General features: G+C 31.5%; 82 protein-coding genes, 2 tRNA genes, 1 pseudogene and 1 riboswitch. Of the genes and pseudogenes, 75 read left to right on the forward strand and 10 right to left on the reverse strand.

Annotated features, from left to right (window positions below; genetic code table 11):
- Positions 1–161: 161 nt before the first annotated feature.
- From KQI38_RS05435 to KQI38_RS05485, 11 genes are read left to right on the forward strand one after another with little or no spacing between them, the layout of a single operon-like run.
- The gene (locus tag KQI38_RS05435) at positions 162–770 is read left to right on the forward strand and encodes a phage baseplate protein (RefSeq protein WP_216556715.1); all 609 of its coding nucleotides are present in this window, start codon (positions 162–164) and stop codon (positions 768–770) included.
- A gap of 8 nt (positions 771–778) precedes the next feature.
- Positions 779–1,105 (forward strand): phage baseplate plug family protein, encoded by a 327-nt coding sequence (locus tag KQI38_RS05440; RefSeq protein ID WP_216556717.1) that lies wholly within the window; start codon positions 779–781, stop codon positions 1,103–1,105.
- Positions 1,092–1,886, forward strand: a complete 795-nt coding sequence (locus KQI38_RS05445) for a phage protein (protein WP_216556719.1) — start codon at positions 1,092–1,094, stop codon at positions 1,884–1,886. Before KQI38_RS05440 ends, KQI38_RS05445 begins: the two co-directional genes overlap by 14 nt.
- Positions 1,887–1,897: 11 nt before the next feature.
- Entirely contained in the window at positions 1,898–2,584 is a 687-nt protein-coding gene (locus KQI38_RS05450; RefSeq protein ID WP_216556721.1) for a Gp138 family membrane-puncturing spike protein, read from the forward strand.
- Positions 2,581–2,943: a contractile injection system sheath initiator gene (locus tag KQI38_RS05455; RefSeq protein ID WP_216556723.1), complete on the forward strand. Its 363-nt coding sequence runs from the start codon at positions 2,581–2,583 to the stop codon at positions 2,941–2,943. Before KQI38_RS05450 ends, KQI38_RS05455 begins: the two co-directional genes overlap by 4 nt.
- Positions 2,936–4,027: a baseplate J/gp47 family protein gene (locus KQI38_RS05460; protein WP_216556725.1), complete on the forward strand. Its 1,092-nt coding sequence runs from the start codon at positions 2,936–2,938 to the stop codon at positions 4,025–4,027. The genes KQI38_RS05455 and KQI38_RS05460 overlap by 8 nt, the downstream gene beginning before the upstream one ends.
- 1 nt (position 4,028) lies before the next feature.
- Positions 4,029–5,564, forward strand: a complete 1,536-nt coding sequence (locus tag KQI38_RS05465; RefSeq protein WP_216556727.1) for a hypothetical protein — start codon at positions 4,029–4,031, stop codon at positions 5,562–5,564.
- Between the two features lie 3 nt (positions 5,565–5,567).
- Positions 5,568–6,185, forward strand: a complete 618-nt coding sequence (locus tag KQI38_RS05470; protein ID WP_216556729.1) for a putative phage tail protein — start codon at positions 5,568–5,570, stop codon at positions 6,183–6,185.
- 6 nt (positions 6,186–6,191) lie between these two features.
- Positions 6,192–7,187, forward strand: a complete 996-nt coding sequence (locus KQI38_RS05475) for a hypothetical protein (protein ID WP_216556731.1) — start codon at positions 6,192–6,194, stop codon at positions 7,185–7,187.
- A gap of 1 nt (position 7,188) precedes the next feature.
- Positions 7,189–7,587 carry a hypothetical protein gene (locus KQI38_RS05480; RefSeq protein ID WP_216556733.1) on the forward strand — a complete coding sequence of 133 codons (399 nt, stop codon included), beginning with the start codon at positions 7,189–7,191 and terminating at the stop codon, positions 7,585–7,587.
- Between the two features lies 1 nt (position 7,588).
- Positions 7,589–7,732, forward strand: coding sequence for a hypothetical protein (locus KQI38_RS05485; protein ID WP_216556735.1), 144 nt, complete (start codon positions 7,589–7,591; stop codon positions 7,730–7,732).
- 36 nt (positions 7,733–7,768) lie between these two features.
- On the opposite strand, the gene KQI38_RS05490 is transcribed toward KQI38_RS05485, so the two are convergent.
- Positions 7,769–8,134 carry a hypothetical protein gene (locus KQI38_RS05490; protein WP_216556737.1) on the reverse strand — a complete coding sequence of 122 codons (366 nt, stop codon included), beginning with the start codon at positions 8,132–8,134 and terminating at the stop codon, positions 7,769–7,771.
- Between the two features lie 96 nt (positions 8,135–8,230).
- Here KQI38_RS05490 and KQI38_RS05495 point away from each other — a divergent pair, with 96 nt between their 5' ends.
- The 3 genes from KQI38_RS05495 to KQI38_RS05505 are packed head-to-tail and all read left to right on the forward strand — an operon-like array spanning position 8,231 to position 9,538.
- Positions 8,231–8,458 (forward strand): BhlA/UviB family holin-like peptide, encoded by a 228-nt coding sequence (locus tag KQI38_RS05495; protein ID WP_216556739.1) that lies wholly within the window; start codon positions 8,231–8,233, stop codon positions 8,456–8,458.
- A gap of 6 nt (positions 8,459–8,464) precedes the next feature.
- Positions 8,465–9,163 (forward strand): N-acetylmuramoyl-L-alanine amidase, encoded by a 699-nt coding sequence (locus tag KQI38_RS05500; RefSeq protein ID WP_216556741.1) that lies wholly within the window; start codon positions 8,465–8,467, stop codon positions 9,161–9,163.
- A 3-nt stretch (positions 9,164–9,166) separates the two neighbouring features.
- Positions 9,167–9,538, forward strand: coding sequence for a hypothetical protein (locus tag KQI38_RS05505; protein WP_216556744.1), 372 nt, complete (start codon positions 9,167–9,169; stop codon positions 9,536–9,538).
- 37 nt (positions 9,539–9,575) lie between these two features.
- On the opposite strand, the gene KQI38_RS05510 is transcribed toward KQI38_RS05505, so the two are convergent.
- Both KQI38_RS05510 and KQI38_RS05515 read right to left on the reverse strand, forming a co-directional pair.
- A complete protein-coding gene (locus tag KQI38_RS05510) occupies positions 9,576–9,815 on the reverse strand; it encodes a hypothetical protein (RefSeq protein ID WP_216556746.1) in 240 nt (79 codons plus the stop codon).
- 13 nt (positions 9,816–9,828) lie between these two features.
- A complete protein-coding gene (locus KQI38_RS05515; RefSeq protein ID WP_216556748.1) occupies positions 9,829–11,055 on the reverse strand; it encodes a DNA polymerase Y family protein in 1,227 nt (408 codons plus the stop codon).
- Positions 11,056–11,244: 189 nt separating this feature from the next.
- Here KQI38_RS05515 and KQI38_RS05520 point away from each other — a divergent pair, with 189 nt between their 5' ends.
- The 23 genes and pseudogenes from KQI38_RS05520 to KQI38_RS05635 all read left to right on the forward strand — a co-directional run bounded on the left by KQI38_RS05520 (position 11,245) and on the right by KQI38_RS05635 (position 34,731).
- Complete coding sequence (locus KQI38_RS05520) at positions 11,245–11,391, forward strand: hypothetical protein (RefSeq protein ID WP_216556750.1); 147 nt, start codon at positions 11,245–11,247, stop codon at positions 11,389–11,391.
- A gap of 59 nt (positions 11,392–11,450) precedes the next feature.
- A pseudogene (locus KQI38_RS05525) lies at positions 11,451–11,828 on the forward strand (manganese catalase family protein); the annotation flags it as partial.
- Between the two features lie 165 nt (positions 11,829–11,993).
- Positions 11,994–13,400 carry a sigma-54 interaction domain-containing protein gene (locus tag KQI38_RS05530; RefSeq protein WP_216556752.1) on the forward strand — a complete coding sequence of 469 codons (1,407 nt, stop codon included), beginning with the start codon at positions 11,994–11,996 and terminating at the stop codon, positions 13,398–13,400.
- 158 nt (positions 13,401–13,558) lie between these two features.
- Complete coding sequence (locus tag KQI38_RS05535) at positions 13,559–14,839, forward strand: glycine/sarcosine/betaine reductase component B subunit (protein ID WP_216556754.1); 1,281 nt, start codon at positions 13,559–13,561, stop codon at positions 14,837–14,839.
- 11 nt (positions 14,840–14,850) lie between these two features.
- On the forward strand, positions 14,851–16,122 hold the full coding sequence (locus tag KQI38_RS05540) for a glycine/betaine/sarcosine/D-proline family reductase selenoprotein B (protein ID WP_246565621.1): 1,272 nt from the start codon (positions 14,851–14,853) through the stop codon (positions 16,120–16,122).
- Between the two features lie 12 nt (positions 16,123–16,134).
- A complete protein-coding gene (locus KQI38_RS05550) occupies positions 16,135–17,214 on the forward strand; it encodes an NAD/NADP-dependent octopine/nopaline dehydrogenase family protein (RefSeq protein WP_216556758.1) in 1,080 nt (359 codons plus the stop codon).
- Positions 17,215–17,242: 28 nt separating this feature from the next.
- Positions 17,243–18,655, forward strand: coding sequence for a Na+/H+ antiporter NhaC family protein (locus tag KQI38_RS05555; RefSeq protein ID WP_216556760.1), 1,413 nt, complete (start codon positions 17,243–17,245; stop codon positions 18,653–18,655).
- A gap of 27 nt (positions 18,656–18,682) precedes the next feature.
- Positions 18,683–19,801, forward strand: coding sequence for an alanine dehydrogenase (locus KQI38_RS05560; protein ID WP_216556762.1), 1,119 nt, complete (start codon positions 18,683–18,685; stop codon positions 19,799–19,801).
- A 228-nt stretch (positions 19,802–20,029) separates the two neighbouring features.
- A complete protein-coding gene (locus KQI38_RS05565) occupies positions 20,030–22,549 on the forward strand; it encodes an FAD-dependent oxidoreductase (RefSeq protein ID WP_216556764.1) in 2,520 nt (839 codons plus the stop codon).
- A 141-nt stretch (positions 22,550–22,690) separates the two neighbouring features.
- On the forward strand, positions 22,691–23,236 hold the full coding sequence (locus KQI38_RS05570) for a rubrerythrin family protein (protein WP_216556766.1): 546 nt from the start codon (positions 22,691–22,693) through the stop codon (positions 23,234–23,236).
- Positions 23,237–23,481: 245 nt separating this feature from the next.
- Positions 23,482–24,078: a DUF5317 domain-containing protein gene (locus KQI38_RS05575; protein ID WP_216556768.1), complete on the forward strand. Its 597-nt coding sequence runs from the start codon at positions 23,482–23,484 to the stop codon at positions 24,076–24,078.
- 66 nt (positions 24,079–24,144) lie between these two features.
- Positions 24,145–24,849, forward strand: coding sequence for a PrsW family intramembrane metalloprotease (locus KQI38_RS05580; protein ID WP_094902775.1), 705 nt, complete (start codon positions 24,145–24,147; stop codon positions 24,847–24,849).
- 99 nt (positions 24,850–24,948) lie between these two features.
- Positions 24,949–26,190: a CapA family protein gene (locus KQI38_RS05585; RefSeq protein ID WP_216556770.1), complete on the forward strand. Its 1,242-nt coding sequence runs from the start codon at positions 24,949–24,951 to the stop codon at positions 26,188–26,190.
- A gap of 113 nt (positions 26,191–26,303) precedes the next feature.
- A complete protein-coding gene (cdaA, locus tag KQI38_RS05590; RefSeq protein ID WP_094902779.1) occupies positions 26,304–27,137 on the forward strand; it encodes a diadenylate cyclase CdaA in 834 nt (277 codons plus the stop codon).
- Complete coding sequence (locus KQI38_RS05595) at positions 27,118–28,338, forward strand: CdaR family protein (RefSeq protein WP_216556772.1); 1,221 nt, start codon at positions 27,118–27,120, stop codon at positions 28,336–28,338. Before cdaA ends, KQI38_RS05595 begins: the two co-directional genes overlap by 20 nt.
- An 11-nt stretch (positions 28,339–28,349) precedes the next feature.
- Positions 28,350–29,441 carry a butyrate kinase gene (buk, locus tag KQI38_RS05600; RefSeq protein WP_094902783.1) on the forward strand — a complete coding sequence of 364 codons (1,092 nt, stop codon included), beginning with the start codon at positions 28,350–28,352 and terminating at the stop codon, positions 29,439–29,441.
- Positions 29,434–30,336: a phosphate butyryltransferase gene (locus KQI38_RS05605; RefSeq protein WP_094902785.1), complete on the forward strand. Its 903-nt coding sequence runs from the start codon at positions 29,434–29,436 to the stop codon at positions 30,334–30,336. Before buk (KQI38_RS05600) ends, KQI38_RS05605 begins: the two co-directional genes overlap by 8 nt.
- 10 nt (positions 30,337–30,346) lie before the next feature.
- Entirely contained in the window at positions 30,347–31,414 is a 1,068-nt protein-coding gene (gene buk, locus KQI38_RS05610; RefSeq protein ID WP_216556774.1) for a butyrate kinase, read from the forward strand.
- Positions 31,415–31,426: 12 nt separating this feature from the next.
- A complete protein-coding gene (locus tag KQI38_RS05615) occupies positions 31,427–32,101 on the forward strand; it encodes a nucleotide-binding protein (protein ID WP_094902835.1) in 675 nt (224 codons plus the stop codon).
- Between the two features lie 21 nt (positions 32,102–32,122).
- On the forward strand, positions 32,123–32,338 hold the full coding sequence (locus KQI38_RS05620; RefSeq protein ID WP_094902789.1) for a 4Fe-4S binding protein: 216 nt from the start codon (positions 32,123–32,125) through the stop codon (positions 32,336–32,338).
- Between the two features lie 23 nt (positions 32,339–32,361).
- Complete coding sequence (locus tag KQI38_RS05625) at positions 32,362–33,423, forward strand: 3-methyl-2-oxobutanoate dehydrogenase subunit VorB (protein ID WP_216556776.1); 1,062 nt, start codon at positions 32,362–32,364, stop codon at positions 33,421–33,423.
- Positions 33,423–34,169, forward strand: coding sequence for a thiamine pyrophosphate-dependent enzyme (locus tag KQI38_RS05630; protein WP_094902791.1), 747 nt, complete (start codon positions 33,423–33,425; stop codon positions 34,167–34,169). The genes KQI38_RS05625 and KQI38_RS05630 overlap by 1 nt, the downstream gene beginning before the upstream one ends.
- A 1-nt stretch (position 34,170) precedes the next feature.
- Positions 34,171–34,731 carry a 2-oxoacid:acceptor oxidoreductase family protein gene (locus KQI38_RS05635; RefSeq protein WP_216556778.1) on the forward strand — a complete coding sequence of 187 codons (561 nt, stop codon included), beginning with the start codon at positions 34,171–34,173 and terminating at the stop codon, positions 34,729–34,731.
- Between the two features lie 44 nt (positions 34,732–34,775).
- Here KQI38_RS05635 and KQI38_RS05640 read toward each other — a convergent pair whose 3' ends face one another.
- Entirely contained in the window at positions 34,776–35,660 is an 885-nt protein-coding gene (locus KQI38_RS05640) for a CsxC family protein (protein ID WP_216556781.1), read from the reverse strand.
- Between the two features lie 182 nt (positions 35,661–35,842).
- A riboswitch (cyclic di-AMP (ydaO/yuaA leader) is annotated at positions 35,843–35,971 on the forward strand.
- A gap of 91 nt (positions 35,972–36,062) precedes the next feature.
- Between KQI38_RS05640 and KQI38_RS05645 the strand changes: the two genes are divergently transcribed.
- Both KQI38_RS05645 and KQI38_RS05650 read left to right on the forward strand, forming a co-directional pair.
- Positions 36,063–37,175 carry an NAD/NADP octopine/nopaline dehydrogenase family protein gene (locus KQI38_RS05645; protein ID WP_246565623.1) on the forward strand — a complete coding sequence of 371 codons (1,113 nt, stop codon included), beginning with the start codon at positions 36,063–36,065 and terminating at the stop codon, positions 37,173–37,175.
- A complete protein-coding gene (locus KQI38_RS05650; protein WP_216556785.1) occupies positions 37,175–38,818 on the forward strand; it encodes a cobalamin-dependent protein in 1,644 nt (547 codons plus the stop codon). The genes KQI38_RS05645 and KQI38_RS05650 overlap by 1 nt, the downstream gene beginning before the upstream one ends.
- 179 nt (positions 38,819–38,997) lie before the next feature.
- On the opposite strand, the gene fabZ is transcribed toward KQI38_RS05650, so the two are convergent.
- Positions 38,998–39,429: a 3-hydroxyacyl-ACP dehydratase FabZ gene (gene fabZ / locus KQI38_RS05655; protein WP_216556787.1), complete on the reverse strand. Its 432-nt coding sequence runs from the start codon at positions 39,427–39,429 to the stop codon at positions 38,998–39,000.
- Between the two features lie 198 nt (positions 39,430–39,627).
- Between fabZ and KQI38_RS05660 the strand changes: the two genes are divergently transcribed.
- The 22 genes from KQI38_RS05660 (at position 39,628) to yihA (ending at position 61,486) form a co-directional block, all read left to right on the forward strand.
- Complete coding sequence (locus tag KQI38_RS05660) at positions 39,628–40,632, forward strand: beta-ketoacyl-ACP synthase III (protein WP_246565626.1); 1,005 nt, start codon at positions 39,628–39,630, stop codon at positions 40,630–40,632.
- Complete coding sequence (fabK, locus tag KQI38_RS05665; protein ID WP_216556789.1) at positions 40,632–41,591, forward strand: enoyl-[acyl-carrier-protein] reductase FabK; 960 nt, start codon at positions 40,632–40,634, stop codon at positions 41,589–41,591. The genes KQI38_RS05660 and fabK overlap by 1 nt, the downstream gene beginning before the upstream one ends.
- A complete protein-coding gene (fabD, locus tag KQI38_RS05670) occupies positions 41,584–42,552 on the forward strand; it encodes an ACP S-malonyltransferase (RefSeq protein WP_216556791.1) in 969 nt (322 codons plus the stop codon). Before fabK ends, fabD begins: the two co-directional genes overlap by 8 nt.
- Positions 42,539–43,282 carry a 3-oxoacyl-[acyl-carrier-protein] reductase gene (gene fabG, locus KQI38_RS05675; protein WP_216556793.1) on the forward strand — a complete coding sequence of 248 codons (744 nt, stop codon included), beginning with the start codon at positions 42,539–42,541 and terminating at the stop codon, positions 43,280–43,282. The genes fabD and fabG overlap by 14 nt, the downstream gene beginning before the upstream one ends.
- Positions 43,283–43,422: 140 nt before the next feature.
- Complete coding sequence (acpP, locus tag KQI38_RS05680) at positions 43,423–43,656, forward strand: acyl carrier protein (protein WP_201259926.1); 234 nt, start codon at positions 43,423–43,425, stop codon at positions 43,654–43,656.
- Between the two features lie 25 nt (positions 43,657–43,681).
- Positions 43,682–44,920, forward strand: coding sequence for a beta-ketoacyl-ACP synthase II (gene fabF, locus KQI38_RS05685; RefSeq protein ID WP_216556796.1), 1,239 nt, complete (start codon positions 43,682–43,684; stop codon positions 44,918–44,920).
- Between the two features lie 437 nt (positions 44,921–45,357).
- On the forward strand, positions 45,358–45,819 hold the full coding sequence (locus KQI38_RS05690) for a hypothetical protein (protein ID WP_216556798.1): 462 nt from the start codon (positions 45,358–45,360) through the stop codon (positions 45,817–45,819).
- 169 nt (positions 45,820–45,988) lie between these two features.
- Positions 45,989–46,873, forward strand: coding sequence for a TraX family protein (locus KQI38_RS05695; protein WP_216556800.1), 885 nt, complete (start codon positions 45,989–45,991; stop codon positions 46,871–46,873).
- A 227-nt stretch (positions 46,874–47,100) separates the two neighbouring features.
- Positions 47,101–47,826: a LytR/AlgR family response regulator transcription factor gene (locus KQI38_RS05700; protein WP_216556802.1), complete on the forward strand. Its 726-nt coding sequence runs from the start codon at positions 47,101–47,103 to the stop codon at positions 47,824–47,826.
- Positions 47,817–49,100 carry a sensor histidine kinase gene (locus KQI38_RS05705; RefSeq protein WP_216556804.1) on the forward strand — a complete coding sequence of 428 codons (1,284 nt, stop codon included), beginning with the start codon at positions 47,817–47,819 and terminating at the stop codon, positions 49,098–49,100. The genes KQI38_RS05700 and KQI38_RS05705 overlap by 10 nt, the downstream gene beginning before the upstream one ends.
- Positions 49,101–49,216: 116 nt before the next feature.
- Positions 49,217–49,360 (forward strand): cyclic lactone autoinducer peptide, encoded by a 144-nt coding sequence (locus tag KQI38_RS05710; RefSeq protein ID WP_216556806.1) that lies wholly within the window; start codon positions 49,217–49,219, stop codon positions 49,358–49,360.
- Positions 49,361–49,362: 2 nt separating this feature from the next.
- The gene (locus tag KQI38_RS05715) at positions 49,363–49,929 is read left to right on the forward strand and encodes an accessory gene regulator ArgB-like protein (protein WP_216556808.1); all 567 of its coding nucleotides are present in this window, start codon (positions 49,363–49,365) and stop codon (positions 49,927–49,929) included.
- Between the two features lie 409 nt (positions 49,930–50,338).
- The gene (locus KQI38_RS05720; protein ID WP_216556810.1) at positions 50,339–50,845 is read left to right on the forward strand and encodes a hypothetical protein; all 507 of its coding nucleotides are present in this window, start codon (positions 50,339–50,341) and stop codon (positions 50,843–50,845) included.
- Positions 50,846–51,302: 457 nt separating this feature from the next.
- On the forward strand, positions 51,303–52,643 hold the full coding sequence (locus KQI38_RS05725) for a CCA tRNA nucleotidyltransferase (RefSeq protein WP_216556813.1): 1,341 nt from the start codon (positions 51,303–51,305) through the stop codon (positions 52,641–52,643).
- A gap of 110 nt (positions 52,644–52,753) precedes the next feature.
- Positions 52,754–54,106 carry a phosphoglucosamine mutase gene (gene glmM, locus KQI38_RS05730; RefSeq protein WP_216556815.1) on the forward strand — a complete coding sequence of 451 codons (1,353 nt, stop codon included), beginning with the start codon at positions 52,754–52,756 and terminating at the stop codon, positions 54,104–54,106.
- 24 nt (positions 54,107–54,130) lie between these two features.
- On the forward strand, positions 54,131–54,967 hold the full coding sequence (locus KQI38_RS05735; protein ID WP_216556817.1) for a DegV family protein: 837 nt from the start codon (positions 54,131–54,133) through the stop codon (positions 54,965–54,967).
- 95 nt (positions 54,968–55,062) lie between these two features.
- Positions 55,063–55,146, forward strand: a tRNA-Leu gene (locus KQI38_RS05740).
- A 145-nt stretch (positions 55,147–55,291) separates the two neighbouring features.
- Positions 55,292–56,581 carry a trigger factor gene (tig, locus tag KQI38_RS05745; RefSeq protein ID WP_216556819.1) on the forward strand — a complete coding sequence of 430 codons (1,290 nt, stop codon included), beginning with the start codon at positions 55,292–55,294 and terminating at the stop codon, positions 56,579–56,581.
- Between the two features lie 18 nt (positions 56,582–56,599).
- Positions 56,600–57,181, forward strand: coding sequence for an ATP-dependent Clp endopeptidase proteolytic subunit ClpP (clpP, locus tag KQI38_RS05750; protein ID WP_094902819.1), 582 nt, complete (start codon positions 56,600–56,602; stop codon positions 57,179–57,181).
- A gap of 18 nt (positions 57,182–57,199) precedes the next feature.
- Positions 57,200–58,480, forward strand: a complete 1,281-nt coding sequence (gene clpX, locus KQI38_RS05755; RefSeq protein ID WP_216556821.1) for an ATP-dependent Clp protease ATP-binding subunit ClpX — start codon at positions 57,200–57,202, stop codon at positions 58,478–58,480.
- A gap of 77 nt (positions 58,481–58,557) precedes the next feature.
- Positions 58,558–60,912 carry an endopeptidase La gene (lon, locus tag KQI38_RS05760; RefSeq protein WP_216556823.1) on the forward strand — a complete coding sequence of 785 codons (2,355 nt, stop codon included), beginning with the start codon at positions 58,558–58,560 and terminating at the stop codon, positions 60,910–60,912.
- Positions 60,899–61,486 (forward strand): ribosome biogenesis GTP-binding protein YihA/YsxC, encoded by a 588-nt coding sequence (gene yihA / locus KQI38_RS05765; protein WP_216556825.1) that lies wholly within the window; start codon positions 60,899–60,901, stop codon positions 61,484–61,486. Before lon ends, yihA begins: the two co-directional genes overlap by 14 nt.
- A gap of 91 nt (positions 61,487–61,577) precedes the next feature.
- On the opposite strand, the gene rd is transcribed toward yihA, so the two are convergent.
- Positions 61,578–61,736: a rubredoxin gene (rd, locus tag KQI38_RS05770; RefSeq protein WP_094902827.1), complete on the reverse strand. Its 159-nt coding sequence runs from the start codon at positions 61,734–61,736 to the stop codon at positions 61,578–61,580.
- Between the two features lie 173 nt (positions 61,737–61,909).
- Here rd and KQI38_RS05775 point away from each other — a divergent pair, with 173 nt between their 5' ends.
- Together KQI38_RS05775 and KQI38_RS22585 are read left to right on the forward strand one after the other, a co-directional pair.
- A complete protein-coding gene (locus KQI38_RS05775; protein WP_216556827.1) occupies positions 61,910–62,314 on the forward strand; it encodes an ATP-binding protein in 405 nt (134 codons plus the stop codon).
- An 11-nt stretch (positions 62,315–62,325) separates the two neighbouring features.
- Positions 62,326–64,428, forward strand: coding sequence for an S-layer homology domain-containing protein (locus tag KQI38_RS22585; RefSeq protein ID WP_216556829.1), 2,103 nt, complete (start codon positions 62,326–62,328; stop codon positions 64,426–64,428).
- Between the two features lie 409 nt (positions 64,429–64,837).
- On the opposite strand, the gene KQI38_RS05785 is transcribed toward KQI38_RS22585, so the two are convergent.
- Positions 64,838–65,752, reverse strand: a complete 915-nt coding sequence (locus KQI38_RS05785; protein ID WP_216556831.1) for a helix-turn-helix domain-containing protein — start codon at positions 65,750–65,752, stop codon at positions 64,838–64,840.
- A gap of 139 nt (positions 65,753–65,891) precedes the next feature.
- On the opposite strand from KQI38_RS05785, the gene KQI38_RS05790 reads away from it, so the two are divergent.
- From KQI38_RS05790 to KQI38_RS05815, 6 genes are all read left to right on the forward strand, one after another.
- Positions 65,892–66,035, forward strand: a complete 144-nt coding sequence (locus tag KQI38_RS05790) for a hypothetical protein (protein ID WP_216556833.1) — start codon at positions 65,892–65,894, stop codon at positions 66,033–66,035.
- Positions 66,036–66,747: 712 nt separating this feature from the next.
- The gene (locus KQI38_RS05795; protein ID WP_216556835.1) at positions 66,748–68,103 is read left to right on the forward strand and encodes a lanthionine synthetase C family protein; all 1,356 of its coding nucleotides are present in this window, start codon (positions 66,748–66,750) and stop codon (positions 68,101–68,103) included.
- Between the two features lie 359 nt (positions 68,104–68,462).
- Complete coding sequence (typA, locus tag KQI38_RS05800) at positions 68,463–70,289, forward strand: translational GTPase TypA (RefSeq protein ID WP_216556836.1); 1,827 nt, start codon at positions 68,463–68,465, stop codon at positions 70,287–70,289.
- Between the two features lie 16 nt (positions 70,290–70,305).
- Positions 70,306–71,763 carry a cardiolipin synthase gene (gene cls / locus KQI38_RS05805; protein ID WP_216556838.1) on the forward strand — a complete coding sequence of 486 codons (1,458 nt, stop codon included), beginning with the start codon at positions 70,306–70,308 and terminating at the stop codon, positions 71,761–71,763.
- Positions 71,764–71,878: 115 nt separating this feature from the next.
- Positions 71,879–72,826 (forward strand): hypothetical protein, encoded by a 948-nt coding sequence (locus tag KQI38_RS05810; RefSeq protein WP_216556840.1) that lies wholly within the window; start codon positions 71,879–71,881, stop codon positions 72,824–72,826.
- 20 nt (positions 72,827–72,846) lie between these two features.
- Positions 72,847–73,689, forward strand: coding sequence for an aminotransferase class IV (locus KQI38_RS05815; protein WP_216556842.1), 843 nt, complete (start codon positions 72,847–72,849; stop codon positions 73,687–73,689).
- Positions 73,690–73,713: 24 nt separating this feature from the next.
- Here the strand turns inward: KQI38_RS05815 and pepT are convergent, their stop codons facing one another.
- Positions 73,714–74,946, reverse strand: coding sequence for a peptidase T (gene pepT / locus KQI38_RS05820; RefSeq protein WP_216556844.1), 1,233 nt, complete (start codon positions 74,944–74,946; stop codon positions 73,714–73,716).
- 222 nt (positions 74,947–75,168) lie between these two features.
- Here pepT and KQI38_RS05825 point away from each other — a divergent pair, with 222 nt between their 5' ends.
- Entirely contained in the window at positions 75,169–75,387 is a 219-nt protein-coding gene (locus KQI38_RS05825) for an aspartyl-phosphate phosphatase Spo0E family protein (RefSeq protein WP_094904379.1), read from the forward strand.
- A gap of 36 nt (positions 75,388–75,423) precedes the next feature.
- On the opposite strand, the gene KQI38_RS05830 is transcribed toward KQI38_RS05825, so the two are convergent.
- Positions 75,424–76,197, reverse strand: a complete 774-nt coding sequence (locus KQI38_RS05830) for a ZIP family metal transporter (RefSeq protein ID WP_216556846.1) — start codon at positions 76,195–76,197, stop codon at positions 75,424–75,426.
- Positions 76,198–76,588: 391 nt separating this feature from the next.
- Here KQI38_RS05830 and KQI38_RS05835 point away from each other — a divergent pair, with 391 nt between their 5' ends.
- Together KQI38_RS05835 and KQI38_RS05840 are read left to right on the forward strand one after the other, a co-directional pair.
- Positions 76,589–77,458 carry a DegV family protein gene (locus KQI38_RS05835; RefSeq protein ID WP_216556848.1) on the forward strand — a complete coding sequence of 290 codons (870 nt, stop codon included), beginning with the start codon at positions 76,589–76,591 and terminating at the stop codon, positions 77,456–77,458.
- Between the two features lie 111 nt (positions 77,459–77,569).
- A tRNA-Lys gene (locus KQI38_RS05840) sits at positions 77,570–77,645 on the forward strand.
- Positions 77,646–78,622: 977 nt separating this feature from the next.
- Here KQI38_RS05840 and KQI38_RS05845 read toward each other — a convergent pair.
- A complete protein-coding gene (locus KQI38_RS05845) occupies positions 78,623–78,859 on the reverse strand; it encodes a hypothetical protein (RefSeq protein ID WP_216556850.1) in 237 nt (78 codons plus the stop codon).
- Between the two features lie 112 nt (positions 78,860–78,971).
- Here KQI38_RS05845 and KQI38_RS05850 point away from each other — a divergent pair, with 112 nt between their 5' ends.
- From KQI38_RS05850 to KQI38_RS05860, 3 genes are all read left to right on the forward strand, one after another.
- The gene (locus KQI38_RS05850) at positions 78,972–79,127 is read left to right on the forward strand and encodes a hypothetical protein (protein ID WP_216556852.1); all 156 of its coding nucleotides are present in this window, start codon (positions 78,972–78,974) and stop codon (positions 79,125–79,127) included.
- A 72-nt stretch (positions 79,128–79,199) separates the two neighbouring features.
- Positions 79,200–79,373, forward strand: coding sequence for a hypothetical protein (locus KQI38_RS05855; RefSeq protein ID WP_216556854.1), 174 nt, complete (start codon positions 79,200–79,202; stop codon positions 79,371–79,373).
- Between the two features lie 930 nt (positions 79,374–80,303).
- Positions 80,304–80,813 (forward strand): ATP-binding cassette domain-containing protein (locus KQI38_RS05860; protein ID WP_216556856.1); only part of this gene is annotated, 510 nt, incomplete at its 3' end.

The following is an 80,813-nucleotide window of genomic DNA, read 5'->3' on the forward strand; positions in this document are numbered from 1 at the left end:
AGAAGCTTGGATGGATGAGTCCTGTAGAATACAGACTTAGCCTTTCGGCTGCATAAAAAATAGCGTAGCAGTTCACAAAACTACTACGCTACAAAGTCTAACTTATTGGGGTCACATCATAATGTAGGTGCTTTTTCTATACCTGTAAAGTAGGTGATTATATGGAAAGAGCAAAGATAGGAGATATAGAAATATCAGTAGTATCTAGTGAAAATTTATCTAATAGAGCATTAGTGACAGAGAAACCAGTAGAAAAAGGTGAGAATGTTGCAGATCATACTAAAAAGCAACCTATAGTGATTGACTTAGTAGGAGCAGTAATAGGTGATGATGCAGCAGATAAACTCAGTAAGTTAATGAAGTTACAAAAAGATGGGACTTTACTAAAATATATTCATAGAAATGCTTTAAAAAATATGGTTATAGAGGATATCAATAGCGTTCATAGCTCTAAAACAAAGAATGGATTCACATTTAATATTAGACTAAAGCAAATAAGAATAGCTACTGCTAAAGAGGTGGAAATAAAAATTGCTTCACCTAAGGCTAAAACACAAGTAAAGCCAAAAACTAATAATGGATTGCAACAGCCTCAAGAGAAGTTGGTTTCTCCTGTTATTAAGCAAAGTACTACTAATGAAATAGTTAGTCAATCATTAGAAGATATTAGGACTGGCAACAGTACAAAAGCAATACTTGATTTATATCTTATGAAACCACCTAAGTCTAATTCTAGCATTGTACGAAATCCTAATATTCAAATACAGTAGGTGATAATATGGAATATATAAAAATTGATAAAGATTTAATACCATATGAGTTTGATATAGCATTAAAAGATGAGACTTTTAAATTTTTAATAAAATACAATTCATTACATGACTTTTTTACTATAGATTTATATAAAAATGATGAAATTATTGTATTAGGTGAAAAGCTTGTTTATGGTAAGCCTTTATTTTTATCTTGTTTGCACAAGAATATTCCAAAAGTATATATCCTTCCTTATGATATTTCTGGTAATGTAGATAGAATTACTTATGAAAATTTAGGTGAGCAAGTATTTCTATATCTAGTAGAGGATGATGAAGATGGAGTTCTATAGGCAAAAAGTAGAGCTAATGGCTGGTGGAAAAAGCTTTAATAATGAAGATTTTGAAATTGACTTTGTTGTTGAATTTGGAAATAGTTCAGAACCTAATATATCAAAGGTAATGATATATAACCTATCAGATCAAACTATAGCGGCCATAAGAGCCAAAGCATATATAATTATGAATTGCGGTTATGGAATGAGTGTAGGAAATATACTAACTGGCAAGGTAGATAAAGCAGAGACCTATTGGGAAGAAGTGGATAAAGTAACTGAAATTTATGTAGGTGATGGATCTTTTGAATGGAACTTTAAAAGAATTAACAAGACCTATGCCTCAGGTAGTACATCTAAGCTAATAGTTAGTGATTTAGCTAGCCAATTAGGATTAGAGATAGCAGAATTAAATCTAGAAAAAGATATAACATTCCCAAGGGGTAGATCTGTATCTGGGGCTACTCAATATGAATTAAGAAAACTTGTTAGTGAAACTGGGTCTAGGGTCTTTATTGATAAAGGTAAACTATATATAAGACCTAAGAATAAAGGGACAGTGACAGGATTTGTTTTAAATGTTGATACTGGTCTTATAGAAAGTCCTCAAAAGATAACTGAAGAAGATAAGAAAGGTAATAGTATAAATAAGTATAATGTTAGATGTCTACTAAATCATAAGATTACAACTGATAGTATTTTAGTAATAGAATCCAAAACAGCTAATGGTAAATTTAGAGTTGTTAAAGGTAGACATACAGGAGACTTCATCACTGAATGTGAAGTTGTCCCAATGTAGGAGGTGGTTATATGAGTGAAGTATCTAAATTCTTTGATGGTTTACTTAGTGGATATACGGATCATAACCATAATTGTATGTTGGCCAAGGTGAAAAAGTTTGATCATAAGAAGATGAAAGCAGAGGTAATCCCTTTATTCAAATATAAATCAAATAATGGAACAGTAGAAAACAGGAAACCACTTATAGAGGTTCCTGTTTCTTTTATGTATGCTAATGGATTTTTTATCAGACCTCCATTAGTACCAGGAGATTTGGTGGTATTAATAATTAGTGATGAGGATATGGATAAAGTCCTTATGTCAGGAGAGGAAGAAGAGCCAAATACAAGTAGAAAGAATGATTTATCTGATGCTATTGTATTAGCTGGTTGGCAAAAGTTTACTGAGGAACTTCCTATTCCAGATGGGAATGAAAAAGATTTAGTAATAAGCAATAAAGATACTACTTTTTCAATTGTTATAAAAGAAGATGGAAAGATAGAAGTTGAAAGTAATAATGAAATAACTGTAAAATCTCCCCATATAAAAACTAGTGGAAATGTCCTTTTAGGTGATTTTGGAGCAAGTGAAGGAGTACCTCTTGGGGATTCATTAAAAGCATGGTTAGATACTCATACTCATCCTGCTCCAGGAGGGGAAACGGGAAGTCCTAGTTCTCAAAGTCCTGATCCAAGTCGGGTGGTGAAAACCATATGAAAACTTTTAAAATAGTAAACAATGACTTAGTATTTGATGGACAAAATAACTTGGTCATGGTAGAAGGGCAGGATGAAGAAATTCAATCAATTGAAAGGATACTAACAACTAATACTGGTGAATGGTTTTTAAATATATTACATGGGCTTGATTATAAGGAAATCCAAGGCAAAGGAAAAACTAAAGAAGGTATAAAACTAGCATTGATTGAAGCGATTTATCAGGAGCCAAGAGTTGAGAATATAGAGTTCATTGAAGTAAAAATGAATAATCAGCATAGAAGATTAGATGTAATATTTAATATATTGATGAAATCAGGCAATTATGTATCTGGCAAGGAGGTGGTGAGTATTGGATAGGTTTGGTGTAACAAGTAATGGATTTAGTAGAAAAGGATATTTAGATATTTTAGGCAGTATGGAAACAAGGGCAAGAGAGTTGTTTGGAGAAGATATAAATTTATCTGAAAGATCACCCCTTGGAATGTTTCTTCAGACGATATCATGGGAGATTAGTAATGTATGGGCAGAAATGGAAAATTCACACTATAATAGTTCTACATTAAATGCTAATGGTAATCCTTTAGATGATGCAGTAAGTAACTTTGGAAGATATCGATTTCAAGGTGTTAAGTCTAGGGGAAAGATAAAAATCTTTGGAAACAATGGGACAATAATTCAGAAAGGTTTTCTTTTAGCTACAAAAGATAAACTAATGTACGAGATAATAGATACTGTGACTATATTAGAAAGCGAAGTTATTGCATATATACAGGCAGTAGAAATAGGAGTTAAATACAATGTTCCAGCAAATACAATCTCAGAAATAATTAATCCTATAGCAGGTGTCAGAAGTGTAACAAACATAGAACCTACAACAGGAGGAGCAGACATAGAAAGAGATGACTCTTTAAGAATAAGGCATTTAGAGGCTTTAAGAAAACCAACAACAGGTGACAATGTTTCTCAATATGAGGTATGGGCTAGAGAAGTAAACGGTGTCGGTAATATAAAAGTACTACCTATAACTCCTATGAAAGGCTATGTAACTATAGTCATTACTGATGTAAATAATCAACAAGCTAATAATAAATTACTAGAGGATGTTTATAATCACATAGATAAATTAAGGCCTGTTAATGCAGGCATTTATGTTAAATCAGCAATAGCAAAAGAAATAAGCATTAGTGCAAGGGTCAAATTAGCAGAAGGCTATACGATACAAAAAGTTAAAAGCGAGCTTGATGAATCTATAAAATCGTATTTTGGGATTATTGCATTGAAAGAAACATATGTAAGCTATGCTCAGATTGGAAGGATTTTATTAGAAACTATAGGAATTATAGACTATGATAACCTAACTGTAGGTGGAAATGTAGCCAATATTGCATTAGAGAATATAGAAATACCTACACTAGGAGACATTCTCTTGGAGGTGATATAGATTGTTTATAGAGAAACTAAATAGGAAACAAAGTGGAGTTTACGTATTAGAAGAAGAAAAGACAGTAATTAATGGTATTTGGGAAGGATATCTGGATCATGATAATGTTAATCATAAGTCTATATCAATCTATACTGGTTCTAAATTAACAGGAGAAAAGGTAGAAAACTGTTTTATATCTACTCCTTCAGAAGCTCCATGGAAAACTCATATAAAGATATTTTCTAGTTCTCCTAAGGTCTATGTAGTATATGAGTCAACTGGTGATCAAGTAGAAGCTGAAGATATAAATGAATTACAGGATGAATTAGTAAATGAAATTAATAGAGCAACGACTGCTGAGCAAATATTAGGAGAGAATCTAAATGCTGAAATATTAAGATCAACAAATGCTGAAAATTTACTAAATAATAATTTAAATAATGAAATTACAAGAGCAAAAGGAGTAGAATCAGGACTTGAAAGCAAGAAGTCAGATAAGACATATGTAGATATTGAATTAAATAAAAAAGCTGATAAATTTAACACATATACTAAAGAAGAAACAGATAGTAGAATTCAAAAAATAGTAGGAGCTGCACCAGAGGCTTTAGACACTCTTCAAGAAATCGCAATAGCATTAAATAATGATAAGGATTTCGCAGGAACTATGACTAATGAATTAGCAAAGAAAGTAGACAAAGTACCGGGTAAAGGGCTATCTGATGAAAACTATACAGCTACAGAAAAATCCAAACTTGCAGGTATAGCAGAAAATGCTAATAACTATGTACATCCATCTACTCATCCAGCGAGCATGATAATCGAAAGTAGTACAAAGAGGTTCATAACTGATACAGAGAGAAGTAATTGGAATGATGCTAATAGTAAGAAGCATGAACATAGCAATAAAACTGTAATAGATAAAATAACTCAAGCCTTATTAGATGCTTGGGATAGTGCAGTAACTCATATCTCAGATACTATTAAACATATTACATCTACTGAAAGGGCTAAATGGAATACAGTAGATAATAAAGCTGACAAGACTTATGTAGACAATACATTTGCAACGAAGCAAGATTTAGGTAATGCAGGATATGGGGATATGCTTAAGTCTGTCTATGATACTAATAACGATGGAAAAGTTGATAAAGCAGGGCTTGCTGATAGCGTTCCTTGGAGTGGAGTAACTGGAAAGCCTAGTACATTCTCACCAAGTACACATAGCCATGATTCTATAAGTGTGGTTGATACTAGAAGTATAAATGAAACTCCTGCTGAGTTATTGGCTGGTGGAAGAATTCTAAAATGCGAACTAAAGTCAAGAGCAATTATTGGAAATCCTCCTGTAAATGCATGTGCAAATAGTTCTTATGCTCATCTTATAACTATAGTTGGGTGGAGTAATTCATCTGGAGGATATCCTGTACAAGTAACTTTTGGCAAATCATCAATGGCAATTAGAATAGGTATTTCTGATACTGCGTGGAGTTCGTGGATGGAGTATAGGACAATCACTGGTGGCGTTACCTGGAATGACCTCAAGGGAGTGTAGTCTATGTCATATGGATCTAGTAAATATGGTGAGTATGCATATGGGGAAGAGGGTAGATTTATTCCTCCAACAGATGAATATAAAGTTAATCTAATGAGGTACTTAACATCGAATTATCAGGAAGGAAGTAATATAAAAAAATTGATGCAAATAATTGAGTTGGAGTTAGGGGAGTTAAAATATTATAGCATTAGTCTAGGCGAACAAAACTCAATAGATAAAGCAACATGGGGCTTAAATATGTGGGAAGATATTTTAGGAATAGAATACAATCCTTCAATGACATTAGAAAACAGACGAGAAATAATAAAAGCTAAACTCCGAGGTAGAGGGACTACAACTAAGGCAATGATAAAAAATACAGCCGAAGCTTTCAGTGGTGGGGAAGTTGACGTAATAGAGTATCCTGAGGAATATTATTTTGTCGTAAAGTTTATTGGAATTAAAGGAATACCTAGAAATATGCAAGGATTTATAGATATGCTAGAGACAATTAAACCAGCTCATTTGGGATATGAATTTAAGTATACCTACACCGTATGGAATAACTTACTACCGATAACATGGAATAAGGCTAAAGAAAGCACTTGGGATGAGTTAAAAGTATATGAAGGAGAGTGATAAAAAATGAAATATACAACTAATTATAATTTAAACAAGCCAGAAGGTACAGATGTAGTAAACATTGAAGACTTAAATGCTAATATGGACACTATAGATACTGAATTAGCTAAAAAAGTAGATAAAGTATCAGGCAAAGGGTTAAGTACAAATGATTATACCACAACAGAAAAAAATAAATTGGCTGGGATAGCAGCTGGTGCAAATAATTATATCCATCCATCAACACATCCTGCTAGCATGATAGGAGAAGAAGCAAATAAAAAATTTATGACAGATGCAGAAAGGTCGAAGTTAGCAGGGATTGAAGCAGGTGCTACTAATTATGTTCATCCATCTACCCACCCGGCAAGTATGATAGTAGAGGCTGTAGATAAAAGATTTATGAAAGATGCTGAAAGAATAAAATTGGCGGGAATAGAGGATGGAGCTAATAAGTATATCCATCCAGGTTCAGGCACTAATCCTCATGGAACAACTAAAAGTGATGTAGGGTTGGGTTCTGTATTGAATCATGGGATTGCTACTCAAGCAGAGGCGGAGGCAGGAACAAGTAATGTTAAATATATGACTCCCCTTAGAGTAAAAGAATTACTTGATGCTAATGTAGGATATAGTGCTGTATATAAAGCAGGTTATTCAGCGGTATTGGCCCCGGGAGCAACTGATATAATCAGAATTCCATTAGGATATACACCCAAAAAATTTGTGACTATATCTTCCAATAAGTTGGAAGCAGACGTCCAAAATAATTTTATCATACATTATGCTATAGACAGTGGTTTGTGTTCTGTGATAACAAGTCAGAATCAATCGACACCTAACCCACTTCATATTTATGTGATATCCAATATTGGATTATCATCAATTCAATTTGCAGGTTCAGCGTTCATGTTTAAATCTGTAAAGGTGGTGGGAGATGCGGTTGAAATCGAAATAACGAAGGGAAGTACCGGGGGTACAACTTATACAAAGTATGCGTTATTAGTGGAGGGGATGTAATATGTTAATTAATAAAAACGAGTATCTAATAAATAATAAATATCCTAATACCAATTGGGCAGATGAAGAAGGATATTTTATTATAGATGAAACTACAGAAGATGGAAAACGAATGGCACAAATGTATATAGAAAATTATCCTTTAGTAGATTTTGAACATGATGGAGAATTTGTTACAAAAGTAATCGTATTAGAGAAACCAAGTAGACCACCAGATATTGTGGGGAAAAGAATAGAGTTAGTAAAAAATGATTTAAGAGAATGGGAATATGTTTATGTAGATATTCCTCTTACAAAAGAAGAATTGAGAATCAAAGAACTAGAGCAACAATTACTAGAAGTACAACAATATATTATTAATAAGGAAGCAGAAGAGTTATTAAAACAAGGAGGAATGTAAAATGTTATATAATCTATTGAACAATTTAATTAATGCAGGTAAATATGAAAAGGAGGACATGACTAACAAATTAGATGTATTTTTTACATTTAATAGGATTACATCAGAGCAGTATCAAGAATTATTAGAGAAAGTTAATAAATAATCCAAGAAGGGCAATAGACTAGACAATAGCCTTTTTTTATTGCCCTTTTAGAATTTTTTTAGTTTGAATAGCCAAAAGAACATCATTATCTTGTTGAAACAAAAAAATACGCATATTCCTGCTATCCTTTACTGCTTCTATGAGAAGTGGTTCATTAATAAAGGTTATATCCCAAGAATCATCTTTAAATATCTTTGTATATTCCTTTATAACCTGTTCTTGAGTTGAGTCCTTTATTATATAAGTTGCAGTAGTATATTCATTTTCTTTTTTAGCTTGATGAGAAATTTCAACAAATTCCATATTAGGATGAGTAGGCAAAGATGTAAATTCATTAGTATTGTTCTTACAAGCTACTAAAGTAAAAATACAGATAAATATTACAAAAATTATCTTTTTCATATTAACACCTCCGGTGTTAGTATTAACAAAAAACTAGTATTATATGATTAAAAAGAGACTAATACAAAAAAATTAATATAATTTTGGAGGTGGGGTATGGAAAAATCACTAATGGATCTAGCCGCAGCTAATGGAATATGGGCTGCTCTTTTTGTTTTTCTTTTTATATACGTACTTTATGACAGTAGAAGAAGAGAAGGTAAATATCAAGAAACTATTCATGATAATCAAATTATTATCAAGGAGCTTTCTAATAAATTTGGAATAGTTGATGCTATAAAAGATGATGTTTCTTTTATAAAAGATGAATTGAAACGGAGGTGATAAAATATGAGTAATTTTAGATTTCTTACTATAGAAGAATTAATTAAAGAGCTAGACAAATATCCATTCAAGCAGCTCCACATTCACCATACATGGAAGCCGGCACATAGTTCTTTTAAAGGCAACAATCATATAGCCATGCAGCAAAGTATGAAAGATTTTCACACAAAAAGTAATGGATGGAGTAACATAGGACAACATCTAACATTGTTTCCTGATGGTACCTGGTTGACCGGAAGACCATTTAATATTGCTCCTGCGTCAATTAAAAATTGGAATACTGGAGCTTTAGCTGTAGAAATGGTAGGAAACTTTGATATACCAGGTACTGGTGTAGAAAATAACCTTGGATATGACAAGTTAGAGAGCAAGCAGAAAGAAGAGATGTTGAAGTTAATCAAATATTTCATATACAAATATGGAGAATCTAGTATCAAATTTCATAGAGAAGGACCAGGTGCAAATAAGACTTGTCCAGGGACATCCCTAGATAAAAATAAATTAATCCAGGAGGCTAAGGCTATGGAAGAAAAACAAGATATAAGAGTAGACTTACCAATGGTACTACATGGTAGAGAAAAATCATTAAAAGCAATACTATATCAGCAAAGCTATCATGTTTCTATCAGGACAATATTAGAAATGCTTGGCTATAAAGTAGATTACAAAGATGGTAAAGTTCACGTAGAATATAAGGAGGAATAAATAATGTTTAATGAATTTATGAGTTTAGAAGTATTAGCAACTTTTGCAGGGTTGGTAGCTGCAGTATCAATTATAGTTCAATTTACTAAATCAATCATAAAAAAGAAATTTGGAGACCCAATAGTAAGGCTATATGCTTTTATTGTAGCATTAGTACTTACTTTTATTTTCGCCAATTCTGGTCCAGGAGCAGAAGGAATATTGCTTACAATAATTAATGCAATTCTTGTATCTATAGCAAGTATGGGTGGATATGAAATATTAGCAGATCCTAGAGCAGAGAAAGAGCGAAAAGATAGAGAGAATAAAGATATTGATGAAACAGAGTATGATAAAGTTAATTTTGCTAGTGAATTGCAGAGGAAAGTTGAATAAGTAAAATAATAGGCCCTGGATTATCCCAGGGCTTTTTTTATTGCTTGAATAAGTACCATATCTTAGATTTAAGTTCATATTTAAGCTCGTATATGTCTTTTCCATTATGCTGACAGACAAATATTATACGGTTATTACCTACTATCTTTTCCTCATAAGATTTCATCACTTTCTCCACATTAACTACTAGATCATCTAGTCTAAATCTAACAGGTTCAATATTCCCATTTGGATAAAAAATTGCCATGACTTTAATAGGCTGATTAATAATTTTCATGTTATCACTCTTTCTATAAAATACTAGTCATACCTGGATACTCATCATCTGGATATCCACCAAGGATAGGTTGTAAATCGGTATTAGCAAATACACCTCTCATTATAGCTGTGTCTCCATATTTTTCTCGTAAACTATCAATAACTTTATCAAGTTTGCTATTGCTTTGATTGTTAAAGAAGTTCATTTGTTGCATATCAGAGCAGCATAAATCAGAGACAGATACTCCTAATTGGCGAATAGGACTTTTATCCCACACTTCATCAAATAGAATACATATATTTTTATAAATTTCATTTGTAGAGTCAGTCGAGTAAATCAATCTTCTCTGATGTGATACATGAGAAAATATCGAATTTTTGATACTAATTCTTACTACCCTACACACCATATTTGCTTTTCTTAATCTCCAAGCTGTCATTTCTACAAGACTCAAGATTACTGCATGAGCCGTTTCTTTATCCTCTACATCAAACTTAATAGTAGAGCTATTACCAATACTTTTAATAGTAGAACTAGCATTAAAAGTAGAGTGATCAATTCCATTTGCATAATCATGTATTACTTTGCCATGAGATTTAAAGAATGAATAAAGCAAATTTAAATCAGTATTAGCTAATTCTCCAATGGTATAAATATTTAGATTGTTTAATTTTTCCTTTGTTTTTCTTCCAACCATATAGAGATCACCAACTGGTAATGGCCATAACTTATATTTTATCTCTTCTAGAAAGCATGTGTGAACCATATCTGGCTTTTGAAAATCTCCGGCCATTTTAGCAAGTAATTTGTTTTCAGAAATTCCGACGTTTACGGTATATCCAAATATATCTTTTATTTCATCCTTAATTTTATAAGCTAATTGAATGCCCTTTTCTCTGGAGGTTTTAGTAAATTTCATGAAGCACTCATCTATACTAAAGACCTGAACATCAGAAGTATAGGTATGTAAAAAATCATATAGTGCCTGAGATGCCTGCACATATATCTTGTAATTCGGAGGTACAACAAGAAGATTAGGGCATTTCTGTCTTGCTGAATACAAAGACTCTCCTGTTTGTATTTTATATTTTTTAGCAAGCATGGATTTTGCGAGTACTATTCCATGGCGATTTTCTTCGTTGCCCCCAATAACAGAAGCAACAGTTCTTATGTCTCGATCTATGCCTAGTTGTTTTTCATATGCAGCTGTCCATGAAAGAAACGCAGAATTTACATCAATATGCATAATAATATTCATTCATATACACCTCAAATCAAAACATTAGTTCTGAACGTCTGTTTGCATATAGTATATCATAATTTATTAAAATTAAAAGTATTATTTTTGTAAAGATTGAAATAATTGACAGATAAAAAAATAGCTTAATCTTTTTATAATTTAAAGGAGTTTTGAAATTTATATAGAATAGTATATTCAGGTGATCATATGGATGATAAGAGAGTAAAAATAAAAAATATATTAATTTTGGTGTTAGTGTTTATTATAGGTTTTGGCGTAGGAATGCATTTTGCTTTTCAAACAGTATTTAATAGATTTGAAAGACATGGTATTGAAGTTAATCTATTTCCATGATTAAGCAATCAATGATATATTTCTAACTATATCATTGATAACCTAGTGGTACAGAAGAGCTAGCTCATTGGGAGATAATTGGAACCTTAGTATGGAGATTAGTAAAAGATGCACCAGTACATCAAATAAAAGGAACGCCATTTGAAGCTCATTATGTAAATCACGGTAAGAGTCCTTTCCCTCATAATGCTGGAGGGCAAGCTTGGACAGCTGGATATATTCAGTCAAAAGCTGATCCAGTGGCAGATTTACACGAAGATATGGCAGCAGAAGAAAAAGCAAGATCAACTTATGAATATTTAATTAGGGTAAGTGATGACCCAGGAGTAACTGATACATTAAGATTTTTAAGGGAAAGAGAAATAGTCCATTTCCAAAGATTTGGAGAAACATTAAGGATAGTACAGGAGTATTTGGATTGTAAGAAATATTATTAAAAGTGAATATAGAAAAAAGTTAAGGGCTCATATCTGCAATGGATATGAGCCTTTTTGTGACAAGATTTTGACGAGAAAAAGATATTTTAGATCATACGTTAGCTATTTGCCATAAGTTATATCTATATTATATAATAAGACTATAGACAAGCTGGAGGGTGAAAAATGAAAGATAACAATTATCTAACCAATATGAATTACGTAGATGCCATAATGATAGTAGATAGACATGGAAAAATTGTATATTCTGTGAGATATAATCCTAGATTTGATAGTAGTGGTTGTGAGGATGATCTTGAGAATATATTAAATAGAAATTTTTTAGAAGTATATTCTGGTATTAACCCCAAAGATAGTACTATGATTAGATGTATTAATGAAGGAAAGCCGATTTATTTATCAGAGCAGGTATTTAGCGATTATAAGGGAAGGATTATAAATACTCAAAATCTTACAATACCAATAATAAAAAGTGGAAAAATTCTTGGTGCAATAGAACTATCTAAAGATATAACCAAGATCGAAGAGCAGATAAAAAGTAAAGGTTATTCCTTTAAAACAGATTCCGTTAGATACAAAAGAATACAGGGACCTATATATACTTTTGAAGATATAATTACGTCAAATAAGGAAATGTTACATAATATAGAAAAGGCAAAAATAATATCAAATAATACATCCTCAGTTATAGTCTATGGAGAGACAGGAACAGGTAAGGAGCTATACGTTCAATCAATTCACAATTATAGCAGTAGAAGAAATAAACCATTCATAGTGCAGAACTGCGCCGCACTTCCTGAAAATCTATTTGAATCTATATTATTTGGCTCAGTTAAAGGAGCTTTTACTGGTGCTATAGATAAGCCAGGTTTATTTGAAGAAGCTCATGGAGGAACATTATTCTTAGATGAAGTGAATTCTATGCCTCTAAATCTACAAGCAAAATTACTTAGGGTATTACAGGATGGCAGGGTTCGTAGAGTAGGAGGTAGTCAAGAAAAGGAAGTAGACGTAAGAATAATTGCAGCAATGAATATAGAGCCAGTCAAGGCTATGGAATTAGGACAAATTAGGGAGGATTTATTCTATAGGTTATGTGGAATAAGTTTAAAACTACTGTCACTCAGGGAACGAAAAGAAGATATAATGGTATATGTTGAATATTTTATAAATCTTTACAATGCGAAATATAGCAAGGGGATAATCGGTATATCTAATGAAGTAATGAAATTGTTTCTTGAATACAATTGGCCCGGAAATGTAAGAGAACTTCAGCATGTAATAGAATCCTCAATTCATTTTGTAGGAAATAATGAAGAAATAAAATTAGATCATCTTCCAGTATATTTAAACGATAAGATTAATAAAGAGAATGATGATTTTATTGAGGATAATTTCGATATAAGTTGTGCTACATCTTTAGATGAAATGCTTGAAGGAATAGAAAAACAAATGATAAATAAAGCTTTAGAAAGTACAGGAGGTAATATAACTAGAGCTGCTTCATTATTAAAAATAACTAGGCAAAGATTACACTATAAACTTGATAAATATGGGATAGATTTTAATTGATGTTAAAAAAATAGCAAAAAAATTTTCACTGGGTGACAGATTTCTGTCACCTTTATTATATTTTATTATCTTTTAATAACCAAAATAGGGCTTTAACAGTTGGCATAGCTTTTGCATTATTATGGTGTAAAGAGAGTAAGAAAAAAGGAGGCTAAGATATGGAATTAATTCTAAGAAAGATTAAAGTAAATGATATAGTATTTGGTCTGGCGACCAAAATAGATAATGGAATATTAACTATATCCAAGGATGAAATCCAAGACTTGTTATTAGAAGATGAAAGAATATTAGAAGTGCAAATAGATGTAGCAAGACCTGGAGAGTCCATCAGAATAATTCCCGTTAAGGATGTTATAGAGCCCAGAGCCAAGCTAAATGGTGATGCTTTCCCCGGAGTAGATGGAGCAATAGAGGATGTTGGCAGAGGGATTACTTATGCATTAAAGAATTGTGCTGTAATCACAACGGGCCCTATAGTGGGATTTCAAGAAGGAATAATTGATATGAAGGGTCCTTTAACTAAATATACACCATTTTCTCAGTTAAACAATCTTGTCCTTAATATAAAGAAGAAAATCGGAGTAAGTCAACACGAACATGAAGAGGCGGTAAGAGTAGGTGGAATAAAAGTAGCGCATTATATTGGAAGACAGGCCTTAGAGTATAAGAGTTATGAAGAAGAGATTTATAATTGGAATAGCTTATCAGTTAAGCTAAAGGAGTATCCAGAACTACCAAAGGTAGCATATGTTTATCAATGTGTAGGTCAAGGACTTTTACATGATACCTATTTTTATGGAAAAGATGTTAAGACTATGGTTCCAACAGCAGTTAATCCCCTAGAGATATTTGATGGTGCATTAGTTAGCGGTAACTGTGTGTCAGCAGGGTCTAAAACTACAACATACCACCATCAAAATAATGCCATTATTAATGAATGTTTTAAAAGGCATGGGAAAGAAATAAATTTCATAGGTGTAGTCCTAAGTCCTATGACTACATACCTAGCAGATAAATATAGAAATGCAGTAATTACATCTAGAATGGTGGAAATGCTTGGAGCTGATGGAGTTATTCAATCGCAAGAGGGCTTTGGTAATCCAACAACTGATTTAATGATGATATGTAAGAGACTTGAAAATAAAGGAATAAAGACAGTCCTTATTAGCAATGAAGACGCTGGAGTAGATGGTAAATCTGAATCCTTACCAGATGGTACTATAGAGGCTAATGCCATGGTTTCAACTGGAAATAGCAATGCAACAATTAAAATACCACCGATGGATGTGATATTAGGAGATTTCGATGCGTTAGAACATATTACAGGAGGTTTCCAAGGTTCAAGGCAAGGGGATGGGTCTCTAATCATAGAAGTTCATGGTATATTAGGTAGTCATAATTTACAAGGTTTTAATCACTTATCAGCAGTGACAATCTAGGAGGTGAGAGGATGAAAAAAATATTATTCTATACTAATCAATTTTTTGGACAAATTGGAGGAGAAGAGAAGGCAAGTATACGACCCAAAATAGAAAAAGGTATAGTAGGTTCAGCAAATCTATTTAAGGACTTAGAGGGTGAAATCATTGCTACAATAATTTGTGGAGATAATTATTATGCAGAAAATATGGAGGAAACGAGAAAATTCATATCTAAACATATAGAGAAGCTTAATCCTGACTTGGTTGTAGCAGGGCCTGCATTTAACGCAGGAAGATTTGGTATAGCTTGTGGAGATATATGTAGTTTTGTTAATGAAAAATATGGAATCAACACTATAACTGGAATGTATATAGAAAACCCGGCAGTTGAGATATATAAGAGTAATACCTATATTGTAGAAACTGGCAATTCTGCAGCTACAATGAGAAAGGCAGTTTTGAAAATGTCAAAATTGGCTAATAAATTGTTAAAAAATGAAGATATTGGATTACCTAATGAAGAAGGATATATTCCGAAGGGAATTAGAATAAATGTATTTAAAGAAAAAAATGGAGCAGAAAGAGCGCTTGACATGTTAATTAAAAAGCTAAAGGGAGAAGAATTTAAAACTGAAATTCCAATACCAATATATAATACAATTACTCCAGCGGAGCCAATATTTGATATAAAGAAGGCCAAAATTGCCTTATTAACAACTAGCGGATTAGTGCCTATTAAAAATCCCGATCATTTGCCAGCCGCTACTGCAAAATTTTATAAAAAATATCCAATAGATAGTATAGAAAGATTTGAAGAAGGAGAATTTGAATCAGTTCACGCAGGATTTGATCCAGTATATGCAAATCATAACCCAAATAGGTTGTTACCACTGGATTTATATAAACAATTGGAAAAGGATGGAGAAATAGGAAATTTACATGAACATTACTTCGTAACTACAGGAAATTCTACCTCGGTAGCAGATGCTACAAAAATGGGAAAAGAAATAGCGCAGGAATTATTGGATGCAGGGGTAGACGGAGTTATAATGACATCAACCTGAGGCACATGTACACGTTGCGGTGCAACCATAGTAAAAGAAGTAGAGAATATAGGGATTCCAGCATCACATATATGTACAGTAACGCCAATTTCAAAGACAGTTGGAGCAATAAGAATAGTTCCAGCAGTGGCAATACCTTATCCAGTAGGTAATCCCAATGAAACTGAAGAAAAAGAAAAGGAAATCAGAAAAAAAATAGTACAACATGCTATCGACCTATTGCAAGAAAAATTCTAAGGGGGAATAGAAATGAAAGTTGCAGTACTTGGTTCAGGAAATGGTGGTTGTGCCGTTGCCTTTGACTGGGCAAAAGCAGGACACGAAGTATACTTATACGATTTTGAACAATTTTCTTTTAATATTGATGCCATAAATGATAAAGGTGGTATTTCTAGCTCGGGAATGTTAGAAGGATTTCAAAAATTATCATATGTAGGTCATGATTTAGAGAAAACTTTGAAAGGGGCACAGTTAATATTTATTGTAGGACCAGCTTATAGTACAGAACCTTTTGGAAAAGCTGTAAAACCTTATTTAGAAAAGGGTCAAACTTTTATAGTATGTCCTAGTTCTTGTGGCGGTAGTATCGTATTTAAAAATGCATTAGGGTTGAGTCTAGATAATGAAGATTATTTAATAGCTGAAACAAGTACTTTGCCTTATGCTGTAAGAATTAATGGACCTGCAAGTATTAATATATTTTTGAAGTTAAAAGATGGTGTGTTTCTCGCAGCTCTGCCTAGTAAGCATACTTCTAAGGTTCATGAATTAATAAAAGAAGTTTATCCAGCGTTAATTCCTGCAAAGAATGTACTGCAAACAACATTGCAAAATGCCAACCCAATTATTCATCCATCTGTAACATTACTAAATGCAGCGTTAATAGAGAGAACTAAAGGAGATTTTTATTTTTACGAAGATGGGGTAACCACAGCTGTAGGAAGATTAATGAAGGAAGTAGATAAAGAGAGAATAGCAATAGGTTATAGACTTGGATTCAATATTATTGAAGATCCAGTTCTAGGGATGAAACAAGGTTATATGCAGGAGGCAACATATGATAAAGGATATTCAGAAGCTATGGGATTTAAGGGAATAGGAGCACAATCAACCTTAGACCATAGATACTTAAATGAAGATGTTGGCTATGGATTAATATTTATGGCGGAACTTGGTAAGGAAATTGGGGTAGGGACACCCGTAATGGATTCAGTAATAAAACTTGCATCAATTATTATGGATAGGGATTATCGAGGAGAGAAAAAAAGAACAATGGAAACATTAGGTCTTAATAAGTATAATTTATCAGATTTACTTGAAATTTTATAGGACTTATAAAAATTAAGGAGGTAATATCATGGATCCAGTTACAAACTTTGGAATTTTATCATTATTACCAGCATTTACAGCATTAATCCTCGCATTTATTACTAGGGAAGCAGTTTTTTCATTATTAATTGGAGTTCTAGTTGGGATATTAGTCACAGGACAAAATATATTATTTGGATTTACTGGGCTAGCTCAATCCGCACTAGGAAATGCAGATTTTATCTGGGTACTAAGCATAGAAGTTTTTGTAGGTATTATGATAGCATTTTTTCAAAAATCAGGTGCCATTGATATTTTTTCAAAATCTATCGAAAAAATGAATGTAAAAGCAAAAGGTGCTCAAGTACTAGCTTGGCTACTAGGTATATTTATATTTTTTAGCGATTATTTTAGTCCTCTATATGTAGGTACAGTTATGAGAAATATAACAGATAAAGCAAGAGTATCAAGGGAAAAATTAGCGTATATATGTGACTCTACATCAGCACCAGTCTGTACAATTATTCCTTTTTCCTCTTGGGGTGTATATGTAGCAGGGCTATTAGTGGGAATTGGAGCATTTACGGATAAAAATATAGCTATGAATGCAATTGTTAGGATGGTTCCGTTCAATTTTTATGGTATTTTATCCGTAATTATGGTAGGGATAATAGCAATAGGTATAATTCCTGACTTTGGGCCTATGGGCAAAGCTGAGAAAAGAACAAGAGAAACAGGAAAGGTTATGAATGATAATGCAAGACCATTATTAGGAAAAGAGCTTTCAGAAATTAAGCCTAATGAAGGTATAAAGCCAAATCTTTTTTTAAACTTCTTCGCTCCAGCATTAATTATTATTTCAATTACATTAGGAACATATATAATTAATGGAAGCGCAAAAACACTTGAGGGATTTGTTGCCGCAGTAGCATTTCAATTTATTACAATGCTGATTCAAAAAATTGGAACTATTCCTGAATTAGTAGAGACAGCTATAGCTGGTATCAAAGGTATAGTATCTGCAGTTATTATTTTAGCATTAGCATATTCACTTAATGCAATAAGTAAAGAACTTGGAACTGCAGACTATGTTATATCAATTGCTAGTTCATGGATGACGCCAGCATTATTATTAGTATTTACATTCCTCATAGGAGCTTTTATATCATTTTTCACGGGTACTAGCTGGGGAACATATGCTATTTTAACTCCAATAGTTGTACCATTGGCATTTAATTTGACAGGTGGAAATATAACAACATTAGTATATGCAACTATAGCTGCAGTAATGGGGGGAGGATGTTTCGGAGATCATTGTTCGCCATTATCAGATACAACAATATTATCATCACTTGCAGCTGGCTCAGATCATATTGATCACGTAAAAACGCAAGTGCCCTATGCACTTTCAGTAGCAGGAATATCGGCAGTACTTTATTTAGTAATAGGAATTATGTTATAGCAAAATTGAGCTTTGGAGGAATGAATAATGAAGATAGGAATACCAAAAGAAATAAAGCCATACGAATATAGAGTAGCATGTGATCCTAATGGAGTAAAAGAAATAGTAAATAAAGGGCATAAAGTATTAGTTGAAAGAAATGCAGGAATAGGTAGCGGATTTACTGATGAAGATTATAAGGCTCAAGGGGCGGAAATAATAGATACAGCCAGAGAAATATTTGCAAAATCAGATTTAATTTATAAAGTAAAAGAAATTTTTCCAGAAGAGTTTGCATATATGAGAGAAGGCCAAATAATATTTACGTATATTCATTCTAATGCTCATAGAGAACAAACAGATGCCATGATTGAGAAAAAAATTATTGGGATAGCTTATGAGGATGTGGATGATAAAGATGGGGAATTTCCTTTATTAAAACCAATGAGTATTATAGCTGGAAAGGGAGGATTTCTAGCAGCATTAAACTTTATGCAGAAAATCTATGGAGGAAATGGAATATTACTATCGAAAATAGATGGTATAAGAACTCCAGAAATAACCATTATAGGTGCGGGAAATTCAGGAGTAGGGGCAGCAGAATTAGCATCAGCATTTGGAAACAAAGTTACGGTATTAGATATAGATGTAAATAAGCTAGAAGCGGCAAGAAAAGTATTACCACCAAATGTAGAATTTTTGTATTCTAATAGAAACAATCTAGAGATGTGTCTGAAGAGGACAGATGTATTAATGAATTGTATCCTTTGGCCAAAATGGAGAAAAGATCATTTAGTAAGTAAAGATATGCTAACCATAATGAAAAATAGAGCATTAATAGTAGATATAGCATGTGATGAAGGTGGAGCTATAGAGACATGTAAATCTACAACTCATGATGATCCAATATATGAAGTAAATGGAATAATACATTATTGTGTAGATAATATACCATCTGCATTTTCGCAGACGGCAACTCAAACTCTATGTAATGCAACTCTTCCATATTTACTAGAAATAGCAGATAAAGGAGTGGAAAAGGCATTAAAGGATAATAAATATCTTAGAAGAGGTTTATCATTCTATAATGGAAAATTAACTTTGAAAGAGACTGGAAGAAAACAGGAAAGACCATATATAACACCTGAAGAAGCTTTAGGAATATAAATATTGAGTATAGAAAGATAAAGCTAGAGACTCATATCTACAAGATACGAGTCTCTTTATAATGTATATGAGAATTCTAATTTGTTTTCATATGAACTTGGCATAGATTTCATACAAATATTTTTTTACATAAAATTTTATTGACAAAAAGAGGACGATATCATAATATATAAATATACGGATACGGGGTATTGGTTTAAAGTTAAAGTTGGCAAGGAGGAATTAAAAATGAGTAAAAAAGTAGTTATCGTTGGCGGTGTTGCTGGTGGTGCAACAGCTCTAGCCAGACTTAGAAGACTTGATGAAGATGTTCAGATAGTATTGTTTGAAAGAGGAGAATATGTTTCCTTTGCAAATTGCGGTTTGCCATATTATATAGGAGGAACTATAGAAAATAGGGATTCCTTATTGGTTCAAACGCCAGAAAGTATTATGGAAAGATTTAACGTAGATGTAAGAATAAGATCAGAAGTTACGAAGATATTTAAGGAAGATAAAAAAGTATTGGTTAAGGATTTAAAAAATGATAAGACATATGAGGAATACTATGATTATCTTATTTTATCCACAGGATCAACACCCTTAAGGCCACCAATACCAGGAATTAACTCGCCTAACATCTTTAGTCTTTGGAATATACCAGATACAGATACCATAAAATCTTATGTAGATGAGAAAAGTCCAAAGTCTGCTATAGTAGTAGGTGGTGGATTTATAGGTCTTGAAATGGCAGAGAATTTACATGATTTAGGACTAAAAGTTTCCATAGTGGAGATGCTAGATCAAGTAATGGCACCGATAGATTATGAGATGGCACAAATAGTTCATGAGCATTTGAGGTCAAAGGGGGTAGACCTTAGACTGAAGGATGGAGTAAGCAAGTTTGAATATAATAGTGGAGTGACTACTATTACTTTACAATCAGGTGCTGAAATCAAAGGAGATATGATTATATTATCCATCGGTATTAGACCTAATGGAGAGTTAGCTAAGGATGCAGGACTAGAAGTAAATCAAAGAAGTGGAATCATTGTAGATAAGTATTTAAAGACTTCTGATGACTATATATATGCTATAGGAGACGTTATTGAAGTTAAAGACTATGTAAACAATGTTCAGACAATGGTACCTTTAGCAGGTCCAGCTAATAAACAAGGCAGAATAGTTGCAAATAATATTTTAGGTTCAAAGGAAGAATATAAAGGAACTCAGGGAACGAGTATTGCTAAAGTTTTTGATTTGACAGTAGCTAATACAGGTACAAATGAAAAAACTTTAAATAGGCTAGGAAAAGAATACAAAAAGGATTATTTTATAGCCATTATTCATTCTAATTCCAATGCAGGATATTATCCTGGAGCATTACCAATGACCATAAAATTAATATTTGACTTTAATGGTAAAATTCTAGGTTCACAAATAGTAGGATATGAGGGTGTGGATAAGAGAATAGATGTAATAGCTACTGTCATTAGATTTGGAGGAAAAGTTTCTGATTTAACAGAACTAGAACTCGCATATGCACCACCATATTCCTCAGCTAAGGATCCAGTGAATATGGTAGGATTTGCGGCGGAAAATCAGCTATTAGGAAAAGTTGACATTGTTCTTTGGAAAGAATTAGAAGAGCTAGATAAAGAAAATATTATTATCTTAGATGTAAGGGAAAAAGAGGAAATAAATATGGGCTATATTAAAAACTCTATTAATATTCCTTTAGGACAGCTAAGAAATAGACTTGGAGAATTGGATAAAAATAAATCATATATCTTGTATTGTGCTGTAGGCCTTAGAGGATATATAGGTACAAGAATTCTTACTCAAAACGGATTTATAGCTAAAAATTTAGCAGGGGGTTTTAATACCTATAAGACTATGTTTTGTCAAAATAGTAGAGATGATGCCTGTGGTATTAGTAGCAGTGGGCCCGAAGTCTTTAGTGATTCTGGAGTTCAGAAAGTGGAGAAAAAAACTAAAAGATTAGAAGAAATAGATGTCAAGGTAGCTGGAACAGGTGAATTTTTTAAATTAAATGCTTGTGGTTTATCTTGCCCTGGTCCTATTATGCAAGTAAGTGAAAAAATCAAAACTATTGATGAGGGAGATAAATTAGAAGTAATGTCAACAGATCCAGGGTTTATCAATGATATTGCTGCTTGGTGTAAGAATACAGGAAATATGTTGATAAGAACTGAAAAAGGAGACAAGAAATTTGTTGCTCTAATTGAAAAAGGGAGTAAAATTAAAGGGCAAGTTGGCAAAAGTGTACCACAAGTAAAAGATGATAAAAATATTATAGTCTTTAGTGGAGATCTTGATAAAGCTATAGCATCCTTCATTATAGCAAATGGTGCAAGAGCAATGGGCAAAGAAGTTACTATGTTCTTTACATTTTGGGGATTAAATATAATTAAAAAGGACTCCTATATAAAGACAAACAAAGATTTTATGGCTAAAGTGTTTGGAATGATGATGCCGAAGAGCAGCAGAAAACTTGGGCTCTCTAAGATGAATATGGCAGGTATGGGACCTAAGATGATAAGGATGGTAATGAAGGATAAAAATATATCTTCATTAGAGGAATTAATAGAACAAGGAATTAAATCTGGAATTAAAATGGTAGCATGCCAGATGTCAATGGATGTAATGGGAGTAAGTAAAGAAGAACTCCTCGATGGAGTAGAAATTGGTGGAGTAGCCACAATGCTCAATGCAGCAGATGACTCTAATATGAGCTTGTTTATATGAAAATGGGACTAAAAAGTCTCATTTTTTTATGATTAGGGTTATACAAAATGGGAATATATATGAAGAGAGTTGCATATTCTAGACATTGTTTAGAATATAGTATACAATGTATATAATAAAATTTATAAAGGGGGAATTTTGATGAACGCAATGACAGCGGAAAATTTGAGATCAGCATTTGGTGGTGAATCTCAAGCACATATGAGATACAGAATTTGGAGTGATAAGGCTAATAAAGATGGATTCCCAACTGTGGCTAGATTATTTATGGCTACATCAGATGCAGAAGAAGTTCATGCTACACTTCATTTCAAAGCATTAAAAGATGTTTCAGGTGATTTTTTAGTAGCATCTGGAGCAGGATTTGGGCTTAGCACTACTTCAGATAACCTTCAAGGAGCAATCAATGGAGAGTTGCATGAAGTAAATCAAATGTATCCAGCTTACATAGCAGTGGCAGAGATGCAGGGAGAAAAAACAGCTATATCAGCAATGAGATTTGCTATTGAAGCAGAAAAAGTTCATGCAGAGCTTTTCACTAAAGCTAAAGAAGCAGTAGATGCTGGTAATGACTTAGAAGCAAAGGTTGTGGAACTTTGTCCAGTTTGCGGATATATTACATTAACAGGTGAAGAAGATAAATGTCCACTTTGTAATGCGAAGAAAGAGCTATTTGTAGCATACTAATAAATATAGTATGATGCTAGACACTTTGTGTCTAGCTTTCTACTTTTTATGACCTAACACAGCGAACGGTAGTGAGCTGATGTAGGTCAAACGCACCTACGCTGTCCGTTTTGTCTACAATTCGCTACGCTTATTGGACAAAAAGGCAACGAGAACCAAATTCATATGAGCGTAGCGAGTAAATGAATTTGAGCTTTGAGACTGCGGAGTGCGCATTGTGAATTTATTTAGGAGGTTGTTTTATTATGGTAATCGAAACTATTACACTATCTTTACTACTCGGGAAATTAATGGGTGGAAAGATAAGAAATATCGGTAATTTATATATAAACGGATGGTATTTATTTGTTGTAGCTTTTTCAGTAGAAATCATATCCTTATTAATAGTTTCTAAAACCGGTGGAAATTTAAGTGATATTATAGAGAATAATTTCTTCTATATACATATATTTATCTACTTATTACTAATCATTGGGCTAATAATGAATTTTCATGAGAATGGACTTAGAATAACTTTATTTGGATCTATTTTAAATTTTTTACCTCTTTCACTAAATAGTGGGAGAATGCCTGTTGCAATAAATGCTTTAAAGGCTTCTAAATTATATACTCAGTTATCGCTATTAGAAGAGGGAAGAATAATGACCCATACTTTAGCTAATAAAGCTACAAAGTTAACTTTTTTAGGAGATATAATACCAATACCAAAACCATATCCTTTCCCTAAAATAATAAGTATTGGAGATGTTTTGATATCATTAGGACTTTTAATATTAATATTATCTTATATGAGAAAGAAATATGAGTCCCAAGGAAAAACTATAGAATTTTATAGACCCTAATTTCATTAGGGTTTATTTTTTTATGTTTTTGGGAAACTATAAGAAAAGACATAAGGAGGTAATGTTTTGGAACTTAGACTTTTAATTATAGCAGTGATACCTGCTATAATCATAATTGCAGGTATATATTTATCTGATAGACATGATAGAGAGCCTCTAAGGGTTTTACTATTTACCTATATTTTAGGAGCATTAACAGTAATTCCTTCAGTTATAGTTGAAGAGATTTTAATTGCATTTAATATATTTCCTGGTGTATTAGGTGCTTTTTATAATGCTTTCCTAGTTGCAGGATTTACAGAAGAGTTTTTTAAAAGATTAGTAGTACTAAAATATCCCTATAAAACAAAATTTTTTAATGAGAAATTAGACGGTATAGTTTATTGTGTATTTGCAACTATGGGTTTTGCTACTGTAGAAAATATAATTTATGTTGCATATAGATATACTAACAATCCTTTTATTGGGCTATATAGAGGAATATTTTCAGTACCAGCCCATGCTGTTTTTGGTATAACTATGGGATATTATCTATCCTTAGCTAAATTTGACACAAATATAGATAGAAAAAGAATGAATATGAGAAAGTCTTTGTATATGCCTATTATTATGCACGGGATGTTTGACTTTATATTGATGGCAGAGATACCTCAGCTTACAATGGTTTTTGTTCCATATGTAATATTTTTGTGGATATTAAATCAAAGAAAATTAGCAAATTTTATGTATGATTCAAAATCTAGAGTAATAGGTTTAAAGAGAAAAGAATAACTAATATTGTATAAAATATTAACAAAGTATAAAATAAAGGTAGAGACATCTCTACCTTTAGGCTAAAGGACAAGCTATTGATATATTAGGGGGAATACTATGAGGAAAAAACATAACACAATTATAATATTTTTAATTCTAATATTTTGTTTCTTAGGATTTATGGGAGCAGCGGCTTATATGAAGTTCAAATCTGCAGAAACAAATATAACAAGTGAATACATAGAAGCAGACAATGAAATAGACGAGGAAAAATCTGCAGTTAAAAATTTAGATGATATTACTGAGGTTATTGAGGAGCCTAGGATATCTACTATAAATCTTCTAGCTGTTGGAGATATAATGTTTCACTCACCTCAATATAAAGCTGCCTTCAACAAAGAAACTCTAAGCTACGATTTTACTTCTACATTTAGACATATAAAGAAATATGTTGAGAAAGCCAATATAGCATTAGGAAATTTTGAAACTGTTACTGCAGGGGAAGAAATTCCTTTTTCTGGCTTTCCTCGATTTAATACACCAAAGGAATCTCTTTTAGCCTTAAAGGAGACAGGCTTTGATATACTTGCTACGGCCAATAATCATTGCTTAGATCATGGAAAGACAGGATTAATTAGGACTATAGATAATATAAATGAGTATGGGATGAAAAATATAGGAACATATAAAGAACCAAATAATAATATTCTTATAGAGGAGATAGAAAATATAAGAATAGGATTCCTTTCCTATACCTATGGTTTAAATGGTATGGATTCTACTTTAACAGGGGAAGAATTATCATATATGGTGAATAGAATAGATGAAGAGAAAATAAAAGGAGATATTGAAAAGGTAAGATCTTCAGATATTGATTTAATAGTAGTATTTATTCACTGGGGGAATGAATATCAAAGAGAACCTTCCAGCTATCAGATAGAGTTAGGTGAAAAAATGGTAGAATGGGGTGCAAATATTATATTAGGTAGTCATCCCCATGTAATACAAAGATCTCAAATAATTAATAAGGATGGAAAAGACAATTTTATAATATATTCCATGGGGAACTTTTTATCAAATCAGAGAAAAGAAACTATGGATAATTCTTATACTGAAGATGGAGTAATGATAAATTTAGAGATAGAAAAAGATTTTTCTTGTCAACAAACAGTAATTAAAAATATACAGTATATACCAACTTGGGTCTATAAATACAGAGAGAATAATAAATTATTTTTCGAAATTCTGCCCATTGATGATTATATTAATGGAGAGTTGAATGTGAGTATAGTAGATTCTTTAAAAGGGAGACTCAAGAAGTCATATGATGATACTATGAGCAAGATGAGTGAAAATTAACCATTTTCAGAATTGAATTAAATTTATTATATTCAATTTATTAGTTCAATTAATGGAACAGTTATTATATAATAGGAATAGAAGTGAAAATACGATAAAAGGCGTGGTAAACCTTGGAACTTATTAATAGAATATTTTCAGGCATTAGAATAAGGGACATAATTGATATTATCATTGTGGCAGCTGTTTTTTATAAGATATTTAAATTAATTAGAGAGACTAGGGCGGAACAATTAACTAAAGGTATTTTTGCATTATTTGTATTTGCTAAACTTAGTGGTTTATTACAGCTATATACTATAAATTGGATATTAGAAAATGCCATGACTGTTGGAGTTCTTGCTATTCTAATAGTCTTTCAGCCTGAGCTTAGGCGTGGATTGGAGTATATTGGTAGATCCAGATTTTTTACAAAATCTCTACTAGAAATAAAGGGAGAGAGCTTATCTAAGACTGTAGATGAAATAGTGGAAGCTTGTGCATCTTTATCTAGACAAAAGATTGGAGCATTGATTGTTTTAGAAAGAGAAACAGGATTAAATGAGGTTGCCGATACCGGAACTAAGATCAATGGTATGGTATCCAGTAATCTACTTATCAATATATTTATTCCAAATACACCATTACATGATGGAGCAGTGATTATAAAAGAAGATATGATTAAAGCAGCTGCTTGTTTTTTACCTCTTACAGACAATATGAATATAAGTAAGGAATTAGGTACAAGGCATAGAGCTGCACTAGGTATATCGGAAAGATCTGATAGTTTAGCTATAATAGTTTCAGAAGAAACGGGTTCTATTTCTATAGCTGAAAATGGAACTATAGCAAGACATTTAGATTCTAAGACATTAAAACAAATATTAACAGATATGTATAAGCCAAAGGATTCAACACAAACATTTATGACTAAATGGAGGCGAAAAGATGAGCAAGGAGAAGAGTGATTTAACCCTAAAAATCTTTTCTGTTATTATAGCTATTGTTTTGTGGAGCTATGTTACTAGTGAAAGCGAAGTTAATCCAGATATATCTAAGGAATATAGAAATATTCCGGTAACTTATACCAATAAAACCGCATTAGATAGACAAGACCTAGTAATTATGGAACCAGAGGAAGCAACAGTTTCTGTGAAAGTTACAGGTAAAAAATCTGATATGGCTAAATTTTCACGAGAATTTATAAAAGCTGAGGTAGATTTATCAGGATATAGTGAAGGTCAAGTAAAAGTACCAATAAACATAAGTTTAGACCAATCAAGTAATATAAAAATAGTTGGACGTGAACCAGAGAATGTTCTATTTACGTTTGATAAGATAATAACTAAGACACAATCTGTAACTGTAAAGACCAAGGGCAATCTTGATCCTAATTATGTATTAGGGGATATATTAACAAAAACTCAATCTGTTTTATTGAAGGGACCTAGGTCTTTGGTAAATAAAGTAGCGGATGTAGTAGCAGTTGTAGATATAAGTGGTAGAAAAGAAAATATTAATGTTACAGAGCCTATAAAATTAATAGATGATGAAAAAAATGATGTTAGAGGAGTAGAATATGAACCAAGTGTAGTGGATGTAAGTATCCCAGTGTTTAGGATAGTAACTGTGCCTATTGAACTTAATTTGCAAACAGAGCCACCAGAAAACTATGAAATTACTAGCATTACAATAAATCCAAATAAGATAACACTTAAGGGTGGAAATGATATAGCAAACTTGACATTTATTCAAACTAAGCCAGTAGATATAAATTACCTAATGGAAAATGTAGATGTTCCAGTTGAACTAGATCTTCCAGAAAATGTTTCTCTATTAAATCCAAATGAGAAGGTAACAATTTCTTTAAAAATAGAAGAAAATTTTACTAAGTCCTTTGAATATACCTTAGATGAAGTGGATATTAGAAATTTAGATGGTGAATTAACTATTGATAAAGACGATCATTCAAAGACTATACAGGTTTTAGCAAAAGGTAGTAAAGAAGCAATTGAAAATTTAACTAAAGAAGACTTAATGCCATATCTAGATTTTAATATGCTTGATGAAGGAATTCATAAAGTATACTTAAATTTTACTGCACCAATAGGAATTACAATTAAAGAAATATCACCACAACCTATTGAATTAAAAATAATTAATCACTAAGGGGGAAAAGTATGGAAAGAAATTTCGTTCTGGCAATTAATCCAGGATCCACCTCTACAAAGGTATCTATATTTGAAAGAGAGCAGGAAATTAAAACTTTCAAAATAGATCATAGAAAAGAGGATTTAGAGAATTATAAAAAAATAGCTGATCAATATGAATATAGGTTAAGATTAATAAAAGATTGGCTAGAAGCAGAAAATATATCAACTGATTCTCTTATAGCAATAGTTGGTAGGGGTGGACTATTAAGATCAATGCCCGGAGGTACCTACTCTGTAACCGACGCAATGATTGAAGATTTAAAAGTTGGGATACAGGGAGAACATGCTTCTAACCTTGGTGGTATGTTAGCTAAGGGACTAGCAGATTTAAAAAATATACCATCTTATATAGTAGACCCAGTGGCAGTAGATGAATTTCACGATATAGCTAGAATATCTGGTCTAAAGGAAATTCCAAGGAAATCTCTAGTTCATGCATTGAATATTAAGGCTGTATCACACAGAAGGGCTAAAGAATTAAATAAGAATTTTGAAGACTTAAATTTAGTGGTAGCTCACTTAGGCGGTGGAATATCTATTGCGGCAGTTGAAAAGGGCAAGATTATAGATGTTAACAATGCAAAGGAAATGGGCCCATTTTCTCCGGATAGAGCAGGTACTCTACCTGTGGGAGATTTAGTTAAATTATGTTATTCAGGAAAATATACATTAAATGAGATGAAGACTATGCTGCAAGGAGAAGGTGGACTTTTCTCATATTTAGATACTATGGATGGACGAGAAGTGGAAGAAAGGATAAAGAATGGCGATAATTATGCAAGGCTTATCTATGATGCAATGGCATATCAAATAGGGAAAGAAATAGGCTCCTATGCAACAGTGCTTTATGGACATATAGATAATATTATATTGACAGGTGGATTATCCTATTCTAACTACTTAGTTGATAGAATAAAAGAGATGATAGACTTTATATCTGAAGTCATAGTATATCCTGGAGAAGATGAAATGGAAGCACTAAACAAAGGTGCACAAAGAGTAATCAATGGAGAAGAAAGAGCAAAAATATATGAAGATGAGGTGAGTATAAGTGGCTAAATCATTTGAAAATCTGTTAGAATTGGCCCAAAAGAGAGGGCCAAAGAAAGTATCAGTAGCCGTTGCACAAGATAAGGATGTTTTATCTGCAGTAAAAAATGCAGCCGAATTAAAGATAGCCGAGCCTATATTAGTGGGGGATAAAGAAAAAATATTGGCTATTGGGAAGGAAATCCACTTTGATTTATCAGGTATAGAAATAATCCATGAAGAAGATGGTGCTACGGCTTGTAGGATAGCAACAGAATTAGTAAGTAGTGGAAAAGCTGATGTTTTGATGAAGGGACTTATAGATACTTCTGTAATAATGAAACAGGTATTAGATAGTGAGATTGGACTTAGGACAGGCAATGTAATATCCCATGTGGCAGTTTTTGATGTTCCAACTTATCATAAGGTTTTTATTGTAACTGATGCAGCTATGAATATAGCTCCTAATCTTGAGCAAAAGAAAGAAATAATTGAAAATGCAGTAGTATTAGCACAATCTTTAGATATAGAAAGACCAAAAGTAGCAGTTTTGGCAGCAAAAGAAAAAGTATCTCCTAAGATGGAAGCTACTGTTCATGCAAAGGAATTAGCTGATATGAACAAAAATGGAGAAATCCTAGGATGCTTAGTAGATGGACCTTTTGCATTAGATAATGCTGTGTCAAAAGAATCAGCAATATTAAAAGGAATTGATAGTGAAGTTGCAGGAGATGCAGACATACTTCTTGCTCCGGATATTGAAGCTGGTAATGTACTATATAAATGTTTATCATTTTTAGCAAATGCAAAATCAGCAGGACTTATTGTGGGCACAAAGGCACCAATAGTACTTACATCAAGAGCTGATAATGAAGAATCAAAATTAAATTCAATTGCTTTAGCAGTGCTTATGGCTTCAAGATAGGAGGGGGAAAATGACTAGATTATTAATTATAAATCCAGGTTCTACATCAACAAAAATAGCAGTTTTTGACGATGAAAAAAGTATATTTGAAGAAACTCTTCGCCATTCAGTAGAGGAAATTTCTGCTTTCAACAAGATTTATGATCAATATGAATTCAGAAAAAATATTATAGTGGAAGCATTGAAGAAGAATGATATTTCCATAGAATCTCTTGATGGAGTAATAGGTAGAGGTGGACTTCTCAAGCCTATAGAAGGGGGTACTTATGAAGTAAATGACAGCATGTTGGAGGATTTAAAGGTTGGATATTTAGGAGAACATGCCTCAAACTTGGGAGGAATCATAGCTTATGAAATAGCTAAGGAAATAAATAAAAAATCCTTTATAGTAGACCCAGTAGTAGTAGATGAAATGCAAGATGTAGCCAGAGTATCAGGATTGAAAGAGATAGAAAGAAAGAGTATATTCCATGCATTAAATCAAAAAGCAGTAGCAAGAAGACATGCTAATAAATTAGGAAAGAAATATGAAGAATTAAACCTAATAGTTGCTCATTTAGGCGGAGGGATTTCAGTAGGTGCTCATGAAAAAGGCAAGGTAATAGATGTAGCAAATGCATTAGATGGTGAAGGACCATTTTCACCGGAAAGATCAGGTTCTCTTCCAGTAGGAGATTTAGTAAAACTTTGCTATTCAGGAAAATATTCTTTAGATGAAATGAAGAAGATGATAAAAGGAAATGGTGGAATAGTATCTTATCTAAATACTAATGATGCAAGAGAAGTTGGACAAAGAATAAAAAATGGTGATGAATATGCGGAGCTAGTATACAAATCTATGGCTTATCAGGTAGCAAAGGAAATTGGAACCTGTGCAGCAGTATTAAAAGGAAAAGTTGATGGAATCCTCGTTACAGGTGGTATTGCCTATGATAAGGAGTTCACGTCATGGATAGAGGAAAGAGTTAAATTTATCTGTGATGTAACTGTTTATCCGGGAGAAGATGAACTTATGGCATTAGCTGAAGGTGGACTTCGTGTCTTAAGAGGAGAAGAGGAAGCAAAAGTTTATAAATAGGACTTGGTGATTATGCTAAATGATAAGAGAATAAGAATTATAATAGGACACTATGGATCAGGAAAGTCTGAATTTAGTGTGAATTATGCTGTGAAACTAGCACAGCTAGGTAGAAAAGTTGCATTAGCCGATTTAGATATAGTAAATATGTATTTTAGATCTAGAGAGAAAGCACTAGAGATGGAGGGTGTTGGTATAAAAGTAATTGGCAGCCAGATAAATGCACCTGCTATAGAAGTGCCATCAATATCTGCAGAAGTCTATACACCATTACAGGATGAATCCTATGATTTAATATTAGATGTAGGTGGAGATCAAGTAGGAGCAAGGGCCCTAGGAAGATATGTAGACTATTTCCAAGAAGGGAATTATGATATGTTTTTTGTTTTAAATGCAAATCGCCCTGAAACTCAAACTGTAGAAAAGGTGCTAGAATATATGATAAAGATTCAAGATGTATCAAGGGCTAAAATAACAGGAATTGTGAACAATACACATTTATTAAAAAGTACAACTCGTGATGATGTACTAAGAGGTCAAAAATTAGCTTTAGAGGTTCAAGAAAAAACCGGTATAAAGCTAAGATATATATCTGTATTAGAAGATATAATCCCAAGCCTTCCTAAAGACTTAGAAGGCGAAATATTCCCCATAAAGTTATTTATGAGGGATGAATGGATGCTATAACAATAAAGGAGGGTAAAAAGAATGGCTAAAGGAAAGGTAACATTTAAGGAGGACATCTGTAAAGGATGTGCACTATGTACAACTGTTTGTCCTGTAAAAATACTTACAATGGACAAAACAAAAATAAATGCTAAGGGTTATCATCCAGCTACAACAACAGACCCAGAAAAATGCATTGGTTGTGCCAATTGTGCCACAATCTGTCCAGATGTAGTTATTACTGTAGAACGAGTTTAATATATTTTAAGGAGGGTTTTAAAATGGCAAAAGTTCTCATGAAAGGGAATGAGGCTATAGGAGCAGCAGCTATTGCAGCAGGTTGTAAATACTTTTTTGGTTATCCTATAACTCCCCAATCTGAATTACCAGAATATATGTCAAGAGAGTTACCAAAGGTAGGCGGAGTATTTTTACAAGCAGAATCAGAGGTAGCAGCTATAAATATGGTTTATGGTGCAGCGGGAGCAGGTGCAAGAGTTATGACATCTTCATCAAGCCCTGGAATGTCATTAAAACAAGAAGGTATATCATATATTGCTGGTGCAGAATTGCCTTGTCTATTAGTTAATATAATGAGAGGTGGACCAGGTCTAGGAAGTATTCAACCTTCACAAACTGATTATTTTCAAGCAACTAGAGGTGGTGGAAATGGAGACTATAGAATGGTTGTATTTGCTCCATCAGATGTTCAGGAACTAGTTGATTTAATAATAGAAGGATTTGATATAGCAGACCAATATAGAAATCCAGTTATGGTTGTTGGTGATGGTATGATTGGACAAATGATGGAACCAGTTGAATTTAAAACTCCAATAAAAAGAGAATTACCAGAGAAAGATTGGGCTACAGTAGGTACAGGTGGTAATAGAAAGCCAAATATAATTAATTCTTTATATATAGCACCAGAAGATCTTGAAGCTCATAATATTAAACTTCAAGCTAAATATCAAAAAATAAAAGAAAATGAAGCAAGAGTTGAATCATATAAAATAGAAGATGCAGATGTAGTTATAGCAGCTTATGGAACTACAGCAAGAATTGCAAAAACAGCAATAGCAAAACTAGAAAAAGAAGGATATAAAGTTGGACTTATTAGACCTATTACTTTATGGCCATATCCATACGATGAATTTAAGAAAATAAATCCAAACTGTAAAGGTGTACTTACAGTTGAAATGAATAATGGACAAATGGTAGATGATGTTAAAATAGCAGTTGAGGGCAAATTCCCAGTATCTTTCTATGGGAGAACTGGTGGAATGGTTCCTACGCCAGATGCAATAATTGAACAGGTTAAGAAAATCTCTGGAGGTGAAAGATAATGACTATAGTTTTTGAAAAGACTAAAGGTTTAACAGATGTACAAACCCACTATTGTCCGGGATGTACCCATGGAATCATCCATAGATTAGTAGGAGAAGCATTGGTAGAATTAGGAGTATTGGATAATGCTATAGGAGTTGCACCAGTAGGTTGTTCAGTATTTGCATATAATTATTTTAATTGTGATATGCAACAAGCAGCTCATGGTAGAGCACCAGCAGTAGCTACAGGGATAAAAAGAGTTCATCCAGAGAAATTTGTATTTACTTATCAGGGAGATGGAGACTTAGCTTCCATTGGTACAGCAGAAATAGTTCATGCTGCTCATAGAGGAGAGAAAATCTCTACAATATTTGTTAACAATGCCATATATGGTATGACAGGAGGTCAAATGGCACCTACAACTCTTATAGGACAAAAGGCTACAACAGCTCCATTAGGAAGAACTGAAGAACATAGTGGTAGACCTATAAAGATATCTGAGATGCTAGCTACAATTCACGGTGCAAAATTTGTAGAAAGAGTGGCAGTAAATACGCCTGCAAATATAAGAAAAGCAAAAAAAGCAATAAAGGAATGCTTCCAGTTACAACTTGATGGAAAAGGATTTGGAATAGTAGAAGTATTATCTACATGTCCTACTAACTGGGGATTAACTGCTCCTGAAGCGATGAAATGGTTAGAGGAAAATATGATACCTTATTATCCTCTTGGAAATTTTAGAAGACCAGAGGAGGTTGAATAAAATGGAAGAAAGAATAGTAATAGCTGGCTTTGGCGGACAAGGTGTAATGGCATTAGGTCAACTTTTAACATATTCAGGTATGATAGAAGATAAAAAAGTATCTTGGTTACCATCCTATGGTCCAGAGATGAGAGGAGGAACTGCAAACTGTAATGTTATTATATCATCAGATGCAGTAGGTTCTCCAGTTGTTATAGATTCAACTTCGGCTATTGTAATGAATAGACCGTCTTTAGATAAGTTTGAAAACCTAGTAGTACCAGGAGGAAAACTATTTATAAATACATCTTTAATAGATAGAAAATGTCCAAGAGAAGATATAGAAGTGTATTATATTCCAGCTAATGAAATAGCTAATGAACTTGGAAACTCAAGAGTAGCTAATATGGTAATGCTAGGAGCATTTCTTGAAGCTACAAAAGCAGTAGAAGTGGATTCAATACTTAACAAAGCATTTACAGCAGTATTTGGAGAGAATAGAGCTCATTTAATGCCAATTAACAAAGAAGCATTAGAAAAAGGGGCAGAATTAGCAAAAGAACAAATGAAAGTTATAATATAATATAGACCAGCCTTTAAAGGCTGGTCTATATTATAACATGAAGTTTATTTTTCTTCTGCTGTTGAGAAACAATGAGGAGGTCTAGAAGTACCTCCTGTTGTTGGAGGAATCTCCACTTGTCTATTTTGTAAAATTTTAACTGTAAGTTCTATAACCATTTTTTCCTCTATTTTGTGGAACAATTTTTCCTCAAATGGAAACTCGGATTCATAAGGACGATGACGACCAATGAATTCGTCAAATTCAAAGATTCTTGCGCTAATCAATTCACAGAATGGAAGCTCATTGAAATTCTCAACTATAATTTGATTAAATTCGGAAAAGTCTCCTGATAATAATTTATCTTTTTCAGCAAAGTGTTTATGTGGTAAGTCACTTACTTTAAAGAATTCAAATTCTGCACTAGAATTTACTGCAAGTTCTGCTGGTGGTGTAGAGAAAGTAACAGGTGTAGAGCATTCAAAAGGAACATCTATTGTGCAATGGTGTAGTTCTCCGCATACTCCTTCCATATTTGCGCATTTTCCTGTAGAATAGTCAATGTTTTTACGAACAAATCCTTTAATAAATAAAATATTCGTAGGTTGCAGCAAAGTACATTGAGTGATCTTTACCTTTTTCTTTATATTCTTAATTTCAAGGGCTAATTCTGGCAGCTTAATCAATGCATTAACATTGAATTGTATAGTTAATTCAGCTAACACTACTGGAATTTTAGCAGTAACGCCAGTTGTTATTCCAGTTGGTGTAACTGGAGTATTAGTACAGCTATCTAAAACATTACTCTTAACATCAACACAAAAATTTTGATGTTTTGAGTTAGTATTACACTCAGGAACTGAAGGCTTGCTATTGCATTTTGATTGACCATGGCTACTATCAAAGATTCGTATATTACTAATATTTGTATTTCCTATTGCATTGTACATACTTTGTTTCCTCCTTAATATTATTTAGATGCAATATTTTTATGTCTGTCCATACTACAATATATTCCTAAAATTTAATTAGGTGATAATATTTATTAAAAAGAAAATAAAAGCATAAAAAATTGTCATAAAATATTTTTTGTAAAAATAATCATAATATGGTATAATATTTCTAGTTTCGAAAAGAATAATCGCTGAATTCGCTTTTGAAGCGGGGGAACCAATATTTTGGGGTGAATCCTTTAGAGGACGGGCATAACCCTTTAGCCCGAACCCGACAGCTAACCTCGTAAGCGTATTAAAGGGGGCATGAAATTGTACTGATTTCAGACTATGGTTGCCCATAGTTTTTTTTGTCCCTCCAAATCGGTTGACATAAAAAATGAGAGGAGAGATATAATGATGGGATTGAACTTTAGTATTATTGGTGCTGGAAATGGCGGTATGGCTATGGCTGGTTATTTAGCCATTATGGGATATAAGGTAAATCTATATAATAGAACCTTAGAAAACATAATACCTCTAATAAAAAACCCAATAATATCTTTAACAGGTGAAAAGAAAGGAACAGGGGTATTAAATAAAGTAACAAATATAATGAAAGATGCCATAGAAGGAGCAGATATAATTATGGTAACAGTTCCAGCCATGGGACATTATCAAATGGCAGTGGAGATGGCACCATATTTAAAAGATGGTCAAATAATAGTACTTAACCCTGGACGTACAGGAGGAGCTTTAGAAGTATATGAGACAATAAGAAAACATAAATGTGATAAAGATGTAATTGTTGCAGAAGCTCAGACTTTTATATATGCTTGTAGAACTACCTCAAGCAATAGTGCACATATTTTCCAAGTAAAAAATGAAGTGACCATAGCTGCCATACCTTCATCTAAGACAAATCATGTTATTAATCTACTAAAATTTGCTTATCCACAATTTATTCAAGCTAAAGATGTTTTAGAAACAAGTATAAATAATTACGGAGCAATTTTCCATCCAGCACCAACACTATTGAATAGTGGTCATATTGAAAGAGGAGCGCCTTTTGAATACTATACAGAAGGAATAACTCCATCTATAGGAGATTTTATAGAAAAGATGGATCAAGAGAGAATGGAAATAGGAAAAGCTCTTCAGATAAATACCTTATCGGCTAAAGATTGGCTATACGAATCCTATGGGGCAAAGGGAAATAATCTATATGAAACAGTACAGAATAATCCGGCATATAAAGGCCTTCAAGCACCAAAGGGTCTCTCTATCAGATATATATATGAGGATGTGCCATATAGTTTAATACCAATGTCTTCCATAGCTAGAGAACTAGGGATTAAAACACCAGCTATTAACTCAATTATAAATATTGCAGAATTAATTACTGGAAAAGATTTTTATGCAGAGGGTAGAACAATAGAAAGGTTAGGTCTTAAAGGTTTATCAGTACATGAAATGCATAAAATTGCACAAATAGGCAAAATAGATAAAAAAGATGAGGAAGGTGTTGCTTAGTGAAAAAGATTATTGCAGGTACTTTAGGTAATTGTGTTCATGTAGCGGGAATAATGAACTATCTAAATTTGGCTGAAAAAGAGAGCTATGACACTGACTTTATTGGAATTGGGAAGTCGGTAGATGAAATAATAATGCTAATTAATGAAAAAAAGCCTAATATAGTGGCTTTATCCTATAGATTAACACCTGAACCACTTCATAAAATTTTAGAGGAATTAAAGGATAAAATAAATAAGAATAATGTTAAGAATATGATTTGGCTATTTGGAGGAACAGAGCCAACAGCGTTAGTAGCAAAAGAATGGGGGATATTTGATAAAATATTTGATGGTACAGAAGATATCGACGAAGTTATAGCATATTTAAAAGGAAAAAACTATTCTGGAGAAGAGTCCTACCCAAGAGAATTGATATCCAGAATAAAATCTAAATATCCATATCCAATATTAAGACATCACTTAGGATTGCCTACCATAGATGAAACTGTAGAAGCTATAGAAAAGGTCGCAGAAGCAAGAGTAATAGATATAATATCAGTTGCACCAGATCAAAATGCCCAAGAATTTTTCTTTGATCAAGAAAATATGGATGAAAGATTAAACGGTGCAGGAGGAGTGCCACTTAGATCTAAAGAAGATTTTAGGAAGCTCTACAAAGCAGCAGAGAGAGGTAACTTCCCACTCTTACGTTCCTATAGCGGAACCAAAAATATAGTTCAATTTGCGGAAGTACTAAAGGAAAGTATAGATAATGCTTGGTGTGCAGTTCCACTATTTTGGTATAGTGAATTAGATAAGAGAGGACCTAGAACCCTATTAGATGCCATAAGAGAAAATCAGCAAGTGATGAAATGGCATGGAGAAAAAAATATACCTGTGGAAGTAAATGATCCTCATCATTGGGGTTTAAGAGATGCTCACGATGCTATAGGCGTTGCAGTAGCATATATAGCTGCATATAATGCAAGAAAAATGGGTGTAAAAGATTACATTGCTCAATATATGTTCAATGTACCAGCATCGATTTCACCTGAAATGGATTTGGGAAAGATGCTGGCAAAGATAGAACTAGTAGAAAGCCTTGTAGATGAAAATTTCAAAGTATATCGTCAAGCAAGAGCAGGTCTTGCCAGTTTCCCAGCAAATCTATATCAAGCTAAGGGACAATTAGCGGCATCAGCATATCTAGCCATGTCAATTAAACCTCATATTTATCACGTTGTTGGATTCTGCGAAGCTCATCATGCAGCTAGAGCAGAGGATATAATAGAGTCGGCTATGATAGTAAGAGGAATACTAAAAAATGAATTCTTAGGTTCAGTGGATATGACAAAGGATAAAAATGTAGTTGAAAGAAAAGATGCTTTAATAGAAGATGCAAAGATAATAATAGAGAGTATAAAATCACTAAATTTAAACTTAGAAGATCCATTAACAGATCCAGAAACTTTAACAGAAGCGGTGAGAATTGGAATATTAGATGCACCACATTTGCAAGGATCACAAATAGCTAAGGGACAGTTGAAAACAAGAATGGTCAGTGGTGGATTATATGCTTATGATGAGAAACAAAAGAAGATAATTACAGAAAAAGAAAGAATCAATTTGCTCCTAAAAGAAGCGGGATATTTACAGATATAAAAATTAATAAAGAATGAATAAAGGAACTAACCATATGGTTTAGTTCTTTTACTATATTAATTAAAATGTTTTTATAAATAAGATTCAAAACATATAGTTATAAATGTATTAATTAAAGATTTAATACGATGAAAAATACGGAGGGCATTCTCCACAAGAGAGAAGTCTCCGTATTTAATTTATTCTATTGCAAATAGAAATTCACCTTCACAAGCAAGTTCATCTCCAACATAAGCTTTGCCCTCGCCAATTCCTATGGAACCTCTGACTCTAGTTAAAACTACTTCCATCCTAAGTGTATCGCCAGGTACTACTTTTCTTTTAAATCTCACTTTGTTTATTCCAGCAAAGTAAGGTGTTTTTCCTTTATATTTTTCATCAGATAGTAGGATTACAGCTCCTACTTGAGCCATAGACTCGACTATTAAGACACCTGGCATCACAGGCATATTAGGGAAATGACCTTGAAAAAATGGTTCATTTATAGTTACGTTTTTATATCCTATGCCTTTAACGCCTACTTCTTCTATCAAAACTTTATCTATAAAGAGAAAAGGATATCTATGGGGAATAATTCCCTTTATTTCTTCTATATTTAATGATTTATCCATAAAACCTCTCCTTTTTAATCTTTTTTAGGGAAAAATTAATGATTGATTATTTTATTATATTCATATATACTAAGTCTTAAAGTTTTATTCATATCATATTAATAATAATCTAAAGAAAATTAATTTGCAAATATTTTTAAAGGAGGTGGTAGATGGGAATAGTAAGTAGTAAATCACAATTTAATATGGAGGTGGAAAATGAAAAACATTTGTGTAGGAATTTCTGGTGTAGGGAGCTATGTACCTGAAAAAATTGTTACCAATCATGATCTCTCCAAGATTGTAGAAACATCAAATGAATGGATTATAGAAAGAACAGGGATACATGAAAGGCGAATAGCAGATGATGATATGGCAACCTCTGATATAGCAACTAAAGCAGCAATAAATGCTTTAGAAGATGCTAAGTTAAGACCAGAAGATATTGATCTTATAATTGTGGCAACAGTAACAGCTGACCATGCTTTCCCATCAACTGCCTGTATAATTCAGAAAAATATAGGAGCAGTAAAAGCGGCAGCATTTGATATAAGTGTAGGATGTTCAGGATTTGTTTATGGATTATCAATAGGAGAAAACTTCATCAAATCAGGGACGTATGATAAGGTTTTAGTCATAGGTGCAGAGACACTATCTAGAGTAGTGGACTGGCAAGAGAGAAATACTTGTGTATTGTTTGGAGATGGTGCAGGAGCTTGTGTACTAGAAAAATGTGAGGAAGGATTTGGAATTCTTTCAATTGAGCTAGGCTCTGACGGTTCTAATGGAGAGGTATTAGTTCAGCCAGCAGGAGGCTCTAGATTACCAGCCAGTATGGACACTGTAGAAAATAGACTTCACTTTATAAAAATGGATGGCAAAGAAGTATTTAAATTTGCTGTAAGGGTCATGGAAAGAGCATCTACCAATGCTTTAAAAAAAGCTAATCTTCAATTGGGAGATTTAGATTTTTTAGTTCCACACCAAGCTAATATGAGAATAATAGATGCAGCAGCTAAGAAGTTAAAACTTGAAAAAGATAGAATTTGTGTAAATCTAAATAAATATGGCAATATGTCTTCAGCCTCTATTCCAGTAGCCCTTGATGAAGCAGTTAAGGATAATAAAATAAATAAGGGTGATAATATACTTTTAGTAGCATTTGGAGCAGGTCTTACTTGGGCTTCAATGACTATAAAATGGAGTAGGAGGAAAGATAGATAATGTGGAAGACTAGAATAACAGATATGTTAAGTATTAGGTATCCTATAATACAAGGAGGCATGGCTTGGGTAGCAACTCATGAATTAGCTGCAGCCGTATCAGAAGCTGGAGGGCTAGGAATCATAGGAGCAGGCAATGCACCAGGAGAAGTAATAAGAGAAGAGATTAGAAAGCTTAAGGAACTGACAGATAAACCATTTGGTGTAAACATTATGTTAATGTCACCTTTTGCTGAGGATATTGTAGGTATAGTATGTGATGAAGGAGTTCCTGTTGTAACTACAGGTGCAGGAAGTCCAGGGAAATATATAAAAAAGCTAAAAGAGCATAATGTAAAAATCATACCTGTAGTACCTACTGTGTCTTTAGCAGTGAGATTAGAGCGAGAAGGCGTTGATGCTATAATAGTAGAAGGAACTGAGGCTGGAGGACATATTGGAGAATTGACTACTATGGTTTTAGTACCTCAAATTGTTGATGCAGTTAAGATTCCTGTTATAGCAGCAGGAGGAATAGGTGATGGAAGAGGATTTTTAGCGACTTTGATTTTAGGAGCAGAAGGAGTGCAGATAGGCACTAGATTTGTATGCTCAACTGAAGCCAAGGTCCATATAAATTATAAAGAAGCTATAGTAAAATCAAAAGATAGGGAGACTTCAGTAACTGGGAGAAGTACTGGTCATCCTGTAAGGGCATTGAAAAATAAATTTACAAGAGAATTTTTGGAACTTGAAAACAGTGGTGCTCCTTTGGAAGAACTAGAGCTATTAGGTTCGGGAAGATTAAAACTAGCTGTAGTAGAAGGAGATATAGACAAAGGGTCTTTGATGTCTGGTCAAATTGCAGGACTTATTAAAGATATTAAGCCATGCAAAGAAATAATAGAGGATATAGTTTCTTCAGCACAGGGAAAACTAGATTCATTGTATTCACTAAAGGAAGGTGATATCAATGGATAAATTAGCATTTATATTTCCTGGGCAAGGATCACAATATGTTGGAATGGGCAGTGATTTTTACGAGAATTTTGCAGAGTCAAAAAAAGTATTTGATGAAGCAAATGAAGTATTAAATATGGATTTAAAGAGTATATGCTTCAATGGCAGTGAAGAAGATTTAAAAAGAACAGAAAATACGCAGCCAGCCATATTAGCTACAAGTATAGCAATACTTAAAGCTATACAATGTAGAGGTATAGATTGTGAATATACAGCAGGACTTAGTTTAGGTGAGTATAGTTCATTAGTTACTAGTGGAAGTATGGAGTTTAGAGATGCTCTTAAAGTTGTAAAAGAGAGAGGTAAATTTATGCAAGAGGCAGTTCCTTTAGGAGTGGGAGGAATGGCTGCAATACTTGGATTAAATAGGGAAAAAATACCTTCTATTTTACAAAAAACTAAGGAATACGGATTAGTTGAAGTAGCAAACTATAATAGTCCAGAACAAATAGTTTTATCAGGAGAATTAAAAGGTCTTCAGATTGCATGTGAAGAAGCAATTAAGCTAGGTGCTAAAAAAGCAGTACCATTGTCTGTATCTGCACCATTTCATTCGTCTTTATTAGTTTCAGCAGGAGAAAAATTGAAGAATGAATTATCTAAAGTAGATATAAAAGATGCCCAAAAGAAGTTTATCTCTAATGTAGATGCTAAGCTCTTATCGAGCAAAGATGAGATCAAGCCAAAACTAATAAACCAAGTAAGTAACTCAGTATTATGGCAGCAATCTGTGGAATGTATGATAAATGAAGGTGTAGATACATTTATAGAAATAGGACCGGGCAAATCTCTCTCAGGATTCGTAAAACGTATTGGCAAAGCTGTGGGTAAGGAAGTAAAAGCCTTGAGTGTCAATGACGTGGTTTCTTTTGAAGAAACGATAAACTATATCAAGGGAGGGAAAGAAGATGAGTCTAAATAATAAAGTAGCATTAATAACTGGAGGATCAAGAGGTATAGGAAAAGAAATCGCCTTAGAGCTAGCAAAAAATGGTGTTAATATAGCAATAACCTATGCTAATAATCTGCAAAAAGCTAAGGAGGTACTAGATGATATAAAATCCTACGAAGTTAAGGCAGTTGCCATAAAGGCAAATGTGTCGGTAGAAGAAGATGTACTACAAATGATAAAGACTATAGAAGATGAATTGGGGACTATAGACATTTTAGTAAATAATGCAGGAGTTACAAAAGATAATTTAATCATCAGGATGAAAGAAGAAGACTGGGATGAGGTAATAGATGTTAACTTAAAGGGTACATTCCTCTGTACTAAGGCAGTATCAAGAATAATGATGAAGAAAAAATATGGAAAGATAATAAATATTACCTCTGTAGTAGGAATAATGGGAAATGCTGGTCAAGGAAACTACAGTGCTTCAAAGGCTGGAGTCATTGGATTTACTAAATCTATGGCAAGAGAATTAGCAAGTCGTGGTATTAGAGTAAATGCCATAGCACCAGGCTTTATTGAAACAGATATGACAGATGTATTGAAGGACGAAATAAAAGAAGCTATGCTAAAATCCATACCATTAAATAGCTTTGGAAATCCAAAAGATATTGCAAATTTAGTAGTATTTTTAGCTAGTGAAAAATCAGACTATATAACAGGCCAAGTAATAAACGTAGATGGCGGAATGCTAATGTAGAAGAAATGCACGATTCACAATTCACAATGCACAATTGCAGGGACGACTTGCAGTCGTCAAATAAGACCCTAGAGATAGACCCAAATAACTGTGAATTGTGAACTGTAAATTCATAATTGATTATAGGGAGGAATATAAAAATGATATTTGAAAAAGTTGTAAATATAATAGCAGAGCAATTAGGAGTAGATGATATAGAGAGCATAACTATGGAGACTTCTATTATGAAGGACTTAGAAGCAGATTCCTTAGATGCAGTAGAGATTATGATGGCACTAGAAGACGAATTTGGAATTACTGTGCCTGATGAAGATGCAGAGAAGTTTAAAAATATTGGAGATATAGTAGAATATGTAGAAGGAAAAACTGAATAATACCTTAATATTGGAGGTAAAAAAATTGAAAAGAGTCGTAATAACGGGATTAGGTGCTATAACACCTATAGGCATAGGGAAGGAAAGTTTCTGGAATTCTCTAACACAAGGAAAATCAGGAGTTGGGCCTATAACTAGATTTGACACAACAGATTTTGACACAAAGATAGGTGCTGAGGTTAAGGACTTTAATCCATCTGATTATATGGATAAGAAGGAAGCTAAAAGGATGGATAGATTTACTCAATATGCAGTAGTAGGTGCAAAGCTAGCCTTAGAAGATGGAAAAATAGACTTAGATAAATTAAACTTAGATAAAGTTGGTGTTGTAATCGGAGTTGGTATCGGTGGCATGGAGACTATGGGAACTGAATTTGCAAAGCTAGGAGATAGAGGACCAAGTAGAGTTAGCCCTTTATATATACCAATGATGATATCAAATATGGCACCTGGACAAATATCCATGACCTTTGGATTCAGAGGTCCAACTATGACAATAACTACAGCCTGTGCATCAGGCACCCATGCTATAGGGGAAGCTTTTAGAATGATAAAATCAGGTAATGTAGATATGATAGTAACAGGTGGAGCAGAAGCGTCTATAACACCTATTTCATTAGCAGGTTTTTGTTCAATGAAAGCTCTTTCAACTAGAAATGATGATCCTATAAAGGCATCACGTCCTTTTGATAAGGAGAGAGATGGATTTGTAATGGGAGAAGGAGCAGGTATATTGATTTTAGAAGAGCTAAATCATGCATTAGCTAGGGGAGCAAATATATATGGTGAAATCGTAGGATATGGTTCTACCTCAGATGCTTTTCATATAACTCAGCCAGATCCAGAGGCAAAGGGAGCATCAAGAGCTATGGAAATGGCACTTAACGAAGCAGAGGCTGATTACCATGATATAGAATATATAAATGCCCATGGTACATCCACGTATTTCAATGACAAACTAGAAACTCTAGCAATAAAAAATGTTTTCAAAGAACATGCAAAGAATATAAATATTAGCTCAACAAAATCAATGACAGGTCATTTACTAGGAGCTGCCGGTGGAATAGAGGCTATAGCAGCTATTATGGCAATAAAGGAAGGGATAATTCCTCCAACTATAAACTATGACAATCCAGATGAGGAATGTGACTTAAACTACACACCAAATAAAGCAGTAAAAAGAGATATAAACTATGCTCTATCAAATTCATTAGGATTTGGTGGACATAATGCAACGGTATTATTTAAAAAATATATAGGTTAGAATGAAAGGACTTTGAGAGATCAAAGTCCTTTTAATTTTAAGGTAAATTACATAAAAACTGTAAGTTTCTACGAAAATATATATAAGTTTCAACAAGTGCCAAAATACAGGATACTTATATGATAAGATCGCATTACTAAAAGTAAAACGGAAAATAATAGGGGGATGATATTTTAAGAAAGGCATTTTTCTATATCATTAGCATTAAGCCTTAGAGAAATAACATTAATTATATCTATATCAATTTTTATATTAAGTTTGATAACTGATAATTATAGACTAGATAAATTATAACAAACATTATGTATTGAGAATCAAATTTCTATATATCTAAAATAGGGGGTGATACTAATGAGAGTATTGGATGATAAATGACAGTTATTTATTAGTTATGTTTCTAGATTTATAAATTGATATTTTGAAAGGGGATTGGGATTATGAAAAAAAGTTTTTTTATTAGTTTGTTAATTTTATGTCTTTTAGTAGCAAATACAGTTGTATTCGCTACTGAGAACAAAACAAATGTTGGCCTTTCTACAATAAAACCATATGAAAGTGAAATTACAATTAGTGGTACTAAAGTTCCTACATCAACGTGGAATATAGCTACTGAAGGTATTTATGAATTTGCAGGTCAAGCAGCATATGAAACTTTATACACAGAATATCTAATAACGGGGAAAACATCTTATGATATTAGTGTTTATAATAAGAAAGGCTATTTAGATTATTTAAATATTGAAGTTTTTAAAAAGAAATTTGGATTTGATGAATCTTTAAAAACACAAAGTATACAGGGGCAAACCACAAAGAACTTTTCTGTTTCTAATTTAAAAACTAGTGATAAAATATATATAGCTTTTTATGTCCCAGTACATGCTAATGGAAGTATAAAATAAACAATAAATAAAGAGATATTAAGTCTTTATGAAATACAGGAAACCTTATATATTAAGTCTAATTTTAACTAACTTTTATATAAGGTTTCTTTATATAACATTAAATAAATGATTCTATAAATAAGAGAGGTTTTACTATATTAACTATATTTTGAAAGGATATTATAAAATGACAAATACAATATTAAAAAGAAGAAATACAACATTTAAAATGACAAGTACTATGTTGAAAATTTTTGCAATGTTATTTATGTTATTTGATCACATTTGGATCTTTATTCCTAATATTCCTTACTTCTTTCATTGGATTGGAAGACTTTCTGCACCAATTTTTATATACTGTTGTGTTTTGGGATTTATTAACACAAAAGATAAGAAGAAATATATTATAAGGTTATACGTTTTTAGCTTAATAATGGGTATAGAAAATTATCTTTTGGATATAAATTTTAATTTTATAAGAACGCTCTTCTTAACTTCTATAATTCTTTTCATTGTTGAAAAGCTTAAATGTAGAGAGAAGAATTCAAAATTATATTTATTTCTTTTTATATTTTGGCAGATAATAACTTCATTACTTATTACTTTTTTAGTATTTAATTCAAATCTAACTGAAAAAAGTCTATATATGATTGTTACCGTATTATTTAATATATTTAATCTTGATGGTGGAATATTATTTATTCTTTTAGGTGTAGCAATGTTTGTTTTCAAAGATTCAAATGAAAAGCTTCTAATATCATTTATATTAATTACATGTATTTTTGTTGCTTTGTTTAATACTAACTTATTGTCAAGAGTTTCTAGTTTATTAGGTCTACGTGGTAAATATGCTGCAATATTTAATTCTATCTTTAACCTTTTATTTCAGGCTCATCCTTCTGTTGCAAATGCAGATTTGTTTTATGGCAATCCCCAGTGGATGATGATTTTTTCACTGATATTTATTTTTATGTATAATGGAGAGAAAGGAAAAGGGTTTAAATATTTATTTTATATCTTTTATCCATTACATATAGCTATACTATTTTTTATGCAATCTATATTATTTTAATTTTAAGTTCAAATGTAGCCGTAAACATTGTCTAAAATTAATACAATAAAATTGAAGTTAAATAAATGTTAAAATGGTTTAAAATAGAATTAGGGAGATAGAAAATCTATCTCCTTGTTTCGATTAGACAATTATATAAGATTATAGTAAAATAAAGTCAAAAATATATTGCACAAATTGGAAATTGCTAATAACCTAATATTTAACCTTGGGGAAGGTGATATTCAATGTTAAGAATAGCCATATGTGATGATGAAAAATCAATATGTAATCAATTAGAAGAAATTTTAGAGAAACTTGGAAGAGAATTTCTAGAGGATATACAAATAGATATTTTTTACTCTGGGGAGGAATTATGTCAATACTTAGCTGTAAATAATTATTTTGATATTATTTTTCTTGATATTGAACTAAAAATAATGAACGGTGTAGAAGTAGGACAAGTAATAAGGGATAGGATGTTAAATGAAACTACCCAGATCATTTATATCTCAGGTAAAGAATCTTATGCAATGGAGCTCTTTAAGATAAGACCATTAGATTTTATTATTAAACCTTTCAACTATGAGAAGATAAAGGAAATATTCAAGATTGCATTGAGAATTATTCAAAAAAATGAAAATATTTTTCAATATAAAATTGGACATACAACTTATAATGTATTAATAAAAAATATTTTGTATTTTGAAAGTAGAAATAGAGAAATCATAATTCATGAAATAAATGGTACAGAAGTATTTTATGGAAAATTGAAAGATGTGTATGAAAGCTTAAGGCGATTCAAATTTATTCAGATTCATAAATCCTATTTAGTTAATTACAATCATGTTATTAAACTTGAATATCATCAAGTTACTATGTCTAGCAAGGTGATACTGCCTATTAGCCAAGCAAATAGAAAGCGGATAAGAGAATTACAACTAGAACTAGAGAGGGATAGAATATGGGGTTAAATATCCATGATTATGTTTACTTAATAACTAGTATTTTTGGAACATATACTATTTATAAATTTATGGAGGTATTTTTTGATACCAGTAAAACAAATAAAAAGGTGGAGTTTTTTTCTTATATAATTTATTTTGTATTAATTAGTGTAATATATTTAGCTTTAAATATTCCTATATTAAATTTGATATCGAATATATTGCTTTATTTTGCATTATCCTTTAATTACAAAGCATCATTAAAGAGTAGAATTATTTCTGTTTTATTTATTTATATGATTTTGATATCCATAGAAAGTACAATTGTCTTGTTATCGGGATTTGTCTATACTCATGGTCTTAATAGAAATCCACTATATTCATCAATAATCGGAATGATTACTATTAAAGTAGTTTCATATATGGTTGCGCTGATAATGGGAGGCTATAAAAACATAAAAAAAGGCACAGATATTCCGAGTATTTACTGGATATCTATATTCTTAATACCATTGGGAAGCTTGTATATTATCTTAACTCTTTTACAGAATTTTAATCTAAATATTTATATCGTTACAAGTTGTATTATTATACTGTTTTTAATAAATATAATTGTTTTTTATTTATATGATACTTTAAGCAAAGTATTTAAAGATACAATTGAAAAATTAGCATTAGAAGAACAAAACAAATATTACCAAAGGCAGCTTGAGATTATAGATAATTCTTATAATAATATCAAGTTTGTACGCCATGATATGCAGAATCATTTAACAGCTCTAAGAGGATATATAGAAAAAGAGGAAAAAGAAAAGGCTATTAATTACATCTCTGAGATCAATGATATTACTTGTGAAAAGAAAGAACTTTCCAGCTCTGGAAATATAAATATAGATAGCATTCTAAACTATAAATTACAAGAAGCACAATCAAAAGGAATTTTAATATCACTAGAATTGAAGGTTCCTTACAAGCTTAATATATCTTCCCTCGACACAGTAGTAATTTTAGGAAATTTATTAGATAATGCTATAGAGGCTAGTTCTAAAGTTAAAAATGATAAAAAAATTGATATTAAAATTAAATATAAAAATAGTATATTGTTTATTTATATTAGCAATACCTTCAATGGTTCCATTATTTATGAAGGCGAGAAAATAAGAACAACTAAAGAGGATAAAGGAAATCATGGCATAGGGTTAGTTAATATAGAAAATATCCTAAAGAAATATAACGGGACTATGAAAATATATCATACTGAAAATAAGTTTAATGTTGATATATTGATGTATATTGATTAAAAACTTTAAGTTTCTACAAAAATACATATAAATTTCAACAACTTCTAAAATGTGACATATTTAATATGATAATATAAATTTAACAGAAATAGAAAATAACAGGGGGGACGATCTATTTGAAAAAAGTTATATTAAAATTTAGTGGAATTATTGCAAGTTTGGCATTGATGGTAACATCTATGAATGTAAATTCAACATGTATATACCTTGCATATCAACCTGAGTTACCAAAAAGTGCAGAAAAGTTACGTAAGAATTAGTAATGAATAGCATATTAGAAAGACTAACAAATCATTTTGTTGTAAACGAGGTAATAAGAGATGAAGATAGGGAGATTTACTATTATGGGTTATATCAGGGATTTTTAATTATAGTAAATATTATAACAGCAATTATAATAGGGGTCATATTTAGGATGGTTTGGCAAAGTATTCTATTCATGCTAGCATATGTTCCTTTACGAACATATGGAGGAGGATACCATGCTAAAACTGAAGGGAGGTGCTATTTGATTTCTATAGCTTTAGCTTCAGGAGTACTTTTAGCAATCAAGTTTATTCTAATGACAGATTTGAATATTCTAGGTTTAACTGGAATGGGAGGAATTATAATTTTTGGACTAGCACCCATAGAAGATAGTAATAAACCTTTGAATCAAGTGGAAAAGAGAGTGTTTAGAATAAGGACAAGGGTTGTTTTAACTTTACAAGTACTAATTGTTATATTAACAAATGCATTGGATTTTAAAGAGATAGCATTGGTTATATCTATATCAATTTTTACATTAAGTTTGATGTTGATTCTAGGGAAAATAAGAATTACAGACTAAATAAATTATAATAGACATTATGTATTGAGAAGTAAATTTTTATATGTTTAAATAAGAAGTGATATCAATAAGAATATTTGATAATAATAGACAGCTATTTATCAGTTATATTGGCAGGTTTATAAACTGATATTTTGAAAAGGGATTAGTGGTAAAGAAATTTAAATTAGTTTTTTAATTTTATGTTTTTAAGTGTGAGGACCTATGACAAACCAAACATGGTGGGTTATATATTTGATTTTAACAAAGAAAAAGTTGAAGCTTTGAATACAGTGTTTACAAGCATTATGAGTTATGATACGCACTAACATCTATATATGGAGGTGATTCTGATGAAAAGTTAAGAGAACGCCATCGGAATCAAGCTGTTTAGATGAGTCTTGGGTTTTAAATATAAGGAGGTTATTTAATGAAGCCAATGAGAGTATTTTGTATAATGCTTATATCTACTATATTATTGTCATTTTCTAGCTTGCCGATATTTGCTGAGAGTATAGCGAATAGTGAGGATATCTTTATAATGAGTAACTATGAAGATGAGTATACAAATGATGTACATGAAGAAAATGGATGGGGTATAGTAGTTTTTTCTGAAGAAGGTGAAACAGTTATTGAATTTATTATTGATGTTCCTGATTTCGAGGAAGACCTTATATCAGAAATAGTGGGGAAAATGATTTTTGAAGAATCAAATCAAAAAAATGGTGAAGAACCTAGCTATCAAGAGGTAAAGCCTAGTGGCATCACTTGTTGTGACAGAACAAGTTGGAGACGCTATAAACTTGAAGTTCATTCGAGAACAAGTCCTACTTGTTATGTAGATGTTTATGATTTTTTCGTTTGTGATAATTGCGGAGCATCCTATAGAGAATATAAAGAATCATATTCTCATTTACGTGCAAATTGTCCATATTAATAAAATGTAATATGAATTAAGAACAATTATTATTGAGATATCTCTTAATATATAAAGGACTTTGAATCTATTTTCAAAGTCCTTTTATCTTGATATTTTATCCTAGAAAAATTCATCCTTAATTAGAAATCTTATTTATTATATCTTAACTTCCTGCCAAGCAGAAAAGGATAGTGTAACCATATTAGAAAATAAGAAAACAATAATCTAGAAAATGAATTTATAGTAAATATTACTGTTAATAGAATAAATAAATTGGTTGATTTTTATTACCTAAAATTGAAGAACCAATATTAAGTCAATATTAAGAGATATATTATTGAATAAAATTATTTTATTTATATATCTTAAACGAAAGGCTTTGGAAATCATTCCAAAGCCTTTTGCTGTATAAAAAAACTTGTCTATCACAAATACTATGCTATACTAAAAGAAGATAATATACTGGAGTGATATTATGGTATTTAATATTCCAATATATGTGGAAATAATCATAGATAGACTTGAAGAAAAAGGTTTTGATGCATATATAGTAGGAGGATCTGTTAGAGATATATTAATAGGAAGAGATCCATCTGATTTTGATGTGACTACAGATGCTTTGCCAGAGGAAATAGAAGAAATATTTAAAGACTTTACAACATTGGAAGTGGGGAAAAAATTTGGTACAGTAGTTGTAGTACAGGATGAAGGAATTGTAGAAGTAACTACCTTTAGAGCTGATGGAGAATACATAGATGGAAGAAGACCAGAAAAGGTATATTTTTCAAAAAATATTCTCGATGATTTATCTCGTAGGGATTTCACTATCAATGCTATGGCATATAATAAGAAGATAGGGGTCATAGATTATTTTAATGGAAAAGAAGATTTAGAGAAAAAGACAATAAGAGCTGTAGGGAATCCTCATGAGAGAATGAGAGAAGATTATTTAAGAATTATGAGAGCCATAAGGTTTGCAGCACAACTAGAATTCTCCATTGATGATTCTACCTTTGAATCATGCAAACTATATAGTGAACATATAGCTACCATTAGCATAGAAAGAATTAGGGAAGAATTTTTCAAGATACTATTATCAAAAACACCTTCCTATGGAATTAGATTAATGAAGGATATAGGAGTACTTGATATAATATTACCGGAAATGATAAAAGCAATAGGATTTGATCAGCATAATCCACATCATGATAAGGATGTATTTGAGCATATATTATGTGTATTAGATAAAACATCACCTAATTTACATCTAAGGCTTGCAGCTTTATTTCATGATATAGGGAAACCATATACCTTAACTATAGATGAAAAAGGCGTTGGTCATTTTTATGGCCATGACAAATTAGGAGCTAAAATGGCTAAAGAAATATTACAAAGATGGAAGGCTCCCAATGAATTGGTTGAAAAAGTTAGACTACTAATATATAAGCATATGACTCAGCATGCTAATCTAAAGGAAAAAGGACTAAAAAAATTATTATCTATTTTTGGAGAAGATGAGATATTTACTTTATTAGAATTACAGAAGGCTGATAGGTCTTGTTCAAATGAAGAGGCTGATATAAAAGATTTATTAGAAAGAGAAGGAAAAATAAAGGATATTATAGAAAATAAAGAAGTGTACGAAAAAAATCAATTAGCAATTAATGGCTATGATGTGATAGAATTAGGGTATAAACAAGGAAAAATAATAGGTGAAATTTTAGATTATTTGTTAGAAAAAGTATTAGAAAAACCTGAGTTAAATGATAAGAAAAAATTGATAGAAATCATAAAAGAAAAATTTAAACTTAATTAATGGTGAAAAGTGAATAGTTTTATGTCAGATTTTTAGGTCTTAAGGCTTTTGACTATTAGTTATTAACTATTAGCTATTCACTGAATTTAAAGTTGGGAGTGTTAATTAAAATGGGAAAATTATTTGGTACAGATGGCATTAGAGGAATTGCAAACAAGGATTTAACCCCGGAGATGGCATTTAATGTAGGTAGGGCAGGGGCTTATATATTATCTAAGGGAAGCAAAGGTAAAATAGTAGTAGGTAAAGATACAAGGGCTTCAGGAGATATGCTAGAAGCTGCTATAACAGCAGGAATTTGTTCTATGGGGCTAGATGTAATATCTGTAGGCATCATACCTACTCCAGCTGTAGCATATTTAACTCGAAAATATGAAGCACTAGCAGGTATAGTTATATCTGCATCACATAACCCTGGAGAGTATAATGGAATTAAATTCTTTGACTATCAAGGATTTAAATTGCCAGATGGAGTAGAGGACGAAATAGAAGATATTATATTAAACAAAAAAGAATTAGAGATTAGACCTGTAGGAGATAAGATAGGTAAAGTAATCGCCGAAGAAAATGGTAGCAAGGATTATATAGATTACCTAATTTCCACAGTAAATATAGATTTAAATGGAGTTAAGATAGCAATGGATTGTGGTCATGGTGCATTATATAAAATCGCTCCAGAAATCATTAGAAAACTTGGAGGAGAAGTAATAGTTATAAATACAGATCCAACAGGAATGAATATAAATGACGACTGTGGTTCAACTAATCCAAAGATGATTCAGGAATTGGTATTAAAAGAGAAGGCAGATATTGGCATATCTTTTGACGGAGATGGAGACCGAATAATAGCTGTAGATGAGTTAGGAAATATACTTGATGGAGATCATATATTGTCTATTTGTGGTTCTTATCTCTACAAAAAAGGGAAACTAAAGAATAACACTGTAGTAGGTACAATTATGACCAATATGGGTCTAGATATGTTTCTAAAAGAAAATGATATAAACATTGTGAAAACTGCAGTTGGAGATAGATATATATTAGAAGAAATGGTTCGTTCAGGCTATGTACTAGGAGGAGAGCAATCAGGTCATATAATTTTCTTAGATTATAATACTACAGGTGATGGTTTGGCTACAGGGCTTCATTTGCTTGAAGTAATGAAAGAATCTAAAAGAGCTATGTCCGAACTTAATAATTTAATGACAAATTTCCCGCAGGTTCTTGTTAATGCCAAAGTTAAGAATGAATTAAAGTATAAGTATAATGAAAATGAAGAAATAATGAAAGAGATAAAAAAAGTTGAAGAGATTTTTCATGGGCAAGGTAGGGTTGTTATAAGGCCTTCAGGTACAGAACCTTTAGTTAGGGTGATGATTGAAGCGAAAGAAGATATTGGATTATTAAAAATTGCATCTGATTTAGCTAAATTTATTGAAGATAGAATAGGAATTAACTCTTAATAAAATACTTTATGAGGTGATGAGATGAATTACAAAATCGTAGCAGACAGTAGCTGTGATTTAAACGAAGCATTAAAAGAGCAGCTCAACATTAAACTAGTTCCATTTAAAATAGATGTAGATGATAAGAAATTTATAGATGATGAAGAAATGAATACGATGGAACTAATAGATGCAATGAAGAATAGTCCAAATCCAGTTAGAACTTCATGCCCTTCACCAGGAGATTTTGTATCTGAGTATAGAAAGGCCGATAATATATTTGCGGTTACAATATCAGGACAATTAAGTGGCACATATAATTCTGCAGTATTAGCAAAAGATATGATACAGGAAGAAGAGCCTGAAAAATTTGTTCATGTTTTTGATTCAAGGTCAGCTAGTATTGGAGAAACCTTAGTAGCCATGAAGATACAAGAATTAATAGAAAAGCAACTAAATAATTTTGAAATAGTTGAAAAGGTAGAAAGTTATATTAATGGAATGAAAACATTTTTTATTTTGGAAAGTCTAGATAACTTAATAAAGAATGGAAGAATTTCTAGGACAAAGGGATTAATAGCTAATGTATTAAATTTAAAACCTATAATGGGATCTACTGATAACGGAGAAATAAAGCTTGTTGAAAATGTAAGGGGAACTAAAAAGGCATTTAAAAGATTAATTGAAATAATTGGAGAAACTGGGGAAAAATTTGAAGAGAAGATTCTAGCTATTTCTCATGTTAATGCTTTTGAGAGAGCGCAAGAGTTAAAAAATGAGATTCAGGATAAATATAATTTTAAAGATATTATTCTAGTTAAAACAGCAGGACTTAGTACTGCATATGCAAACGATGGAGGAATTATTTTAGTTTTTTAAAGACAATAGAAAATCTTTTTTAAGATAAAAAAATATATTGACAAGTACAAATGGCATGTTATAATAATAAAGTAAGTAAAAATTACTTTATTCATGCGGGAGTGGCGGAACTGGCAGACGCGCTAGACTTAGGATCTAGTGTCATTGACGTGGGGGTTCAAGTCCTCTTTCCCGCACCATGTTTAAACCAGTGGATTTGTACCATTGGTTTTTTTACTATGTTTTGTTATATATAATATTGGATATTATTATTTGTTATGTTATAATTTTATGATATAATAGATTAGCTAAAAATGGATAAATAGATAGGGGAGGAAATTGCAAATGAAGGCGATTCTAGAAAAAAAAGAAAACAATAAAGCTACTTTTACTTTTGAAATATCAGAGAGAAATTTCGAAGAAGCATTACAAAAAGCATATTTACAAAATAGAGGAAAATTTAATATTCCAGGATTTAGAAAAGGAAAAGTTCCAAGAAAAATTATTGAAATGAACTATGGAGCAGAAATTTTCTATGAAGAAGCTATTAATATAATTTTACCAAATGCCTACAATGATGCAGTTGAAGAATTGGGATTAGAGCCAGTAGATCAACCAGAAGTACACATTGAAGAAATTGAAAAAAGTAAACCGATAATTGTTAAAATAGAAGTAGCAGTAAAACCAGAAGTAGTTCTTGGAGATTACAAAAGTATAGAAATTGAAAAAGTAGAGTATAATGTAACAGACGAGCATGTAGAAGACGAACTAAAATCAGTTCAAGAAATGAACGGAAGAATAATTGATGCAGGAGATAGAGTGGTTAAAGTTGGAGATATTTTAACTATCGATTATGCAGGATATGTTGATGGAGCTCAATTTGATGGTGGAACTGCTGAAGGTCAAACTTTAGAAATAGGTTCAGGGAGATTTATTCCAGGTTTTGAAGAACAATTAGTGGGTAAAAATAAAAGTGAAGAAGTAGATGTAGTTGTGACTTTCCCAGAAGAATATCATGCTGAAGATTTAAAAGGTAAAGAAGCTACTTTTAAGGTAACAATTCATGAAATAAAGGAGAAAGAATTACCAGAATTGGATGACGAATTTGCAAAAGATGTATCTGAATTTGATACTATAGAAGAATATAAAAATAGTATTAGAGAAAAACTAGAAGAAGAATTTAAAAACAAAGAAGAAGTAGAAAATGAAAATAACTTGATAGAGAAAGTAATAGAAATCTGTGAAGTGGATATACCAGAAGTTATGATAGATTCTCAATTAGAAAATGAATTAGGAGAATTTGATTATAGAATGAGAATGCAAGGTATTAACTTAGAGCAATACCTACAAATAACTAATTCAACAGAAGAAAGCTTAAAAGAGCAGCTAAGACCTATGGCAGAGAAGAGAGTTAGAGGAGACATAATTCTTGAAGCTATTGGCAAGGCTGAGAATATAGAAGTAACAGAAGAAGATATAGATAAAGAATTAGAAAAAATGGCAGATTCTTACAAACAAGAAAATAAAGAACAGTTTATTAAAGATATGAGAAGAGGAGATTTATCCTTCTTAGAGACAGCTATTACAAATCAAAAGGTTATTGAGTTATTAAAGGCAAATGCTAAATTCAAATAATTATTGGAGGGATGTAAAATGGCTTTAGTTCCTATGGTTGTAGAACAAACAAACAGAGGAGAAAGATCCTATGATATTTACTCTAGATTATTAAAAGAAAGAATAGTATTTTTAGGTGATGAAGTTAATGATGTTACTGCAAATTTAGTAGTAGCTCAATTGTTATTCCTTGAATCAGAAGATCCAGATAAAGATATTCAACTTTATATAAATAGTCCAGGTGGCTCAGTAAGTGCAGGGTTTGCTATATTTGATACTATGCAATATATTAAACCAGATGTATCAACTATCTGTATGGGTATGGCAGCTAGTATGGGTGCTTTCTTGCTTGCTGCTGGTACAAAGGGAAAGAGATTTGCATTACCTAATGCTGATATTATGATACATCAACCTTTAGGTGGAGCTAAAGGTCAGGCAGAGGACATTAGAATTCAAGCAGAAAAGATAATTGAGATAAGAGAAAGAATCAATAAAATATTAGCTGAAAGAACTGGTCAGCCGCTAGAAAAGGTATCTAGAGATACAGACAGAGATTATTATATGACAGCTGAAGAAGCTAAGGAATATGGTATAATAGATGCTGTAATATCAAGAAAATAAATTAAGTGAGGTGTCATCGTGGCTAAATATGATGAAAAACAGCTTCGTTGCTCTTTTTGTGGAAAGCCACAGGAACAAGTTAGGAGACTTATTGCTGGACCCAATGTTTATATATGTAATGAATGTATAGAGCTATGTCAGGAGATAATTGAAGAAGAATTTATCGATAACTTCGATTATGAGATACAAGACTTACCTAAGCCTATTGTTATAAAAGAGACTCTAGATGATTATGTTATAAAACAAGAAAGGGCCAAAAGAGCTTTAGCTGTAGCAGTTTATAATCATTACAAGCGAATAAATAAAAAACCAACAAAAAATAATGATATTGAACTTCAAAAGAGTAATATTGTTATGTTGGGGCCTACGGGTTCAGGGAAAACTCTGCTTGCTCAAACCTTAGCAAAGATACTGAATGTACCCTTTGCTATAGCAGATGCCACTTCTTTAACAGAAGCTGGATATGTGGGTGAAGATGTTGAAAATATAATATTAAAACTTATTCAAGCAGCAGATTATGACATTGAAAGAGCTGAAAAAGGGATAATATATATAGATGAGATAGACAAAGTGGCTAGAAAAACTGAAAACCCGTCTATTACAAGAGATGTAAGCGGTGAAGGTGTGCAGCAAGCATTATTAAAGATTCTTGAGGGAACTGTTGCAAATGTTCCGCCTCAAGGAGGAAGAAAACATCCACATCAAGAGTTTATTCAAGTGGATACAACTAATATATTATTTATAGTTGGAGGAGCTTTTGATGGATTAGATAAGATAATTCAAAATCGTGTAGGTAAAAAATCTATGGGATTTGGAGCAGAAGTATCATCTCAAAAGGATGTAAAAATTGGAGAACTTTTAAAATACTTACAGCCTGAAGATCTTCTGAAATTTGGATTGATTCCAGAGTTTGTTGGAAGGCTACCTGTTATGGTTACTCTAGAAGAACTAGATGAGGAATCATTAGTTAAAATCCTTACAGAACCAAAAAATGCTCTTATAAAACAATATAAAGAGTTGTTTTCAATGGATGGGGTAGATCTTGAGTTTGAAGATGGGGCTCTTCTTTCCATAGCTAAAAAGGCAATCGAAAGAAAAACAGGCGCAAGAGGACTTAGAAGTATAATAGAAGAAACCTTGCTAGATATTATGTATGAACTCCCTTCAAGAGATGATATAGAGAAATGTGTTATAACAAAAGAAACAATAGAAAACAAGGTAGAGCCTACTTTGGTACTCTCAGATAGAAAAAAGAAAAGTAGGTCTAAGAAAACTAGTAACAAGGAATCTGCATCTTAAAGGCTCACATTTGTGGGCTTTTCCTTGTATTTAGAGATTTAATTACTATTGACGTACATAGGGAGGGATAAACAAGGATGAAACATTATGAAGTACAGAATAGAACCCTACCACTAATACCTTTGAGAGGAATATCAGTATTTCCTCATATGGTTGTTCATTTTGATGTTGGGAGAGAAAAATCTATTAGTGCCTTAGAAAAGGCAATGTTAGATGATGCTTCTATATTATTATGTACTCAGAAAGATCAAAAGGTTAATGAACCAACTGTAGAGGATTTTTACCATGTAGGTACTGTGGCTAAGGTTAAGCAGATGCTAAAATTACCTGGTGGTAGTATTAGAGTATTAGTCGAAGGTATGAATAGAGGTAGAGTTACTAATATAGTCCAAGAAGAACCATACTTCGTAGCTGATGTGGAGGAATTATCCTATGATGAAGAGGATATAAAAAAAGATATAGATTTAGAAGCAGCTATGAGGCTTGTAATAAATGACTTTGAAGAATATCTTTCTTTTAATGATAGAGTTTCTTCTGATGTTTTAGTTACTATTTCAGATATTGAAGATCCAGGTAGATTGGCAGATGTTATAGCATCTTATATATATTTAAAGATAGAAGATGATCAAAAAATATTAGAAACTTTTGATTTTTATGAAAGATTAGAATTTCTTCATATAATATTACAAGAGGAAATAGAGGTATTAAAAATCGAAGATAAAATAAATCAGAGGGTAAAGAAACAAATAAATAAGGTTCAAAAAGAATATTATCTTAAAGAACAAATTAAAGCGATTCAAAAAGAATTAGGTCAAGACGATGATACTATGGCAGAAGTAGAAGAATATGAGGAGAAGATAGAAAAGATAAAAATGCCTAAGGAAGTAAAAGAAAAGGCAATGAAGGAAGTTGAGAGACTTACAAAACTATCATCTCATTCACCAGAAACAGGAGTAATTAGAACCTATTTAGATTGGATAATAGATTTACCTTGGGATAAAGAGACAAAAGACAAGATAGATATTAAGAAATCAAGAGATATATTAAATGATGAACACTATGGACTTGTAGATGTAAAGGAAAGGATATTGGAGTTTATAGCTATAAGGAAGTTAACTAATAGTATGAAAGGCCCTATAATTTGTTTAGTAGGACCTCCAGGAGTAGGTAAGACTTCTATTGCAAGATCTATAGCTAAATCTCTTAATAGAAAGTTTGTTAGAATGTCGTTAGGAGGCGTAAGGGATGAAGCCGAAATAAGAGGACACAGAAGAACCTATATAGGTTCTATGCCAGGAAGTATAATTAATTCCATGAAAAAGGCAGGGACTAAAAACCCAGTGTTCTTATTTGATGAAATAGATAAATTAGGTAGTGATTATAGAGGAGATCCTTCTAGTGCTTTGCTTGAGGTACTAGATCCAGAGCAAAATGTTACATTTACAGATCACTATTTAGATGTACCATTTGACCTATCTAAAGTGTTATTTGTAACTACGGCAAATACTACAGCTACTATACCAGCACCACTTTTAGACAGAATGGAAGTAATAAGAATATCTGGTTACACAGAAGAAGAAAAAGTACAAATAGCTATGAATCATTTACTTCCAAAACAGTTAAAAGAACATGGTCTAAAAGAAGATAATCTAATGGTATCAGAATCTGCTATAAGAGGTATAATCAATAATTATACTAGAGAAGCAGGAGTACGAAATTTAGAAAGAAACATAGCTAATGTTTGTAGAAAAGCAGCTAAAAAAATAGTTGAAAAAAATCTAAAAACTGTAAGAATAAATAATGGAAATTTATCAAACTATTTGGGAGTTGAAAAGTATAGATTTGACACTTTAGGAGAAGAAAACCAAATTGGTGTAGCTAATGGTTTGGCTTGGACAGCAGTTGGTGGAGAAACTCTTTCTGTAGAAGTCAATACCATGAAGGGAACTGGGAAAATTCAATTAACTGGAAAGTTAGGAGAAGTTATGAAGGAATCAGCTATGGCAGGAATTAGTTATATCAGAGCCAACTCCAACCTATTGGGAATTGAAGCTGATTTCTATAAAGATATGGATATTCATATTCACGTACCAGAAGGAGCAATACCTAAAGATGGACCATCAGCAGGTATTACTATTGCTACAGCAGTTATTTCAGCACTATCTAATACTCCAATTAGTAGAGAAGTAGCTATGACGGGAGAAATAACTTTAAGGGGTAGAGCTTTACCAGTAGGAGGAATCAAAGAAAAGGTGCTGGCAGCAAATAGAATGGGGATAAAGAAAGTATTGCTACCCATTGAAAATGAAAAAGATTTAGAAGAGATTCCAGATAAAATAAGAAAGAAAATGACTTTTGTTCTAGTAAAATCCATGGATGAAGTATTAGAACATGCATTGATAAAGAGGAATGATATAGATGAAAATAATTAAATCTGACTTACATGCTATTGCAGTAGGGCCTAAACAATATCCACAGGATGAGCTTCCAGAAATAGCATTTGCAGGTAGATCTAATGTTGGAAAATCATCTTTCATAAACTCAATGATTGACAGGGCAAATTTAGCTAGAACTTCTGGTAAGCCTGGTAAAACAAGGACAATTAATTTCTATATTATCAACGATAGCTTTAGATTCGTAGACCTTCCAGGCTATGGGTATGCTATAGCTTCTAAAACTGAGAAGGAAAAATGGGGAGAAATAATAGAAAGATATCTTACAGATAGAAAGAACTTAAAAGAGGTAATATTAATTGTAGATATACGACATGAGCCAACAGACCAAGATCTTATGATGTATCAATGGATAAAATCCTTCGGTTATACAGGAATAGTTATAGCAACTAAGGCAGATAAGATATCAAAGGGAAATTGGAAAAAGCATGTAAATATAATAAAGAAGAAACTAGAAATAAAAGATATAAACCTCATTATACCTTATTCATCTGAAAAGAAGATAAATAAAGATAAAGTTTGGGAAGTGTTTCAAGGAATATTACAGCAGTAGATAAGGCTCACTGTTTAATTGAAAAGACAAAGACCAGTAGTTTTTCACTACTGGTCTTTATGTAGAGGACCGCTATATTGTGTCCTTCTTACTATTCTTTTGAAAATTGATCCTTATCAGCACCACAAACTGGACAAACCCAATCTGCTGGTAGATCTTCAAAAGCTGTTCCTGGAGCTATTCCGTTATCTGGATCTCCTTCAGCTGGATCATATACATAACCGCATGGATCACATACCCATCTTTCCATTTACATTCTCCTTTCTATTGTGTAATCATATAGATGATACCCAGAAAAGATAATAATAAACTTAAAAATTTATGTAAGAAAATAATTATTTTAAGCAACTGTACAAATAGGTTAGACTGACAAAAATATGGGTAAAATAGAAATATATTAAAAGAACATAATAATATAATTAGATGGAAGTGATGACAGTGGATTTTAAGTATAGCGGAACAGTATGCTCTGACTTAGATATGATAAAAAACTTTGTGGATGATATTTTAAAGAAACTTAATCATATAATAGAAAACAGTGATATAATGTTTGACATAAGGTTGATACTCAATGAACTTGTTATTAATGGCGTCCTGCATGGAAATGATTGTGTTAATACAAAATGCGTCAAACTATCATTAGAAGTAGATAAAAATAAGATAATAATTCAAGTGGAAGACGAGGGAAGAGGTATAGATTATGATTTAAAATCCTATGATCCTAGTGATTTAAAATGCTGTGGTAGAGGATTGGTCATTGTTAATGGTCTTTCAGATGAATTTTATATACAGAAGAATAAAGTAACTGCGGTAAAACATATAAATTAGGGGGTGCGATTGTGAAGAAAGTATCAATTCTTTTATTAACTGCTATGGTGATTATTAGTGGACTGATACCTAGCAGAGTTTATGGAGAAAATAATTATGACAAAAAACTAGAAGAAGCAATACTCAAATGCAAGAAACTATTTAATATTTCAGACAAGTATGATAAATTCACATCTGACGTAAGCTCATATGATGGAGTTACTAATTTTTATTTAAATTGGGTAGATTCTGGAGAAAAACTAGATACGATTAGCGTTAATATTGATAGTGATGGTAACATTATATTTTATGATAGCTACCCGCCAGTATACGAGGAGCCAAGTTCAAAATTACCTAATTACACGAAAGACGAAGCACAAAAATTTGCTATAGAGTTTATAGCTAAGGTAGACCCAGATATTGCAAAAGAAATTAAATTGATTCCAGAAAATTATCCAACGAGTTCTATGGATACTCAATACTATTTTAATTTTAAACGTTATGTAAATGACATACAATTCCCAGAGAATTCAGTTACCGTAAATGTGAATAAATATACTGGAGAGATTAGGCACTATTATGTTAGTTGGGATAGAAAAGCAGTGTTCCCTTCACCAGAAAAAGTAATAACCCTAGATAAGGGAAAGGAAGCATATAGAAGAGAAATAGGCATAAAACCAATATATAAGACTAATAATTACTATTATAGACCTATGCATATAAATGGAGAAGAAAAAGATTACTATTTAGCATATTCAATATTTGGACCAAGTAAGGGGATTGATGCTTTCACAGGTAAAAAAATAAATTTAAGTTATTATGGACCTTATTATGGAGCTGAAGAAAATGCGAAGGCCATGGATTCGGGAGCAGGACTTACTCCAGAAGAACAAGCATCTGTTGATAAATTATCAGGATTATTGGACGAAAAATCAGCAGAAAAAAAAGCCAGAGAAATATTAAATATAGACTCTAGTTATAAGTTAAATGGAAAAAATCTTTATAATAATTATAAAAATCCAGGGGATTTTAACTGGTATTTATATTTTAATAAAGAAATATCAAAGGATAATCTCTTGTATATGGATATAGGATTAGATGCCAAAACAGGAGAAATTATAAATTTTAATAAAGGAATAAACTATGGAGAGAATTCAAAGCCAAAGATAAGTAAAGATAAAGCTTTGGATATTGCAAAAGAATTCATAAAGAAAATGCAGCCAATTAAAGTAGATCAAATAGAGCTAATGGAAGACCAATATACAGAAGAAAATCAACTAACCTATAATTTCAATTTCATTAGAAAAGATGGAGATATATATGTTGAAAATGATAGAATTCATGTAGGAGTAGATGGAGTTGGAGCAGAAGTATATTCTTATAATTTAGATTGGTTCAAAGGTAACCTTCCACCAAAGGACAAACTTATTCCGATAGATGATGCCTATGAAATCTTATGGGATAAGATTGGCTTGGAGTTAATGTATACTAAGACTTATGATCATACTAAAACAGAAGGTCAAAATTTTGAAATCAAACTAGTATATGCATTGAATCAAAATAAACCTGCAATAATATCTGGAACAACAGGAGAAATATTAGATTACTCAGGAAAGCCATATGAAGAGATGAAACCGATATCCTATAAGGATATAGATAGTTCCTATGCTAAGGATAAAATAATAACATTAGCTGAATATGGAATTGGTTTCAAAGGGGAAGAATTTAAACCAAAGGATAAAATAAAGCAAAAAGATTTTGTATATATACTTTGGAAATCAATGAACCAATATAGAACAGATAATATAACTGAGGATGAGATATATAAATCATTTATCTCTGCAGGTTATATGAAAGAAGGAGAAAAGAATCCAAATAAAATTGTTACCAAAGAGGAAGCTATAAAATATATAATTAGAGCAATGAGAATGGATAAAGTAGCTGAGATAGATGGTATTTATAAAGATATCTTTAAAGACGATAAAGACATATCGAAAGGTCTAAAGGGATATATAAATATTGGTTATGGATTAAAGATAATATCAGGAGATGGAGAGGGAAATATAAATCCAAAATATGAATTAAATAGGGAAGATGCAGCAAATATGATTTATAATTATATGTTTAATCAATAAATAGAAAAATCAGGTCTTAAATTTAAGACCTGATTTTTCTATTTCAAAAATTATATAAAATTAATCATTTAAAAATCGGATAAATATAAAATATTAGAACATATAGAATCTTAAGATATGGTCAGACAAAATATTAAATTTGTATATTGTATAGGTTTAGTACATATTATTTTCTTGATATGAAGATATAATTTAATGAAATAAATTAATTAAATATTAAATCAGTATCTAATGATAAAGATATATTTAATTTTTTATTACATGAGAAAAGAGAATGATAGAGTTAAGGAAACTAAAGAATTCCCTCATGATCTGTGTTTAGTGAATAAAAGATTATTATTAATATATGCCCATCATCCTTACTAGATATAGTAAAAGTGATGGGTAAAAATAGAAGGTTCATTAATGACTATAAATCAATACCAAAAATTTCTCTACAATTCTCTATAATTTCGTCTTTAAGTTTGTTCTGGCCGAGGGCTTCACATAAAGTTATTGAAACATTGAGAGATTGTATATATTCAGATTTTTTAAGATGGAATTCAGCAATTCCTTTTCCATAATATAAGAGATTCAGTCCATTCAGATTTCTTATTTCTTGGCAAACCCTAATACCTATGTTAGAAAATTTCAAGGCTTTTTCAAAATCTTTGTTTCTTCTATAAACACCAGCCAAATTGTGACATAGTTTAGGATAAATTTCATCATTAATATCAGTAGATTGGAAACAAAACTCCATTATCTCCAGATATTTTTCTTTAAGATTTAACCTATTTAATATAAATGCAATATTCATCAATATTCTTATTTCCATAGAAGAATATACAAATGAATTATAATCATTTAAGTCAAAGCGGGGAGTAGTCATTTTAAGAGACTCTATTAGCATATTAAGAGCTTTATTATCCATGTCACTATTATTTTTATATAGAAGAATAGCTTCTGTAAATAAGATCAATTGTTTAATAATTACTTTATAATAGTTATTTTTAGTGGACAATAATAAAATATTTAGTTCTTTAAATTCATTATGTAAAGTATTAAATTCTACACTATCTAGTTTGAACTCTAATCTATTTTTAATTTCATAGAAAGTTAAATAGTCATCAAATCTATATTTTAATAATAAATTAATTAAATCCTGTTTATAAATAGGAGATAATATTTCTAATGTATCCAATTTGGGTACTACTTTTCCATTTTCTATTCTTCGAATAGTTACTGAATCTATACCTGCTAATTCGCATATTTTTTTTTGAGTCAGATTTAAATTTTTTCGTATTTGTTCCATTTTTTTTCCAAACAAATCAAGATTATAATTCAAGAAAAGCACCTCCCAATCCAGATTTGTGTTTATTCTCCAGAACCAACATGGTAAAAGCGACATTAAAGTCGCTTGAAAAAGAATTATTTATTTTATAGTATATAGATAAGAGTTAATAAAGTAAAGGAGAGATTGATATATGAAAAAAAATTTAGTAGCAGTTATAATGTTATTTACTATGATTTCAGCATTTATACTAAACTATGGGAAATCTACGAAATATATAGCTAAAGGTGATGGCGAAATCGAATGGCTTGCCTATAGCCAAGAAAGGCTAATATAGGAAACTATAATTAATCTCAAAGAATAAAAAAGTAATAGAATATTTATCATATTAATTTTGAAATATATACTGAAAATTAGAGAGCTCGGATATTTTAATATAAAGTCTATGATTTATATGAAAGGAGATTACTAGGGGGAATTATCGTGAATTCATTTGATAACATAGACTATAAATAGATATTAACATTACAATATTTTGAAAGAATAAATGGATATTAAAATTAATAGACGTAGCTAAAGGGTCAGAAAATTTGAATAAGTTGACTTAAGATAAAAATATTCAGTAATTTCATCTAAGGAAATAGATATATAAGAATTATCATATCAATATATGATAAAGATAAAAACATTAATAGAAAATCAAACTCAAAGTCTTCCAAGATCTATTTTTGGAGGATTTTCTAATATAAGATTTGAAATTCATTTTATTTTTTTATTGTAAAACATTCAGTGATAGCTTAAATGAACTTATGGTACTTGTGCCACCTGTGATTATAAATGTTATGATTGTCCCACAAGAATATACACAATGTGTGTATACCTATATTTAATCTTAAATTTACAATTAATATACAAAGATAAAGTTATTAGTTAATTAAAATGATTAGCTAATTAGATTTATTAGGAAGAGGCAAAACTTGATATATTATGTAGATAATAATATATCAAGTTTTCAATATTTGACATACAGAAAGGATGGACTTGCCTAAATGAAGCTACTATATAATCTAGAGTTAGAAAGAGTAAAAAAAGTTATAGATGTAGATACAAATGTAGTATTGCTGAAATCCTTAAATAAAATGGTGGGTATAATTAAAGATCCATACAGACTCAATGAACTACTTGTTGATAAAGGCAATAGTGAATCTATCGTGAGTATATATTCATCAATATGTATATTTATAGGAGAAGTTAAAGAGTTGATAAGTGAGGATATTGATATTGAAGATTTATCTTATAAGTATATGACAATGATTAGGCAAATAATTCGAAGTAGAGGTCAATTAAGGGTTCCTCTATTTGGAGGTCTTTCGGATCTAGGTTATGGGATTAATTCAATTTATAAATCAACAGGTTATTTTAAGAGATTTATTGATAGCTTCAATAAGTTGATAATTTCCTTAATAGAAGATGAATTACCTAAATTAATAGCCGATATAGATGATTTAAAAGCTGAAAGTTTTGATACTATGGCAGGAATGGCAGGAGTAGCTTCATATCTGCTACTTTATAAAGATGAAGATAAGATAAGAAAGTGTATAGAAGATATATTTAGATATCTAATAATGCTAACAGAAGAAAAAGAAGTGTTTGGACAAAAGGTGTTAAGATATTATTTATCTCCAGATAATCATTATTCACAGAAAGAAAGAGAGTGTTATACTAATGGAAGTTTCAATTTAGGACTATCTCATGGAATAGCTGGTCCATTATCAATTCTATCTACTGGACTTAATGAAGAAATAGAAGTAGAAGGACAGAAGAAAGCTATAAAAAACATATTAAATGACTTAAAAACATTTTCCTGTATTAATGAAAAAGAATTTGTATATTGGCCTGAGAGAGTAGGGTTTGATGATTATGTAAATAGAAGAGTTAATATGGGAGCAAATAGAGCTAGTTGGTGTTATGGTTCCCCAGGAATAGCAAGAGCAATGTATTTAGGTGGAAAGGCAGTGGATGATGAAGATAGTATAATATTATCGCTAAAAGCAATAGATGGACTAGCTAAAATGAATATAAATCAATGGAGGCTAAACTCCCCAACTGTATGTCATGGATATGCAGGATTATTAGTAGTTATGGAGGCAATGTACATGGATACAGGAAGTATTAATTACATAAAATGTATCAACAAGCTGAAGAATATATTACTAAACTTTTATAAAGAGGACTCTATATTCGGATTCATGAACATAGATACAAAAGAGGTCGACAACGGAGCATATAAAATAATTGAAGAAGATAAGATAACATTGTTACAGGGTTCCATAGGAGTAATACTAAGTCTGTTAGCAATAGTTAAACCTATGGAAACTAACTGGATGAAGCATTTACTTATATAAATACATTTCTTATTAAAAGGAAAGCTATATTAAATTAAATAAAAAAGCAAAGAAGATTAGAAAGTATAGGGAGAAAATTATAAAGAAGTTTAATAAAGACTTTATGCAGTATTTTCTATAGTACTAAGTCTTATAGAATTTATATCAGCCTTAGCCATACTACTATATTAAAAATCTTGGTATCTTAATCGCCTAATGCATAGATAGATTATTTAAAAAATTGGTATGATCTAATATAAGGATCATACCAGTTTTTTAATAAAATTGAATAATATATTTTGATTTATCTTTGAAGTATGGTAAAATGAATTTTGTTAAAAACTATATGCAAGAATTTTAAATATGAAAGGATCTGTTGTATGAATATTAAGAGAGAGGATATAAGAAATATTGCAATAATAGCTCACGTCGATCATGGAAAGACAACTTTAGTTGATAGTCTATTAAAGCAATCAGGAGTTTTTAGAGCTAACCAAGTGGTCGAGGACAGGGTAATGGACTCCAATGATATAGAAAGAGAAAGAGGTATTACAATACTAGCAAAGAATACTGCTATATATTACAAAGATATTAAAATTAATATTATAGATACTCCAGGCCACGCTGATTTTGGTGGAGAGGTAGAGCGTGTGCTTAAAATGGTAAATGGTGTAATACTAGTAGTTGATGCTTTTGAGGGACCAATGCCTCAGACAAAATTTGTTTTAAAAAAAGCCTTTGAACTAGATTTACCGGTTATAGTGTGCATCAATAAAATTGATAGGCCAGAAGCAAGACCAAATGAAGTAATTGATGAGGTATTGGATTTATTTATTGAATTAGGTGCAAATGAAAAGAATCTAGATTGTCCTTTTGTTTTTGCTTCAGCTAAAAAGGGAACTGCTACTTTAGATTATAACGAAGATGTAGAAAATATGGATATATTGTTTAAGACAGTAATTGACAATATACCCGCACCAGAAGGAGATACAGAAGGACCTCTTCAAGTCCTTATATCTACTATAGATTATAATGAATATATTGGTAGAATAGGTATAGGTAAAATAGAAAGAGGCAAAATATCTACTAATCAGGAAGTAGTTATAGTAAATAAAGAATATCCTGAAAAGCAGGAAAAAGTAAAGATATCTAAAGTATACGAGTTTGAAGGACTAAATAGAGTAGAGGTAGAGTCTGCCACAGTAGGCAGTATTATAGCCATAACAGGAGTAGAGGATATTCATATAGGAGATACAATATGTGATGTTAATTCTCCAGAACCATTACCCTTCGTCAAAATATCTGAACCGACTATTGCAATGACATTTTCTGTAAACAATAGTCCATTTGCAGGGAGAGAGGGAAAATTTGTAACTTCAAGACAAGTAAGAAATAGATTATTTAAGGAATTACAAACAGATGTAAGTCTTAGGGTAGAAGAAACCGAATCTACAGATGCTTTTAAGGTATCAGGCAGAGGAGAGTTACACTTATCAGTTCTAATTGAAAATATGAGAAGAGAAGGATATGAGTTCCAAGTATCTAAGCCAGAAGTACTCTTTAAAGAAGAAAATGGTAAGAAAATGGAGCCGATGGAAAAAGTAACTATTGATTTATCCAATGAATTTGTAGGAGCAGTTATAGAAAAATTAGGGCAAAGAAAAGGAGAATTAGTTAGTATGACTGAGTCCAATGGAGGATATGCAAGGCTAGAATTCCTTATACCTGCTAGAGGACTTATAGGCTATAGACAAGAGTTTATGACAGATACCAAGGGTAATGGTATACTTAATTCTGTGTTTGATGGTTATGCTCTTTATAAAGGTGAGATTCCTAAAAGAAAGGTAGGTTCAATTATTTCCTTTGAAACAGGAGAATCTACTGCATATGGGCTTTATTCTGCTCAAGAAAGGGGTATATTATTTATAGGAGCTGGTATTCAAGTATATACTGGAATGATAGTAGGTGCTAATCCCAAAGGATTGGATATAGATGTAAATGTATGTAGAAAGAAACAACAATCTAATATTAGAGCTTCAGGATCAGATGAGGCTTTAAGACTTTCTCCAGCTAAAGATATGTCACTAGAGGAAGCTTTGGAATTTATTGAAGATGATGAATTAATAGAGGTAACACCACTTAACTTTAGAATAAGAAAGAAAATATTAGATAGTACTAAAAGGTATAAATCAAAGAAAAATAATTAGTTTCTAGGGGGATATTATGGATTTCCTATTTACATCTTATGGATGGGTATTTAGAAATATATTATGGTTAAATATTCTATTTGCTATTTTACTTGTATTTTTTGAAAGAAGGAATCCCACCTCGACATGGCTATGGCTTATGGTTTTAACTTTTTTACCTGGCATAGGCTTTATTCTATATTTATTTATTGGTCAGGATTTAAGTAAAAAGAAACTATTTAAAACCAAGGAAGAGGAAGATTATTGCTTTCGTGATATTGTATTAGTTCAAGAGAAACAAATGGATAAAGATGAATATAGGTATCGAGATCCTAATTATATTAAATATGAGGATCTAATAAAAATGCATTTAATTAGTTCAGAATCATTTTTTACACAAGATAACAATGTTGAAATATATTTTGATGGGGAAGATAAATTTAGGGCATTATTAGATGGAATTCATAATGCAAAACATTATATTCATTTACAATACTATATTTTTAAATCTGATGGATTAGGAAAAAAAGTGATAGAATCATTATGTAAAAAAGCCCGTGAAGGTGTTGAAGTAAAACTTCTTGTTGATGGAATGGGCGGTCGAAAATTTTCAAAAAAATATATTAATCAACTAAAAGAATCAGGAGCAGAATTTGGGGTGTTTTTCCCCCCATTTGTGCCCTTAGTAAGCCTTAGAATTAATTATAGAAACCATAGAAAAATATGTATAATTGATGGAAGAGAGGCATTTGTAGGAGGATTTAATGTAGGTGATGAGTATATAGGATTATCAAAAAAATTTGGATATTGGCGTGATACTCATATTAAAATAAAAGGATCTGCCATATCTTCTCTTCAATGGAGATTTTTTTTAGATTGGAGATTTGCTACTGGTAAGGAAATAACTCAGTGTCAAACATATCTTGCAGAAGAAGATTCTTTAGGCGATACAGGAATACAAATAGTATCATCAGGACCAGACTCAAAATGGCCTAGCATAAAAGATGGATATCTTAAGATGATTTCCAATGCAAGAGAAAAGGTTTATATTGAGACCCCATATTTTATACCTGATGATAGTATATTTGAAGCGCTAAAGCTTGCAGGATTATCTGGTTTAGATGTTAGAGTAATGATACCATGTAAACCTGATCATCCCTTTGTCTATTGGGCTAGTATGAGTTATATTGGTGAGCTCTTACAGGCTGGAGTAAAGTTTTATACCTATGAAAAAGGTTTTCTTCATTCAAAAGTAGTTTTAATGGATGATTTTGTTTCTTCTATTGGGACTGCGAACCTAGATATTCGAAGTTTTAAATTAAATTTTGAAGTTAATGCATTTTTATATGATGAATCTATAAATTTAAAATTAACAGATAAATTTTTAGATGATTTACAATATTGTAAAGAAGTTACATTAGAAGAATATAATAACAGAAGTGGAATTGTAAAAGTAAAAGAGTCTTTTTCTAGATTGTTATCTCCTATTCTTTAATAAGAAATCACTATAAAAAAGACTTCTATTGAGAAACTATATTAAGGTTAATTAGAATTTTCACATAGGTTATAATAAAATCACCTCTGGAGATAATAATCTAGAGGTGATTATTTTGAAAAAGATTAAATGGTATATATTATTTATAGTAATGATATTTACATTAAGTGGTTGTAGAGCTCAGAGAAATCAGACAGTTAAATTCGAAAAAAAGGATAAAGCCCCTAAAGCACTGGGAGATATAAGTAAAGGGCTTCAGGATATATTGAAGGAAACTGAAAAGGTAGAAAGTATATTAGAAGGAACAGATTATGATGTAAATAAAGTTGAATTGGAGAGAGCTAGGGCAGAAGAGAAAGCCAAAATAGAGAAAACTATTGAAATAAAAAATGAAACAGGGGGAGCAATGGGTACTCAAGGAGACAGTGGTGGAAACCAAGGGAAAAGTGGTGGAAGTCAGGGTAATCAAGGAGGTCAGCCTGGAGATCAATCTCAAGGTGCCAAGAGTAAAGAGCAAAAAAAGCCTGAGGGTAGAGAAGAAAAACTTTTAAGTACATGGGAACAAATAGATAAGAAAATCGAAGAAACTCATAAGAAGTGGAATGAATATGAGGTAGAAGGAGTAAAAAAGGGGGTAACCTTAGAGAGAACTGAAAAGTTTAAAGAAAGTTTAAACGCTTTAACTAAGTCTATTGAAGATAGAACAGTTGTAGGCATTTACAATTATGGCAGTCAGAGTATGTCAAATCTTGCTCCTATGTTTGAAATATATAAAGATGAAATATGGGGAGAAATAAATAAAATAAAATATTCTACTTATCAGTCATACTTAAAGGCTTTAGAGGGAAAAGATATTGAAGCCTCAAGTATGTTGGGAAATCTAGAGGAAGAAACAAATAAAATTAGGTTGAAGCTTGAAAAAAATGATAGTAAAATAAAGATGTTAGATAATATTAATTTAGCAATAATAGATATGAAAAATGCATTAAATGAAAAGAGCATAAAATTGACCAAGATAAAAAAAGATATAATAATAAAAAGTCTTGAGAAATTAGGGGAATAAAAATAAAAAGGGGGATAAAAATGAAACCAGAAGCAATTAAAGATTATTATGTTATAAATGGACAGATTAATACTACAGAAAATGCGGAGATTTTTGAAAAGATAGAAAGACCACCTATTTATGAAGTAATTAGGGTAATTGATGGTGTACCTCTTTTCCTAGAAGATCATTTAAATAGGATGTTCGATTCTGCAAACATAATAGGATACAATATAGATAGAGATGAACAAGAAATAAGAAAAGATATAAAAAGTCTTATTTTAAAAAACAACATAGACAAGTTAAATATAAAGCTTTTATCTACAGAAATTGAAGGTAAGGCTAAGGTGTTTTTAGTCTATAATATTGATAGCTTTTATCCACCAGAAGAATATTATAAGAATGGAATTCATACTATATTATTTCACTATGAAAGAAATAATCCTAATGCAAAAGTATTATTTACTTCTTTTAAAGAAGAAGTGTCAAAAGCTTTAAAAGAAAAGAATGCATTTGAAGCTTTACTGGTGAATAAACTAGGATATATACCTGAGGGAAGTCGTTCTAATATGTTTTTTGTGAAGGGTGATAAGGTATATACTGCCAAAGCATCAGAGGTTCTAATAGGTATTACAAGAAAGCATATTTTTGATGTTTGCAATAAATTAAATATTAGAATAGTAGAGGAAAGTATTCATATAGAGGACTTAAAAAAACTGGATGGAGGTTTTATGTCTGGAACTTCCGTAAATGTATTACCTATTTCAAGAATTGACGATATATCCTTAAATTCTATTAATAATGAGATAATAAAAGAAATAAATAATGGATATATAAGAGAAGTGGAGAATTATATTTTAAAACATAGAAATGAATGGGTTTAAAAAATAATGGCAAATGCCCCTAGATTAATCTAAGGGCATTTCTTGTACTAATTCTATTATTTTTAAGATAGTCTCCACTGACTTTTCCATAGCGAATATAGGAATATATTCAAATTTACCATGATAGTTATGTCCTCCTGTAAAAAGGTTAGGGCAAGGTAATCCCATATAAGAAAGTCTAGCTCCGTCAGTACCGCCACGAATAGGTTTAATTAAGGGTTTAATGTCTAAATCTTCCATAGCTTTTTTAGCAATATCTATTACAAACATAACAGGTTCGATTTTTTCTTTCATGTTATAATAAGAATCACTTATTTCCAAGGTAATAATATCACCATATTTATGATTTAAGAATTCTACAGCTCTTTTTAAAATTTCCTTTTTGATTTCGAACTTTTCCATAGAATGATCTCTTATAATATATGCAATTTCTGTTTTTTCAACGGATCCATTGAAAGCCATTAGATGATAAAATCCCTCATATCCCTCAGTATATTCAGGTCTTTCATCTATAGGAAGCATAGAGTTGAGCTCATTAGCTATTAATATAGAGTTTATCATTTTGTTTTTAGCTGTGCCTGGATGAACATTTCTACCTTGAATAGATATTTTAGCTGTTGCAGCATTGAAGTTCTCATATTCTAACTCACCTATTGGACCTCCATCTACAGTGTAAGCAAAGTCTGCACCGAATTTCTCTACATCAAAACAATCAGCACCTCTACCAATTTCTTCATCAGGAGTAAATCCAATCTTTACAGTACCGTGCGGGATATTTGGATTTTGGATTAAATATTCCACTGCTGTAATGATTTCAGCTATTCCAGCTTTATTGTCAGCCCCCAATAAAGTTGTACCATCAGTAGTGATTAAATCATGCCCGATATAATCTTTTAAATCAGGGAAATCTTTTGTCGACATAATAATATTTTCTTCATCATTTAATACTATATCTTCACCATTATAATTAGATATGATTTTAGGCTTCACATTATTACCTGACATATCTGGGCTAGTATCCATATGAGCTATAAAACCTATGATTGGAGCCTTATTTTCAGTATTTGAAGGTAAGGTAGCCATCACGTATCCATTTTCGTCTACGGATACATCAGATAATCCAATTTCTTCTAATTCTCTCCCCAATATTTTAGCAAATTCAAGTTGATTAGATGTACTAGGCACTGAAGTAGAACTTTCATCTGAAGTAGTTTCATGTTTAACATATTGTAAAAACCTATCAATTAATTTACTCATCATATTCCCTCCCATATTTATTTTACATTATCTATATTATACAATATAAAAAACAATATATTGTGGAATTTTGTAGAAAGATTAAAAAAAAATTAATTTCGTTTTATGTTACTAAATGTTATAATGTTCAAGTGAGTGAGAGTAGGCTAACTATAAAAAAATACAAAAGAGGTTTTTTAAATAATAAAATTGGGTATACTACAATAAAGCATTAAATTGAAGATGTGTATCCAGAAGGGTAATGGTAATGAGATGAAAAGAGAGGTAAAGGGAGTAATCATGAAGAAGAGCATGAGCATAGAAGAATTAAAAGAAGAGATTCAAAAGAAGCGGGAGGAACTCAATAAAATTGTATCAGAAGGTTTGGATAAAGATAGGATTCTAAGGTATAGTCAAGAATTAGATCAACTTATAAGTAAATACTATTCACTAGGAGCATAGGATAAAAAATAGCAGATAAATTATCTGCTGTTTTTTTTATCCTAGAGTAACATCTAGTATCATCATTATAATAAATCCAATAACTACTCCGTATGTTGCTTGTCTTTCATACCCGTTATTATGAGTCTCTGGTATTATTTCATCAGATATAACGAATAACATTGCACCAGCTGCAAAGGCCAATATAAATGGAAGTATAGGTTTAAAAATAGATACAAGTCCAATTCCCAATAATCCGCCGACAGGTTCTACTAAACCCGTTAGTAATGCAATCAAAAAAGCTTTCTTAACATCATATTTTTCTCTAACCAAAGCTAGAGCCACGGCTAAGCCTTCTGGCATATTCTGAAGACCGATGCCGAGGGCTATAGATAAACCATTTTTTATGTTATCATCACCAAAGCCAACACCAACGGCCAATCCTTCAGGAAAGTTATGTAGAGTTATTGCAATAATAAAGAGCCAAATCTTTTTTAAAGATGTGCTAGATCCTTCTACTCTTTTATCTAGTAGATGTACATGAGGAGAGTATTTATCTGTTAAATCAAGAAAGACAGAACCCACTAAAATACCTAAACCAGTTATTAGTGCGCCTTTTATTCCGCCACCTGAAGCTTCTAAACTAGGAACTATAAGGGAAAAAGAAGTAGCGGCTAACATTACGCCAGCAGCAAAGCCAAGTAAAGTATCTAACATTTTTTCAGAAATATTCTTTGTAAAAAATATAGGTATCGCTCCTACACCTGTCATTACACCAGCTACTAAACTAGCTAAAATACCTAATATAAAAGTGTTCTCCAATAGACCCATTCATAATCCTCCTTTTATAACCCATAGGAAAGTCTTATTTTTATTTTATGTAAGCTTTCTGTCTAGATGGGTTTCATAAAAGGATTCCTTAATATATTTGTGTTCAATAGAATCCTTTTATATATTAAGTATAAGAATGTATATTTCTTAAGTCAAGGCCTAAACTAAAAAAGGAATCCCTATGAAGAAAACAATTATTAAAAGTAATATTGCAATTATCCAAAATAAAGTCTTTTTCTTAATAAAGAATAATTTCATAAGACCAACTCCTTAAAATAATAGTATTATAATCTATTTTAAAAATAAAAAATATATGCCATTATTTTCATTTTTATGTTAAATCTATGAATATAATAGTGTATAATATTATATGGGAAAGGGAGGTAATAAAATGTCAATAAAAATATTAAGTGACAGTGCCTGTGATTTGTCAAAAGAAATAATAGAAGAATATAATATAGATATTTTACCTATAATCGTAATTAAGGGGGATGAAGAATATCTAGATAATGTTACAATAACACCAAAAAAAGTATATGAAGATATGAGAAATGGTCAAACGTATAAGACTGCACAAATACCGCCAAACGCATTTAGTGATAAGTTCTCAGAATATGCAAAAAATGGAGATAGTATCATCTACATAGCTTTTTCATCTGGATTATCAGGAACTTATCAAACTTCTTTATTTGTAAGAGAATCAATACTTGAAGAGTATCCAAATTTTGATTTAGATATAGTAGATACAAAAGCAGCTTCAGGTGGTTTTGGACTCATAGTTTTACAAGCAGCAAAATTGGCAAAGGAAGGTAAAAGTAAAGAGGAGATATTAAAAGCGATTGAATTTTATAAAGAAAATATTGAACATATCTTTACAGTAGATGATATAGAATATTTATTTAGAGGTGGAAGAGTATCAAGAGTTCAGGCTTTTGTAGGAGGGTTGTTAAATATTAAACCTGTGCTTCATGTTGCAGACGGGAAGCTAGTTCCCTTAGAAAAGGTAAGGGGTAGACATAAGGTATTCAAATGTATGCTAGATCTAATGGAAGATAGAACAAAAAATGCAAATCTAAGTGAACAAGTAATAGGAATTACTCATGGAGATGATTTGGAAGGAGCTTTGAAACTAAAAGAGTTAATTATTGAAAGATTTGGAGCTGAAAAATTTGTTATTAATATGATAGGTGCATCAATAGGTGCCCATTCTGGTCCAGGTACAATAGCTTTATTTTTCTTGAGAGAAAACTACGAGAACTAAAAAAGCTAAAGCTAAATAAGAAAATATTTTCTTATTTAGCTTTTTTTATTATAAAACTATGGACAAATATAGATGAAGGTAGTATAATAATAAATGTTGAAAAAAACATATGCACCTTTAGCTCAGCTGGTAGAGCAACTGACTCTTAATCAGTGGGTCCAGGGTTCGAGTCCCTGAAGGTGCACCAAATGAAAATCCCGTATTCTCAATGAACGTGGGGTTTTTTTATTTTACTTAACAACTCTTAAATATGGTGCTGGCGTGCCACTTTTACTTTCTTCTTTTTTCTCCTCTTTGTTTTTTGTATATATGTCGTCGAATACATCTGCCCTTTTTCTTTCATTAGACTTGAGGGTATGAGTGTAAAAATCGGTTGTGGTGGAAATTTTGGCATGTCTTAAGTCTTTTGAGATTTCAGCAATACTATGCCTTCTGAAATTAAAATCGTCGTATTCGTGTGTCTAAGACTGTGAAAAGTGATTTTTCTTAAATCATGTTCTTCTAAAAATTCAGCAAATCATTGTGACGGTGCAGAAACATATATAGCCTTTCCATTTCTCTGAGTAAATACAAAATCGTCTTCATACTTATGATTCTTTCCATAAAACCATTTATCTCCTAACAACTCTTTTTTGTCCAGTTCATTTTTCCTATGTTCTTTAAAGAATGAAACTAAGAATTTAGGAAAAGCTACTTCTCTTACTGAAGTATCATTCTTGGTTTATTTAATAAAACTTCCTATCCTTCCACATAAGCATTAGATTCAAAGAATTTTATCTTTAATTTGTCATAATTTACATATTTCCATCTAACTGCTATAAGTTCTCCGCATCTGGGACCAAGGGGCAGGGCGAGCAAGGTTGACAGTTGGTATTTAATTGGCGCTGTAGGTAATATATTTAATAAAGCATCCTATATCCTTATGTTCATAGTAATTGTCCTTCAGCTGGGCTCTAGAGGCTTTAAAATTGACATTGGACATAGGGCTCTCGGTTATAATTTTAAACGCAACGGCATCAGAGAACATATTCTTTAAAAGAGTATTTTAATGTTTTACTGAATTATCGGATAGCTTGCCTGATTTAGTCTTTGCTGGGGAATTTGTAATCTCTTGCATCAATTCTATTAAGTCGCCATCTGTAATCTTAGATAACATTTTTTTACCTATAAGTCCCAAGGTTCTAGTATCAAGTAATTTTTGGTATTCACTCTTATATCGACTACACTTGTTTTGTAATGCCTTATCTCTTCAACCAATGTACATTTTTTATCTGTAGTGGCGAGATCTTTTTTTATAGCAATTCTATTTCCTTTAATTCTTCCCTTATATGCTTTAAGGAGTTTTTCTTTTACAATTAATTCATGTGTTTCTGCTTCCATTAATAGTTCTTCATAAGTCATTCAAATCAGTCCCCATGTAAACTTCTTAAATATCTCAACTTAATGACATTGGGATTTTGCCAACCCTTTATCGAACTATATAAGTAAAATCTAATGTAAAGGGCGATAAATAATGGTAGAGAGCCTATTATTTATAGCTAGAGATTTAATACGTTCTTTAGACATTATGGAATTTACAGAAGATGAAAAAGATTACATAGCTTATCTAGCATCAAGAGTTATGGCTGTTTTGTCAATTGAGTTGAAGAAAGGCATAATGATAGAATAGGATCTTATCAGTCCTATTTTTTGCTTTGCAGAATACAGCTGAATTTGTATGAACTTGCTTATGAAAATAAATATGTTTAAAATGAAAAAAATGCTCATAGCTCTTTGTATGAGTATTGTCTTGCTTTCACAATTTGGAATGAGTGTTTTGGCAGCAGGTAACTATGTACCAGCAATAGACAATGATGGTGGCGGAGGAACTGTTAGAGGCGGCGGTAAATGCGATTTAGATATGCCTGATTATTAAATTCCGCGAAATAAATATTTATTGTGAGAAGAACCCTGGAGTAAAATCTAAGGTCCTTCTTTATTTTTTGGGTTGGAGTAGGAATGGGATTTACTTTTCAGGTTGTATTTTATAAATTGAAAAGATATGGGGTTATGTTTAGATAAGAAAAGGACCATTTAAAGTCCTAATTCTTTAATGTGTTTTTTAGATATTAGTATAATATGGTAATTTGGAAAAGTTCCTTCCTTTATATATGCATATTATTTGTATATTTTTGGAATTAATATTTTACCCCTACATTTAAAAATTCCACCCCTACTTTACCCCTACGGGAATTATTTTTCGTGCAAAATAAAAAAATAAGAACCTCAGAAGGTACTTATTTCAATAAATTATATCATTTTAAATAAAGGGTTACTTAAATTAGCATAATCAAAATTTTTATAATTCATAAAACCAACTCTCAATACCTTACATATATGATGTCTCCTCCTTGCAAAGAACAAATCATTATATAATATTACACTATATTACAAAATAATCTACAATACAAAATTATATATGATTTAATAAGAAAATTCCTGACACTTCATATCTCTTGATATTTAGACATTTTCTCAGCCATATTTTATAGGATTCAAATTCTTGTGCTTATAGTATTAAACTAATATCACTTTATAATTGACATAAAAGAGTGAATAATGATACAATAGAATAAGTTTAGAAAATAATATAATTTTATAAAAGTAAGTAATTAGATTTTTATTGGAAAGATATTACTATTTCAAAAAAACAGTTTTCAACAATATTATTATATATGAATGTTTATAAAATAAATTTGAGGGAGGACTGTTTTATATGGTATTTATTGGATGTATCTGAAGCTTAAATATTAGTGCTCAAATTTACATAATACACTAATAAATATAATAAGAAAGGAAATGGAAAATGGCAAATGAAAAAATATTAGAGATCAAAGACTTACACACTGCCTTTAGATTTCAAGATGAGTATTTTGATGCAGTCGATGGTGTCTCTTTCTCTTTACACAAGAATGAGCTGCTAGCAATAGTTGGAGAATCTGGCTGCGGAAAAAGTACAGTTGCTAACTCTATAGTAGGATTACATGACAAGAATTTTACTCGAGTCAGTGGTGAAATAATTTATGATGGCGAAAACATGGTTAATTATTCTGAGGAGCAACTAAATGAAATTAGAGGTAAGGAGATTGGTTTTATTTTTCAAGATCCATTAGCATCATTAAACCCATTACATAGGATTGGGAAACAGATAGAGGAGTCTTTAATCTATCATACGGATCTGAATAGTGATCAAAGACATGAAAGAATGTTACAGCTTTTAGATCAAGTAGGGATAGTTAATCCTAAAAGAACAGCTAATCAGTTTCCTCATCAATTATCAGGCGGTATGAGGCAAAGAGTTTTAATTGCTATAGCT

This window comes from Tissierella carlieri (assembly GCF_018917285.1).
GTDB classification, from domain to species: Bacteria; Bacillota; Clostridia; order Tissierellales; family Tissierellaceae; genus Tissierella; species Tissierella carlieri.

Excerpts from the sequence above, each read along its gene's own strand:
- KQI38_RS05435 (WP_216556715.1), top strand. The coding sequence starts at position 162 with ATGGAAAGAGCAAAGATAGGAGATATAGAAATATCAGTAGTATCTAGT.
- KQI38_RS05440 (WP_216556717.1), top strand. The coding sequence starts at position 779 with ATGGAATATATAAAAATTGATAAAGATTTAATACCATATGAGTTTGAT.
- KQI38_RS05445 (WP_216556719.1), top strand. The coding sequence starts at position 1,092 with ATGGAGTTCTATAGGCAAAAAGTAGAGCTAATGGCTGGTGGAAAAAGC.
- KQI38_RS05450 (WP_216556721.1), top strand. The coding sequence starts at position 1,898 with ATGAGTGAAGTATCTAAATTCTTTGATGGTTTACTTAGTGGATATACG.
- KQI38_RS05455 (WP_216556723.1), top strand. The coding sequence starts at position 2,581 with ATGAAAACTTTTAAAATAGTAAACAATGACTTAGTATTTGATGGACAA.
- KQI38_RS05470 (WP_216556729.1), top strand. The coding sequence starts at position 5,568 with ATGTCATATGGATCTAGTAAATATGGTGAGTATGCATATGGGGAAGAG.
- KQI38_RS05475 (WP_216556731.1), top strand. The coding sequence starts at position 6,192 with ATGAAATATACAACTAATTATAATTTAAACAAGCCAGAAGGTACAGAT.
- KQI38_RS05480 (WP_216556733.1), top strand. The coding sequence starts at position 7,189 with ATGTTAATTAATAAAAACGAGTATCTAATAAATAATAAATATCCTAAT.
- KQI38_RS05485 (WP_216556735.1), top strand. The coding sequence starts at position 7,589 with ATGTTATATAATCTATTGAACAATTTAATTAATGCAGGTAAATATGAA.
- KQI38_RS05490 (WP_216556737.1), bottom strand. The coding sequence starts at position 8,134 with ATGAAAAAGATAATTTTTGTAATATTTATCTGTATTTTTACTTTAGTA.
- KQI38_RS05495 (WP_216556739.1), top strand. The coding sequence starts at position 8,231 with ATGGAAAAATCACTAATGGATCTAGCCGCAGCTAATGGAATATGGGCT.
- KQI38_RS05500 (WP_216556741.1), top strand. The coding sequence starts at position 8,465 with ATGAGTAATTTTAGATTTCTTACTATAGAAGAATTAATTAAAGAGCTA.
- KQI38_RS05505 (WP_216556744.1), top strand. The coding sequence starts at position 9,167 with ATGTTTAATGAATTTATGAGTTTAGAAGTATTAGCAACTTTTGCAGGG.
- KQI38_RS05510 (WP_216556746.1), bottom strand. The coding sequence starts at position 9,815 with ATGAAAATTATTAATCAGCCTATTAAAGTCATGGCAATTTTTTATCCA.
- KQI38_RS05515 (WP_216556748.1), bottom strand. The coding sequence starts at position 11,055 with ATGAATATTATTATGCATATTGATGTAAATTCTGCGTTTCTTTCATGG.
- KQI38_RS05520 (WP_216556750.1), top strand. The coding sequence starts at position 11,245 with ATGGATGATAAGAGAGTAAAAATAAAAAATATATTAATTTTGGTGTTA.
- KQI38_RS05530 (WP_216556752.1), top strand. The coding sequence starts at position 11,994 with ATGAAAGATAACAATTATCTAACCAATATGAATTACGTAGATGCCATA.
- KQI38_RS05535 (WP_216556754.1), top strand. The coding sequence starts at position 13,559 with ATGGAATTAATTCTAAGAAAGATTAAAGTAAATGATATAGTATTTGGT.
- KQI38_RS05550 (WP_216556758.1), top strand. The coding sequence starts at position 16,135 with ATGAAAGTTGCAGTACTTGGTTCAGGAAATGGTGGTTGTGCCGTTGCC.
- KQI38_RS05555 (WP_216556760.1), top strand. The coding sequence starts at position 17,243 with ATGGATCCAGTTACAAACTTTGGAATTTTATCATTATTACCAGCATTT.
- KQI38_RS05560 (WP_216556762.1), top strand. The coding sequence starts at position 18,683 with ATGAAGATAGGAATACCAAAAGAAATAAAGCCATACGAATATAGAGTA.
- KQI38_RS05565 (WP_216556764.1), top strand. The coding sequence starts at position 20,030 with ATGAGTAAAAAAGTAGTTATCGTTGGCGGTGTTGCTGGTGGTGCAACA.
- KQI38_RS05570 (WP_216556766.1), top strand. The coding sequence starts at position 22,691 with ATGAACGCAATGACAGCGGAAAATTTGAGATCAGCATTTGGTGGTGAA.
- KQI38_RS05575 (WP_216556768.1), top strand. The coding sequence starts at position 23,482 with ATGGTAATCGAAACTATTACACTATCTTTACTACTCGGGAAATTAATG.
- KQI38_RS05585 (WP_216556770.1), top strand. The coding sequence starts at position 24,949 with ATGAGGAAAAAACATAACACAATTATAATATTTTTAATTCTAATATTT.
- KQI38_RS05595 (WP_216556772.1), top strand. The coding sequence starts at position 27,118 with ATGAGCAAGGAGAAGAGTGATTTAACCCTAAAAATCTTTTCTGTTATT.
- buk (WP_094902783.1), top strand. The coding sequence starts at position 28,350 with ATGGAAAGAAATTTCGTTCTGGCAATTAATCCAGGATCCACCTCTACA.
- buk (WP_216556774.1), top strand. The coding sequence starts at position 30,347 with ATGACTAGATTATTAATTATAAATCCAGGTTCTACATCAACAAAAATA.
- KQI38_RS05615 (WP_094902835.1), top strand. The coding sequence starts at position 31,427 with ATGCTAAATGATAAGAGAATAAGAATTATAATAGGACACTATGGATCA.
- KQI38_RS05620 (WP_094902789.1), top strand. The coding sequence starts at position 32,123 with ATGGCTAAAGGAAAGGTAACATTTAAGGAGGACATCTGTAAAGGATGT.
- KQI38_RS05625 (WP_216556776.1), top strand. The coding sequence starts at position 32,362 with ATGGCAAAAGTTCTCATGAAAGGGAATGAGGCTATAGGAGCAGCAGCT.
- KQI38_RS05630 (WP_094902791.1), top strand. The coding sequence starts at position 33,423 with ATGACTATAGTTTTTGAAAAGACTAAAGGTTTAACAGATGTACAAACC.
- KQI38_RS05635 (WP_216556778.1), top strand. The coding sequence starts at position 34,171 with ATGGAAGAAAGAATAGTAATAGCTGGCTTTGGCGGACAAGGTGTAATG.
- KQI38_RS05640 (WP_216556781.1), bottom strand. The coding sequence starts at position 35,660 with ATGTACAATGCAATAGGAAATACAAATATTAGTAATATACGAATCTTT.
- KQI38_RS05645 (WP_246565623.1), top strand. The coding sequence starts at position 36,063 with ATGGGATTGAACTTTAGTATTATTGGTGCTGGAAATGGCGGTATGGCT.
- fabZ (WP_216556787.1), bottom strand. The coding sequence starts at position 39,429 with ATGGATAAATCATTAAATATAGAAGAAATAAAGGGAATTATTCCCCAT.
- KQI38_RS05660 (WP_246565626.1), top strand. The coding sequence starts at position 39,628 with ATGAAAAACATTTGTGTAGGAATTTCTGGTGTAGGGAGCTATGTACCT.
- fabK (WP_216556789.1), top strand. The coding sequence starts at position 40,632 with ATGTGGAAGACTAGAATAACAGATATGTTAAGTATTAGGTATCCTATA.
- fabD (WP_216556791.1), top strand. The coding sequence starts at position 41,584 with ATGGATAAATTAGCATTTATATTTCCTGGGCAAGGATCACAATATGTT.
- fabG (WP_216556793.1), top strand. The coding sequence starts at position 42,539 with ATGAGTCTAAATAATAAAGTAGCATTAATAACTGGAGGATCAAGAGGT.
- acpP (WP_201259926.1), top strand. The coding sequence starts at position 43,423 with ATGATATTTGAAAAAGTTGTAAATATAATAGCAGAGCAATTAGGAGTA.
- KQI38_RS05690 (WP_216556798.1), top strand. The coding sequence starts at position 45,358 with ATGAAAAAAAGTTTTTTTATTAGTTTGTTAATTTTATGTCTTTTAGTA.
- KQI38_RS05695 (WP_216556800.1), top strand. The coding sequence starts at position 45,989 with ATGACAAATACAATATTAAAAAGAAGAAATACAACATTTAAAATGACA.
- KQI38_RS05700 (WP_216556802.1), top strand. The coding sequence starts at position 47,101 with ATGTTAAGAATAGCCATATGTGATGATGAAAAATCAATATGTAATCAA.
- KQI38_RS05705 (WP_216556804.1), top strand. The coding sequence starts at position 47,817 with ATGGGGTTAAATATCCATGATTATGTTTACTTAATAACTAGTATTTTT.
- KQI38_RS05715 (WP_216556808.1), top strand. The coding sequence starts at position 49,363 with ATGAATAGCATATTAGAAAGACTAACAAATCATTTTGTTGTAAACGAG.
- KQI38_RS05720 (WP_216556810.1), top strand. The coding sequence starts at position 50,339 with ATGAAGCCAATGAGAGTATTTTGTATAATGCTTATATCTACTATATTA.
- KQI38_RS05725 (WP_216556813.1), top strand. The coding sequence starts at position 51,303 with ATGGTATTTAATATTCCAATATATGTGGAAATAATCATAGATAGACTT.
- glmM (WP_216556815.1), top strand. The coding sequence starts at position 52,754 with ATGGGAAAATTATTTGGTACAGATGGCATTAGAGGAATTGCAAACAAG.
- KQI38_RS05735 (WP_216556817.1), top strand. The coding sequence starts at position 54,131 with ATGAATTACAAAATCGTAGCAGACAGTAGCTGTGATTTAAACGAAGCA.
- tig (WP_216556819.1), top strand. The coding sequence starts at position 55,292 with ATGAAGGCGATTCTAGAAAAAAAAGAAAACAATAAAGCTACTTTTACT.
- clpP (WP_094902819.1), top strand. The coding sequence starts at position 56,600 with ATGGCTTTAGTTCCTATGGTTGTAGAACAAACAAACAGAGGAGAAAGA.
- lon (WP_216556823.1), top strand. The coding sequence starts at position 58,558 with ATGAAACATTATGAAGTACAGAATAGAACCCTACCACTAATACCTTTG.
- yihA (WP_216556825.1), top strand. The coding sequence starts at position 60,899 with ATGAAAATAATTAAATCTGACTTACATGCTATTGCAGTAGGGCCTAAA.
- rd (WP_094902827.1), bottom strand. The coding sequence starts at position 61,736 with ATGGAAAGATGGGTATGTGATCCATGCGGTTATGTATATGATCCAGCT.
- KQI38_RS05775 (WP_216556827.1), top strand. The coding sequence starts at position 61,910 with ATGGAAGTGATGACAGTGGATTTTAAGTATAGCGGAACAGTATGCTCT.
- KQI38_RS05790 (WP_216556833.1), top strand. The coding sequence starts at position 65,892 with ATGAAAAAAAATTTAGTAGCAGTTATAATGTTATTTACTATGATTTCA.
- KQI38_RS05795 (WP_216556835.1), top strand. The coding sequence starts at position 66,748 with ATGAAGCTACTATATAATCTAGAGTTAGAAAGAGTAAAAAAAGTTATA.
- typA (WP_216556836.1), top strand. The coding sequence starts at position 68,463 with ATGAATATTAAGAGAGAGGATATAAGAAATATTGCAATAATAGCTCAC.
- cls (WP_216556838.1), top strand. The coding sequence starts at position 70,306 with ATGGATTTCCTATTTACATCTTATGGATGGGTATTTAGAAATATATTA.
- KQI38_RS05815 (WP_216556842.1), top strand. The coding sequence starts at position 72,847 with ATGAAACCAGAAGCAATTAAAGATTATTATGTTATAAATGGACAGATT.
- pepT (WP_216556844.1), bottom strand. The coding sequence starts at position 74,946 with ATGAGTAAATTAATTGATAGGTTTTTACAATATGTTAAACATGAAACT.
- KQI38_RS05825 (WP_094904379.1), top strand. The coding sequence starts at position 75,169 with ATGTGTATCCAGAAGGGTAATGGTAATGAGATGAAAAGAGAGGTAAAG.
- KQI38_RS05830 (WP_216556846.1), bottom strand. The coding sequence starts at position 76,197 with ATGGGTCTATTGGAGAACACTTTTATATTAGGTATTTTAGCTAGTTTA.
- KQI38_RS05835 (WP_216556848.1), top strand. The coding sequence starts at position 76,589 with ATGTCAATAAAAATATTAAGTGACAGTGCCTGTGATTTGTCAAAAGAA.
- KQI38_RS05845 (WP_216556850.1), bottom strand. The coding sequence starts at position 78,859 with ATGACTTATGAAGAACTATTAATGGAAGCAGAAACACATGAATTAATT.
- KQI38_RS05850 (WP_216556852.1), top strand. The coding sequence starts at position 78,972 with ATGGTAGAGAGCCTATTATTTATAGCTAGAGATTTAATACGTTCTTTA.
- KQI38_RS05855 (WP_216556854.1), top strand. The coding sequence starts at position 79,200 with ATGTTTAAAATGAAAAAAATGCTCATAGCTCTTTGTATGAGTATTGTC.